This is a genomic window from Nocardioides ureilyticus (assembly GCF_051280745.1).
Taxonomy (GTDB): Bacteria; Actinomycetota; Actinomycetes; order Propionibacteriales; family Nocardioidaceae; genus Nocardioides.
The window spans coordinates 57,672-165,671 of sequence record NZ_JBNCOG010000004.1 but is presented as its reverse complement, the minus strand read 5'-3'; the positions used below and the strand labels follow the sequence as shown (position 1 = coordinate 165,671).

The window sequence follows — 108,000 nt, the reverse complement described above, 5'->3', positions numbered from 1 at the left end:
GGCCGCCCCCGCAGGGGCGGCCACCGGCGAGGAGGTGTCGTGGCTCAAGGTCAGCCCTTGATCTCGGTCCAGGCCTCGGTCCAGTCGGAGTAGTCCGTGCACTCGACGTCGGTACGACCGTCGAGGCACTCCGCGACCGGCGTGCGCCAGTACCAGATGTTGTTGGAGTACTCCTCGTCACCGGCGTGGTAGGTCTCGCAGAACCCCTCGCTGGCGAACTCGCAGGCCTCCATGCTGTTGGGCGACTCACCGAAGTACTCGGTGGCCTGCGCGTTGATCTCCGGGTCCTCGATGTGGTTGAGCCAGGCGTAGGCGCAGTTCACGTTCTCCGACTGCGAGGAGATCATCCAGGTGTCGTTCCACCCGGTCACGCCCTCCTCCGGGACGGTGGTCTTGATGTTGTCCTGGCCGATCGCGTTCGCGATCACCTGCCAGGTGGTGCCGACCACGGAGTCGCCGGTCTTGAAGGCCGAGACCTCCTTGAGGTAGTCCGACCAGTACTCGCCGACGTTCTGGCGCTGCTCCTTGAGCAGCTCCACCGCGGCGGCCAGCTGCTCCTCGTCGAGCGCGTAGGGGTTCTCGATGCCGAGGTCGGGCTGGGTCGCCATCAGGTACATCGCCGCGTCGGCGATGTAGATCGGCGAGTCGTAGGCGGTGACCTTGCCCTGGTACTGGTCGCTCTCGTCGAAGACGACCGACCAGGACGTCGGCTCGGGCTTCACGACGTCGGCGTTGTACATGAGCAGGTTCGCGCCGTAGCCGTGCGGCACGCCGTAGTTCTTGCCGTCGACGGTGTTCCACTCCTGGTCCTTGAGGAAGTCGAAGACCTTCTCGTAGTTCGGCACCAGGTCGGTGTTGACCTCGGCCGCCTCGCCGGCGGCGATCATCCGCAGGGTGAGGTCGCCGGAGGCCGCGATGACGTCGTACTCACCGGTCTTGGCGAGGTTGAAGGCCTCGTCGGAGGTGCCGTAGACCTTGCTGGTCACCTCGCACCCGGTCTCCTCCTCGAAGGAGCTGACCCAGTCGACCTCGGGGTCGTTGCTGCCGTCCTCGACGTAGCCGGGCCAGGCGAGGATCGAGACCTGACCCTCCATCTCGCCGAGCTCCTCGGCCGCGACCGTGTTGGTGGTGTCGTCGCTGCCGCAGCCGGTCAGCACGGTGCCGGAGACGAGTCCGGCGAGGGCCAGGGCGCTCAAGCGCCGGCCGGGGGTCCTTCGGGTCATCGTGGTTCCGTCCTTCTCTGGGTGGGTTTCTGCGGGGTCGTGCGGTACGTGCGGGGTTCGCGCAGGCCCGTGCTCGGGGGCCGGCGCTCCGGGGTCCGGAGCTCGGGGGCCGGCGCTCAGGCCGGCGCGCCGACCGGGCGGCCGCGGGAGTCGTGGGCCGAGGGGTCCAGCGCGACCAGGTCGTCGGGGCGCCACCAGGCGGTCACCCGGTCACCGCGCTGCGCCTCGACCTGCACGGTGCTGGACTCGAGCGCGGCCAGGCGCGGACCGGCGTCGAGGTCGACGACCACCCGGCGGCCGGTGCCGAGGTAGATGGTCTCGACCACCACGCCCGGCGCCGTCACGGCGCCGTCGGGCACGGGGCCGGCGAGGGCCACCTTCTCCGGGCGGAGCGCGAACCGGGCGAAGCGGCCCATGAGGGCGCCCGCGGCTGCCTCGTCGAGGATGTTCGACGTCCCCACGAAGGTCGCGACGTACTCGGACCGGGGCGACTCGTAGATCTCCCGTGGCGTGCCGAGCTGCACGATCCGCCCCTCGTTGAAGACCGCCACCCGGTCGCTCAGGGTGAGCGCCTCCTCCTGGTCGTGGGTGACGAAGACGAAGGTGATCCCGAGCTCGCGCTGCAGGCCCTTGAGCTCCACCTGCATCTGCTCGCGCAGCTTGAGGTCGAGGGCGCCGAGCGGCTCGTCGAGGAGCAGCACCTTGGGGCGCACGACGATCGCGCGGGCGAGCGCAACGCGCTGGCGCTGCCCGCCAGAGAGCTGGGTCGGACGCCGGTCGGCCACGTGGTCGAGGCGCACGGTGGCGAGGACCTCGCGGGCCTGGGCGTGCCGCTCCTTGCGTCCGACGCCGCGCACGCGCAGCCCGTAGGCGACGTTGTCGAGGATGCTCATGTGCGGGAAGAGCGCATAGTCCTGGAAGACGGTGTTGACCTCCCGCTCGAACGGCGCGGTGCCGGTGACGTCCTCGCCGCCGAGCACGATGGAGCCGCTCGTCGGCTGCTCGAACCCGGCGATGAGGCGCAGGACCGTCGTCTTCCCCGACCCGGACGGGCCGAGCATGGAGAAGAACTCGCCGTCGGCGATCTCGAGGTCGACGCCGTCGACCGCGTGGACGGAGCCGAAGTGCTTGGTGAGGCCGCTGAGCGCGACGGCCGGCGGGGTCGTGTCCTGGGGTGCCATGCGCCCTCCTTCGTGGTGTGACGAGCGCTACGGCGCAAAACATATGACTCCAGAGTTCAGATGTCTACGACCGTTGTGTAACGGTCGTGTAAGACTTGCGCGGCCGGTGGAGGAGGGCGATGGCATGGCGGGGATCAGGCGGCTGAGCTCGCGCACCCGCTCAGCGGTCTTCGCCCCGCTCGGGGACGCCGGCCGCGCCGTGCGCGTCGAGAAGCGCCTCGAGGAGGCGATCAGGTCGGGCGTGCTCAGCGACGGCGAGCGCCTCCCCAGCGAGGCCGAGCTCGCCGCCATGCTCGGGGTGGCCCCGGTGACCGCCAGGGAGGCCCTGGTCTCCCTGCGCGCACAGGGGCTCGTCACGACCACGCGCGGCCGGGGCGGCGGCTCCTTCGTGCGCCGCCCCCCGGCCGACGACGCCACGGAGGCCCGTCGGCGCCTCGCGTCCATGACCAAGGTCGATCTCGCGGACCACGGCACCCACTACGCGTCGCTGGTCGCGTCGTGCGCCGAGCTGGCGGCCGAGCGGGCCGACGCGGAGGACGTGGCGGACCTCCGGTTGATCCTGGCGGCGACCGAGACCGACGACCTCGGCGACTGGCGGCACGCCGACACCGAGCTCCATCTCGCGTTGGCCGCGCTGAGCCAGTCCGCCCGGCTCTCGCGCGAGGTGATGCGGCTCGAGGCGGACTTCGGTGCGCTCGTCCGGCTGCCGCTGTACGACGCCGGGCACCGCCGTGAGGTGCACGGCCACCAGCTGGCGACCATCGAGGCGATCGCCGCGCGCGACCCGGACGCAGCTCGCGCCTCGGTGCGCGCGCGGGTCCGCAGTGCGCTGGGTGACCTCGCCGAGCTGCGAAGCGAAGTACGGTGACCCCCATGCCCGGCTCCGATCCGGCGGCGACCGCGAGCGCCGCTGTCGCCAAGTTCTTCACCGACCTGGGCGCCCGACTGACCGCGAGCGGCGACCAGCTGGCCGCCGCCCTGGGCGACGCCGCCCCGACCTCGGAGCAGGTGCTCGACGCCACCCGCCCGCTCGCCCTGGAGCTCCTCGGCGACCCGCGGGTGCTGGGGGCGGGCTTCGTCGCCGCCCCGGGCTTCCTCGCCGACGAGCCGCACCTGCTGGCCTGGTGGCAGGGCGAGGACAAGGAGCTGATCTCGGCCTCCGCCGCCCTCGCCCGCTCGGCCGACTACAGCCGTCAGGAGTGGTTCCGCACCCCGCAACGGACGGGCCGGATGCACGTCACCGGCCCTTACATCGACTACGTGTGCACCGACGAGTTCGTGCTCACCACGACGGTGCCGGTGCTCCGCGGCGGCACCCTGCTCGGCGTGATGGGGGCGGACGTCCTGGCCGAGACCCTCGAGTCCGAGCTGCTCTCGGCCTTCCGCGCGGCGCGGGCGACGCTGGTCAACCACCACGGCCGTGCGGTGCTCTCGGGCGATCCCCGCACCTTCGCCGGCGACCCGGTGGACCGGGCGTCGTTCTCGGTCAGCCTGCCGTGCGACGGGCTGCCGTTGAGCGTGCTGGCCTGAGCCGGGGAGCCACCCGGGTCCTCAGGACGGGGGTGCCGGCGACAGGTGCTCGTGCACGGCCACCCAGCGGCCGCCCGGCCGGTGGTGGAGGACGATGGTCTCCCGCTCCTCGACCGTGTCGTCCTCGCCACCGGCGCGGACAGTGGTCCGCACCTGGTGGGTGAAGACCGCGACGTCGGCGCCGAGCAGCTGGACGTGCTGGTCGGTCGACTCGCACGAGAGCACGCGGAAGCCGTCCTCGCGCTCCCACGTCGCCCACAGCTGCTCGTAGGCGGCCCGCGAGCGCAGCGGCTCGCCGTGGGTGTGGAAGAGGAACGTCGCGTCGGGCGCGAAGGCGGCGAAGTACGCCTCGGTGTCGTGGCGGCCGAAGGCCTCGACCAGCGCCGCGGCGGCCGCGAGGACGTCGCTGCGGGGGTCGTGGGCGCTCACGCCTGCTCCTCGGGCGCCAGCGCGCAGAGCATCTCGTAGACGACGTGCGAGGCGGCGATGCCGGTCACCTCGGCGTGGTCGTACGCCGGGGCGACCTCGACGACGTCCGCGCCGACGAGGTTGAGCCCGCCGAACGCGCGGAGCACCGCGAGCAGCTCCCGGCTGGTCAGGCCGCCGGCCTCCGGCGTGCCCGTGCCCGGCGCGAACGCGGGGTCCAGGACGTCGATGTCGACCGAGAGGTAGACCGGGCGCTCCCCCACCCGCTCGCGGATCCGCTCGACGACGCCGCGGACTCCCAGGTCGTCCATCTCGACGCTGGGCACGACCTGGAAGCCGAGCTCCCGGTCGTCGACGAGGTCCTGGGTGGAGTAGAGCGGTCCGCGGGTGCCGACGTGGAGGCAGCCGCTGCGGTCCAGCAGGCCCTCCTCCGAGGCGCGGCGGAACGGCGTGCCGTGGGTGTGGGCCGCGCCGAAGTAGGTGTCCCACGTGTCGAGGTGGGCGTCGAAGTGCACCACGGCGACGGGGCCGTGCTGCGCCGCGACCGCACGCAGGATCGGCAGCGCGATCGTGTGGTCCCCACCGATCGTGACGATCCGGCCGGCGCGCTCGAGCAGCGCCCGGGCGCCCGCCTCGACCTGGCCGATGGCGGCGTCGATGTCGAAGGGGTTGACCGCGAGGTCGCCCGCGTCGACGACCTGCTGGCGCGCGAACGGCTCGACGTCCACGGCCGGGTTGTAGGGGCGCAGCAGGCGGGAGGACTCCCGCACGTGCGCCGGTCCGAACCGGGCACCCGGCCGGTAGGAGACGCCGGCATCGAACGGCACGCCGACGACCGCGACGTCGACGTCGGAGACCTCGTCGATGCGGGGCAGCCGCGCGAAGGTCGCGGGCCCGGCGAAGCGCGGCACCTGCGTGGCGTCGACCTGGCCGAGACGGCCGCCGGTGGTGATGCGGGGTGGCGTGGACACGGGGGTGGTCCTTCCTCTGGTGGTGCCCGTCCGTCCCGCCGGGTCGCGGCGGGACGGACGGAGAACGGGTGCCGGGTGGCTCAGGCCATGATCTCGAGGGCGCTCACTCGCCGACGGCCGGCGCCCGGTGGCGCTGGCGGTGCGCGGAGGCGCCGTGGTCGTCGACCACCTCCGGCATCGGGGAGTCGCTCGCCGGGACGCCTCGCGGGCCGTCCGGGCCGAAGACGTACCGCGGCTCCGGGAAGACCTTGATGAGCACGAGGTAGGCCACGGCCGCGACGCCGATCGCGACGAGCAGGCTGAGGTCGACCCCGCCGGCGACGTTGCGGAACGGGCCCTGGATCAACGGCGGGTAGTTGGCGAAGAGCAGGCCCAGCACCGCGGCGGGGATCCAGGCGGCCATGCCGCGCCAGTTGACGCCCGAGGCGAACCAGTACGCCCCGCCGGTGCGCCCCTGGTTGAAGACCTGGAGGTCGAGCTCGCGGTAGTGCCCACGGCGCACGACGTAGCCGATCGTCATGATCACCATCCAGGGCGTGGTGCAGATGACGATCGCCCCGATGAAGGCGTTGACGCTGGCGATCAGGTCGAAGGCCAGGCGGCCGACCAGGATGAAGACGAACGCCAGCGCACCGATCGAGAGCGACGCCTGCACGCGGGAGAGCCGGGGGAAGACCGAGGAGAAGTCCAGCCCGGTCCCGTAGAGCGAGGTGATCCCGGTGGAGAGCCCGCCGAGGAACGCGACGACGATCAGCAGCGCGGCGTACCAGGCCGGAGAGGCGTTGATGAGGGCGACGATGTAGTCGGCCTCGCCGGAGACCAGGGTCGCGGTGATGACGCCGAACGAGAACGGCACCAGGGTCATCAGCTGGGCGCTGAAGGTGGCGCCGAGCAGGCGCTTCGGCGAGGTCTCGGCGGGGATGTAGCGCGACCAGTCACCGAGGAAGGCGCCGAAGGAGATCGGGTTGCCCATCACGATGAGGGCGGAGAGCACGAACGTCGGCCAGAACGAGCCGAGGGCATAGGCGTCGGGGCCCGGGTCGTAGCCGAGGTCGACCTGCCCGCTGTACGCGACCGCGCCCAGCGCGATGAGGATCGTGTTGCCGAAGACCACGATCTTGTTGACGAGCAGCATGAAGGCGTAGCCGTAGATGACGACGACGATCACGATGGCGCCCAGGACGGCGTAGACGATCCCGCGCAGGAGGTCGGAGTCCTCGATGCCGGTGAGCCGGACCAGGGCCCCGACGACGGCGTCGCCGCTGACCCACACCGAGATGGAGTAGAACGCCAGCGCGGTCAGCAGCGAGAGGAAGGACCCGACGATCCGGCCGCGGACGCCGAAGTGCGCACCGGAGCTGACCGCGTTGTTGGTGCCGGTCAGCGGACCGAAGAGACCCATCGGCATGAGGAAGAGGGCGCCGACGACGACACCGAGGAGGGTCGCGGCCAGGGCCTCCCACAGCGAGAGCCCGAGCAGGATCGGGAAGGTGCCGAGGATGACGGTGGCGAAGGTGTTCGCGCCGCCGAACTGGATCCGGAAGAGGTCCAGCGGACGCGAGTGCCGGTGGTGCGCCGGGATGGTGTCGATGCCGTGCTGCTCGACCTCGGTGATGCGCGGCCGTGCGATGGCCGGCGTACCGCCGCGGCCCACGTCGTACTGCTGCTCCATGTCGTCCTGCCGCTCCCTCTCGACCGTCCCCCGGGGCGGCGGACGCTGCGAGGACGGTAGCCGCGAGTTTCGTCTCATGCAATAGTTGTTGCCCATGAGAGCCATCCGGTTCGTCGATCTGTCCCATCCGGTCGGCGCGGGGACCGTCGTCTACCCCGGCGACCCCGAGCCGCGGCTGGCGGTGCACAGCACCATCGAGCGCGACGGCTTCAACCTGCTCAGCGTGGCGATGGGCTCGCAGACCGGCACCCACGTGGACGCGCCGTACCACTTCGACGAGGCGATGCCGCGGATCGACGAGCTGCCGCTCGAGCGGTTCTTCGGGCCGGCCGTGGTCGTCGACGCCTCCGGCCTGGCGCCGCGGACGCCGATCCGCTGGACACACGTGGCGCCGTACGCCGAGCGCCTGACCGAGGGCACCATCGTGCTGCTGCGCACCGACTGGTCGACGCGGTACGGCACGCCGGAGTACTTCGCCCACCCCTACCTCGACGCGGACGCCGCCCGACGGATGCTGGACCTCGGCGTGCGGACGTTCTGCATCGACGCGATCAACATCGACGAGACGCCGGACGGGGACCACCCCGGCGTCGGCTTCCCCGTGCACCACCTCATCGCCGAGGCGCACGGGGTGATCGGGGAGAACTTCCGCAACCTCGCCGCCGTCGACTGGGCCGACCCGGTCGTCTCGTGCCTGCCGCTCGCCCTCGAGGCCGCCGACGGCGCCCCGGTGCGGGCGGTCGCCATGGAGGTGGCACCCTAGCGGCGCCGCCACGGCGTACCGCGAAGGAGACCGATGCGACCTGTTCCCGTCTCCCCGACGCCCGACGGCGCCCGGCTCGGGGCACGGCTGCGCGCCGCCCGCAAGGCGCACGGGTACACCCTCGACCAGCTCGCCTCCGCGGCCGGGCTCACCAAGGGCTTCCTCAGCAGGGTCGAGCGGGACGAGACCTCCTTGAGCGTCGCCTCGCTGATCACCCTGTGCGAGGTGATGAGCATCAACCCCGGCTCGCTCTTCGACGCCCCTGACGTCGCCGTCGTGCGCCACGACTCCGCACCGGCGATCAACCTGGGCGGCACGGGGGTGGACGAACGGCTGATGACCCCGCGCGGCCAGGCCCGCGTGCAGCTGGTGCACACGAGCGCCGAGCCCGGGGCCACCGGCGGGTCGGACCTCTACACGATCAACTGCGACGTCGAGGTGGTCTACGTCCTCAAGGGCACCGTCGACATCGTCTTTGCCGACCGCCGCGAGCGGCTCGCCGCCGGCGACGCGCTCACGATGCGTGGCGGCGAGCCGCACACCTGGGAGAACCCGAGCCGCTCGCGGCCTGCGGAGATCGTCTGGGCGCTCTCGCCAGCGCCGTGGAGCGGCAGCCGCTGAGAGGTTCCTCGACCCGGCATCAGCGCCGACGACCAGGCGAGGCGCGGCAGAGACGCCAGCGCGGTGGGCAAAGTGGCGTCATTGCAGTGCCCCATGGCCGCTGGAGCACCCCTAGCCTCGTCGGAACGAGGCGGAGACCACACCGCCTGCCCCACGAATGCCGGGAGGACACATGGACGCGAACGACCGCGCCGTGCAGGAGGAGCTGCAACGACGGCTCGCCGTCATCGACCAGGAAACCAGCGCCGGGCACTCCAGGCCCCTTCCTCGCGCTGACCTCCTGGCCTTCGTCCTGATCATCGTCGTCGCCGCCCTCGTCGGCGTCGTGGCCGGAGCCGTCTGATGGCCGGGCACGAGGACGTCTCGCGGGAAGCGACCTTCGGCTCGCTGCCGGTGACCCGCGAGGAGCGGGTGTGGAACTTCGCCGACTTCACCTGGGTCAACATCGGGCTCGCCATCGCCACCTGGGCCTTCCTGGTCGGCGGTGCCACCGCCTCCCTGGTCGGCTTCACCGACGGCCTGCTCGCCATGCTGATCGGCAACGCGATCGGCGCCGGCGTCATGCTGCTGGCGAGCGTGGTCTCCAGCCAGCGGTACGGCGTCGAGCAGTACACGCTGCTCCGCAGCGCCTTCGGCTTCGGCGGCGTGGCCGTCATGGTCTTCACGATCGTGCTCTTCACCGAGATGGGCTGGTCGTCGCTGCTCAGCGTGATGTTCGGACGCGCCGTCAGCCAGGTCTCGAACGAGAGCTTCGGCACCGACATCGGCCCCAACGACCTGCTGGTGACGCTGTTCGCGCTGGTCGCCATCGCGGGCGCCTGGTTCATCCTCGCCAAGGGCCCGCTCACCATCCGGTTCCTGAACCGGATCGTCGCCCCCGGCCTGGCGATCCTCACCGTCGGCATGCTCGTGCTCCTCTTCACCGAGACCAGCTGGGCGCAGCTGATGGACGCCGCACCGCTCGCGCCGTTCGAGGACGAGTCGCTCAACTTCGCCCTGGCGGTGGAGTTCAACCTCGGCGTCGGCTTCTCGTGGTGGCCGGTGATGGGCAGCCTCGCACGCCTGACGACGACCCCGCGCGCCGCGCTCTGGCCCGCGTTCATCGGCCTCTTCGGCGCCACGATCGTCGCGCAGGTGGTCGGCATGGCGGCGGCCCTGACCCTGGGCGACTCCGACCCCACGGTGTGGATGATCCCGCTGGGCGGGGTCTGGCTCGGCATCGCGGCCCTGGTGTTCGTCGCCTTCGCCAACCTGACCAGCCTGGCATCGATCGTCTATTCGACCTGCCTGGCGCTGCGCCAGGCCGGCGGCAACCTGCTCAACGGCGTGCGCTGGGAGGTGCTCACCGGCGCGTTCTTCGTCCTCCCGGCGATCCTCGCGTTCTTCCCGGGCCTGCTCTACGACCAGTTCCTGCTCTTCGTCACGTGGACGGGCGCGTTCCTCGCCGCGATCTGCGGCACGGTGATCGCGGACTACTTCGTGCTGCGGCGCCAGCGCCTCGACCTGCGCGGCCTCTACGCCCACGGGTCGGCGAGCCCGTACCACTTCACCGGCGGCTTCAACATCGCCGGGATCGTCTCGACCGCGCTCGGCGCGGCGGCGTACATCGCTCTCTACAACCCGCAGACGCTCGACACCCGGCCGCTGTTCAACTGGCTCACGGCGTCCGTCCCCGCCGTGGTGGTGGCCGGCCTGGCCCACCTGGCACTCACCGCCCTGCTCAACAAGCCCCGCGGCCACGGCGGCTACGACGCACCGACCGATGCGTCCGCCCCGATCGCGAGCACGACCGCCGGACCGGAGGAGACCCGATGACGCGCACCGCCCTGGCCGCCGTCCACGACGGGAGCGGCGACCGCCTGGACGTCCGCACCATCCGGGTGGCCGACCCGGGACCGGGCGAGGTGCTCGTCCGCATGGGCGCCTCCGGGGTCTGCGGCTCCGACCGGCACGTCCTCGACGGCGAGTGGCAGCTGCCCTCCCCCACCGTGATGGGGCACGAGGGGGCCGGAGTGGTCGAGGCGGTGGGCGCCGGCGTGCAGGACGTCGCCGTGGGCGACCACGTCGTGCTCTCCTGGTGCTACCCCTGCCGCCGCTGCCGCGCGTGTGCCCAGGGCAAGGCGTGGGCCTGCACCGGGACCCGCTCGGGTGAGTGCCTGCTCCCCGACGGCACGACCCGGCTCACCGACGAGGACGGCACGACCCTCTACCCGTACCTCGCGGCCGGCACCATGAGCGAGTACTCCGTGGTGCCGGAGTCGGCCGCCGTCCGGATCCCGAAGGAGGTGCCCTTCGACGTCGCCAGCCTGATCGGCTGCTCGATCGCGACCGGCGTGGGCGCGGTGGTCAACAACGCCCGCGTGCCGTCCGGCTCCTCCTCGGTGGTCATCGGCTGCGGTGGGGTGGGGCTGGCCGTCGTCATGGGCCTGGCCCTGGCCGGTGCCGACCCGATCATCGCCGTCGACACGAGCGACGCGAAGCTCGCCTCCGCCCGGTCCTTCGGCGCCACCCACACGGTCCGGGCCGACTCCGACGTGGCGGCACAGGTCGTGGAGATCACCGGCGGCGGTGCCGACTTCGCCTTCGAGGTGATCGGCCGACCCCAGACGATCGAGCAGGTCCCGGGCCTGCTGGCCACCGCCGGCACGGGCGTGCTCGTGGGGTTGCCGGCCGAGGGCGAGAAGGCGTCGATCGACGTCCTCGAGCTCGCCGAGTCGGGGAAGACCCTCATCGGCTCGAACTACGGCGGCGCCGTCCCCAGCGTCGACTTCCCCAAGCTGGCCCAGCTCTACCTGGCCGGTCGGCTCCCGCTCGACGCGCTCATCTCCGACCGGATCGCCCTGGCCGAGGTGAACGACGCCTTCGACGCCATGCGGGCCGGCGAGCGCACGCGTAGCGTGATCGTGTTCGACTGACCGACCGAGGAGGAACCGTGACCCGTCAGCCCGTCGTCGGCGCGATCCAGCTCGTCGCGACGCGGGCCGACAAGGAGGCCAACCTCCAAGCCATCGAGCACCACGGCGCCGCCGCCGCACGCGACGGCGCCGTGGTGGTCGTCGCCCCCGAGATGGCCGTCACCGGCTACTGCTGGCCCGACCCCGAGGAGGTACGGGCCCTCGCCGAGCCCCTCGACGGCCCCTCGGTGGAGCGCCTGACGAGGCTCGCCCGCCTGACCGGCGCCTGGTTCGTGGTGGGCATGCCGGAGCTCGACCCGGTCCTCGGGACGCTGCACAACACCTGCGTGCTGGTGAGCCCCGACGGCTGCCAGGGCGCGTACCGCAAGATCCACCCCTTCCTGGCCGACCCGTTCTGGGCCGTGGACGGCAACGAGCCGCCGCCGGTGTGGTCGACGCCCGCGGGTCGCGTCGTGCCGGCCATCTGTGCCGACGTCGACTACCCGGAGCCACCGCGGTACGCCGCGGTCGCCGGCGCGGACTGGCTGGCGGTGCCGACCGCGTGGGTCGACGAACCGGCGCCCAGCGCGACCTGGCGGATGCGTGCCTGGGAGAACGCGCTGCCCGTGGTCGCCGCCGACATGGCCGGGGACGAGCTGGGTGTCCAGTTCAGCGGAGGCAGCTGCATCCTCGACCACCAGGGACGACCCACCGCCACGATCGACAGCGGCGCGGGGCACGTGACCGCGCGGCTGGACCTCGATCGCGCCGCCACCGCGCGGGCCGACCTCCTGGCCTCCCGCCGGCCGGCGCAGTACCGGCAGCTCGCCGTGAGCAAGCGGTGGCCCCGGCGAGCCGCGGAGAACCTGTTCGGCACCCCTCCCACGCAGCAGCACCTCTCGGTGGGGGTGCTGACCGCCGCCCCGGACGACGTCCCGCCACCGCCGAGCGGCCTGGACGTCGCCGTGCTGCCGGCGTTCCACCTGTGCGGCGGGGCCCCGGCGGACCCCGGACGGGCGCAGGACGCGGCACGGGCGTGGACCTCGGCGCTGGAGCGGCTCGCGTCGCTCGCGCGGCGGCACGAGTGCGAGGTGGTCACGTCGCTGGTGGAGCCGAGCGGCACCGACGCGCTGCACCACACCGTCGTCGCCGTCGACCCTGCGGGCGACGTCGCCACCCACCGGGCCACGCACCTCGGCGCCCACGCCGGGTGGGCGACGCCCGGTGCGGGGCCCGGCGTGCCCATGACGAGGCCCTGGGGCCGACTCGGGCTGCTCTCCGGCGAGGAGCTGGAGCCGTGGGAGCCGGCGCATGTCCTGGCGCTGCGTGACACCGACGTCCTGGCCGTGCCCGCGGCCGTGACCTGGCCACTGCCCGTCGCGTTCGCCGGCACGAGCGTCCCGCTGCCCGACGCGCTGAGCGGCCCCGACCCCCACTTCGCGCACCCCGTGCGCCTGCGCGCCGGTGAGTCGCACCTGTGGATCGGCTTCGCGAACGCCCAGCGCGACGACTCCCCACCGCGGGTCCCGAGCGGCATCTTCAGTCCCGACCACATCCGGGCCCCGCGCGTCGAGGCGGTCTCCCAGCGGTCCGGGTGGGAGGTGCTGCGCTGCCCGACCCGAGCACCCGACGAGCTCGGCGAGATCTGCGAGTCCAAGCCGCAGCTGCTCCGCCGGCGACCCGACGTCATGGCGGCTCCACTCATCACGCCGCAGGGCTGACCCCCACCGCCCCATGCCGATCACGCTCAGGAGCCTCGTGGCCGATGCCGGCCTCGGCCTCGTCGTGCGCGTCGGACACGAGGGGCTGGACCAGGAGATCGCGCGGGTGGCCGTCTCCGAGCTCCCCGACCCCACCCCGTGGCTCGGGGGCGCCGAGCTCCTCCTCACGAGCGGGATGTGGCTCACCGCGGCCGACGACCCGACCGGAGCGGCGGACGCGTGGGCCGAGCGGGTCCGGGGCACCGGCGCCCTGGCGGTGGGATTCGGGCTCGACCCCTGGTTCGAGCTGGTCCCGGAGGAGATGCTCCGAGCCGCGCGGCGTCATCGGCTCACGCTCGTCGAGGTCCCACGCCGCACACCGTTCGTCGCCCTCCACCGCCGGGTGGCCGAGCTGCTCGCCGCCGAGGCGCGGCGCGACGAGGCGAACGTCATCCGCGGCCAGCAGAAGCTCGCCCGGGCCGCCGTCCGCGGCAGCGTCGGGGTGATCGAGACGCTGGCCGCCGAGCTGCGCACCAGCGTCGTCGTGCTCGACGCGGCGCACCGGTCGAGCATGGCCGCCGGGCCGGCGGTGGGGCTGCCCACCGAGCGCCGCCTCCCGGAGCTGGCTCGCGCCGCGGAGACGCGGCGTCAGCGCAGCATGCTCAGCGAGGTGGACGGTGAAGCGGTCTACCTGGTCCCCATGGGTTCCCACCAGCACCGCGTGGGCACGCTGTGCGTCGTCGGCAGCTCCAGCTCCGTGACGTCCCTCAGCCTCGCCGGCCTGGTGGGCACCGGGGCCGCACTGTTGACGGTGCTCCTGCCGACGGTCGACACCGCCGTCGGCTCGGTGGTGGTCGAGCTCCTCATGTCCGGCGAGAGGACCACCGCTCAGCGCATCTGCGACGTCGCCGACATCTCGCTGCCGGACCCGCTGGTGGCGATCGCGTTCACGGGACCGGACCGCGAGTCGACGGCCATGCAGTGCCGGGCCCTGGGCGCCTGGCACGTCCCTGCCGGACAGGTGGCCGCGGCATGCTCCGTCGTGCTGGGCTCCGCGGAGTTCGCCAGTGCGCGCGTGCCCGGCCTGCTCGCGGGTGGCCGGGTGCGCGCCGGCGTCTCCAGCGCCCAGTCGTGGGAGACGACCCAGCGGGCGGTGCGCGAGGCGATCGCCGCAGCGGACCTGGCTCCGGGGGACGGACACCTGGCACGCTTCGAGGACTCCGCCCGCTCACGGCTCGAGGTGGTCCTGTCCTCGTCGCCGGCGCGGAGCTTCGCCACGGACCTCCTCGCCCCGCTGGACGACGCCCCGGACCGGGACCTGCTGCTGGCGAGCGCCGCGGCATGGCTGCAGGAGCACGGCCGGTGGGAGCCGGCCGCCCAGGCCGCCGGGGTCCATCGAGAGACCTTGCGGGCCCGGATCGCCCGGTTGGCCACCAGGCTGGAGCTGGACCTGGGCTCGGCCGAGGACCGACTCGCGTTGTCGCTGGCGCTGACGACGCTCGTGCCGCCGCCCGGTGGGCCGGGCTCGACCGGGCCCTCGGACTGACCGCGGCGTCCACGTCGTGGCCGGCCCCGAGGGATGCGCGCTCGGGTCGACGGGTACCCGTCGTTGTCCGCCGGGCCACTGGATGCGACACGGCCCTTCCGACCCGTCCGAGGAGGAACCATGGCCACCGGAGAGACCGGATTCGACGACGTCACCTACGACCTCATCTCCGTCCAGTACCACGCCCTGAAGGCCGGCCACGACTACGGCCAGTACGTCAGGGACGCCGAGAACGCCGGGAAGCAGGAGATCGCGGACTTCTTCCGCGAGGTGATGGAGCAGGACTCCCAGCGCGCGCAGCGCTGCCACCGGTTCCTCGCGGAGCTCGGCGGCACCGACAACACCTCACCGCAGGGCGGCTCGGCCTAGTCCCGAGCGCGGCGGGCGGCGGTCGACGAGCCAGGCCGTGAGCGCCAGCAGCGCGAGGCCGCCGACCACCGCCCCGGGATGGGCGATGGCGGCGTCCTCGAGCGCGCCGAGCGGGTTGGCGCGGAGCCCGAGGCGGTCGACGACCCACCCGACGGCGGCGGCCAGGGCGACCACGGCACCGGCGACCCGCACGGCCGGGTACGCGCGGGTGCGGGCGAGCAGGTAGAGCGAGGGGAAGACCGCAGCGGTCGCCGCCAGCTGGGCGAGCTCCACGCCGACGTTGAACGCCAGCAGCGTGAGCACCGTGGTCGACCCCTCCAGGCCGAGGTCGGTCAGGATGCCGGCGAACGCCAGCCCGTGGACCAGGCCGAAGACGCCGGCGATGAGCGCCTCGCCCCGCCGCACCAGCGGGCGGACCGCGTGCACGGCGGCCACGCCGACCGAGGCGCCGACCAGCACCTCGACGAGCCGGCTCGGCAGGTGCACCCAGCCGAGCGCCGACCCGACCAGGGTCAGCGAGTGGCCGACCGTGAACGAGGTGACCACGGCCAGGACGTCGCGGGCGGTCGGCGCGAGCGCCGTACGCCGCCGCCACCGGCCCGCGACCACCACGACCGGCGCGGTCAGCAGCAGCACGACGAGGAACAGCAGGTGGTCGGCGCCGGCCAGGACGTGGTGGAAGCCGTGGCCCACCATGTCGAGCGCGCTGGCCGCGGCCGCGCCGGCGTCGGCACCGGTCGACACGGCGAGTGCGTCGGTGGAGGAGGTCAGGACCCCGGCGGTCGAGACGTCGCCGGCCGCGTCGGTGAGCACCACCACCGCCTCGTGGCCCGGCACGGCGTCGATGACGGCGTCGTAGGCGATCTCGAACACCGAGGTGCCCGACCCGCCGGTGTCGAAGGCGACGTCGACGGAGACGGAGTCGATGCCCTCGACGCTCTCGCGGGCCACCGCCCCGAAGGTCTCCTGCCACTCGGCGCCGTCGGCGCCGGTGACGGTCAGGTGGTCGTCGAGGTAGGCGGTCACCCGCTCCGCCCACGCCTCGACGTCCCCGCTGGCCAGGGGCTCGCCGCCGAGCGCCTCGTCCAGCGTGTCCAGCGCGATGCTGATCGTGGCGTCGACCCCGGTCGCGGAGACGTGGGTGGAGATGGTGCTGCTCTCCAGGCTGTGCGCCTGCGCCGCGGTCGGCACCAGCGCGGTGACCGTCGCACCGACCGTCACCGCGACGGCCGCCAGCGCGCCGCGGACGTACCGGTTGCTCATCGTCTCGATCCTCCCTGCTCGACCGTCACCGTCCGGCGGCGATCAGGCCTCGAGGCCGGAGAAGGTGGGCGTCTCCTCGGAGCCGTCCCAGGTCACCTTGAACGTGAACGCCTCCTCGAGCGCCTCGCGGTAGCCGTCGGCCTCCTCCTCGGTGATCGTGCCCGCCTCGAGCAGGTCGTCGATGGCCGGGCTCCAGGACTCGACCAGCGCGTCGACGAGGGCCTGCGGGTCGACGCCGATGTCCTCGGCGACGGTGGCCAGGTTCTGGCCCTGCTCCTCCATGCGGACGTGGAGCTCGTCGTGGCTGATGGTCAGCACTTCGTCCAGCACGTCCTGGACCGGCTGGTGCCCGCGGTGCAGGCCGAGCTGCGCCTCGCCGTACGCCGACTGGATCAGCGCGACCAGCTCCTCCTCGGTGGTGACCGACGACGGGTCGACCCCTCCGGGCCCACCCTCGCCGCCGGGCCCGCCGGCGGGCGGCTCGCCCGCCGTCCCGGTCGTCCCGGTGGAGCCGGTGGCCGAGGAGGAGGACGTGGTCAGCGTGGTGGCGTCGTCGGCACCACAGGCGACGACGGTGGTGGGCAGGAGGGCGGCGAGCGCGAAGGCGGCCATGGTCGTGCGGAGCTTCATCGGGGTCTCGTCTCTGGGTGTGGGTACATCGACGAGGCCGAGGGTGGCCGCCGCAGATCGGCACCGCCCCGGTGGCGGCTGTGCGCTTCCTGTGACCGCGCGACCCCTCGATCAGCCCATGAGCGGGCCGGCCTCTCGGCTCAGCTCGAGCAGCACGTCGCGGAGCCGGTCGATCTCGCCCTGGTCGTGCTGGCCCTCGAAGAGCGCGGCAGCGGCGGCCCCGTCCGCGGCCCGGGTGATGACGGAGGTGCGCACGGGGTCCAGGCCGTCCTCCGCGAACGCGGCGCGCCACGACTCGCCGTCGGCACGGGCGCGGGTGACCACCTCGGGGATGGTGGCGAGCGCAGCCATCAAGGTGGCCTCGTCCCTGACCCGCGCGGCCTCGAGCTGGTGCAGCGAGACGCGCACGTACGCGCGGACGAGCCGCCCGGGCGCCCGGTCGCCGGGGTCGACGGCCGCCTCGACGGCGGCCCGGAACTCGGCCAGCTGCTGCTCGGCGACGGCGACGTACAGCTCGTTCTTGCTGCCGTAGTGGTGCAGCAGCCCACCCTTCGACACGCCGGCCTCACGAGCGATGACCTCGAGGCTGACCCCCGCACCGTGCTGGATCACCGCGCGGATGGCCCCGGAGAGCAGCGCCTCGCGAGTGCGGACGGGGTCCCGCCGTCGCGGTGGCTCGTCCTCGGTCGGGCGTTCCCGGGCGGTGGTCACCGCAGGAGCATACCGGCGAATTACGAACCGTCCAGACGGTCTGTTAATGTGCACGTGACGCCACCGGACGCGCGTCGACACCGCGCCGCGCAGGCCAGCCGGCAACCAGACCACAGGCACTCCAGATGAACTCCTACCTCGCGGCGCTGCGCACCCCCGGCGTGCTCCGGGTCACGGCCTCGCAGCTCGTCGCGCGGCTGCCGCTCGGCATGCTCTCCCTCGCCACGCTGCTGCACGTCCAAGCACTGTCCGGCTCCTTCGCCAGGGCCGGCCTGGTGGTCGCCTGCATGACCCTCGCCGAGGCGGTCGCGATGCCGGTGAGCGGTCGCCTGCTGGGACGGCTCGACGCCCGGGCGGTCGTCGCGACGTTCGGGTCGGCCCACGCAGTGGCCTTGCTGGCGCTCGCCTGGGCGGGCGACGTCCTGTGGCTGCTCTGCGTGCTCGCGGCCGTCGTCGGGGCGACCGTGCCGCCCATCATGCCGGCCGTGCGGGCGCTGTACCCCAGCCTGACCTCGGCCGACGGGGTGCGCGCGCTCTTCGCCCTCGACACCACCGCCCAGGAGCTGATCTGGATCATCGGTCCACTGCTCGCCACGGTGCTCGCCGCCTCGGGCTCGACCTCGCTGGCGCTGGTCGCCGCCGCCGCCGTGACGCTAGTCGGCACGCTGTGGTTCGCCTCGTCCCCCGCGCTCGGACGTCGCGTCGCAACGGGCACCAGGGGGCGCTTCGGGCGGGTCCTCGGCCACCGCTCGGTCTTCGTCGCCATGGCGACGAGCGCCGGCCTGATGGCTTCCTTCACCGCCCTGGAGGTCGGGATCGTCGCCAGGTACGAGCACGACCCCCTGATGGCGGGGGCCGTCATCGCCGTGCCGAGCGCGGCCTCCCTGATCGGCGGGCTGGCGTGGGGCCACCGTCGCTTCGACCTGCGCACCCTCACCGCCGCCCTGCTGCTCGTCGCCGTCGGCACCGCAGCGGCAGGGGCGCCCGTACCGGCGCCGGCGATGCTCGTGGCGCTCTTCGTCTCGGGTCTGGGCTTCGCGCCGGCCCTGGCGGCGGTCTACTACATGGTCTCCAACGTCGTGGACCAGCTGGCGGCGGCGGAGGCCTTCGGCTGGCTGCAGACGGCAGCCCTGGTGGGCGCCGCCACCGGGACGTCGATCAGCGGCGTCGCCGGCGAGGCCCACGGGCCGGTGGGGTGCTTCGTGGTCGCGACGACACTCGCCTGCCTCGCGACGGTCACCCCCGGGCTGGTGCGTGTCCGCGGTCCGCTCGCGGGGCTCCACCCGTTCCTCGACCGGCCAAACCCTGTGCCGCCCGAGGCGGAGGTCATCGGTCGACGCTGAGGCACCTCACCCGGCGTCGTCGACGAGGCCTCCGGCGACCCGCCAGCGCCGGTCGAGGCGGACGTTGTCCAGGAGCCTGCGGTCGTGGGACACCAGCAGCAGCGCGCCCTGATACCGGTCGAGGGCCTGCTCGAGCTGCTCGATCGCCGGCAGGTCGAGGTGGTTGGTGGGCTCGTCGAGCACCAGGAGGTTCACGCCCCGGGCCTGGAGGAGCGCCATGGCCGCGCGGGTGCGCTCGCCCGGCGAGAGCCGCTGCACCTCGGCGGCGACCTGGTCGGCCTTGAGCCCGAACTTGGCGAGCAGGGTGCGCACCTCGGCTTGGGTCAGCTCGGGGACGACGGCCTCGAAGGCGCGGCCCAGCGCCAGCGCCTCGTCCAGCCCGGTGCGGGCCTGGTCGATGACGCCGACGGCGACGGAGGCCCCGAGCGACGCCGAGCCGGCGTCGGGCGCCACCCGGCCCAGCAGCAGGTCGAGCAGGGTGGTCTTGCCCGCACCGTTCGGGCCGGTGATGCCGATCCGGTCGCCCGCGGCCACCTGCAGCGAGACCGGGCCGAGGCGGAAGTCCCCTCGGCGCACGGTCGCCTGGTTGAGGGTGGCGACCACCGAGCTCGAGCGCGGAGCCGTGGCGACCGAGAACTGCAGCGCCCACTCCTTGCGCGGCTCCTCGACCTCCTCGAGCCGGGCGATCCGCGACTCCATCTGGCGCACCTTCTGGGCCTGCTTCTCCGACGACTCGGTCGCCGCCCGCCGCCGGATCTTGTCGTTGTCCGGGTTCTTCCGCATCGCGTTGCGGACGCCCTGGGAGCTCCACTCGCGCTGCGTGCGGGCCCGCGCCACCAGGTCGGCGCGGGTCTCGGCGTACTGCTCGTAGGCCTCGCGCGCGTGGCGGCGGTTCACCGCCCGCTCCTCCAGGAACGCCTCGTGGCCACCGTCGTAGACGGTGACCGAGGACTGGGCGAGGTCCAGCTCGACGACCCGGGTGACGCACCGGGCGAGGAACTCGCGGTCGTGCGAGACCAGCACGACGCCGCCGCGGAGCCCGGTCACGAACCCCTCCAGCCGCGCGAGGCCGTCGAGGTCCAGGTCGTTGGTCGGCTCGTCCAGCAGCACGACGTCGAACCGGCTGAGCAGGAGCGCGGCGAGGGCGGCGCGGGCGGCCTGCCCGCCGGAGAGCGAGGTCATCAGCGCGTCCGGGCCGACGTCGAGACCCAGCTCGGCGAGCATCGGCCCGATCCGGTCCTCCAGGTCGGGCGCCCCGCTGGCCAGCCACCGGTCGAACGCGACGGCGTAGGAGTCCTCCGCCCCGGGCTCGCCCGCACCGAGGGCGGCCGCCTCCCGCTCCATGGTGGCCGTGGCCTCGGTCGCCCCGGTACGGCGCCCGAGGTAGCCGGCCACGGTCTCGCCGGGCACCCGGTCGTGCTCCTGGGGGAGCCAGCCGACGAAGGCGTCTGACGGCGCGTACGACACCGTGCCCGCCAGCGGCGTCGCCGCACCTGCGAGGAGGGCCAGCAGCGTCGACTTGCCGGCACCGTTGGCACCGACGACGCCCACGACGTCGCCCGGCGCGACCGTCAGGTCGAGCCCCTCGAAGAGCACCCGGTGGCCGTGCCCGCCCGAGAGGTCCTTCGCGACGAGGGTGGCGCTCACGCCCCGGACCTAGGCTCCGGTGCCGGGAACCCGGTCCTCGAAGGGCATCCCGCTGATCGTCAGCACGCGGCCGACGACGGACTCCTCGTCCGCGACGATGGTGAAGTCGACGCCGTTCCTGGCAGCCCCCTTGAGGGCCGTCGCGAGGACCCCGATGGCGACGCTCGGGAAGAACTCGACCTCCGACAGCACCACGGTGAGGTCCCGCTCGTGCTGGTGGCTCGCGCCCTCGACGTCGCTGCGGAAGCGATCGACCGAGAGCTCGTCGACCTCGCCACGGACCGTCAGGACGTCGGGCTGCGTCACGGACGACTCATACGGCGACGGGTTCACCCGCCGAACCCTATGGCACGGGCTTAGCACCCCGCACCACCCGCTCGCTGTGAGAACCACACGATCGGGTACCTGACCGGCAGAAACATCCGTCGAGGCCTGCTGCCATGCCCCTGCACGCCGAGAAGTGAAGGGATGAGCACGTGCACCGGATCTCGGGAGACCTTCCGACATGATCAGCCCCACCCGGCGTCGGCACGTCCACCGACTGCCCTACTCACCCGAGAGCGCGGCGACCGCCCGGGCGCTGCTCAGCCACGACCTCAGGAGAGCCGGAGCCTCGCCCGAGGTGGTCGCGGATGCCCAGCTCGTCCTCACCGAGCTCGTCGCCAACGGCGTGGAGCACGGCGAGCCCCTCGCCGACCAGACCATCGCCGTGACCTGGACGGTCGACCGTGAGGCCGTCGAGGTGTGCGTGGCCGACGGAGGTCACGTGACCGCGTTGCGCCCCGACGTCCCGCCCGTGCACTCACCGCGCGGCCGGGGCCTGGCCCTCGTCGCCGCGCTGAGCAAGCGCTGGTGGGTCGAGCTCAGCCGCACCACGACCGTCCACGCCGTCGTCACCGGGTGACCCCTCGGCCGCGCCGGCCTCCCGCAGCCGGGATCAGGCGCGGTGCACCTCCACGCCGTCGGCGAAGGTGCGGGTGACACGGGTGTCGCCGAGGGCGGCCGGGTCGGCGCCGAGGACGTCGCGGTCCACGGCGACCAGGTCTGCGGCGTACCCGACCTCGAGCCGTCCGCTGCGGTCCTCGAGCCGGTTCACCCACGTGGCGCCGGTGGTGTAGCCCGCGATCGCCTGCTCGACGCTCAGCGCCTCGTCGGGCAGGAGCGCCGGGGAGTCGGCCGGCTGGTCGGGCGCCCGGCGGTTGACGGCGACGTGCATGCCGAGCAGCGGCGCGGCGTCGGACACCGGCCAGTCACTGCCACAGGCCAGCCGCGCGCCGCTGCGCAGCAGGGAGCCGAAGACGTACTGCTGCTCGCGGGCGACCTCGGAGACGAACGGCAGCGTCAGGACGTCCATCGCCTCCTCCCTGCACGCCCAGAGCGGCTGGGCGTTCGCGGTGACGTCGAGCTCGGCGAACCGTGGCACGTCGGCGGGGTCGACGACCTGGACGTGGGCCAGGTGGTGGCGGTGGCCCAGGTCCCCGTTCACCTCGCGGGCCCGCTGCACCGCGTCGAGGCTGTCGCGCACCGCCCGGTCTCCCAGGGCGTGGATGTGCACCTGGAAGCCCTCGGCGTCGAGCGCGGTGACGTAGCGCGCGAGGTCGTCGGCGGGGATGAAGGAGAGCCCGTGGTTGTCGGTCGCACGGCCGTGCCCGTCGAGGTAGGGCTGCAGCATCGCGGCGGTGTGGGTCTCGCACACCCCGTCCTGCATGATCTTCACGCTCCAGGCGTCCAGCCCCGCCCGGGCGGCGCGCTCCCGGCGCTCGACCAGCTCCAGCACCTGCTCGAGGCCGCGCTCGCGGTCCCACCACTGCGCGAGCACCACCTTGGCGGTGAGGTGGCCGGCCCGCTGCGCCGCGAGGTAGGTGTCGAGGCCGTCGGGCATCCCGAGGCCGCGCCCGACCAGGGCGTCCTGCCAGCCGACGATGCCGAGTGAGTGCAGGTGCCGCTGGGCGGTGAGCAGGCCCGCCATCAGCTCCTCGTCGGTGGCCGGGGGCGTGAGGGCACCGACGAGGGCCATCGCACCCTCGTGGAGCGCCCCGGTCGGGTGGCCGTCGGCGTCCCGCTCGATGCGCCCGTCCGCCGGGTCGGGGCTGTCGGCGGTGAGGCCGGCCAGCTCGAGCGCCCGGCTGTTGACCCAGGCGGAGTGGTGGTCGCGGTTCGGCAGGTAGACCGGCCGGTCCGGACAAGCACGGTCCAGCAGCGCGGCCGTGGGCACGCCTCCGGGGAAGGAGTCCATCGACCAGCCACCGCCGGTGACCCAGGTCCGGTCGGGGTTCGCCTCGGCGTAGGCGCGGACCCGCTCGAGGTAGCCCTCGATCGTGGTCTCGCCGGTGAGGTCGCACTGGTTCATCTCCACGCCCGCCTGGATCGGGTGGACGTGGGCGTCGTGGAAGGCGGGCAGCAGCCAGTGGTCGGCGAGGCTCTCGACGCGGGTGTCCGGCCCGACCAGGGCGGCGACGTCCGCCGAGGAGCCGAGGGCGGCGATCCGGCCGTCGGTGATCGCGACGCAGTCGCCGTCCCACCGGCCCTGCCGGTAGAGCGGCGCGTCGCGCAGGACCAGGTCGGCGGGGGCGGTGCGGTCCATGTCGGGTGCCTTTTCCGTCGGGGATGCTCGTGGTTGCTCGTGGTGGCCAGTGGTGGCCAGCGGTGGCCAGCGGCGGTCAGCGACCGGCGACCCGGTCGGCGACCCGGGCCAGGCGGGAGGTCGTGCGGAGGCCGGCGGACTCTCGGCGGTCGGCGGCACGGTAGGCCCGGTACAGGCTGTGCACGCCGAGCCAGCGCAGCGGCTCGGGCTCCCACCGGCGGGCCCGGTGGCCGACCCACGGGAGCTGGGTGCGGTCGGAGTCGCGCTCGAGGACCAGGTCGGCGAGGGTCCGGCCGGCGAGGTTGGTCGCGGTGACGCCGGTGCCGACGTACCCCCCGGCCCAGCCCAGCCCGGTGCTGCGGTCGAGCCCGACGCTCGCGGACCAGTCCCGCGGCACGCCGAGCACCCCGCACCACGCGTGGTCGACGGCCGCGCCGGCCGCCGCGGGGAAGAGCGCGTGGAGCATCTGCGTCAGCGCGGCGACGGTCCCGGGCTGGGTGCGTCCGTCCTCGTCGGTGCGGGAGCCGAAGCGGTACGGCACTCCCCTGCCGCCGAGCGCGATCCGGCCGTCGGCGGTCCGCTGGGCGTAGACGTAGGCGTGCGCCATGTCGCCGAGGGCCTCGCAGCCGGTCCAGCCGATCTCCTCCCAGACCGACGCCGGGAGCGGCTCGGTGACCACCATGCTGGAGTTCATCGGCAGCAGCGCGCGGCGCTGGCCGCGGAGGCCGGCGGTGTAGCCCTCGGTCGCCCGGATGACGTACGCCGCGCGCACGGCGCCGCGGTCGGTCACCGCCCGCCGGGGCTCGAGCGCCCGGACCGGCGTGCCCTCGAAGACCTCCACCCCGAGCCGCTCGACGACCTCCGCGAGCCCGGCGACCAGCTTCGCGGGGTGGACCCGGGCGCAGTGCGGGTGCCAGGAGGCGCCGAGCGCCCCGGCCACGCGGACCCGAGCGGCGGCCTGCTCGGCGTCGAGCAGCGCGACGTCCGTGCCCGCCCAGGCGGCGTCGGCCGCGACGGCCGCGCGCAGCCGTTCCAGCTGCGCGGGGGTGCGTGCGACGACCAGCTCGCCGCCCAGCCGGACGTCCGCGTCGATGCCTTCCCGGTCGGTCACCTCGACGACCTCGTGCACCGCGCCGGTCAGCGCCGCCTGCTGGGCCGCGGCCGCGTCCCGGCCGTGCGAGGCGACGTACTGCTCGCGTCCGCCGGTGACGCTGTTGACCAGCCAGCCGCCGTTGCGGCCGGAGGCCCCGAAGCCGGCGAAGCGCGCCTCGAGCACGACGACGCGGAGGTCAGGCTGGGCCCGCTTGAGGTAGTAGGCCGTCCACAGGCCGGTGTAGCCGGCACCGACGATGCAGACGTCGGCGTCGACGGAGCCGGGGAGCGCGGGCCGGGGCGCCGGGAGGCCGCCGAGCTGGCGCCACCAGAACGAGACGTCCCCGTTCGTGGTCGCGCCGGGCCCGCCGCCCACCGGTGCGCCGGCCCGCTCGGTCACGGCAGGACCTCGTCGAGGGAGACGGTGTCGATGCCCACGGCCTGCCCGACCGGCGCGTTGGTGAGCCGGCCGTCGTGGGTGTTCAACCCCAGCGCCAACGACCGGTCCTCCCGCAACGCCCGCTCCCACCCCTTCTCCGCCAACGCCACCGCATACGGCAACGTCGCGTTCGTCAACGCATACGTCGACGTGCTCGGCACCGCACCCGGCATGTTCGCCACGCAGTAGAACGTCGACCCGTGCACCTGGTACGTCGGATCCGCATGCGTCGTGGCCCGCGTGTCCTCGAAGCACCCACCCTGGTCCACCGCGATGTCCACCAACACCGACCCCGGCTTCATCCGCGACACCAACTCGTTGCTCACCAGCTTCGGCGCCGCCGCACCCGGGATCAACACCGCACCGACCACCAGGTCCGCCTCCGTCACCTGCTGCTCGATCGCCAACCTGCTCGACGCCAACCCGTGCACCCGGTTGCCGTACCGCCAAAACGACATCCGCAGCTTGTCCAGGTCCGTGTCCAACAACGTCACGTCCGCACCCATCCCGAGCGCGATGTTCGCCGCGTTCTGACCCGCCACGCCGGCACCGATGACCACGACCTTGGCGTTCGCCACCCCGCCCACACCGCCCATCAGCACACCCCGGCCACCCTGGGCCTTGAGCAGCGCGTGCGCGCCCACCTGCGGCGCCAGGCACCCCGCGACCTCCGACATCGGGTACAGCAACGGCAGACCACCCGAGGGCAGCTGCACCGTCTCGTAGGCGATCGCGGTGACCTTGCGCTCGATGAGCTCCTGGGTCAGCGGCTTGTCCGCCGCCAGGTGCAGGTACGTGAAGAGCGTCAACCCCTCCCGCATCCGGCCGTACTCCTCCGCGACCGGCTCCTTCACCTTCAACACCAGGTCCACCCCACCGGCGGTGCCCCACGCCTCCTCCGCCGAGCCCACGATCCGCGCACCCGCGCCGGCGTACTCCTCATCAGGGATCGCCGAACCCACCCCCGCACCAGCCTCGACCACCACCTCATGACCGTGCGAGACCAGCTCGTGCACCCCGACCGGCGTGATCGCCACCCGGTACTCGTGGTTCTTGACTTCCTTGGGTACGCCGATGCGCATCTGTGCTTCCTTCCGGGTGGGTGGTGTGCTCAGGCCAGGTAGAGCTTGCGGAGCCGTTCGGTGATCTCCCAGGTGGTCCGGTCGCCCTCGTGGAGCCGCACCAGCGCGCCCGGGCGCAGCTCGAGGGAGCTGCCGTCCTCGAAGGTGACCCGCCCCCGCCCGGCCAGCACGAGGAACAGCTCGTCGATCTCGGTGTCGACGTCCGTCCCGGGGCCGGCCTCCCAGAGGCCGACCTCGGTCGCGCCGGTGGCCGAGAGCTCCCGGGCCTCGGTCCGCAGCGCCGTCGAGCCGCCGTCGGGCTCCAGCGGCTCCGAGAAGACGTCCTGGCACACCAGACGGGCAGCAGCGATGGTCATGGTCACGAGTCGAACCCCAGTCCTAGTCGGTCGAGCAGTCGCAGCCATGCTCCACGACGCCCGGTGCGGTCCTCGCGCGCCAGGGCCCGGCGGGTCAGCTGGACGCCCATCCAGGCGAGCGGCTCGGGAGGGAACGGCAGCGGCTTCTGCCGCACCATCTCCAGCCGGGTGCGCTCGGTCTCCTCCCCGGAGAGCAGGTCGAGCATGGTGTCGGCCGCGAACCGGGAGGCGCCCACGCCGAGCCCGGTGAACCCGGCGGCGTACGTCGTGCGGCCGCCGTGCGCGGTGCCGAAGAAGGCGCAGAAGCGGGTCGAGGTGTCGATCACGCCCGACCAGCGGTGGGTGAACCGGATCCCCTCGAGCTGGGGGAAGGTGGCGGCGAAGTTGCGAGCCAGGGTCTCGAAGGTCGCCCGGCGGTCGTAGTGCTCCGGCGCGATGGAGCGGCCGTAGTGGTAGATCGCGTCGTAGCCGCCCCAGAGGATCCGGCGGTCCGGCGTGATCCGGTAGTAGTGGAACTGGTTGCCGGAGTCGGCGACGCCGACGGCCGGGTCCCACCGGAGCGCGGTGAGCTGGGCGTCGGTGAGCGGCTCGGTGGCGAGCACGTAGTCGTAGACGGGCACGACCGACCAGCGCGTGCGGCGCAGCGGGCCGGGGAAGACGTTGGTCGCCAGCACCACGCGACCCGCACGGACGGTGCCGGCGCTGGTGACGGCCTCGACGTGCCCGCGCCGACGGCGCAGCGACTCCAGCCGCGTGCGCTCGGCGATCCGCACGCCCTGCTGCTCCGCCGCCGCGGCCAGCCCCCAGGCGAGCCTGGCGGGGTCGACCAGGGCGTTCTCGTCGGCGTGGAACCGCCCGGCGAGGTACGTCGGCGAGTCGACCATCGCGCGGACGCCCGCCGCGTCGAGGAAGCCGTCGGTCCCCGGCTCGAGCGCCTCGACCTCGTGCGGGCGGGTGGCCACGGCCAGCGCCCCACCGCGGACGAACCCGCAGTCGATGTCGTACCGGCCGACGGTCTGCTCGATCTCGTCGAGGTTCGCCATGCCGAGGCGGTGCAGCTCGTCGTACTCCTCGGGCCAGCGGGTGCGCCCGTTGAGCTCGCCGTGGGTGAGGCTGGCCTCGCAGAAGCCGCCGTTGCGGCCGGTCGCGTGCTCGGCGACCCGGTCGGCCTCGACCAGCACCACACGGGCCCCGGGGTCGCGCTCGACGGCCCGGAGCGCCGTCCACAGCCCGGTGAACCCACCGCCGACCACCAGCAGGTCGGCGTGGGTGTCACCGTGCAGCGGGGGCCGCGGGTCCGGTCGGTCGGGCGTGTCCAGCCACAGCGGCCGCAGCACCGAGCCGTCGAGCGCGGCCAGCGGCCAGCCGTCCCGCGCAGTCCGGTCAGGCACCGGCGGCCTCGGCGAGCGCCTCGTCGAGGATCTCGATGCCGCGGCGGACCTCTGCGGCGGAGGTGGTGAGCGGCGGCACCAGGTGGACGCGGTTGAAGTTCACGAACGGCAGCATGCCGCGCCGCTTGCAGCCGGCCACCACGGCGGCCATCTCCGGGCTGGTGCCGCCGTACGGCGCCAGCGGCTCGCGGGTCCCGCGGTCGGCGACCAGCTCGACCGCCCAGAACGCGCCGACGCCCCGGACGTCGCCGACCCACTCGTGCCGGTCGCGCAGCCCCTCCAGGCCGGGGGCGAAGACCTCCGCGCCGAGGGCGGCGGCGTGCTCGACGACCCGGTCGTCCTCCATCGCGTGGACGGTGGCGACGGCGGCCGCGCAGGCCAGGGGGTGGCCGGAGTAGGTGAGCCCGCCGGGGTAGGGCCGGTCGTCGAAGGTCGCGGCGACGGCCGGGCTGATCGCGACGCCGCCGAGCGGGACGTAGCCGGAGTTGACGCCCTTGGCGAAGGTGAGCAGGTCCGGGACGACGCCGGTCGGCCCGTCGTGCTCGACGGCGAACCACCGTCCGGTGCGGCCGAAGCCGCACATGACCTCGTCGGCGATCATCACGATGCCGTGCCGGTCGCAGAGCTCGCGGACGCCGCTGAGGTAGCCGTCCGGCGGCACCATGATCCCGGCCGTGCCCGGGACGGGCTCGACGATGATCGCCGCGATCGTCTGCGGCCCCTCGAAGGCGATCAGCTCGGCCAGGTGCGCCAGCGCACGCTCGCACTCCTCGGCCTCGCTCGTGGCGTGGAAGGAGCTGCGGTAGAGGAACGGCCCGAAGAAGTGGACGGTGCCGGTGGCGGCGTGGTCGTTGGGCCACCGGCGCGGGTCACCGGTGAGGTTGATCGCGAGGTTCGTGCCGCCGTGGTAGGAGCGGTAGGTGGAGAGCACCTTGTGCCGGCCGGTGTGCAGCCGCGCCATCCGCACGGCGTGCTCGTTGGCGTCCGCCCCGCCGTTGGTGAAGAAGACCTTGTCGAGGTCGCCGGGCGTGTGGCGCGCGACCAGCCGCGCCGCCTCGGAGCGGGCGGCGTTGGCGTGCTGCGGCGCGACGGTGCACAGGTGAGCGGCCTGCTCCTGCACCGCCGCCACCACGCGCGGGTGCTGGTGGCCGAGGTTGGTGAAGACCAGCTGCGAGGTGAAGTCGAGGAGCGCGTGGCCGTCCTGGTCCCAGATGGTGGAGCCGGACGCCTTCGTGATGACCATCGGGTCGAGGGAGGCCTGGGCCGACCACGAGTGGAAGACGTGGCGCCGGTCGAGGTCGTAGGTCTCCTGGGGCGTCAGGTCGGCCAGCTCGGTGGGTGCGCCTGCGGTCGTGGCGGGGGTGCCGGTCTCAGTCATGGCGCGGGAATCCCAACGTGAGGCCGCCCTCGGGGCGGTTGGCGGGGTCGATCCACCGGGTGGTGACGACCTTGCCACGGGTGAAGAAGTGGACCCCCTCGGCGCCGTGCGCGTGGGTGTCGCCGAACAGCGACCGCTTCCAGCCGCCGAAGGAGTAGTAGGCGACCGGCACGGGGACGGGCACGTTGACACCGACCATGCCGACCTGGACGTCGCTCTCGAAGCGGCGCGCCGCTCCGCCGTCGTTGGTGAAGATCGCCGTGCCGTTGCCGTACTCGTTGCCGTTGACGAGGGCCAGCGCCTCCTCGTACGTCGCCACGCGGACCACCGACAGCACCGGGCCGAAGATCTCCTCGCGGTAGACGTCCATGTCGGGGCTCACGTGGTCGAACAGGGTGGGGCCGAGGTAGAACCCGTCGGCACCCCCGCGGGCGGACACCTCGCGGCCGTCCACGACGACCTTGGCGCCCTGCCGCTCCCCCGCCTCGACGAACCCGGCCACCCGGTCCCGGTGCTCCCGGGTGACGAGCGGGCCCATGTCCGGCTCGGAGTCGGTGGCGCCGCCGTCGCCGACCACGAGGGTCCGGGTGCGGTCGGCCACCCGCGCGACGAGCTCGTCGGCCACCTCGCCGACGGCCACGAGGACGCTGATCGCCATGCACCGCTCGCCGGCACTGCCGTAGCCGGCGCTGACCGCGGCGTCGGCGGCCAGGTCGAGGTCGGCGTCGGGCAGCACCACCATGTGGTTCTTGGCGCCGCCGAGGGCCTGCACCCGCTTGCCGTGCCGGGAGGCCGTCTCGTAGACGTACTCCGCGATCGGCGTGGAGCCGACGAAGCTGATCGCCTCGACGTCGGGGCTCTCCAGCAGGACGTCGACCGCCGTCTTGTCTCCCTGGAGGACGTTGAAGACGCCGTCCGGGAGGCCGGCCTCCTTCCACAGCGCGGCGATCCAGAGGGCGGCCGAGGGGTCCTTCTCGCTCGGCTTGAGGACGACGGTGTTGCCGGCGGCGATCGCGACGGGGAAGAACCACATCGGGACCATGGCCGGGAAGTTGAACGGCGAGATGATGCCGACGACGCCGAGCGGCTCCCGCCTCGAGTGGACGTCGACACCGGTCGAGACCGACGGGCTGTGACCGCCCTTGAGCAGGTGGGAGATGCCGCAGGCGAACTCCACCACCTCCTGGCCCCGGGCGATCTCGCCCAGGGCGTCGGAGAGCACCTTGCCGTGCTCGGCCGTGATGATCGCGGCCAGCTCGTCGCGCCGGGCGTTCAGCAGCTCGCGGAAGGCGAAGACGACCTGGGTCCGCCGGGCCAGGGAGGTGGCCGCCCAGGACGCGGCGGCCGCCTTCGCCGACGCCACCACGCGCTCGGCGTCGGTGACCGACGCGAGGGCCACCTGGCCGGTCACGGCACCGGAGGCGGGGTTGGTGACGTCCGCCCAGCGGTCGCCCGTCCCCTCGAACGGGGCACCGTCCGCCCAGTGCGGGATCTTCGTCGTCGTCATGGCTCCTCGTTCGGTCGGGCGTGGTGGGTCGCCTCATCGTCCCTCCGCCGACGCCTGCGCGGGCCCGACGATGCGTAGGATCCCCGGCATGCCGCTTGACAGATCGTCAGCGGCTCGGCGTGAGGGGAGGCTCGGGTGCTGCGCATCGCCGACGTGCTCGCCATGCCGGTCGTCCGGCGCGCCGACCCGCACGTGCTGTCGGCGCGGGACCACGTCGACCGCGAGGTCCGCTGGGTGCACACGACCGAGCTGCCGGACATCGGTCCGCTCCTGCGGGGCGGTGACCTGGTGCTGACGACCGGCATCGCGCTGCCCGACGGCGCCACGCAGCTCTCCGAGTTCGCCGCCAGCCTCGCCGGCAGCGGCGCCGCCGGCCTGATGGTCGAGCTGGGGCGCCGGTGGACGGAGCTCCCGGACGTGCTGGTCGAGGAGTGCGGGCGCCACGGCCTGCCGCTGGTCGCGCTCCGGCGCGAGGTGCGGTTCGCGGCGGTGGCCCAGGCGGTCGGGGAACGGCTGGTCGACCAGCAGCTGGCGGAGCTCCGCGAGACCCACCGGGTCCACGACACGTTCACCGAGCTCTCGACGTCCGAGGCCGGCCCCGAGGACATCCTCCAGGCGGCACAGCAGCTCTCCGGCGCACCCGTGGTGCTGGAGGGCTTCGACCACCGGGTGCTCGACTACCGCGCCGGGCCGGCCGACATGCAGTCCTTCCTGGCCGACTGGGAGCGCCGGTCCCGGCGCGTGCAGCCCGCGGACCGCACGTCGTGGGACGAGAGCAACGGCTGGCTGGTCACGGTCATCGGACGCCGCGAGCGCCGGTGGGGCCGCCTCGTCGTCGGCGCCACGGCGCCTCCCTCCCCCCGGCTGGTGGCGGTGATCGAGCGCGCCGCCGCCGCGCTCGCCATGCACCGCCTCCACGACCGGAACCGCGACAGCCAGACCCGCCGCCTCCACCACGAGCTGCTCCTCTCCCTCCTCGCCGACTCCTCGGACCCCGAGGTCCTCCGGCGGGTCGAGGTCGCCGGCATGACCGAGGGCGGCGCGCTCGTGGGGATCGCGATGCGCCCCGCCACCGATCACGTGCCGACGGCGAACCTCTCCTCCCACCTCGACGACGTCGTCACCGCGTTCCTCCGCGCCGGAGAGGCCCTGCCGGCCCGGGTGCTGGTGGCGGCCTTCGAGGGCGAGGTCCGCGCCCTGGTGTCGCTGCCTGTGACGACCGACCCGGTCACGTCGGTCGACCGGCTGGTCGACGGGGTCCGGAGCCGGGTGGCGGTCGTCGCCGCGGCCGGCACGCCCGTGGGGCGGCTGTCGGGCGCGGACCGCACGCTGCGCGACGCCGGCCACGTCCTCGCCGCGGTGCCGGACCGGCCGCCAGCCCCTGTCGGGGTGCACCGGCTCGAGGACCTCCACGTCCGGGGGCTGCTGATGCTGCTGTCGGACGACGAGCGGCTGGGCAGCTTCGTGGAACGCGAGCTGGCTCCGCTGCGCGAGCTCGACGCGCGCCTTCGCGACGACCTGCTCCGGACGGCCCGGGTCCTGCTGACGCGCTGGGGCAGCAAGGCCGCCGCGGCCGCCGACCTCAACATCTCGCGCCCGGCGCTCTACGACCGCATCCGACGGCTGGAACGGGTCATCGGCGCCGACCTCGAGGACGCCGAGGTGCGCACCTCCCTGCACCTGGCCCTGCTGGCGGAGGACCTGCTGAGCGCCCGGCGGGGACAGGGCTGACCCCGCACCTGCCTCGCACCCGGCACGCCTGGGCGCGTCAGCCGGCGAGCCAGAGCCGGGCCGCCACCAGCTCGGCGACCAGCACCTCGGTGAGCAGCCGCACGTCGTCGTCGTCGTCACCGGGGTAGCGCACCGTGTGCGCCGCGCCCTCGAGCGCACCACCGACGGAGACGACGGTGGTGCTCCGGGGCAGGGTCCACTCCAGGATCCCGGCGTCCCAGGAGGACCCGGCGAAGGAGAGCAGCCGGTAGTCGGTGTTCTTGGTCAGGTACACGTCGACGTGCGCCCAGTCGCCGGCCTCGCACCCGACCGCGGCCCGGCGCGGGCCCTCGCGGAGCATCAGCGCCGCCTGCTGGGCCGACGCCAGTCGCCGGGCCGGCGCCACGACGTGCGCACCGGCCGGGCCGTCGAGCAGGTCACAGACCTCCGGCAACCACTCGTCCCGGGTCCCGAGCAGGTGCTCCGACGCGGTCGCCGTGGCGAGCACCGTCTCGACCAGCGGTGCGAGCGGTGCACCCGCGAGGTGCGCCTCGAGAGCGAGCAGCAGGACCAGCGTGTGCTGGAAGCTGCGGCACGCGACCCCACCCTCCTCGACACCGGCCGCGAGGTCGACGACCACCGAGCAGCGGGCGGCCAGCTCCGAGTCCACGGTGTTGGTGAGCGCCACGACCGTCGCCTCCGGGTGCACCCGGCGCAGGGCGTCGAGCGTCTCGACCGAGCCGCCGGACGCCGAGATCGCCACCACGAGCGTCCCCGCACCCCAGGCCGGGAGCAGGTCGCTGCTGGCCCGCTCGGCGACGGCCACGACGCCGCGTGCACGCAGGCGGGCCGCGGCCACCCCGGCGGCGTACGTCGAGGAGCCCATGCCGATCAGCACGACCCGCTCCGGCACCAGCGGCAGGTCCGCCCACGGGTCGCCGGCACGGAGGAGGGCGGCGAGGGCACGCAGCGCCTCGGGCTTCCGCTGGAGGTCGGCGAGGAACAGGTCGGGACTCATGGGCGGGCCTCCGTGCCGGTCGGCGGGTCGGGGAGCAGGGCGGGCAGGGCCGCCTCGGGGACGTAGGACCACCGGGCGAGGTGGGTCGCGGCGTAGCTGAACTCACGGCACACCTGGCGCAGCCGGAACCCGCGCACGAGCGCCGGCTGCCAGAGGTCGGGGTGACCGGCCGCGGTGACCGTGGCGGCGTACGTGGTGAGGAGGGCGTCCTCACAAGCCTCCGCCGCCCGCCGGACCCGCTCGACCGGGTGCTCTGGCTCGTGGCGCCGCAGCACCAGGGCGGCGTGCTGCACCGACTGGGCCAGGCCGGCCACGTCGAGCGCCGGCGACTGCGGCCGTGCGCGCTCGGCCGGGGGGACGACCGGGTTGCCCTCGAAGTCGGTCAGCACGTAGGCCGCCCCTGGGTCGGAGCCGGCCCGCAGCACCTGCCCGACGTGGAGGTCGCCGTGCACCCGGACCAGCGGCGAGCCGAGGGCGTCCCCCGGCACCCGTGTGCCGGTCCGCACGCGTTCCGACCGGCCCTGCAGGAGGCGGTGGGCGTCCCCCGTCGTCACGGCGAGGGCGTGCGCCAGGTCCTGCTCGGCACCGGACTCCCACGCGGCCAGGTCCTCGGGGCCGGCCGGCCGCGTCCCGTCCTGCGCCAGCGCGGCGTGGAAGCGGCCCACCAGGTCGCCGAGGCGGCGGCCGGTCTCGCGGATCCCGGCCGCCGTCGACGCGCGCACCGCCTCCCGGAGGTCGTCCACCGCCCACGTCCACCCGTCGCGGGCTCCATGGACCAGCCCGTCCACGGTGGCGAGCAGACGGGGCGCCCGGTCACCCGGGGCGCGCCACTCGAGCAGCCCCCACGGTCGCGGCACCCCGTCGAACCCCTGCCGCTGCAGGGCGTCGAGCACGGCCGGGGCGGGGTGGGGGCCCGGCTCCGCAGAGCGCAGCCACTTCACCACGGCCCGCTCTCCGACGACGACCGACTCGTTGGTCTGGTCGACGCCGAAGGAGCGCTCACCGCGGCACATCTCGACGTGCCAGGCGGTGACCGAGAACGCGCCGATCGTGCGGCTCCCGGAGGCGAGCAGCTCGAGCAGCGCGGGCGCGGCCCCGTCACCCGCGGTCGCCCGCCGGTCCTCCCCGACCACCCAGGGGACCGGCCGAGGCGGGTGGTCGCCGCCGTCGACGACGAGGAGCACCAGCCCGGGCGCGAGGGTCAGCCGGTCGAGGACGATCACGCCCGCGAGGCGGCGTGCTCGAGCCCCACCCGCTCGATGACGTCGGCGCCGACCCTCAGCCCGTCCCTCGCCCGGATCCGCTCACCCGTCGCCGCGAGCGCTGCCCGCAGGTCGGTGTCCGCCAGCAGCCGGTCGATCGCCCCCGTCAGCTCCTCGTCGGCGAAGGCGTAGGTCGCCAGCCGGATGCCGAAGCCGAGCTCGTCCATCCGCTGCGCGTTGTCGTACTGGTCCCAGAAGAGCGGCAGCAGGACCATCGGCTTGCCGAAGTGCAGCGCCTCGGTCGTGGTGTTGTTGCCGCCGTGGGTGATGACGAGGTCCACCTGCGGGATCACCTTGGTCTGCGGCAGGGTCTGCTCCCCGACCATGTTGTCGGGCAGGGTGATCCGGTCGGCCTGCGGGCCCTTGCTGACGATGTAGCGGTGCCGGGTCGTCGCGAGCACGTCCACCAGTCGCTGCATCAGCTCCACGTCCGCGCCGCCGAGCGACCCGAGCGAGAGGTAGACCAGGGCGCTGTCCGCCGGCCGGTCCGCCACGGCCGGCGGCACGACGTACTCCTCGTCGGTGAGCCGGACACTGGAGTCCATCCGGGTCCAGGACCCGTCCAGCGGGCGCTCCGCGACGTAGTCGGCCTCCTCGGGAAAGACGTAGAGGTTGGCGGCGTTCTCCCGCGGCATGAACTCCAGCTCCGGCAGCGGCGCGGCCCCCTGCTCGACCACCCACGCGTTGAACGACTCCCACAGCTCACGGTGCGTGCGGTCGAGCTCCTCGCGGAACGGCGGCCAGGTCTCCGGCTGGTCCTGCGCCAGCCCCGACAACCCGGGCGCGACACCGGGCCCCGGCACCTCCAGCGGGTTGCAGGAGACGATGCGGACGAACGGCGCCCCGCTGGTGGTCAACGCCGGGAAGAGCACGACGTTGTCCTCCACCACCACGTCCGGCCGGACGTCGGCGAGGATCTTGCGCAGCGCGGGCTCGGCGTACTTCGCCCCGTCGATGAGCGCCTGGTAGGTCGGCAGCACGAACGTCGACAGCTGCTCGGTGGTGCTCTTGCGGAACTCCGGTGCCGTCTCGGCGATGAAGTCGGTCCAGAACTTCCCGGCGTCCTCCTCACCCGCGTCCGGGTCGGGCTCGGCGAGGTCGACGAGGCGCTCCTCGAAGCCGAGGGGGGCCAGCTTCCCCGCCCAGGACGACTCGGAGGCGAAGACGACCCGGTGCCCGCGCTTGAGCAGCAGGTCGCCGAGGCCGATGCACTGGTTGGTCGGGCCGTAGGCGGACTCGGGAAGGAACAACACGGTCAGCTGGGTCATGCGGGAGCTCCTGCTTCGGTGAGGTCGACGGTCGGGACGGGCGGGTCCGGCTGGTCGAGCGGGTGCCCGGTCGCCAGACGCGCGTAGTCGAGGATGAGAGCGGTCGCCGTGGCCTGGTCGATGGTCGCGTGGCGCGCCACCATGCGGTAGCCGTAGGCGTCCTCCAGGGCGACGATGTTGCGCGCGACGGTGAGGGAGGGCTGGGCGAGCGTGAAGATCCCCGAGGCGGCCCCGTCCTCGAGGATCACCTGGTACATCGCGACCTGGCGGTCGTACAGGGAGGTCAGCATCGCGGCGTACCGGGGGAACCGGCCTGCGGCGCCACCGAGCTCGCAGAAGAGCCGGACCTCCTCGTCGTCGGCGTCGCGCGGGAGGCCGGAGGCGATGGTGACGACCAGCTTGCGGTCGGGCGTCATCGGCCCGCTGACCGCCTTGAGGCGCTCGTCGTAGAAGCGCTCCATGCCGGCGCGGTTGGCCTCGACGAGCAGCGTCTGGACGTCGGGGAAGTGGTACAGGATCGCGCCCGGGGTCAGCCCGGCGACCTCCGCGACCTCCTTGAGCCGCACGTCGGCCCCGTGCTCCGCGACCGCTCGACGGGCCGCCGCGAGCAGGTTCTCGCGTCGCTGCTTGCGGCCGACGGCCATGGCTCTCCTCCGGGTCGAGCGGGTGTCCGGTGAACCGGGGACGGTCCTCCGGGACGTGGAGCCGCACTCTGTCAGGGGTCGAGCGAAATCTGAACCCCCTTTCAGCAAATGGTCCAGATCAGGATGAAACAACCGTGTTTCAGCCATTGCAATCCCTGAACTCCCGTGCAAGGTTTGCCGGCCAAGGCGACCCCGTGAGGGTCGGACACCTTGCCCCGGGCCCCCTCGGCCCGAGACCGGAGGAAGCCATGCACACGTCCATCCGCCGCCGCTCCACTGCCACGGCCGCTCTCGGGACCGCCCTCGTCCTCGCCCTCGCTGCCTGCGGCGGAGAGGACGGGTCCTCGGCCGAGCCGGCCGCGCTCGACCCCGACGCCGACCTCGGCCAGCAGAGCATCGTGGTCTCCAACTGGGAGGCCTACATGCCCGAGGACATCGGCGAGGTCGTCGAGGAGGAGACCGGCGCGACGGTCGAGGTGACCTACCACGCCACGAACGAGGACATGGTCGCCAAGGTGACCGGTTCCGGCGGGGAGGGCCTCGACGTGGTCTTCGGCTCGCAGCCCTACCTCGAGGCCCTCGCGAAGGCCGGGATGCTCGCCCCGCTGGACACCGACTTCCTCGAGAACTGGGACAACCTGGAGTCCGACGCGACGGCCACCGCGCAGGTCGACGGGACGCCGTACTGGGCGCCGTACACCTGGGGCACGACCGGCATCTGCTACCGCTCGGACCTCGTGGACGAGGCGCCGACCAGCTGGTACGACCTCCTCGAGCCGACCGCGGAGAACCGCGGCAAGGTGACGATGATGGGCACCGAGCGGTGGGCGATGCTCCCGGCGCTCAAGGCGCTCGGCTACTCGGTCAACACCACCGACGAGGACGAGCTCGCCGAGGCGCAGGAGCTGATGGAGGCCGCGAAGCCGAACCTGCTCGCCTACGACGACACGACGTTCTACGAGCGCCTGATCAGCGGCGAGGCGACGATGGTCCAGGCCTGGGACGGCTGGTGCAACTACGGCACGGCCGAGGACGAGAACATCGAGTTCGTCGTCCCCGAGGAGGGCTCGGACCTGTGGACCGACGGCATCGCGGTGCTGAAGTCCTCGGAGAACAAGGAGGCGGCGCACGCCTTCATCGACACGATCCTGGACGCCGAGACCCACGCCTGGGTGGAGGAGAACATCCTCTACAACATCCCGAACGAGGCCGCGCTCGACGAGGTGCCGGCCGAGCTCACCGAGCAGTTCCCGACGCTCGGCGAGCGCCGTGAGGAGATGCTCTCGGGCGAGAACATGACCGACGTCGGTGACGACGCGGCCGCGGTCTACAACCGGATCATCACCGAGGTCACGGCCTCCTGATGACGACCAGGTCGCCCGGGCGACCACAGCACGGAGGTGGCCTCGGCGCCCGGCTGCGCCGGGGTGTCGAGCCCACCGTGCTCCTCGCGCCGGGACTGCTCTTCTACGCCGTCCTCGTGGCGGTGCCGGTGCTGCTGGTCACCGCCTACATGTTCGCGCGCCGTGGCCGGTTCGGCGGCGTCGAGTGGGCCCTCACGTTCGACAACTTCGCGCGGATCACCGACTCGGTCTACCTCGAGGTCTTCCGCGAGTCGCTCGCGATCGCCGGCCTGGCGACCCTGCTCGCCCTGCTCGTCGGCTACCCCACGGCGTACGCGATCACCAAGCTGCCCCCGCGGTGGCGCACGGTGGCGCTGGTGCTGGTCGTGGTCCCCTTCTGGACCAACTTCCTCATCCGCGTCTACGCCTGGATCGTGCTGCTCAACAGCCAGGGCGTGGTCAACGACGCGCTCGTGTGGCTGGGCCTCGCCGACGAGCGGTTCACCCTCCTCTACACCCCAGGAGCCGTGGTGGTCGGTCTCGTCTACTCCTACCTGCCGCTGATGATCCTGCCGCTCTACGCCGCGATCGAGAAGGTCGACACCGGCCTCCTGGAGGCGGCGACCGACCTCGGCGCGGGCCGGGTTCGCACCTTCCTCAGCGTCCAGCTGCCGCTGACGCTGCCCGGCGTGATCACCGGCTCGATCCTGGTGTTCGTCCCGAGCCTCGGGAACTTCGTCGTTCCCGAGCTGCTCGGCGGCGGGAAGACCGTGATGGTCGGCAACCTGATCCGCGACCAGTTCCTGAAGGCGCAGGACTGGCCCTTCGGGTCGGTGCTCGCGATGATCGTGGTGGGCCTGCTGGTCCTGCTCTTCCTCGGCCAGGCCTGGGTCACCCGACTCGTGGAGGGTGGCCGTCGTGGCTAGCCGCCGCAGCGGCGGCGGACGCGGGTGGATCTGGCTGCCCCTGCTGCTGACCGCCCTCTTCCTCTACCTGCCGATCATGGTGCTGGTCGCCATGTCGTTCAACGCCGGCGGCTCGGCGTACAGCTGGGACGGCTTCAGCCTGCGCTGGTACGGCGAGCTCTTCGACGACGCCGTCCTGCGCCAGTCGGTCGTGACCTCGCTGGGCATCGCGGCCGGAGCGACCGTGGTCGCGACCGTGCTCGGGACGCTCCTCGCCGTGGGTCTGGCCCGCCACACCCGGTCCAAGCTCCTCGAGGCGGCGGCCATGGCGCCGGCGATCCTGCCCGACCTCGTGCTGGCGATCGGCCTGCTCGCGTTCTTCTACGCAGCCGGCGTCTCGAAGAGCGCCGGCACGGTGCTGTTGGCCCACGCAGCGTTCGGGACCGCGTTCGTGGTCGCCGTCGTGCGCTCCCGGCTGGCCGGCTCCGACGCGTCCCTGGAGGAGGCCTCCCGGGACCTGGGCGCCGGCGCCGTCACGACCTTCGTGCAGGTGACCCTGCCCTCGATCGCGCCGGCGGTCGTCGCCGGCGCGCTGCTCGTCTTCACGCTGTCGCTCGACGAGTTCGTCATCGCCTTCTTCACCGCCGGGGCGACGACCAAGACCCTGCCGATCACCGTCTACTCGATGGTGCGCACCGGCGTCACCCCCGAGATCAACGCCCTCGCGACCGTCCTGGTCGTCGTCAGCATCGCCGTGGTGGTCGTGGCCGCCCGTGCCGTGCGCAGAACGGAGAAGCCATGACCGCCCCGCCCACCCCCCTGCTGGAGGTCCGCGACGTCCACCGCTCCTTCGGTGACGTCCGCGCGCTGGACGGGGTGTCGCTGACGATCGCGGAGAACGAGTTCTTCGCGCTGCTCGGCCCCTCCGGGTGCGGCAAGACCACGCTGCTGCGCGCGATCGCCGGCTTCGAGCACCCCGACGGCGGGGCGGTGCTGCTCGGCGGGGACGACCTGCTGGCGCTGCCGCCGAACCGACGGCCGGTCAACCTGATGTTCCAGTCCTACGCGCTCTTCCCCCACCTGTCGGTGGCGTCCAACGTCGCCTACGGCCTCAAACGCGAGAAGCTGCCCAAGAGGGAGATCGCCGAGCGGGTCGCGGACGTCCTCGCCACGGTCGGCCTCTCCGGGATGGCCGACCGACGGCCCGCCCAGCTCTCCGGAGGGCAGCGTCAACGGGTCGCGCTGGCGCGCGCCATCGTCAAGCGGCCGCGCCTGCTGCTCCTCGACGAGCCGCTCTCCGCGCTCGACCGGAAGGTGCGGGCCGAGATGCAGCTGGAGCTCAAGCGGCTCCAGCACGAGGTCGGCATCACCTTCGTCGTGGTCACCCACGACCAGGAGGAAGCGATGTCGATGGCCGACCGGATCGCCGTGCTCGCCGAGGGCCGGGTGCAGCAGGTCGCCTCGCCGCTGGAGCTCTACCGCCACCCCGCCAACCTCTTCGTCGCCGACTTCATCGGCACCAGCAACCGTCTGGCCGGCACGTACGACGGCGCCACCTTCGCCGCGGACGGGTTCGGCCCGCTGCCGAGCGGAGCGCAGCGCACCTCCGTCACGGGGCGGGCCCACCTGGTGGTGCGGCCGGAGGACGTCCGGCTGGTGGCCGGTGGCGCCGGCATCCTGGAGGGCACCGTCACCGACACCCAGTTCCAGGGAGGGACGTCGACCGTCGCGGTCGACGTGCCCGGCATCGAGGCACCGTTCCTGGTGACCGAGCCGGGGTCGACGGAGGCGGTCCGCGGCACGTCCGTCGGGCTGGTCTGGGAGCACGCCGTCGTGGTCGGCGAGGAGCTCACGTGACCGACCTGCTCGCCGACGCACGTCCGCGGCCGGTCTGGTGGGAGGGCCGGGACACCGGTGCCGCCGCCGATCCCCTGGCCGGCGGCCGCACCGCCGACCTGGTCGTGGTCGGCGCCGGGCTGACCGGCCTGTGGGCGGCGATCCACGCCCTCGAGGAGCAGCCGGGCCGCGACGTCGTCGTCCTCGAGGCGACGCACGTCGCCGCCGGCGCGTCGGGCCGCAACGGGGGGTTCGTCTCGGAGTCGCTCACGCACGGGCTGGCGCACGGGGTCGCCACCTGGCCCGGCGAGCTGCCCGAGCTGCTCCGGCTCGGCCGCGCCAACGTCCGTGAGATCGAGGAGTTCCTCCAGCAGGAGGGCATCGAGGCCGGCCTCCGGCTCTGCGGGAAGACCGCGATCGCCACCCGGCCCCACGAGGCCGAGGCGCTGCGCGCGGCCCACGAGCTCAACCTGCAGCACGGCGAGGAGTCGACGTACCTCTCGGCCGAGGAGGTGCGCGCCGACGTCCACTCCCCGACATACCTGGCGGGGGTCCGGACGACGGCCGGTGGCCTCGTCGACCCCTGGGCGCTCACCACCGGCCTGCGTGACGCCGCCGTCCGGCGTGGCGCCGTGCTCCACGAGGGATCGGCGGTCCGTTCGCTCCAGCGCGACGGCGACCGGGTCGCGCTCCGCAGCGACCATGGGGTGGTCCGGGCCCGGCAGGTTTTGCTGGCCACCAACGCGTTCAAGCCGGTGCTGCGCCGGATCCGGGCGTGGGTGCTCCCGGTGTGGGACCACGTGCTCGCCACGGAGCCGCTCACCGCCGCCCAGCTGGACGCGATCGGCTGGGCCGACGCCCAGGGCCTGACCGACGCGGGCAACCAGTTCCACTACTACCGCCGCACGGCGGACGACCGCATCGTGTGGGGCGGCTACGACGCGGTCTACTACTTCGGCAACGGCACCGGCGCCGGGCGGGAGCAGCGCGACGCCTCGCACCGGCTGCTGGCCGAGCAGTTCTACGCGACCTTCCCGCAGCTGCGCGAGGTGCGGATGACGCACCGGTGGGCCGGGATGATCGACACCACGTCACGGTTCACCCCGGTCTTCGGCACGGCGTGTGGCGGACGGGTGGCGTACGCCGTCGGCTACACCGGCCTCGGCGTCGCCTCCTCGCGGTTCGGCGCGCGGGTGGCGCTCGACCTGCTCGCCGGGCGGGAGACCGAGCGGACGGCCGTGAGCCTCGTGCAGCGGCGCCCCGTGCCGTTCCCGCCCGAGCCCGCCCGATGGGCCGCGGTGCAGACCGCCCGCGCCGCGCTCGCCCGCGAGGACCGCACCGGCCATCGAGGCGCACTGCTGCGGACCATGGACCGCTTCGGCGTCGGATTCAACAGTTGAGGACACCCACATGACGAACCAGATCCCCGGCCAGACCCCCGGCCAGATCCCCGGCCTGCACGTCGACGGCGTCAGCCGTCCCGGCAGCGGCACCGCCGCCTCGCTCCTCGACCCGGCGACCGGCGCGGTGACCTCCGTCGTCGCACAGGGCTCTCCGGACGACGTGCGGACGGCGGTGGACGCCGCGGCTGCCGCCTTCCCCGCCTGGTCGGCGCGGACGGCGGGCGAGCGTGCCCGAATGCTGCTGCGGCTCGCCGACCTGCTCGAGGCCGACGCGGAGGCGCTGACCGCGCTCGAGGTGGCCGAGACAGGCAAGCCCGTGCCGGTCTTCCGCGACGGCGAGCTGCCCTTCGGCGCCGACAACCTCCGCTTCTTCGCCGGCGCCGCCCGCTCCCTGGAGGGCACGGGGGCGGGCGTCCTGAGCGAGGGGTTCACCTCGATGCTGGTGCGCCGGCCGCTCGGGGTGGTCGCCGGCATCGCGCCGTGGAACTTCCCGCTCGTGATGGCGATCTGGAAGGTCGGCCCCGCGCTGGCGGCGGGGAACACCATGGTGCTCAAGCCGGCCCCGCAGACACCGAGCACGACGCTGCGGCTCGCGGAGCTCGCGGCGCAGGCCGGCCTGCCGCCGGGCGTGCTCAACGTCGTCACAGGAGGCGCGGACGTCGGCCAGGCGCTGGTCGCCGACCCCCGGGTGGCCATGGTGTCGGTGACCGGCTCCCCCGGCGCCGGGCGCGCCGTGATGGAGAGCGCGTCGTCGGCCACCAAGCGGGTCCACCTCGAGCTGGGCGGGAAGGCCCCGGCGCTGGTCTTCGCCGACGCCGACCTCCCGGTCGCGGCCGGGGCGCTGGCGATGGCCTCGACGTACAACTCGGGCCAGGACTGCACCGCGGCCACCCGGGTCTACGTCGAGCGCACGGTGGCCGACGAGCTCGCCCGGCTGCTGGCCGAGCGGATGGCGGCGGTGACCTGGGGCGACCCGCACGACCCCGCCACCGACATCGGGCCGCTCGTCTCGGTCGAGCACCGGGACCGGGTCCACGGCTTCGTCACCCGGGCGGTCGAGGCCGGCGCGGAGGTGCTCACCGGCGGCGAGGTGCCGGCCGGGCCGGGCGGCTACTACCCGCCCACGCTGCTGCGCGGCGCCGCGCAGGACGCCGAGATCGTGCAGCAGGAGGTGTTCGGCCCCGTGCTGGTGCTGAGCGGCTTCGACAGCGAGGACGAGGCCGTCGCCCTGGCCAACGACAGCGCCTACGGACTGGCCTCGTCGGTGTGGACCGGCGACGTCGGGAAGGCGCTGCGGGTGGCCCACCGGATCGAGGCCGGCGTCACCTGGGTGAACGACCACCTCCCCATCGCCTCGGAGGCACCGCACGGCGGCGTCAAGGGCAGCGGCTTCGGCAAGGACATGAGCCACGAGGCCGTCCTGGAGTACACCGTCACCCAGCACGTGATGCTCAAGCACGCCGCCCGGGACGCGCACGACTCCTTCCGCCCGGCGTGAGGTTCACCAAGGCGGCCCGCATGACCGGCCGAACGCCGGTTACGCGGATCTAACAGACCGGGTAGCGAACGGTGTTCCGGGCGAAACCAGTCCGAAACCGTAGAGCCCGAGGCTCCTCGGCATGGCCCGCAAGCCCCACGACGCCCACCGCCACATCGGCGTGCTGCCGGCGTACCCGTTTTACGGAGGGCCTCCGATCAGCCCGGACACCACCGCCCGGGCGACGGTCGCGGAGCTCCTGCGCGACCTGGATGCGGAGGGCGTCGAGCGGGCGCTGGTCCTGCCCAACTACGGCGTGCCCGACCCCGACGTCGCGTTCGGCCTGAACCAGCTCGCCCTCGAGGCGGCGCAGGCCGACGACCGGGTGCGGTGCGGTCTGTGGGTCTCCCCCAAGGCCTCCGACGCGGCCCGCAACGACGAGGCCCTCGGCCTCGCCCGTGAGGACGGCGTGGCTGCGCTGAAGACCAGCTTCCTCCTCGGCGGCTCCCCCACCGACCCCGACTGCGCCGAGCAGCTGGACCGGGTTTTCACGACCGCCGCGGACCTCGGTCTCGTGGTGCACGTCCACACCAGCCCCGGCGCGGCCAGCGACGTCGACCAGGTGGGCCGCCTCGTCGAGCGGTACGGCGACGCGACTCGCATCCACCTGGTCCACCTGGGCGGCGGGATGTCGGGACACCTCAAGCTCATCGGCGGCCGGTTCTTCGACTGGATCGAGGCCGGCAAGCAGGTCTACACCGACACCAGCTGGGCGATCGGCTTCGCGCCGACCTGGCTGGCCCAGGAGGTCGAACGGCGCGGCACCGGGCACGACCGGGTGCTCTTCGCGACGGACACGCCCTGGGGCGACTTCGCGGGCGAGCACGCCCGGCTGGCCGCGGCCGCCGGCGACGGCGCCCTCGCCGATGCCTTCTTCCACCAGAACTTCGAGGCCCTCTACGGCTGAGAGACCGCACCACCCACCCACCCGATGCCGCACCGAGCACCAGGAGAAGCGATGTCCGCGTTCGACGACGAGATCATGACCAACATCCAGAAGTCCGTGCAGGAGATCCCGCACCCCTCCCAGGCCAAGGGAACCAACCTCTACGGCTCGACCAAGATCTTCCCCGACTACCAGGCCAGCGAAGGCCAGAGCTACCTGACGCTGGTGCACGGCATCCCGCACGAGTCCTCGGTGAGCTTCGTCGCCGTGCTTCAAGCGACCCGCGCGCTCCGCAAGGGCTTCGAGTCGGTCCTCTACTTCTACGGGCCCGGAGCGCTCGCGTGCATGGACACCCGGGGCTTCCCCACGACCGGCGACGTGGCGTTCCCGGGGAACCAGAACATGAACGACTCGATCAAGACCTTCATCGGCGAGGGCGGCACGGTGTTCTGCTGCCGCTTCGGCATGGCGCTGCACGGCTGCCGCGAGGAGGACCTCATCGAGGGCGTGGTGCCCTGCCACCCGTTGGACGTGCAGGACTGCGTCATCCACTTCGCCAACAAGGGCGCCATCATCAACTCCGTCTACAACCTCTGAGGGCGAGACGATGGCCGCGCCCAACACCCGCGTGGATGTCGCGATCCGCGGCATCCGGCTGCTCGACGCCCCCGTCTCCCGCCGCTCCGGCGCGGGGCCCAGCGACGACGGACACGTCCTCCTGGACGGTGTCGGCGCGGCCGTCCCCCTCAACCCCCGCAGCCCCTACTCAGTCCGTGGCGGCAAGCTGCTGCTCGATGGCGCCGACACGGGCATGGGCGTCGAGACGGTGGGCCGCCCCCGCTTCTACGACCTCGTCACCGCAGACGGCATCCCCTACGAGAAGATCGCCCGCCTCCACTCCGACCGGGTGCTCGCGACCACCGTCGTGCAGACCTGCACGCGGTACGCCGAGAGCGAGCGCTGCCGCTTCTGCGCCATCGAGGAGTCCCTCACGCAGGGATCCACGGTGGCGGTGAAGAGCCCGGCGCAGCTGGCCGAGGTCGCCCGGGCGGCCCACGAGCTCGACGGCGTCACCCAGATGGTGATGACCACGGGAACGTCGAACGGCCGCGACCGCGGCGCCACTCACCTCGCCCGCTGCGTGCGGGCGGTGCGCGAGGTGCTGCCCGAGCTGCCGATCCAGGTGCAGTGCGAGCCGCCGGGGGACCTGGCGACGATTCAGGAGCTGTACGACGCCGGGGCGCGGTCGATCGGCATCCACGTCGAGTCCCTCGACGACGAGGTGCGCCGGCGGTGGATGCCGGGCAAGGGATCGGTGCCGATGGCGGAGTACCGCGCCGCCTGGGCCGAGGCGGTGCGGGTGTTCGGCTGGAACCAGGTGTCGACGTATCTGCTGGTGGGTCTGGGCGAGGACCCCGACGACCTGGTCGCCGGCTGCGCGGAGCTCATCGCGATGGGGGTCTACCCCTTCGTCGTCCCGTTCCGCCCGCTCGCGGGGACCCTGGCGACCGACGTCGACGGCGTGCCCGCGCCGCCGCACAAGCTGGTCTACGGCGTCACCGCCCGCGTCGCGGCGCTGCTCCGTGAGGCCGGCATGGCCGGGGCGGACCAGGCGGCCGGGTGCGCGGCCTGCGGGGCGTGCTCGGCGCTGGACTCCATGTCCGCCGCGTGTGGCCGGGACGCCGGATGAGCGCGCTCACCGCCTCGGACGTCGTCCTCACCGGCTCCCGGCGACCGGCGGCGTCGCTCGACGGCTTCGTGGTCGTCCCGGCCGGCGCGGCCGACCTGGCGGCGTACCAGCGCCTGCGGCGCGAGGTGTTCGTCGCCGAGCAGGGGCTCTTCGACGGCACCGACCGCGACGACGTCGACGACGACCCCCGCACGATCGTCCTCGTCGCCCGACGCCCCGGCGGCGAGGTGCTGGGAGGTGTGCGGCTGCACCCCGTCCGCCACCCGGCGGCCGGCGACCGGGACCTCGGGTGGTGGCGGGGCAGCCGCCTGGTGGTCGCCTCGGGATCCCGCCTGCTCCTGGGCGTCGGAGCCGCGCTCGTCCGCGCCGCCTGCGCCGCTGCCGAGGCCGCCGGGGCCCTGCGCTTCGACGCCACGGTGCAGGCCCAGCACGAGCGGCTGTTCCGTCGGCTCGGCTGGGTCCCCCGCGAGCGGGTGCACCTCCACGGCCATCCGCACGTGCTCGTCGACTGGCCGATCGGCCGGGTCCAGCGGCTGGCCGACGCCACCAAGGCGGCCCTCGGCGGGCTGCTCGACGGCCTGGTCGACAGCGGCGAGGGCTACCTCGGTGACGACGGGGCCCCGGTGCCCGGCACGGACGTCGTGGCGGCCTGCGACGCGATCCTGCCGTCGATGGTCGAGCGCGACCCCGAGTGGGCCGGGTGGTGCGCCGCCCTGGTGAACCTCAACGACCTCTCCGCCATGGGCGCCGCCCCGGTCGGGCTCCTCGACGCCGTCGGCGCCCGCGACGCCTCCTTCGCCCGACGGGTGCTGCGTGGCCTGGCCGACGCCTCACAGGCCTGGGGCGTCCCCGTGCTCGGCGGGCACACCCAGCTCGGGGTGCCCGCCGCGCTGTCGGTCACCGCCCTGGGCCGGACCACGCGGCCGGTGCCGGGCGCTGGCGGCCGGCCCGGACACGCGCTGCGCGTCACCGCCGACCTCGGCGGAGGCTGGCGACCCGGGTACACCGGCACCCAGTGGGACTCCTCCTCGCACCGGGCACCCGCCGAGCTGCGCGCGCTCGCCGGCGTCGTACCGGCGCTGGCGCCCGCGGCGGCGAAGGACGTGAGCATGAGCGGGTTGGTCGGCACCACCGGGATGCTCGCGGAGGCGAGCGGCTGCCGAGCGGTCGTCGACGTCGCGGCGGTGCCGGCTCCCGACGGGGCCCGCACCGCCGACTGGCTGACCTGCTTCCCCGGGTTCGCGATGGTGACCGCGGAGGCGGGGCGCACGGACGCGCCGCTGCCGCCGTTCGTCACCTCGCGGACCTTCGGGGAGCTGACCGAGGGCACCGGGGTCGGCCTGCGCTGGCCCGACGGTGTCGTGACCGAGGCGATCAGCTCGCCCGTGACCGGACTGGGAGCAGCATGACCACCACCACCCTCGCGGCCGTCGCGGGCAGCTTCGGCCGCGACGTCGAGGAGAACCTCGCCGCCATCGCGCACCACGTCGCCGCCGCACGCCTGCGCGGCGTCTCCCTCCTCGCACTGCCCGAGGCCAGCCTCGGGGGCTACCTCTCCGTCCTCGGCCGCGGGCGCGACGGCTCCCACGACGAGGCGCCCGACTCGCTGCCGCCGGCGATGGACGCCGACGGCCCGGAGCTGCGTCGGGTGGCCGCACTCGCCGGCGACCTGACCGTGGTCGTCGGGTTCTGCGAGGCCGACGGGCGCGACCGCTACAACTCCGCGGCCGTCGTCAGCGGCGACGGCGTGCTCCACGTGCACCGCAAGGTGCACCAGCCGCTGGGCGAGGACCTCCACTACCTGGCCGGCGACCGGTTCGCGGTCGTGGAGACGCCGGTCGGACGCCTCGGCACGCTCATCTGCTACGACAAGGCCTTCCCGGAGGGAGCGCGTTCCCTGGCCCTCGACGGCGCCGAGGTGGTCACCTGCATCTCGGCGTGGCCGGCCTCGCGCACGGCCACCGCCGGCGACGTGGCCGACGACCGCTGGCGGCATCGGTTCGACCTCTTCGACCGGACGCGGGCTCTGGAGAACCAGGTCGTGTGGGTCTCGGCGAACCAGACCGGCACCTTCGGCTCCCTGCGGTTCGTCGGGAACGCCAAGATCGTCGGCCCGGGCGGCGACGTACGAGCCGAGACCGGCACCGGCGCCGGCATGGCCGTCGCCGACCTCGACATCCGGGTCGAGCTCGACACCGCTCGGCGCGCCATGTTCCACCTCCGTGACCGGCGCCCCGAGGCGTACGACGTCACGGCCGATCCGAGGGAGCCCGTCCGTGCCTGAGATGACCTTCACCGTGCGCTGGCCCGACGGCCGCGTCGAGGACTGCTACAGCCCGTCGCTCGTGGTCCACGACCACCTCGCGGAGGGCGCGACGTACTCCGTCAGCGACTTCACCGAGCGGTCGACGACGGCGCTGGCCGTCGCCAGCGAGCGGGTGCGCAAGAGGTTCGGCTTCGCCTGCACCTCGGCCGCCGCGTCGAGCGAGCAGGTCCGGCGCTCCGCCGCGACCTACGGTCCCGACGAGGTCGTCGAGGTGGTCGCCCTCCGCCCGCCGCTGCCCGGGGCCGACTCGTGAGCGCGCACCGCACCTCCGTCGTGGTCGTCGGAGGCGGCCAGGCCGGCCTCTCCGCGAGCTGGTTCCTCACCCGTGACGGCGTCGACCACGTCGTCCTCGAGGCCTCGACCGCCGCCCACGAGTGGGCTGACAGCCGGTGGGACAGCTTCACGCTGGTGACCCCCAACTGGCACTGCCGGCTGCCGGGATACGCCTACGACGGCCCCGACCCGGACGGCTTCATGTCCCGGGACGAGGTCGTCGCCTGGCTCGCCGGTTACGCGCCGACGTTCGGGCCGCCCCTGCGCGAGCACACCCGCGTGTTGCGCATGACGCGTCGGGAGGACGGCGGCTTCCTCGTCGAGGCCGACGGTCCCGACGGGTCGGAGGCGTGGGATGCCGAGGCCGTCGTGGTGGCGACCGGCGGTTACCACCTGCCGATCGTCCCGCCGTGGGCGCCGGCGCTGGACCCGTCGGTCACGCAGCTCCACTCCGCGGACTACCGCAACCCCGACCAGCTGCCCGACGGTTCCGTGCTCGTGGTCGGCTCGGGTCAGTCCGGCGCCCAGATCGCGGAGGACCTCCACCTCGCCGGGCGGCGGGTCCACCTCGCGCTCGGGGACGCGCCGCGCGTCGCCCGCACCTACCGGGGCCGCGACTGCATGACCTGGCTGGCCGACATGGGCCTCTACGACACCGCCGTCGCGCAGTACCCGGGCGGTCTCGCTGCGAGGGAGAAGACCAACCACTACGTCACCGGGCGCGACGGCGGTCGGGACATCGACCTGCGGGCGTTCGCGGCGGACGGCATGCGCCTCTACGGCCTGCTCGACGGGCTGGTCGAGGGAAGCGCCGGGAGGTCCCTGCGGTTCCGGCCGACACTGGCCGAGTCCTTGGACAAGGCCGATGCCGTCTACAACTCCATCTGCCGGGACATCGACCGGTGGATCGACGACCAGGGGATCGAGGCGCCGCCGGCGTCGACGTACGAGCCGGTCTGGACGCCGCCCGCCGAGCCGGCCGTGCTCGACCTCGCGGCCTCGGGCGTCACCTCGGTGGTGTGGGCGATCGGCTACCGACCCGACTACCGCTGGGTGGAGGTGGGCGTCTTCGACGGGTCCGGTCGCCCGACCCACCACCGCGGCGTGACGGCCACGCCCGGCCTGTACTTCCTCGGCCTGCCCTGGCTGCACACGTGGGGGTCGGGCCGGTTCCACGGCATCGCCCGGGACGCCGAGCACGTCACCGAGACGCTGGCCGCGCACCTGGGCCGGACCGCACCGGCCCTCGTCGCCGGGTGAGGGTGGTGCGGTCGTGACGCGACTGGGGGCGGTCGCGGCGCACTTCGGCCGGGACCTCGGTCGTGCGCTCGCCAAGGTCGAGGGAATCCTCGGCGATGCCCGCGACGCTGGGGTCGAGTTCCTCGCGCTGCCCGACGCGACCCTCGGCGGCTACCTGTCCGACCTGCGCCACCCTGACCCGGGGACGCTGCCGCCCGCGTTGACCGAGGACTCCTGGGAGGTGCGCCGGGTCATCGCGCTGGCCGGCCCCATGGTGGTCTGCTTGGGCTACACCGAGGCGTCGGGCGACCGGCTCCACAACGCCGCCCTCTGCGTGAGCGGCGACGGTGTCCTCGGCCGGCACCGCAAGGTGCACCAGCCCGCCGGGGAGGCGCTCGTCTACGCCGCCGGGTCGTCCTTCGACCCCTTCGACACCCCGGTCGGCCGGGTCGGCCTGCTCATCGACTACGACAAGACCTTCCCCGAGGCGGCCCGGACCCTGGCGCTGGACGGCGCCACGGTGCTGGCCTGCCTCTCCGCCTGGCCTGCGTCGGTGACCGACCGTGCGTCCCGGCTGCCGCAGGACCGCCAGTCCCGCCTGTTCGACCTCTACGACTGCGCGCGGGCGGCGGAGAACCAGGTCGTGTGGGTCTCGGCCAACCAGACCGGCGTGATGGGCGGGCTGCGGTTCCTGGGCCAGGCGAAGGTCGTGGGCCCGGGCGGCGACGTCCTGGCCCGCACGTCCTCGAAGGGCGGACTGGCCGTGGCCGACGTGGACGTCGCCGCCGAGGTCGCCCGCTCCCGACGGGTGCTGCACCACCTGGCGGAGCTCAGCCCGGGTGCCTACGCCCGCGAGGACCGGCCGTGAGGGTCGCGCTCCTCACCTACTCCACCCGGCCCCGCGGCGGCGTGGTCCACACGCTCGCCCTCGCGGAGGCGCTGGCCTCGCTCGGCGTGGAGGTGGACGTGTGGACGCTCGCACGTGGCGGGGACACGACGTTCTTCCGACCGGTCGACCCCGCTGTCGGGGTGCGGGCCGTCCCGTTCGAGGCGCAGGAGGACGAGCCGGTCGGCGCGCGGATCGTCCGCTCGATCGCGACGCTGCGCGAGGCGTTCGACCATGCGCCGTACGACGTCGTGCACGCCCAGGACTGCATCAGCGCCAACGCCGCGATGCCGTGCGTGCGCACCATCCACCACCTCGACCAGTTCTCCACGCCGGAGCTGGCGGCCTGCCACGAGCGGGCGGTCGTCGAGCCGGTGGCGCGCATCTGCGTGTCGGCGGCCGTGGCCGAGGAGGTCCGCGCCGGGTGGGGCCTGCACCCGACCGTGATCCCCAACGGCGTCGACGCAGCCCGCTTCGCCGCCGGCGCGGACGACACCGCGGGCCGCGCGGCATGGGCGCACCGGCTCGGGGAGTACGTCCTGGCCCTGGGCGGGATCGAGCCGCGCAAGGGGAGCATCGACCTGCTCGAGGCGTTCGCGCCGCTGCGCGACAGCCGGCCCGGCCTGCAGCTGGTGCTCGGGGGCGGGGAGACGCTCTTCGACTACCGCGACTACCGGGCCGCCTTCGACGCCCGCGCCGCCGAGCTGGGCGTCGAGCCCGTCGTCGTGGGCACCATCGAGGAGCAGGCCCTCCCCGCGCTCGTGGCGCAGGCGGCCGCCCTCGCCATGGTCTCCACCAAGGAGGGGTTCGGCCTGGCTGCGATGGAGGCGCTCGCCGCGGGTGTCCCGGTGGTGGCGCGCGACCTGCCCGTGCTGCGCGAGGTCCTGGGCCCGACCGTGTCCTACGCGACCGACCCGGCGTCGATCGCCCGAGCACTGGGGCAGGTGCTCGACGACCCGCCGGACCCGGAGCCTGGACGCACGCTCGCGGCGTCGTACACCTGGGAGGCAGCGGCCCGGCGGCACGTAGAGCTCTACGGCCGTCTCATGTCCGCGGCGGTCACCGAAGCAGGGGGATGACCTCGTCCCCGAACTTCCTGATGGAGCCGAGGGCCTCCTCGTAGGACGGGCCCTGCGGCAACCGGGAGCGCAGGATGATCCAGTCGTCGTCGCCGAGGCCCATCTCGTCACGGAAGCGACCGACCGTCTCGGCGGCGTCAGCCGGCGACCCCACGACCATGTACTTCTGGAGGTTCTCGAACGTCGCGTCGCCGAGGGAGCGGATCTCGTCGGAGAGCTCGATCATGCCCCAGCGCAGGTAGTAGGCAATCTCGTCGACCCACAGGTCGCCGAAGGTGGCCCTGGCCGCCTCAAAGGTGTCCGCCACGAAGCCGTCGAGCAGCTGCGCGACGACCGGCTTGCGGCCGGCCCGGGCGGCCTCCTCGCGGTAGAGGTCGACGATCCGACGCCGTTGCTCGAGGGGGTCGTAGAAGCCCAGCAGCACCAAGCCGTCGCCCCGTTGGCCCGCGCGTCGCACGGCCGCCTCCGTCGTCCCCGCGAACCACAGCGCCGGCCCCTCCTCCTGGTAGGGCCGCGGGTTCACCAGGACGTCACTCATCTGCCAGTGCTTCCCTGCCCAGTCGAAGCGCTCGCCACGCCAGGCGGTGCGGAGGAAGTCGACGGACTCCCGGAATCGGCCGAACCGGTCCTCGAAAGGCTCGCCGAAGTGCTTGAAGTAGCCCTCGTGGTAGCCGGCACCGACGCCGAGGATCAGCCGTCCGCGGCTGACGACGTCGACGAGCGCGGCCTGCTCGGCGAGGTGCGTCGGGTTGTAGTACGCCGGCTGCAGCACGCAGGTGCCGAGCTGGATCGTCGAGGTCTGCGTCGCCATGGCCATCAGCGCCATCAGGGGATCGGGCCACATGGTCTCCGTACGGGCGTGTCGCTCGGGGACGAACGCGCCGTCGAACCCGGACTGCTCCGCCACCACCGCCTCGCGCACCAGGTGCTCTGCGAAGTCGGCGGACCGCTCTCGGTCCGGCAACGGCTGGTCGTAGGGGCCGCCGTGGGTGTCGGGCATGTATCCGAACTTCATGCGCTGCTCCTCGGGACGAGAGTCGAACCAACCGGCCGGTCGGGACTGGTGCCTCCATGATGCGCCGGGGTGTTGTGTGATGGCAACCACATCGCTACGTTGATTCGACCGACCAGTCGATAGGAGTCAGCATGCGGACGATGGTGGTGGCAGGTGCCAGCGGAGTGGTCGGCTCGGCGGTCGTCGAGCGGATGCTCAGCCGGGAGGACTGGGCCGTGGTGGCGCTGTCGCGCCGTGAGCCGGAGCTCGAGGCAGCGCCCGATCCGGGGCGCTACCGACACCTGCCCGTCGACCTCCGCGACCGCGACGACGTCGACCGGGTCGTGCGCTCCCTCGGCGATGCCACCCACCTCGTCTACGCCGCGCTCTACGAGAAGCCCGGGCTGGTAGACGGCTGGACCGAGCACGACCAGATGGCGGTGAACGACGCCATGCTTCGCAACCTCCTCGGTCCGCTGAGCGACCACGCCGCGGGCCTGGAGCACGTGTCGCTGCTGCAGGGCACCAAGGCGTACGGCGCCCACCTCCACCCGATCCCGATCCCGGCGCGGGAGCGGGCCGCTCGCGACGACCACGCGAACTTCTACTTCCTGCAGGAGGACCACCTGCGCGAGCTGGCTGCCGACAGGGGCCTCGGCTGGACGGTCCTGCGACCGCAGCTCATCCTCGGCGGGGCACTCGGCGCCGCCATGAACCTGGTCCCGGTGATCGGCGCGTACGGCGCCATCTGCCGCGCCGAGGGTCTGCCCTTCGGCTTCCCGGGCGGCGAGTCGTACGTGTGGGAGGCGGTGGACGCACGCCTGTGCGCCCTGGCTCTGGAGTGGGCCGCCGAGGCCCCGGCCGCTCGAGGGGAGATCTTCAACCTCGCCAACGGCGACGTCTTCGAGTGGCGCGACCTCTGGCCCGCCATCGCCGACGCCCTCGACGTCGAGGCCGGCCCGGACACGCCCCGTCAGATGGCGACCTTCATGCCCGAGCACGCAACGACCTGGGACCGCGTCGTCGCCGAGCACGACCTGCGACCGCTGACCCTGGCCCAGGTGCTCGGGGAGTCACACCACTACGCCGATCTCTGCTTCAACCTCGGCGACCTGCCGGAGGTGTTCCCGCGGTTCGTGAGCACCATCAAGATCCGGCAGGCGGGCTTCCGGCCGTGCTTCGACACCGAGGACACCCTGCGGTACTGGCTCGACGTGCTCGCGCGCCGGCGCGTGCTGCCCGGCCGCGGCGCCTGACCCGACAGCCGACGCGCGGCCACCGCCCCGTCAGACCCGCGCCAGCCCTTGCTCCAGCAGCGGCTGCACCGCCTGCGCGGCGGTGTCGAAGCCCTCGCCGTGGGCGGCGCCGGCGCGGTACCGGTGGTCGATCCCGGCGGCGATGACGGCGAGCTTGAAGTACCCCAGCGCCAGGTGCTGGTCCCAGTCCTGCAGCGGCACGCCGCCGGCGGAGACGTACGCCTCGGCCAGCTCGTCGGGGCTCGGCAGGCGGTCGCTGGTCCAGGCGGTGGCGAAGCCCAGCACCAGGTCGAGGGCCTCGTGGCGGTAGACGCACATCATGGCCACGTCGGCGACCGGGTCGCCGATGGTCGAGAGCTCCCAGTCCACGACGGCCTCGACCGCGGGCCCGTCCGGCGCGAACGACAGGATCGTGTTGTCGATCCGGTAGTCGCCGTGCACCACGCCGGTCGACCGCTGGTCGAACGTCACGGCACCGAGCCGGCCGGCGAGCTCGCCGGCCAGCGGCTCGAGGGCCGGGTCGCCGACCAGCTCCCACTGCCCGGACCAGCGGCGCAGCTGGCGCGCGGCGTACCCGTCGGGTCGGCCGAACCGCTCCAGCCCGACCGCGACGTGGTCGAGGTCGTGCAGCGCGGCGAGGGTCTCGACGAGGCGACCGGTCGTCGACTCCACGGTGGCGTCGTCGAGCTGCTCGAGGTCGGCCCGGGACTGGACCGTGCGTCCCTCGACGAACTCGGCCACGGCGAACGGCAGGCCGATGACCGCCTCGTCCTCGCACAGGGTGACGGGGCGGGCCACGGGAACGCCGGCGGCAGCGAGCGCACTGGTGACGCGGTACTCGCGGGCGACGTCGTGCGCCGAGGGCGTCCGACCGAGCCTGGGCGGCATCCGCAGCACCCAGGCGGCGGCTCCGTCGTCCAGGCGGAAGGTCAGGTTCGACCGGCCACCGGCGATGAGGCGGGCCTCCAGCGGGCCCGCGACGGCGACCCCGGCGGCGGCCATCCGGTCGGCCACCGCCGTCAGGTCCGCCGCGGAGAGCCCGGCTGCCGCGGGAGCGGTCACGCCAGCTCCTTCTCCGCGGCACGCACCGCACGCTTGGCCAGCGACCAGCGGTGCACCTCCGAGGGCCCGTCGTAGATCCGGAAGGGGCGGATCTCCCGGGCGATCCGCGCCACGGGCAGCTCGGTGGAGACGCCCATGCCGCCGCACATCTGCGTCGCGCGGTCGACGACCCGGTGCAGCGCCTCGCCGGCGAAGGTCTTGGCGATCGAGGTGCTCTTCGAGGCGCGCTCCCCCGCGTCGAGCTCCTCGCACGCGACCCGGAGGAGGGCTCGCGTGGCGGCCAGGTCGATCTCGTTGTCGGCGATCATCTGCTGCACCATGCCGAGGTCGGCCAGCCGGGACCCGAAGAGCTCGCGCCCGGCCACGTGACGGACCGCGACCTCGTGGGCCCGGCGGGCGGCGCCGGTCCAGCGCATGACGTGGGTCATCCGGGCTGGCCCGAGGCGGACCTGGGCGTAGCGGAAGCCCTCGTCGACCCCGCCGAGCACCTCCGAGTCGGGGACGAAGGCGTCGGTGAAGGAGACCTCGCAGTGGCCGCCCACCATGGACCGGTCCACCGTGCCGACGTGGCGCACCACCTCGAGGCCCTCGGTCTCGCCCGGCATCAGGAACATCGTGGCGCCGCCGCCGTCGCCGGGCTCACCGCTGGTGCGCGCCATCGTGATGAAGAAGCCGGCGCCGTCGGCGCCGGTGATGAACCACTTGCGGCCGTTGACGACCCAGCCACCGTCGACCTTCGTCGCGCGGGTCAGCAGAGCCGACGGGTCGCTGCCCGCACCCGGCGCCGGCTCCGTCATGGCGAAGGCGGAGCGGACCTCCCCGCGGGCCAGCGGCTGCAGGTACGTCGCCCGCTGCGCCTCGGTCGCCACGTGGGCGAGCAGGTGGACGTTGCCCTCGTCGGGCGCCGCGATCCCGGTCGCGAGCGGACCGAAGAGCGAGTACCCGGCCTCCTCGAAGGCGGCCGACCGATCGACCATGCCGAGGCCCTGGCCGCCGCAGTCGACCGGCGCGTGCGGCGCGAAGACCCCGGCTTCCCGGGCCAGGGCCTGCAGGCGGACACGGAGGTCGTCGCCGCCGGCCGCCTCGATGTCGCCGTCGTGCTCGTCGTCGAGCGGCAGCACGCTCGCCCGGACGAAGTCCCTCGTCCGGCTCACCAGGTCACTCATCGGTCCTCCTTCGTCGCGGCCACCGACCGATCGCTCGCTCGGGACACGAGTGTCGCACCCCGCATGCGACCGGTCAATCCCTCCGCGCAGCCTCAGCCGGCCGCGCCGACCAGGCCCCGGGCGAGCACGAGGTGCCGCCGGACGAGCTCGTCGGGCTCGAGCGGACCGTCGTCGCGGTACCACGAGGCGACCCCGACACAGAGCGACGCGACCGCGCGCGAGGCGTCCACCGGGTACGGCGTGCCGAAGGCCCGCGCGTCCGTGCCCGCGACGACCACGCGGTCCAGCATCCGCTGCTGCTCGTCGCGGCGCTCGACGTACCGCCGTCGGTTCTCCGGGGCGAGGCTGCGGATCTCGCTGGAGGCGACGAACGCCTGGCGTCGCCGGAACATGTGGAAGCGCAGGAGCGACTCGACGAGCACGTCGAACTGGGCTGACGGATCGTCGGGAGCCGACGCGAGCGCCGCGGCACTCCGCTCGAGGAGCTCGTCCATCACCGCCATCATCAGCGCCAGCAGGATCTCCTGCTTCGACCGGTAGTGGTGGTAGACCCCGGGCACGGAGAGGCCGGCATCCGCGGCCAGGTCGCGGATGCTGGTGCCGTGGTAGCCCTGCTCGGCGAACCGCTGCAGTGCCGCGTCGAGCACTCGCGGCAGTGACGGGGGCCCGTACGCGCGCCAGTCCTCCGCATCAGGAGAGGTCATGGTCGCCACTCTAGGGATCCGGCGCGGACCCTCAGGCGGGCAGGCGGGCCGTCCCCAGGGCCGGCCAGTAGTCGCAGCGGCCGAGCGCGAGGGGCAGGAACGCATCCGGGTCCATCGACTCCACCGGGGCACAGGTGGCCTTCATCCCCGTCTCGACGTAGACGGCGTCGCGCAGGTCGAGCACCTCCAGCTCGTGGAGCGGGTCGTGGACCGTGCCCTGCAGCCGGAGCCTGGCGGGGCCCCGGCGCACGACGGTCGTGCGCTGGGCGAACTCCGCCCGCATCAGCGTCGGCGCGCCCGCGAGGGTGCCGTCGGGGCGGAGCTCGTACTTCACGTTGTAGTTGCGCCCGACCACCTCCACCGGACCACGGTCCTCGCCCAGGTCGGCCTCCAGCTCGACGAGCCGCGCGCCGTGACGCTCGAGACGACCGGTCATGTGGCCGTCGTTGCGCCACAGGGTCGACGTCCCGATCTTCTTCGGCTCGCCGTACAGCTCGCGCCCGAAGAGCGTGGGGACGTCGCTGTCCATGAACATGCACAGGACGTAGTCGCCCGGAACGCCGCGGTGGCTGGCGCTCACGTAGACGGCCGAGGCCGCGAAGTCGCCGACACAGCTGCTCCGCCACCTGCTCACCTGGACCGTCAACCGCGGCGAGGCCCCGGGGTCCAGCTCGGCGGGCAGGAGCGCCCGCACGGTGTCGGGCCGGGTCAGGAAGTCCACGCTGAGCGACTCCCCGCCGACGAACTCCACGTCCGCCAGGGTCGCCTGCACGGCGGCGATCTCCTCGGGGGTACGGCGGTAGCCCATCTCATCTCCTCGACGTCTGCATCAGGTGTCCTGCGGATCTCCGGGGCGGGGGACGACCCGGCCCAGCGGAAGCGTGAAGTCGGTGAGCGAGGTGAAGGCGTCGAGCACCCGCACCGGCGCGAAGACGTGCCAGGGGTCGGCTGCGCTGGCCGATCCGAGCTCGACCGCGCCCCGGCCCCGCCAGAGCTCGAGGCGCCCGTCCGCGCCCCGGTGCGACCGGGCGCGCACGTCGACCGCCACGAGCTCGTCGACGCTCGGCGGGCGACCCGCCTCGGCAGAGGGCACCAACCGATGGCTGAGCGTGGGCAGCATCTCCGCGGTCTCCGACGACACCAGCTCGTCGGCCGGCAGGAGCCGCTCGGGCTGCATGGAGAGCGTCATCAGCCGCACGCCGCGCGGCCGCTCGACCATCATCACCAGCTGCTCACCGCCCGGGCGCCCCGCGGCCTGCCCGGACCAGGTGAGCGCCGCCAGCTTCTTGCCGTAGCCCCACAGCTCCCGACCGGCCGCCATCGGCGCCTCGGCGTCGGTCACGATCACCGGCTGGTACCAGAAGCGCTCACCGCCGACCTCCACGCGAACGACGAGGTAGGCCTCGAGGTAGGGCCCGAAGGTCGAGGTCGGGTAGTGGCAGGCCCACGCGGCGCAGACCGCCGGGTCGCTGTCCGGGCGCACGCCGGCGGGGAGGTGGCCTGCGAGGGACGCCGGGTCCGCCTCGTAGACGACCCAGGTCTGGCGGGCGCCACGGAACTCGTAGGGCGGAGGCGGGTAGAGCGGGGCGGCGGCCGGCATGGAGCACGGCACGGCCGGCGCGCTCACGCCGTACCGCGGTCCGGCGACCACAGCGGCTCGGTGGTCTCGAACCCCGGGGCGGTGCCCCACTGGTTGCGGTAGGTCACCTCGTGGGCCGGCCGGCGGGGCGCCACGCCCCAGCGGCCCAGGGGGTAGCCCATCGCGACGGTGGCCGCGAGCGTCCAGCCCCGGTCCGGCGGCACCCCCAGCACCGCTTTGGTGGTGTCGGGCCGGAAGACGTCGAGCACGTTGGTCATCGCGCTGCCCACGCCCTGTGCGCGGGCGGCCAGCATCGCCGACCACACGGCCGGGTAGGTCGAGCTGCCGTCCCGGTCGTTGCGGGAGAAGGCGAAGAAGAGCAGCGGGACGTCCGCGAAGTGGTCGGCCAGGTGCTGCACGCTGGCGCGGAGCCGGCGGAAGCGCACCGACGCCGGCGCGTCCGGGTCCGCCTCCGCAGCGGCGACCTGCGCGGCGTAGTGACCACGCCACAGCAGGTCGACCGCCTCACGGTAGGGCCCGGCGAGCCGGTCGACGACCGCGCGGTCGTCGACCAGCAGGAAGCGCCACGCCTGGGAGTCACCCCCGCTCGGCGCCCGGACCGCGGCGTCCATGATCCGGGCCTGCACCTCCAGGGGGACGGGGTCTGGCCGCATGCGTCGCATGGCGCGGGTCGTGTAGAGCGCCTCCCACACCCCGACGTCGGTGGCCTCGCTCATGCGGCGGTCCAGCCGCCGTCGACCACCATGTTCGACCCGGTCATGAAGCCGGAGGCGTCCGAGGCGAGGAACAGCGCTGCGGAGACGATCTCCTCGGGCACGCCGAACCTGCCGAGCGGGATCTTCGACAGCAGGTGGCCGCGCCACTTCTCGCTGCCCCGAAGCGCCTCGGTCATGTCGGTCTCGAAGTAGCCGGGCGACAGGGTGTTCACCCGCACCCCACGCTCGGCCCACTCGAGCGCGAGGGTCCTCGTCAGCGCGTCGACCGCGCCCTTGCTGGCGGAGTAGGGGGCCATCCGGTCCATGCCGACCTGCCCGTGGATGCTCGAGATGTTCACGACCGCGCCGCCGCCGGATCCCAGCATGAGCCTGCCCGCCTCCCGGGCGCACAGGAACGTGCCCGTGACGTTGACGTCCATCACGTGTCGCCACTCGTCGTCCTCGACCAGCTCGGCCCGCTTGAAGATTGGGCTCACGCCCGCGCAGTTGACCAGCGCGTCGAGCCCGCCCCAGGCGTCCCGGATCGCGTCCACGGCCGCGCTCACGGCAGCACCGTCGGAGACGGAGCCGACGAGAACCAGCGGCTCGCCGCCCGCGCTCTCGACCTCCGCGGCGACCTCCGCGACCGCCTCCGCGGAACGGGCGGTGAGGGCCACCCGGGCACCCGCCGCGGCGAACCCGAGCGCCATGGCGCGTCCCAGGCCGCGGCTGGCACCCGTGACCCAGACCCGATGGCCGGTGAGGGTGAACTCGAGCGAGTCGCGGGCGGGGGAAGGGCTGGTCATGGGTTCTCCTTGCTGCGAGTGCCGGAGCGGGGCTGCGGCACGTTCGGGGGCAGGAACTGAGGGACTCGTCAGGCGTTCGGCACGACGGCCGCCTTGACGACGTGGTCGTCCGGTCGGGGGGCCGTGAGGGCGCGGGCCGCCTCGTCGAGCGGGTACCGGTGGGTGACCAGGTCGCCGAGCGACACCCGGCCGGAGACGATGAGGTCCACCGCCTGCGCGAAGTCCGCGTCGACGTAGCCGAAGGACCCGATGAGGGGGTGGCCGTCGACCGGCCACGGCACCGGCGCGTCGTTCAGGCCGACGAGGACCACCGGTGCGGTCGGCGAGAGCAGGGGCAGCCCGGCGCTGACGGCGGCCGGGACCCCGGAGGCGTCGAGGAGGGCGTCGTAGACCTCGTCCCCGAGGGAGTCGTCCGGGGTGGAGACCGTGGCGCCGAGGCGCTCCGCGGCGTCGCGTCGGTGGGCCACGGGCTCGACGACGTGGACGGCCACCCCCTGCGCCAGGGCGGCTGCGGCGACGGTGAGGCCGACGGCCCCGGCGCCGGTGACCAGCACCCGCCGGTTGGCCGTGCCGCCCGCGAGGCCGACCGCGTGCAGCGCGACGGCGAGCGGCTCGGCCCACAGCAGGTCGTACGGGTCGGTGCCGTCGGGCACGGGCACCACGTCGAGGCCCACCACCACGTCGGGCAGGTGGAGCTGCTGCGCGAAGGCGCCCTGGGCCCCGTAGCCGAGGGAGCGCCCGGCCGTGGACCCGCACAGGTGGGTGTCACCGTCCTGGCAGTAGGCGCACTCGCCGCACGAGCGCATCGGCCGGACCGCGACCCGCGTGCCGGGCGCCAGCCCTGCCAGCTCCGCCCCCGCGACCGCCACGGTCGCCGAGAGCTCGTGCCCCATCACCTGCCCCGGCTCGACGTAGTGGCCGTGCGCGTACGACGCCAGGTCGGACCCGCAGACGCCGCACGCCTCGACGTCCAGCAGCACGTCGCGCGGCCCGACCTCGGGCTGCTCCAGCGCCTCGACGCGGACGTCGGTCGGACCGTGGAGCACGGCACCCAGTGGCCGGGACATGTCAGTGCATCTCCTGTCCACCGGTGACGTTGAGCGCTTCACCCGTGACGAACGAGGCGCCGTCGGAGGCGAGGTAGACGGCCGCGGCCGCCACGTCCTCGGGCGTGCCGAAGCGGCGAGCCGGGATCTGGCGGGCCAGCCTGCGGCGGTAGTCCTCCTCGGTCCGCCCGGCGGCGCCCGAGAACGTCTCGTAGACCCCACCCTTCACGGCGAGCAGCGGGGTGTCGATCGTGCCGGGACAGATCGCGTTGACCGTCACCCCGTGCTCGCCCAGCTCGGCGGCCATGCTCTGGGTCAGTCCGACCACGGCGAACTTCGCCGCCGAGTAGGCGGCCAGGAGCGGCTGACCGGTCTTCCCCGCTTGGGAGGCGATCGTGATGATCCGGCCGCTGCCCTGGGGCACCATCCGGCGCGCCGCCTCACGTGCGCAGAGGAAAGCTCCGGTCGCCATCACGTCGATGTTGACCCGCCAGTCGGCGAGCGAGAGCTCGGTGACGGGCGAGAGCCCGATCGCGAGACCCGCACAGTTCACGAGGACGTCGACGCGGCCGTGCTCGTCGATCGCGGCGTCGAAGAGCGCGGTCACCTGCTCCTCGCTGGTGACGTCGCACGGCACGGCGGTGACCGTCCCCAGCGCGCCGAGCTCGGTGGCCGCCTGGGCGAGGTGCTCCGAGGGCGCGACCTCGTAGTCGGGATGGCTGTCGAGCGGTGCGCCGACGTCGGAGAGCACCACCGTGTCCCCCTGCCGCAGGAACGACTCGGCGATCGCGCGCCCCATGCCGCCCGCCCGAGCACCGCCGGTGACGACGACGACCCGAGCCTCGGGCTGGCCGCCGGTCCCGGTCATCGACGCCTCATCACGAGGAAGCTCGCGGCGAAGACGGCGAGGAGCAGGATGATGCCGCGCACGGCGTACTGCCAGAAGGTCTCGACGCCCATGATCGACAGGCCGTTGTTGATGACGCCGATCAGCAGCACCCCGATGACCGTGCCCATGATGTGGAACCGGCCCGGACGCAGGGTGGAGGCCCCGATGAATGCAGCGGCGAACGCGTCGAGCAAGTAGGTGTCGCCCACGCCTTGGGGCCGGCCGACGCCGAGGTTTGCCGCGACGATCATGCCGCCGAGGGCGGCGCAGGCTGCGGAGATGCCGAGCGCGATCAGTGCGTACCGCTTGACCGGGATGCCCGAGAGCCGTGCCGTCTCGGAGTTGCCGCCGATGGCGTACATGTGCCGACCGACCTGGGTCTGCTCGAGCAGGACGTAGAGCACCAGCGCGACGATGGCGAGGAACACCACCGGCATCGGGATCGGGCCGATCTCGCCCTGCCCCATGATCAGGAACCCATCGGGGATCCCGGAGAGCACGGTCTGGGAGTCCGAGACGCCGAGCACCACGCCGGTGAGGATGGAGCCCACCGCCAGCGTGACGATGAATGCCGAGACGCCGCCGTAGGCCACCACCACGCCGTTGAAGGCGCCGATCACCAGCGCGAGCGCCAGCACGACGAGCACCGCGAGGACCGGGCTGGCCATGGTGCCGTCCGCCAGCCACTTGCAGACCAAGTAGCCGCCAAGGGTGGCCATGCCGGCAAGGCTGAGGTCGAAGAGCCCCTGCACGAGCGCGACAGTGAGGCCCAGGGCGATGATGCCGAGGATCGAGACCTGATTGAGGACGTTGAAGAAGTTCTGGCTGGTGGCGAAGACGTCCGGCTGCATCAGGCTGAAGATGGCGATGCATGCCAGGAGGCTCACGATGGTTCCGTAGCGACTCACGAGGTCGATGAGCTTGTCGCTCGTCGACGTCTCTCGCCGCGCGCCGGTCGTCTGGGACGACTCGGCCACTGCTGGGCTAGACACTGTTCCTCCCGAAGGACAGACGCATGATCGAGTTGACGGTGATCTCCTCGCCGGCGACCTCGCCGGCGACCTCGCCGTCGTGGAGGACGAGGACCCGGTCGCAGACACGAACGAACTCCTCGAGCTCGGTGGAGGTGAAGACCACGGCGGCGCCGTTGTCGGCGAGGCTGCGGGCGAGGCCGTAGATCTCGGCCTTGGTGTGGACGTCCACCGCAGCGGTGGGCGAGTCCAGCAGGTAGACCGTTGCGTCGCGCAGCAGCCAGCGGCCGATGACCACCTTCTGCGCGTTGCCGCCGGACAGGGTGCGCACCTCGCTCTCGAGCCCCCCGCTCTTCAGGCTCAGGCGGGACATCACCTCGGCGACGTCGCGGCGCTCCTTGCCCTTGCGCATCCAGCGCAGGACCGGGTCGCTGGTGTAGGACCCTGTGGTGGCCAGGGTCGCGTTCTCCCGGATCGAGAGGCCGCTGACCAGGCCTTGCGCGAGCCGGTCCCGCGGCACGAGGGCCATTCCCGCAGCGACCGCTTGCTGCGGGGTGCGGATCCGCTCCCGCTTGCCCTTGATCAGCACCTCGCCCTGCGCCTTGCACAGGCCGTAGAGGGACTCCACCACCTGCTCGGCACCTTCGCCCGGCAAGCTCGCGACGCCCACCACCTCACCGGCGCGAACCACGAAGTCCAGCCCGCGCAGCACGTTGCCGCGCAGGTCACGAACCTCGAGCACGACCGCCCCGACCTCGGTGGCGGACCGGTGCGCCTCGTGGGAGATCGACTTCTCCTGGCCCACGAGCTGGTCGACCAAGGAGTCGTGGTCGAGCTCCTCGGCCTGCCAGGTCCCGACCAGCGCCCCGTCACGCATGACGGTGATCCGGTCGCAGACCTTGAAGACCTCGCCCAGGCGATGAGTCACGAAGACGAATCCGATGCCCTCCCCCACGAGCTTGCGCATCTGCGTGAAGAGGGTGTCCACCTCCGCTGGCTGGAGCGCCGTCGTCGGCTCGTCGAGGATGATCACGCGGGCGTTGCTGGCCAGCGCCTTGGCGACCGCGACCATGGCCTGTTCGTGCGGCCCGAGCGTGGACACCTCTCGCTCCGGATCGAGCCCGGGGAGCCCCACCCGGTCGAGGAGGTCGCGGGTGCGGCGGTGGGCGCTTCGCCAGTCGACCAGGAGGCCGATGCGACGTCCCAGGCCTTCGACCATCAGCACGTTCTCGGTGACTGACAGCTCGGGAACGAGATTGCCGTGCTGGTGGACGACGGAGACGCCGAGCGCTTGCGCACGCTGCGGACTGCGTACGGCCACCGGCTGGCCATCGATCTCGATCGTCCCGGAGCTCAGGGGCAGCGCACCTGCCAGCGCCTTGATGAGCGTGGACTTGCCCGCGCCGTTCTCGCCGAGGAGCGCGTGCACCTCCCCGGCCTCGAGGGAGAAGTTCATGTGGTCGAGTGCCCGCGTGCCCGGGTAGTCCTTGACCGCGTCGCGGACCCTCAGGAGCGGGCCGGGGCGGGAGGAGGTGTTCTCCCGCCCCGGCTCGTGCTGCTTCGTCACGTCAGTTCGCCTGTCGATTCGTCCGTGGTGAGGTGGACAGCTCAGATCTCGCCCGGGAAGTACGCGCAGTTCTCCCAGTCGGGCTCCTCGCCCTCCGCGGGCACGGTCTGCTCGTTGACCAGGCAGGGCTTCATGTAGATCACCTTGCTGGGAAGCTCGCCACCGCCGACGATCGTCTCGATCGTCTCGACCGCCTTGCCACCCATCAGCGGGAAGGGGTTGGCCGGCTCCATGACGTAGGGCGAGCCCTCGCGGATCAGGTCCCACGCGAAGGCGTTGCCGTCGAAGCCCATCGCGAAGACCTTGTCCTCGAGGCCGGCCTCCTCGATCGCGCGCACAGCCGGCGGCGCCAGCTCGTCCCAGCCGAGCCAGATGGCGTCGATGTCCTTGTCGGACTGGAGCAGGTTGGTGAGCTGGGCGTAGGTGTCGTCGACCTGTCCCGGGACCTTGACCTCGATCTCACGGACGACCTCGATGTCCGGGCTCTCGCTGATGACGGCCTCGAAGCCGGCGTCCCGGTCGCGCAGCGCCTGCAGAACCGTCCAGTTCAGCTTGACCACGCGACCTTCGCCGTTGAGACGGTTCACCATCTCGGCGGTGACCAGGCTGCTGTTGATGAACTCGTTCGTCCCGATCTCCGCGTCGACGCCCTCGACGAAGCCCCCGTAGATGGACACGAACGGGATCCCGGCGGACTCGGCCTCCTCCATCACGCCCGTCATCTGGGCGTTCGGCGAGGAGTTGTTGACGATCACGTCGACGCCGCGGCTGATGAAGTCGCTGGCAGCGTTGTTGGTGGCGGCCTGGTCTCCCTGGCCGTCGAAGACCTCGACCGACCAGCCCTTCTCCTCGGCGGCCTCGACGAACTGGTCCTTGATGCCGTTGATGCTCGGCGAGTTGAGGTTGACCGCGACGAATCCGATCTCGAGGTCCTCCACCGGACCGGTGGCCTCCTCGGCGCCGCTGTCGCCGCCGTTCTCGCTGCTGTCGGGCGTGTTTGTGCTGGCGGGCTCGTCGCTGTCCATCGAACAACCGACGAGCGAGAGAGTGGCAGCGACGGCGACCGCCGTCATGCGGATGGTGCGCTTCATTCCGTGCTCCTTGAAGGCAGGTGGATCACATGGGTGGATGTTGGACAGGGGTCACGCGTCGGCGCTGCGCAGCAGGGACTTGACCACCTTGCCGCCGGGATTGCGCGGTAGCTCGTCCCGGACCTCGACCACGGAGGGGACCTTGTAGTGGGCGAGGTGCTCCCGGCAGAAGTTCCTGAGCTCCTCGGAGGTCAGGCCATGGCCAGGCTTGGCGACCACGTGGGCGACCACGCGCTCGCCGTACTGCTCGTCCGGAACGCCGACGACAGCGGCGTCCAGCACCCCCGAGTGCTGGTGGAGGACGTTCTCGACCTCGAAGCTGTAGACGGACTCGCCGCCCCGCTTGATGACGTCCTTGAGGCGGTCCCGGAGGACCACGAAGCCGTCCTCGATGACGGCGGCGTCGCCGGTGGCGATCCAGCCGTCCTCGTCGGTCAGCGGGGCAAGACCGTCGGCGGTCCAGTAGCCCATCGCCACCTGGCCGCCGCGGACGACGATCTCCCCGATCTCCCCCTCGGCGACGTCGTGGCCGATGCCGGTGTTGACCAGCCGCAGCTCGGTGAGCGGGAGCGGCCGGCCGACGCTGTGGGGCATCCGCAGCACGTCCTCGCCGCCGACGTAAGTGATCATCGAGCAGGTCTCGGTCATCCCGAAGCCGTTGCCGAGCGTCGCCCCGGGCATCGCGGCACGCATCCGGTCGAGCAGTGCGGTCGGCATGGGCGCACCGCCGAAGAGCGCCAGCCGGAGGTTCGAGAGCCCACCGTCCTGCTCGCCGGCGCACTCGAGGATCCGCCACCACATCGTCGGCGCGCCGACGGTGGACGTGCACCCGTGCTCGCGGATGGCCGCGAGGGCACGGCCGGCCTCGAAGCCGTCGAGGAGGTAGGCGGTGGCGCCGAGGAGCACGACGGGCACGGTCTGCGAGCAGAGCCCGGTGATGTTGAACTGCGGCACCATCAGGAGCTCGACGTCCTCGGGCCGCCGTCCGATGACGGTGGTGCAGGTGACGGCGTTCTGCAGGGCGTTGCCGTGGCTGATCACGACCCCCTTGGGCCGACCCGTCGTGCCCGAGGTGTACATGATCGCGGCGGGCGCTGACCCGCCCGGGGTGTCCGCGGGCAGGGCGCCGACCGGCTCGTCGGAGAGGAGGCGACCGTCCCCGTCGGCCACGGCCACCCGGATCGGGGTCCCGCCCTCGACGCCAGCGACGGCGGAGCCGGCGAGCTCCTCCATGCCGGCGCCGACCAGCAGCAGGCGGGCACCGCTGTCCTGCAGGAGGACGGTGAGGTCCGTGCCGGTCAGACGGTGGTTGAGCGGCACCGCGATGGCGCCGGCCGCCCAGACGGACAGGACCCCGACGGTGAAGGTGATGCCGTTGCCGGCGAGCACGGCGACCCGGTCGCCGGCGCCGACCCCCGCCGACCGCAGCCGGCCGGCCAGGGCGTCGGTCTCCCGTCCGACCTCCGCCCAGGTGAGCCGGGCGCTCGGGGTGACGAGGGCCGGGTAATCGCCACGCTCGGCAACCGTCCGGCGGAGCATGTCGACGAGGTCCACGGGGAGTGGGACGTCGTAGTGCCGGATGCCGCGCTCGTCGGTCCGCGTCGGGACGGCGGGGCCGCTCACTCTGTCTGTCCCGACTGCGCGAAGAGGTCCCAGTAGCTGTCGCGGAGGTTGCGCTTCAAGATCTTGCCCGAGGCGTTCCGGGGGAGCTCGTCGACGTACACGACCGCGGACGGCTTCTTGTACGACGCCAGGTCGGCCCTGAGGAACTCGCGGACGTCCTCCGCCTCCGGCCGCTCCTCCCCGGAGGCCACGACCACGGCGACGGGCGTCTCGACCCAGCGTGGGTGCGGAACTCCCACGACCGCGACCTCGCGGACCGCCGGGTGTCGCTCGACGGCACGCTCCACCTCGGCCGGGTAGATGTTCTCGCCGCCGCTGATGATCATGTCCTTGACGCGGTCGACGACGTAGATGAAGCCCTCCTCGTCCCGTCGCACGAGGTCCCCGCTGTGGAACCAGCCGCCCCGGAACGCGTCGGCGGTGGCGTCGGGCGCCTTGTAGTAGCCCTTCATCACCGTGGGCCCGCGGTAGACGATCTCGCCGATCTCGCCCGGTGCCACGTCGTTGCCCTCGTCGTCGACGATGCGGACCTCGACGTTGACGGCGGGCAGCCCCACCGACCCCATCTTCCGCACCGCGTCGTCGGCCTTGAGGAAGCAGGTGTTCGAGGACATCTCGGTCTGGCCGAAGGCGTTGACGATCCCGACGGTCGGGAACGTGTCCACGAGGAGCTCGAGCGTGCTCGGCGGCGCCTGGGAGGCGCCCCAGAGGGCCCGGCGCAGGCCGGAGGTGTCGATCTCCCTGGCGCGCGGCAGCTCGCAGATCTGCTGCCACTGCGTCGGCACGAAGTAGCACATCGTCGGCTTGTGCTTCTCGAGGAGCCGCAGCGACTCTTCGGGGTCGAAGTTCGTCGACGGCGTGATGATGCAGGTTCCGGCGAGGTAGATGAACGGCAGCAGGCCGTTGACGCCACCGATGTGGAACAGCGGCAGGCCCGAGAGCCAGGTGTCCCCCGGCCGCGCCTCCATCTCCAGGATCCAGTTGATCGTGTTGCACACCAGGTTCTGGTGGGTCAGCATCGCGCCCTTGGGGCGGCCGGTCGTGCCCGAGGTGTACATGAGGAAGGCGAGGTCGTCCTCGTCGACGTCGGCGTCCGGCGCCTCCCGCGAGCCCGCCGCGAGCAGCTCCTCGTAGGACTCCGCCCGCCCCTCGCTGCCCCCGGTGTCGCCCGTGGTGGCGACCAGGCGCACGGCGGGCAGCTCCGCGGTCGACTCCAGCGCCAGGGCGGTGAGCCGGCCGTCGGTGAGGACCACCACGGCGTCGGAGTCCTCGAGGATGTAGGCGAGCTCGCTCGGGGCCAGGCGGAAGTTCACGGGCACCGGGCAGGCGCCCAGCTTCTGGCAGGCGAAGAACGACTCGACGACCTCGAGCCGGTTGTACATCAGCACCGCGACCTTGTCGCCGTGGCCGACTCCACGAGCGGCCAGCGCGTTGGCGAGCCGGTTCGTCCTCTCGTCGAGCTCGGCGAAGGTCAACGAGGATTCCTCGAAGACGACGGCCGTCCGGTCAGGCTCCCGGCGCGCGTTGCGCGCGAGAATCTCGCCCAGGACCAGCCGGCGGCTGCGCGCCAGCTCGGTGTGGTGCTGCGTGGAGTTCATTCGCGTACCTCGTCGGTGTGCGTCGTGGATGTGCGTCGTGGGCTGCAGGGCTGGGGATCGCCAGGCCGGGCCGATGCGGCCGGCCCGGCCTGGCGACCGTCGGCTCGTGGCCTCAGAAGATCGCGACCGGGTTCGCCGGCGATCCCGACGCGTTGGTCACGTTGAGCGGCGGCGCCGAGAGGAAGAACTCGTACCGGCCGAGCTCGGCACAGGTGGCCGAGAGGTCCTCCAGCCACCACACCTCGCCGAGGGTGAGGCCGAGGTCCCGGATCAGCCGGGCGTGGAGCGGGTAGACGTGGTCGTACGGCTCCTCGAACGGCTCGACCTCGACCGCGATGTTGTCCATCGCGAGCGCGGCGACGTCCTTCTCCGCAAGCCAGTCGACCACCGCGCGGGTGATGCCGGGAGCACCGACCTTCCAGTACTCCATCTTGTCCTCGAGCTCGTAGAACCACGGCACGTGCCCGGTCCGGACGACCAGCATGTCGCCTTCGCCGACGCTCACGCCCTGGGCCTCGGCGCAGCCGTCGAGGTCGTCGGGCGTGATGCCGTACTGGGGCTGGAGCCGGTCGACGCCCTTGTACTTCGGCAGGTCGAGCAGGACACCGCGTCCGACCAGGGTGTCCTTCATCTGGTGGATGGACCCGCGACGCGCACCGGCGTAGGACTCGACGTTCCCGATCCAGAAGCCGTTGAACATCGTGTCCTTGTAGAAGAAGTGGGAGAGGCCGTCCCACTGGGTGCTGCCCTGCAGCGGCATGAAGATGTAGTCGTCGGTGCCCTGGAAGCCCGGGTAGTCCTGGCCGGCCTTGGTGCCGGCGACGAAGTCCGAGCCGGTGTAGCCGTACAGGTGCACGACGCCGGTGCGGGTCGGGTGCACCGGGCCGGTGCTGTCGAGCGGGATGGCGCAGCTGACGACCTTGCCGCTCTCGATGAGGCGAGCCGCCGCGGCGACGCGCTCCGGCGTGAGGAGGTTCGCGGTGCCCTTCTCGTCCAGGTCGCCCCAACGGCCCCAGTTGTTGGGGGTCCGGTCGTTGACGTACCCGATGACCTTGCCGTTGGCGTCGACCGAGAAGACCGGCGGCGTCCACTCCTCCGACCACTGTCCGTCTGCAGTGCGGCCCATGCGTACCTCCTGGTTGATTCGGTTCCGGTGTTGAGCTGGCGTGAGCTGGGGGCTGTGTCAGGCAGCTGCGACCGTGGCGGCCCAGGCGTCCCGGGTCATCCGGTCGAGGACGTCGGTCACGCGCCGGGGGGCGACGAGGGTTACCTCGCGCTGGACGAGCTCGGTCACGCTCGGTTGGATCGAGCCCGAGCCGCTCGACGGCGCGGGCACGCAGACGTGTCCTCCGCGCCGCACCGCTCGCACGGCGGCGCGGACGTCGGCGCCGGCCACGATGACGGGCGCACGGCCCGAGGGCTCGCGCGCGGCCACCTGGGCACGCACGGACTGGTCGGCGAGCAGCGGCGCTGCGAGCACGACGTCTGCCACGACCCGGCGGGCCATGACGACCTGCGGTGAGCCGTCCTCGCCGACGACGACCACCGTGCCGCCACGGGGCGCCTCGAGCAGTGCGGCAGCCGCCAGGACCGCCTCCCGCAGAGCGGTGACGGACGCGGTCGGGACCGGGGACGTGAGCGTGCGACCGCCCCCGGCCGGTCGGCTGCACCACAGGGTGGCGCCACCGCGGCAGCTCGGGCACGTGCCGCACGAGCGGTCGAGCAGCACCGAGGTGCCATCGCCGACGTCGATCGCGTCGAAGGACCTCAGACCCGTCATGCCACACCTCCCATCCGCCCGACTCGTCGGTCGGTTCGATGTCACGACGCTAGGTAACTCGGATCACACTGTCAAGCGTTACCGGTGATCGCGATCACAACTTGACCAATCCGCCTCGTCCGCCCTGCGCCTGAACCTTGCGAAAGCGGCCCGCCACAGGCGACGATGGGCACCTCGCCGACTTCCACCACAGAGCCGACCGAGCGGCCGGGTGACGGCATCTCCACACTTCAACCGACTGCTTGGTCGGTAGGGGTGGCCAGCGACTAGAGTTCGCCTCGGCAACCAGGGAAGGACCAATGCAACCGTGAAGACAGTGGACCGAGCGGCACGACGCCGCATGTCGGCGAGCGAGCGACGGCAACAGATCGTCACCAGGGCGGCCGGGCTGTTCGACCAGTCCGGCTACTCGAACACGACGATGGACGACATCGCTCGGGAGGTCGGCGTCGCGAAGCCGACGCTCTACCACTACTTCCCCAGCAAGGACGACATCCTCCACGCCATCCACGAGGAGTTCATCGACCTGCTGATCGACCGCCACGAGGCGCGGACCTCGACGGGCCTGCGGCCCGAGCAGCTGCTGCTCGAGGTGATGGCGGACATCCTCGAGCTCATGGAGACGCACCGAGGGCACGTCCGGGTCTTCTTCGAGCACCACCGCGAGCTGCCCGCCGAGGCACGGGGCCCCATCAAGCTCAAGCGGGACCGGTACGAGCGCATCGTGGAGGACCTCATCGTCGAGGGCATCGCCTCCGGCGTCTTCAGGACCGCCGACGCCCACCTGGCCGCTCTCGCCACCTTCGGCATGTGCAACTGGGCCTACCAGTGGTACCGCCCCGGCGGCCGCCTGCGTTCTCGTGAGCTCGCCTACCAGTTCTGGAACTACCTCGTCTACGGGTTGGGAACCGACCAGCTGGGGTCGCCGGCGGCGCGCGCCGTGCCGCCCGGCTGACCCTGCTTCCTCCCGCGCACCGGTCCCCGGTCGCCCCCTGGACGTGTCGACGCCCCGCAGTCCTGTGGACTGCGGGGCGTCGCCGTGAGCGCCGTCGTCAGGCCGTGGTGTCAGCGGTAGTCGTCCACGTCCCACGCCTCGAGCCGACGGCGCACGTCGACCAGGCACCGGGTGGCGTCCGCACCGTCGACCGCCCGGTGGTCGAAGGTCAGCGCCAGCCGGAGGATGGGCCGGATCGCGATGGTCTCCTGGCCGTCCGCGAGGGTGACCACCCACGGCCGGCGCTGGATGGTCGGCATCCCCAGGATCGCCACCTGCGGCTGGTTGATGATCGCGGGCGCCGAGACAGCCCCGACCGACCCCGGGTTGGAGATCGTGAAGGTCCCCGCTCGGAAGTCGTCGGGCCCCGGCCGCCCCTCCCGGAGGCGGTCGGCCAGGTCGGCGATGCCCTGACCGAGCGACTCCACCGTCATCCGCTCGGCCCCGCGCAGCACCGGCACCATGAGCCCACGCGGCGTGTCCACCGCGATGCCCAGGTTGACCTCGCCCCAACGCAACAGGCGCTCGGTCTCGAACGTCGCGTTGAGGTCCGGGTGGTTCAGGAGGGTGGCACACGTAGCCCGGGCGACGAACGGCAGGAACGACAGCTTGGGCCGTCCCTGGGTGGCGCGGTGGGCATTGAGCCGTGCGCGGACGTCGGTGAGCCGACCGAGGTCGACGTCGACCTCGGTCGTCATGTGGGCCGCCGTGCGCCGCGACCGCGACATGTGCTCGGCGGTCAGCCGACGGATGCGGCTCGTGGGCACCGCGTCGTAAGGCACGTCCTCGTACCCGACGGGGAGGCCGTCGGGGCCAGCGGCCGGCTCTGCGGCCGGCTCAGAGGTCGGTTGGGCGACCGGCTGCGCAGCGGGGACAGGAGGCGCGGTCGGCGTCGTCCGCGGCTCCTCGGAGGTCCGGCGCACGTCGTCGCGCGTCACGTGGCCGGCACTGCCGGTGCCTCGCACGGTGGCGAGGTCGACGCCCAGCTCGACGGCCAGCGCACGTGCGGCCGGGGTGACCGCCGGGCGGCCGGAGCGGGGGATCGCGTCGAGGACCCGTCGCACCGCTGACCGGTGGTCGAACGGACCGGGGCGGAGCTGCGCCGGCTCCCCTGGCGTGGTGTGACCCGCCGGCGCCGCCGGGGGGCGGTCGCCGGGCGCGGCCGGGGCCGCCTCTGGGGCCTCCGCCGGCAGGGTGGAGCCGGCCGGGGTGGCAGGAGCCGCGTCCGCGGCCTCGGGCACCGTGCCGTCCGGCGTGACGATCGCCAGCGGCTCGCCGACCTCGACGACGTCGCCCTCGGCGAAACGGCGCTCCGCCAGCACCCCGGCGACCGTGCTCTCGATCTCCGTGTCGACCTTGTCGGTCGCCACTTCGCAGATCGCCTCGCCGACCTCGACGGTGTCGCCCACCTGCTTCAACCAGCTCGAGACGGTGCCCTCGGTGATCGAGACACCCAGACGCGGCATCAGCACCGCGCCGGCGTCGAACACCGGCGCGGACTCGGCCGCCGGCCGGCCTGCCGGCTCAGGCTCAGGGTCGGCCTCGGGGTCGGTGCCCGACTGCTCGGGCGCGTCGCCGAAGGAGGAGGGATCCGGCACGATCGAGGGCGGCTGGGTCGCCTCGTGCGAGGCGGGATCGGACGCACTCCCGGGCGCGGAGGCGGAGTCGCCCACGCTCTCGTCCTCGGTGGCGACGACCGCGAGCGGAGCGCCGACCTCGACCACCTCGTCGACGGCGTACAGCTGCTCAGCGAGCACGCCGGCGACCGTGCTCTCGATCTCGGTGTCGACCTTGTCGGTCGCCACCTCGCAGATCGCCTCACCCACCTCGACGGTGTCGCCGACCTGCTTCAACCAGCTCGAGACGGTGCCCTCGGTGACGGACACGCCCAGTCTGGGCATGAGTACCTGCGCCATGGAGCCCGCCTCCCTAGATCGCCGCGAGCGCGTGGGCCGCGGTCACGATCTCGTCGGCGGAGGGGATGCAGGCCTGCTCGAGCTCGGGGTCCTGCGGCAGCGGCGTGTCGGTCCCGCACACCCGCCACACCGGCGCGTCGAGGGCGAAGAAGGCGCGCTCCTGGACCTGGGCGGCGATCTCGGCGCCGAAGCCTGCCGTGCGGGAGGCCTCGTGCACGACCATCAGCCGGTGGGTGCGCTCGACCGACGCGACGATCGTGTCGATGTCCAGCGGCACGAGCGTGCGGGGGTCGATCACCTCGGCGTCGATCCCGCTGGAGGAGAGCTGGTCGGCGGCGGCGACCGCGCGGTCGACCATGAGACCGGTGGCCACGATCGTGAGGTCCTTGCCCGGTCGAGCGACACGGGCGGAGCCGAACGGAACGACGTGCTCGTCGGACTCCGGCACCGGACCCTTCACCCGGTAGAGGCCCTTGTGCTCGAAGAAGAGCACCGGGTCGGGGTCGCGGATGGCGCTCTTCAACAACCCCTTGGCGTCCGACGGGGTCGCCGGGACGGCGACCTTCAGGCCGGCCACGTGCATGGCGATCGTCTCGAGGCTCTGCGAGTGCTCGGCCCCGGCGCCTCCGACCACGCCTGAGGGGAGCCGCACGACGACCGGCATCGTGAACTGACCGCCGTGCATGTAGCGCCACTTGGCCAGCTTGTGGAAGATCTCGTCCGCGGCGGTGAAGAGGAAGTCGGCGAACTGCAGCTCCACGACGGGGATGGTCCCTCCGAGGGCGGCGCCGGCGGCGCCACCCACGATGAACGTCTCGTTGATGGCCGTGTCGCGGACCCGCATCGGTCCGAACTCGTCGAGCAGCCCGCGGGTGAGGCCGAAGACACCGCCGAGGCGGCCGATGTCCTGGCCCATCATCCAGACGCGCTCGTCACGCCTCATCTCCTCGGCGAGCGCCTCGTTGATCGCGCGTGAGTACCCGATCACGCGGTCGGTCGTCGGTGCTGTCGTCGTCATGCCCACACGTCCTCGAAGATCACGGAGCTGTCCGCCCGCGGCGCCGCCAGGGCGGCGTCGAAGGCCTTCCCGACGCGGTCACGCGCCTCGGCGTCGATGCCGCGCCTCACGTCGTCGGGAATCTGCTCCCCCAGCCGGTGCACCGGGTCGTTGGGGATCTCGTCACCCACCACCTGGTCCTCCCGGTAGGGCTGGCGGTCCCCCTCGTAGTGGCCGCGGATGCGCAAGGTCTTGGCCTCGATGAGCGTCGGGCCCTCGCCACGGCGCGCCCGCTCGACCGCCTCCGCGGTCACCTCGCGGACGGCCACGGTGTCCTGGCCGTCAACCACGACGCCCGGCATCCCGTAGGCCGGGGCGCGGTCGGCCACGTGCTCGGTCGGGCTCTGCTCGGTGAACCGCGCCGAGAGCGCCCAGCCGTTGTTCTCGCAGACCCAGACGACGGGCAGCTTCCACACGGACGCCTGCAGCGCAGCCTCGTGCCAGGTGCCCCGCCCGGAGGCACCGTCGCCGAAGAACACGACGGTCACCCGGCCGTCGCCGAGGAGCTGGGACGCTGCCGCCGTTCCCGCGCCCATGACGAAGCTCGAGCCGAGGGTCCCCCCCTGGCCGAGGACGTGGCGCTCGGCGTCGGCGAAGTGGACGGTACCGCCGCCCTTGCCGCCCGTGCTGCCCGACCTGCGACCGAGCAAGTCGCCGAAGAGTGCCTCCAGCTTCATGCCCTTGGCGACCGCGTACCCGAGGCCGCGGTGCGCGTAGTACAGGTAGTCGTCGGGGCCCATGGCGCTGACCGCACCGACCTGGAGGCCCTCCTGGCCGATTCCCGGATGCCAGAACCCGCCGAAGCCCTCCTTCTCGACGTGCTCCCGGATCCGCAGCTCGGCGAACCGGATCGTGACGACCTTCCGGTACAGATCCAGGTGCTGGTCGTCGGCGACGCTCTCGGCCTCGTTCACGGGGACCTCCGCTGTCTCGGCTACGGACCGACCGCTCGGTCGGTTCACTTCGTGAAGCGTGCCACATCCCCGTGCTCGGGACAATCCCCCCGGACGGCGAACCGGCCGTGCTCGGACGTCGCGGGCAACCCGCGCGTCGACGACGCCTCGGTGTCGGCGATGACTTCCGGCGGGCGCTGTGGTCCTCAGCGGGCGGCGCACTCCCGGCAGGTGCCGAAGAGCTCGAGCAGGTGGCTGACCTCGGTGTACCCGTGATCGTCCGCGACCTTGTCCGCCCACCGCTCCACCGCCGGCCCCGTCACCTCGACGGTGCGTCCGCACTGTCGGCAGACCAGGTGGTGGTGGTGCTGGGACTGCCCGCAGAGCCGGTAGACCGCCTCGTTGCCGTCGGGCTTGACGACGTCCACCTCGCCGGCGTCGACCAGCGCCTGCAGCCCGCGGTACACGGTGGCGAGCCCGACGGACTCGCCCTGGTCGCGCAGCTCCTGGTGCAGCTCCTGGGCGCTGCGGAACTCACCCGACGCCTCGAGGACCGCCATCAACGCCCGCCGCTGTCGCGTCGAACGGGCCGGCGGCGCACCGGCCGCTGCAGCATCTCCGGCGTCGCGGGTCCGGTCGGCAGGAGGGCGCGGCACCCGGTCAGCCTATCCGGCGGGCGGCGACCAGCAAGGCGGGAGACAGCCCGATCCGCCGCCCCGTTGTACCGTGGCAATCCTAATATTCATATGTATAATTAGGCGCTAGGGCGCACTTAGGTGCGCCCTAGCCGAGACCCCAGCCACCTGCCGCCAACCGCCCGGAGACACCGTGACCGACTCCCCCAGCACCGCACCCCTGAGCGGCGTTCGCGTTCTCGAGCTCGGATCAATGTACGCCGCACCTACGGCCGGCCGGATGCTCCGAGACTTCGGGGCTGATGTGGTCAAGGTCGAGGACCCCACCCATGGCGACTTCGCCCGACAGTGGCAACCGGCCCATGAGGGCCTGGCGATCGGCTTCGCCCGGCTCAACGCCGGGAAGCGGTCCGTCGGCATCGACATGCGCTCCGAGCAGGGGCGCGACCTGGTGCGCCGGCTCGCACAGGGGACCGACGTGCTGATCGAGAACTTCCGGCCGGGTCGGATGGAGGCGTGGGGGATGTCGTACCACGACCTGGCCAAGGACAACCCCGGCCTGGTCATGACTCGGGTGAGCGGGTTCGGGCAGACAGGCCCCTACCGGGAGCGCCCGGGCTTCGGGACGGTCGCGGAGACGGCCAGTGGCTACGCGTTCCTGAACGGCTGGCCGCACACTCCGCCGACGTCGCCGCCCTTCGGCTTCGCCGACTCGATCGCGGGCATCTCGGCAGCCTTCGGCACCGCCATGGCCCTGTACCGACGCGAGCTCTCCGGCGTCGGCACCGAGGTCGACGTCGCGCTCTACGAGCCACTCATGTTCATCCTGGGCGACGCAGTGCTGAACTACACCGCGACGGGCACCGTCATGAAGCGGCACGGCAATGCCTCCGGAGCCGCGTCACCGCGCGGGATCTACGAGACCGCCGACGGCGGCTGGCTCTCGATCGCCGCCTCGAACCAGACGATCGCGATGCGCCTCTTCGACGCCATGGATCGCGCGGACCTGAAGACCGACGAGCGCTATGCGACCAACACGGCGCGCATGGCGAACAACGAGTCCCTGCAGGAGATCGTCGGGTCCTGGGTTCGCTCGCACCCCCGCGACCATGCCCTCCGGGTGCTCGAGGACCACGAGGTGGTCGCGGCAGCCGTGAACGACTCGAGCGACATCGTCAAGGACCCTCACTTCCTCGAGCGCACCCTCGTCGACCTGGCCGGCACGGTGCTGGGACCCGCGTTGACCCCCGGCCCCGTCCTGCACGTCCGCGACTTCGCTGGTCCCACGTACCAGGGAGTGCCGACGGTGGGAGAGCACACGCAGGCGCTGCTCTCCAGCGAGCTGGGCCTCAGCGATGAGCACCTCGCGGCGCTGGCGACGGCTGGGGTGGTCAGTGGCTGACGACCGGCACGCGTTCGGCAGGACCACGGGCATGGCCAGCGCCCGTCCACGCGGCGCCCTCGACCGTGCCTGCGCGACATCCGGTGGCGACCCGCGCAGGCGGGCTACGGCGTCAGCCCCGATCGATGCCTACTATTCGTCAGAACCGACTCGACGGCGACGCCGCGATCGAGGAGCCCGGAAGGCAACACCATGACCGCAGCCACACCACGGCCGCAGAAGACCGCGATGCTGGTGGCACAGCGCATCGTCACCGACATCAACCAACGCGGCAACACCGTCGGCGACCGCCTTCCGCCCGAGCGCGTGATGCTCGAGGAGTACGCGGTGGGCCGCGGCACTCTGCGCGAGTCGCTTCGGTTCCTGGAGCTGCAGGGGGTCATCGCACTCAAGCCCGGCCCCGGAGGCGGCCCGGTCGTCCAGCAGCCCGACGCCACGAGCCTGGCGACGTCGCTGACCCTGCTGCTGCAGTTCGCCAACGCGCCGTTCCGGACCATCGCCGAGGCCCGGGGCGGCCTCGAGCCGATGATGGCGCAGCTGGCCGCGGAGCGGATGAGCGACGAGCAGCTCGGCGACCTGCGCCAGAGCGTGGAGACCATGCACGAGCACCTGGACAACCAGGCGGTGTTCCTCGAGGAGAACAAGCGCTTCCACGACGTCATCGCCCGAGGCTCCGGCAACGCCATGTTCGGCTACCTCGTCGACGCCCTGTTGGGCATCCTGGACGGCTCCGCCATCGGCATCGACTACCCGAGGGTCCGGCGTAGCGCCGTGCACAAGGCCCATCTGAGCATCTACGAGGCGGTGGCCACCCGTGATCCGGCGGCATCGGCCGAGGCGATGCGCGACCACATCGATCAGTACCTCAGGTACGCCGAGCGCAAGTTCCCCGACGTGCTCGAGGCGCCGATCGTATGGAGCAACACCTTCTGACCGGGAGCCATGAGCGGGCGGGTCAGCGCGCCCACGGGGAGTCGATCGCCAGCACCCGCGCCAGCGTTCCGCCGAGGACGGACTTCGTCTCGTCGTCGGTGAGACCGAGGCCCTGGATCGCCTCGATCTCCTCCTGCGGGCTGGTCATCGGCCAGTCGGAGCCGAAGACGATCCGCTCGGCGCCGTGGTTGCGGATGAGCCGGCGTACCCGCTCGGGGCGCAGCGTCTTCAGCGTGGGCGGCCAGGACGTCTCGAGCACCACGTCGGCGCCGGCGAGCATCTCCTCGGCGTCGTCGAGGATCTTGTAGCCGCCGAAGTGGCACGCCATCAGCCGCAGGTCCGGGAACTGCGCGGCGATGTCGCGGATCATCCTCGGGCTGGACAGGCTGTTGCGGTAGGCGTCGCCGCCCTCCCCGACGTGCGTGATCACCGCGAACTCGCTGCCGAAGGCCTCGAAGATCTCCCACAGCCGAGGGTGGTTCAACGCGTAGTTCTGGAACAACGGGTGGATCTTCACCGCGGTGACGCCGTGGCGGCGCAGGCTGGCGAGGTTCTCCTCCACCGAGAGGTCGACGTGAACCGTCCCGAAGCCGAAGCGACGCTCGTCGACGAGGTCGGCGACGAACTCGTTGACGCGGTCGACGTGGCGGGCCTCGTTGGCGATCCCGAGGCAGCAGCTCAGGGCGACCTGGCTGCGCGCCATGTCGTCCATCAGCCCGCCCACGGTGCCGTCGCCGCGGGCGACGAGCCCGGGGACGGGATTCGCGCCCAGCGCCGCGTGGGCGATCTTGTCGGGCCAGACGTGGGTGTGTGCGTCGATGATCATGTGAGGCTCACAGCTTCCCGGACTCGCCGCCGTCGACGACGAAGACCGCTCCGGTGGTGAAGGACGACAGGGGCGAGACGAGCAGGCAGGCGAGGGGGACGATCTCCTCCGGGTCGGCCATCCGACCGGCGGGGATCTTCGCGACCCGCTTGGCCAGGAGCTCGGCGGACTCGGTCACCGCCTTCTGGGCGTCGGTGACGAAGGCGCCGGGCGCGATGCAGTTGACCTGCACGTGCTTGCCTGCCCACTCCGCGGCGAGCGCCTCGGTGAACCGGACGACGGCGCCCTTCGAGGTCGAGTAGGCGACCAGATGGGGCTTGCCGCGGATGCCGGTGGTCGAGGCGACGTTCACGATCTGGCCGCCGCCCTGCTCGATCATCCGCGCGCCAGCGGCCTGCGCGAGCAGCATCGGAGCGATGACGTTCACGGCCAGCGCGTCCTGCCAGATGGCCGGGTCCTGGTCGACGAACTTCCCGGCCGGGGCGATGCCGGCGTTGTTGATGAGGCCGTCGATGCGGCCGTGGCGGGCCACGACCTCGTCGACCAGGCCGGCGACCGACGCGTGGTCACGCATGTCGGCCTCGATGATGGAGATCCGGCCCTCGCCCTGGGCGGCGACCTCCGCCAGGCTGTCCGTGCTGCGCGCCGCGGCCACGACGTGCGCACCCTCGGCGGCGAGGCGGATCGCCATCGCCGCACCGAGGCCGCGACTGGCACCGGTGACGAGCACGACGCGGTCGGTGAGCTGCAGGTCCATCACGCACCGCCCTTGGCGAGGCGGCGCGCGAGCGAGTCGAGCAGCACCTCGGTGGCGCCCTCGTAGACTCGGAGCGGGCGGGCGTTGCGGTAGAGCCGCTCGATCTTCGACCCCCGGACGAGACCGAACCGGCCCATCAGCTGCACGGAGCGGTCGACCACGCGGCCGGCCGCCTCGGTGGCGCTGACCTTGGCGATCGAGGAGAGGTCGAGGTGCGCGAGCGGGTCCTCCTTGGCAAGGGCCGCGGCGCGGTAGACGATCGCGCGCGAGGTCTCCACGTCGGTCCACGACTGCGCGATGCCCTGTGAGACGGCACCCAGGGCCATCAACGGCTTCCCGAACTGCTCACGGGTGGTCGCGTGGCGCAGGGACTCGTCGAGGGCGGCCTGGGCCAGGCCCACCGCCGAACCGGCGACGGTGACCCGGAAGACGGCCAGGGTCTGCAGCATCAGCGAGAACGCCTTGCCGGGTACCCCGAGCCGGTTGCCCGCCGGGACGCGGGCGTCCTGGAACGTCAGCTCGCCGAGGATGTGCGGGGCGATCAGGTCGTCGCCGCGGGTGACGGTGAGTCCCGGGGTGTCCGCGGGCACGAGCACCATGCTCCAGCCCTCGCCCTCACGGGCCATGACGCAGTAGAAGTCGGCCGCACCACCGTTGGTGATGAAGGACTTGCGGCCGTTGACGACCAGGTCACCGTCGTCCTCGACGATCGTGGTGGAGACCCCGCGCAGGTCCGAGCCCACGTCGGGCTCGGTGAGGGCGAGCGCCGCGATCGCCTCGAGGCGGCCCACCTTCGGCAGCCACTCCTGCCTGAGCTCCTCCGACCCGCCGACCGACAGCGAGTAGCTCCCCACGCCCTGCATCCCGAAGAGCGAGTCGAGGTGGGCGGAGCTGTACATCAGCGCCTCACGCACTACCGCGAGCGCGAGCGGGTCGAGCACGTCGTCGGTGCCGCCGTACGCCGCCGGGACGACGAGGCGGGCCAGCCCGCTGTCGCGCAGGGCGTCACGCACCCCCGGGTGGACCTCGAGGAAGTCGTCGGCCTCACCCGCGAACGGGTCGACCGTCGTGGCGACCTCGCGGGCCAGGTCCTGAATCCTGCGGTGCTCCGGTGTGAGGTCGAACATCACTCCATCCTTCCCGACCGCTGAGGGTCGTGGCCACGGCCGGTGTCGTCGTGCGCGGGGTCAGCGTCGCTGGTCGAACTTGCGGCCGAGCAGCTCGGACACGATCCGGATCCGCTGCATGGTCGGGGTCCCGCCGGCGATCGCCCAGCCGTGGGCGTCGCGGTGCAGGCGCTCGATGCCGTACTCCTCGGTGTAGCCGTTGCCGCCGTGCAGCTGCATGGCGAGGTCGGAGACCTTCTTGGCCATCTCGTTGGCGGTGCACTTGGCCAGCGACACCTTGAGGGGGTCGGGCAGGCCCGTCGTGGCGTCCACGCTGGCCGCCGCCTGGTCGCGCAGCAGTCGCGCCGCCTCGACCTGGAGGACCATGTCGGCCAGGACCACCTGGACGCTCTGGAACTCCACGAGGGGCTTGCCGAACTGCTCGCGCTCCTGGACGTACTGCACGGTCTTGTCGAGGGCGGCCTGCCCGATCGCGATGCTCATCGTGGTGTTGCCGAGGCGCTCGATCGAGAAGATGCCGAAGAGCTTCCCGAAGTCGCCGGCAGGGACCACGAGGTTCTCGGCGGGGACCTGGACGTTGTCCATGACGACGTCGGCCGAGGGGATGCCGCGGAAGCCCATGAGCCGCTCGCCGGGGCCGAAGCTCAAGCCCGGCGTGCCCTTGTCGACGACGACGGCGCCGATGCCCTTCGCGCCGGGCGCGTCGGAGAGGCGGCAGTAGACGAGGTACTGGTCGGCCTCTCCCCCGTTCGAGATCCACCGCTTCGTGCCGTTGAGGACGAACCCGCCGTCCGTGGGCTTGGCAGTGGTGCGCATGTCGGTGGCGGCGGAGCCCGCGTCGGGCTCGGAGATGGCCACAGCCATCGTCTTCTCGCCGGAGATGATGGCGGGCAGCCAGCGCCGTTTCTGCTCCTCGCTGCCGAGGTGCGTGATGACCTGGGCGGGGCCGGTGTTCGCCTCGAAGATCTGGAAGGCGGCCGGGCGGCACACCTTGCCGAACTCCTCGACCACGGCGAGCGCCTCGCTCAGCGGGGCGCCGGCTCCGCCGTACTCCTCCGGATGGGCGATGCCCAAGAACCCGAGCTCGCCGAGGCGGCGGCGCTGCTCGGGGCTGATCGGTGTGCGGTCGACGTCCAGCTGCTCGGCCTTCGGCGCGTAGACGTCCTGCGCGACCCGGGCCGCCAGCTGCCGGATCTCGGCCAGCTCTTCGTGAGCGGTCATGGCCACCTCCTCGGTTGTAATCATTATCCTAGATTCCGGTTCGGCGGCCCGTCAACACCTTCGACCAGACCCGACCTCGAACCCCCGGTCTGCCGCGGCACGACAAGCCCTCGACGGTAGACGCTCTGTGCATATCATGATAAGCAATAGCCATGGCATCGATGCAAGATCCCCGGGACGTCGTGATCGTCGACGCGGTCCGCACGCCCAGTGGCCGCGGCCGTCCGGACGGCTCCCTGGCCGGCGTCCACCCGGTCGACCTGCTGAGCCAGGTCCTCGAGCAGCTGCTCACCCGCTCGCCCGCCGTCGACCCGGGGACCGTGGACGACGTGATCGTGGGCTGCGTCTCGCAGGTCGGCGAGCAGTCGGCCACCCCCGGCCGGATGGCGTGGCTCGGCGCCGGATTCCCTGCGCACGTGCCGGCCACGACGATCGACCGCAAGTGTGGGTCCAGCCAACAGGCGGTGCACTTCGCCGCCCAAGGCATCCGCGCAGGTGCGTACGACGTGGTCGTTGCCGGCGGCGTGGAGTCGATGAGCCGGGTCCGGATGGGCTCGGCCCGGCTGGACGCCGACCCGTACGGCGAGCGCGTGCGCGAGCGCTACGCACCCGGTCTGGTCTCCCAGGGCGTCGCGGCCGAGCTGGTCGCCGCCCGTTGGAACTTGGACCGGACGCAGCTCGACGAGTACTCCGTTCGGTCCCACGACCGGGCCGCGGCCGCGCGTGACTCCGGCGCCTTCGACCGCGAGGTGCTCGCGATCAACACCCCCACCGGTGTCGCCGACCGCGACGAGAGCATCCGCCCCGGCAGCACCGTGGAGAAGCTCGGCGCGCTTCCGGCGGTCTTCGAGACCGACGAGCTGAGCCAGCGCTTCCCGGAGGTCGACTGGAGCGTCACCGCAGGCAACTCCTCCCAGATCACCGACGGCGCCAGCGCCCTGCTGCTGATGAGCGCAGCCCGCTGCGCCGAGCTCGGCCTGACGCCGCGGGCGCGCGTCCGGTCGATGGCCGTGGTCGGCGACGACCCGCTGCTGATGCTCACCGGCCCGATCCCGGCCACCCACAAGCTGCTCGCGTCCTCGTCCGTGTCGCTGGGCGACATCGACCACGTCGAGGTCAACGAGGCGTTCGCCCCGGTCCCGCTCGCCTGGCTCGCAGAGTTCGACGTCGATCCCGACCGGGTGAACCCGCGCGGTGGCGCGATCGCCCTGGGGCACGCGCTGGGCGCTTCCGGTGCCCGGCTGATGACGACGATGCTGCACGCCCTCGAGGACAACGACCAGCAGCTCGGGCTCCAGCTGATGTGCGAGGCCGGCGGGATGGCGAACGCCACCCTGCTCGAGCGCCTCTGACCCACCTGCCCCCCACCCGCTAGGAGAACCATGGACGTCCACGGCACCTCGGCCCTCGTCACCGGCGGAGCCTCCGGGCTCGGCGCGGCGACCGCCCGCCGCCTCGCCTCGGCAGGTGCGCACGTGGTGGTCGCCGACCTCAACGAGGAGCTCGGGACGAGCTTCGCCGCCGACATCGGCGGCTCCTTCGCCCACGCCGACGTCACCGACTCCGACGCCGTGGCGCGCGCGCTCGACACCGCCGTGGCAGTGGCGCCCGTGCGGACGCTCGTCCACTGCGCCGGCCGCGGCGGGACCGTGCGCCTGGTGAACCGCGACGGCAGCCCCGGCGACCTCGAGCTCTACGAGGAGCTCGTCCGGGTCAACCTGGTCGGCACCTTCAACGTGCTACGGCTCGCCTCGGCCAGGATGGCCGCGAACGAGCCCGTCGACGGCGAGCGCGGCGTCTGCGTGCTCACCGCGTCGGTCGCCGCGTGGGAGGGCCAGGTCGGCCAGATCCCCTACGCCTCGGCCAAGGCCGGCGTCGTCGGCATGACCCTCGTGGCCGCGCGCGACCTCGCCACGAAGGGCATCCGGGTGAACTCGATCGCACCCGGAGTCTTCGACACCCCGATCCTCGCCCGGTTCTCGCAGGAGATCCGCGACGGCCTCGGCGGGCAGGTGCCGAACCCGGCGCGGCTCGGCCAGCCCGACGAGTTCGCCATGCTCGCGCAGCAGATCGTCGAGAACCCTTACCTCAACGGCGAGACCATCCGCCTCGACGGCGCGATCCGCATGTCCCCCCGCTGACTCCGCTCCCCGTCCCGCCGCCAGGAGGCACCCGTGTCCACCCCCGACCGCCACCCCGAGGACCGCGACCTGCTCGTCGAGGAGCGCGGCCGCGTGCTCGTGCTGACGATGAACCGGCCCGAGTCCCGCAACGCGATGTCCATGGCCATGGCGCACCAGATCGCCGACGCGCTCACCGACTTCGACGCCCGGCCCGACCTCAGCGTCGCGGTGATCACCGGGGGCGGGGGCACCTTCTGCGCGGGCATGGACCTCAAGGGCTTCGCCCGCGGGGAGCGCCCGGTGGTCGAGGGTCGCGGGTTCGCCGGCATCGTCCAGCAGCCGCCCCGGAAGCCGGTCGTCGCCGCGGTCGAGGGCTACGCGCTGGCCGGTGGGTTCGAGATCGTGCTGGCCTGCGACCTCGTGGTCGCGGCCGAGGACGCGAAGTTCGGGCTGCCGGAGGTCAAGCGTGGGCTCACCGCCGCCGCGGGCGGGCTGCTCCGCCTCCAGCACCGCGTGCCGTACCACCTGGCGATGGAGCTGGTGCTGACCGGCCGCATGTGGCCGGCGGTCGAGGCGGCCGACGCTCACCTGGTGAACCGGCTGGCCGCGCCGGGTTCGGCCTTGGAGGCCGCGCTGGAGCTCGCCGAGGAGGTCGCCGCCAACGCGCCGCTCGCCCTGGCCGCCTCGAAGCGGGTCCTGGTCGAGTCCGTCGACTGGCCGCTCGAGGAGAAGTTCACCCGCCAGCACGACGTCGTCGACCCGGTCCGGCACTCAGCCGACGCCAAGGAGGGCGCGGCGGCGTTCGTGGAGAAGCGCGACCCGGTCTGGTCCGGGAGCTGAGCCGCCGCGCGGCGGGCTTCAGGCCTCGCCGCGCACCCGACGCGCGTGAGCGAGCCACTCCCGCGCTCGCTCGGCGTGCGCGATGTCGACGTGCTCGCCGCCGAAGCGAACCGCACCCAGGCCCTGGCGCTCGCCCTCCTCCACCGCCTCGACCAGCGCGGTGTAGTGGGCCACCTCCGCGTCGCTCGGGGTGTAGACGTCGTTCACGGTCGCGACGTGGGAGGGGTGGATCACGATCTGCCCCCGGAAGCCGAGGTCGAGGCCGTGGTCGGCGAAGGCACGTAGGCCGTCCAGGTCCGCGAGCTCCTCCCAGAGCCCGGTGAGCGCGTGCAGCCCGTGCTGGCGGCAGGCCAGCAGGATGCGGCTGCGCAGGTACAGCGTCTCCAACCCCTCAGGGGTCTGTCGGTAGCCGACAGCCTTGGCGATGTCGGCGTGCCGAGAGGTCGGACCGATCATCGCGCCGACGCGGGGCGAGGCACCGGCGATCTCGTCGGCGTTCGTGATCGCATCGACCATCTCGACCGGCACGATCATCTCAAGGTCCTGCGCCCCGTTGCGGACCTCGAACCAGTCGATGAGCGACTCCCACCGCACCACGTCGCGGGCGTCGCGGATCTTGGGGGCGAACACGCCGGTGAGCCACGGGCCCGTGACAGCCTCCAGGTCGGCGCCGGCCATCCCGGTGTCCAGGGCGTTGGGGCGCACCAGCAGGCCAGCCGTGACCTCCTCCGCGCGCAGCTCCTCCAGCGTCTGCCGGGCGGTCGCGCGCGCCGCCTCCTTGTGAGCGGCCGGCACCGAGTCCTCGAGGTCGAGCACCACGGCGTCCGCGCCGCTGGCCACCGCCTTGCGGGCCCACTCGGGCTTGTGGGCGGGGACGAACAGCACGCTGCGGTAGGGGTGCACGCGAGACCTCCTCAGGAGACGCCGACGGCGTCGCGGTCATAGGTGTCAGGACTGATGCCGATCTCGCGGAGCGCGGCCTTCTGCACCTTCTGCGAGGGAGTCTTCGGCAGCTCGGGGACCATCCGGAGGAACCGCGGGACCGCGAAGGCAGGGATCCGCTCCGCGCACCACTCCCACAGCTCCGCCGGCGGCACGTCGGCGCGCGTCACCACGCACGCCATCACCTCGTCCTCCCCGGCCTCGGTGGAGGCAGGCACGGCGATCACCGCGCACTCGACCACCGCGGGGTGGCTGAGCACCGCGGTCTCGACTTCGTAGGAGCTGATGTTCTCCCCCCGGCGTCGCAGCGCGTCCTTGAAGCGGTCGACGAAGTAGAACCAGCCGTCCTCGTCACGGCGGAGAGCGTCACCGGTGTGGAACCACAGGTTGCGCCACGCCTCGACGGTCTTCTCCGGGTTGTTGAAGTAGCCGTTGCTGCACAGGAACGGCATCCGCGGCCGCACGACGAGCTCGCCCACCTCGCCGACGGCCACCGGCTCGTCGGTCTCGGGGTCGACCAGCTGCACGTCGAAGTAGTCGTCGGCGGCCAGGCCCGCGGCGCCCGCCGGCCGTTCCTCGCCGTACGGCGAGATGATCGGCGCGGAGGTCTCCGTCAGGCCGAAGACCTCGACGAACGCCTCGATGCCGAAGCGCTTCTTCATGGGCTCCACGAGCGTGGAGGCCGTGGGCGCCGCGAAGACGCATCGCAACGGGTTCTCGGCGTCGTCGGACCGCGCGTCCTGCTTCCAGACGAAGTCCATCATCACGCCGATGAAGTTGGTGACGGTCACGCCGCTCTCGCGGACCTGGTCGATCCACCGGCTCGCGCTGAACCGGCTGCGGACCACGAACCGCGCACCTGCGACGAGCGTCGGGTAGGCCGCCATGAACTGCGCGTTGCCGTGGAACAGCGGCGTGGTCGCCATCCAGGCGTCGTCGCGGCCGAGCCGCACCAACGAGACGCACTCGTCGGCGAAGAAGTACATCTGGGCATGGGGCATCGCCACCCCCTTGGAGGGACCGGTGGTGCCGGAGGTGAAGAGCACCGACGCCAGGTCGGAGTGGCCGACCACCGGCAGGTCCGGCGCGTCGGCGGGCTCCTGCTCGAGCTCCTCGGCGGGACGGGCGTCCCAGCCGGCGTCGCGCAGCAGCGTGATGGCCTCGGCCTGGTGGCCGGTGTCGCGCACGAAGAACGTCGTGATGGTGGATGCTGCCTCGCGCACCTCCGGGAAGCGGTGCGCGAAGACGTCGTCCACCAGGGCGAGCCGCGCCTCCACCGTCCGCACCTGGTGGGCGAGGAAGTCGCGCTCGTACGCCGTGTTGATCGGCACCTCGACCAGGCCGGCCACCGCGGTGCCGAGCCACCCGCGCACGAAGAAGCTGGAGTTGTGAGCCACGATGACCACGCGATCACCCGGTGCGGCACCGGCCGCGAGCATCACGCGCCCCGCGCGCTCGGCCGTCGCCAGGGTCTCGGCGTACGTCCAGCGCAGCCCCTCCTCGGGCGCCTCCAGCCAGACGGCGTCGGGGCGCCGCTCGGCCCAGTGCCGCAGCACGGTGGGCAGGGCCCAGTCGCGGCGGTCCGCGAAGGTCGGTGTCAGGTCACGGTAGTAGCGGAAGGTCACTGCTCATCCCTCGTCAGGACTTCCGGCGGCGGGCGCCGCGGAAGTCGGGCTTGCGCTTCTCGAGAAAGGCCCGAGCACCTTCGAGCATGTCCTCGCTGCCGATCGCCTGGACCAGGGCGCCGAGGTTGGCGGCCATGTTGTCGCGCGACTGGTGCCACCACTGGTTCGAGCTCGTCTTGGCGATCTCGAGGTAGCGCGGGCTCAGCGCGTCGATCTCGTCGAGCCAGCGCTCGACGGCGGCGTCGAGGCCGTCGTTCGCCACCACCTCGTTGACCAGGCCCCACTCCAGCGCCTGGGCGGCGCTGTAGCGGCGGCACAGCATGGCCATCTCCTTGGCCCGACGCTCGCCGACCTGCACGGCGAGCACGTTGGTCGCGCCCAGCACCGGGGCGGACCCCACTTTCGGCCCGGTCTGGCCGAAGGTCGCCCGCTCCGTGGCGATCGCGAAGTCGCACGCGACCACGAGCTCGTTGCCACCCCCGGCGGCGGCGCCGTCGACCGCGGCGATCACCGGGCGCGGACAGGCCCGGATGGTGTCGAGGAGCCGGGCGGAGGTGGTGAAGAGGCGGCGCAGCTGCGCGGGATCGGGGTCCCCGAGCTCGGTGAGCGCCCCGCCTGCGCAGAAGCTGCCCTCCGCACCCTGCACGACCACGGCCGCAGCCTCGGCCGCGTCCTCGACGGCGCGGATCATCTCCTGCGCCATGGCGAGGTCGTAGGCGTTGCGCCGCTCGGGGGCGTCGATGGTGATCCAGACGACGTCCCGGCGTTCGGTCACGTGGATGCTGCCCATGGGGGACCTCCTCAACAATCCATGGTGTTCATAATCAGCAATCTACCGATGGTCGCCGCGGTGTGCAACGCCTCAGGACCGGCGCGCCCGGAAGGCTGCCACGGCGTCCCGGTGCTCGGAGGTCCCGAACAGCAGCGCCACCGCCTCGACCGACTCGGCGTAGCCGGTCCCGGTGTCCCGGTTGAGGAACGCCTTGCCGACCTGGACGGCCATGGGCGGGTTGACCGCCATCTCCTCGGCGAGGCCGAGCGCCTCGGCGATCAGGTCCTCGTCCGGAAGGACCTCCTGCACCAGGCCGATGTCGGCGGCTCGAGCGGCACCGACGGTACGACCGGACAGCGCCAGGTAGCGGGTCCACGGACGCCCGATCACGTCGGGCCCCCGCACGATGCCGTAGCCGGGCATCAGGCCGACGGAGGCCTCCTTGAAGGAGAACCGGGCCGACTCCCCGGCCAGGGCCACGTCGCAGGCCAGCGTCAGCTCGCTCCCCCCGCCGAACGCGATGCCGTTGACCGCCGCGACCACCGGGACCGCGCAGGTCTCGACGGCGTGGAAGGCCTCGTAGACCCGGGCGAGGTGCGGTCGCACCCGCGCGACGTCCCCGGCGAGGTCGTGGAACATGTCGATGTCGCCGCCCGCCGAGAAAGCACGACCCTCTCCGGTCAGCACGACCGCCCGGTGCTCGTCCTCGTCCTTGCCGACCGACCCCATCAGGCGGGTCAGCTCCGCGAACCACAGCTGGTCCATCGCGTTGAGCTTCTCCGGCCGCGCCATGGTCACGACCAGCACACCGGGGTCGCGGGACTCGAGCCGGAAGCGCTCGAAGGTGCCCAGGTGGGCCACGGACCGCGCCTCGTCGCTCATGACGCCTCCCGGTCGTAGGTGTCGTCGGTGACACCTTCCTCGCGCAGGCGGTACTTCTCCACGCGCTGGCTCGGGGTGAGCGGCAGCGCCTCCATCGTGCGCACGTAGCGCGGCACGGCGAAGCCGGTGAGCCGGCCCTCGCAGTGGGCGAGGAGCTCGACGGGGTCCAGACAGGCACCCGGCGTCGGCACCACCGCCACCATCACCTCCTCCTCGGAGAGCTCCGAGGAGACGCCGTACGCCGCCGCCTGGGCCACGCCAGGATGGGACGCCACCACCCGCTCCACCTCCCACGTGGACACGTTCTCGCCACGACGCCGCACGGTGTCCTTGAGCCGGTCGAGGAACGTCAGGAACCCGTCCTCGTCCAGGACGCCGCGGTCACCGGTGTGGAACCAGAGGTTGCGCCAGGCCGCGACGGTGGCGGCAGGGTCGCCGTCGTACCCGTCGGACATGCATCCCGGGCCCTTCGGGCGCGCGACGATCTCGCCGGGCGTGCCCGGGGGGACCTCCTCGTCCTGCTCGTCCACCACCGCGACGCGATAGAGCGTCGACTCCCGGCCAGCGGTGCCGATCCGGCGCTGACGGGGAGGCATCTCGCAGACCAGGGAGGCCTCGGTGCTGCCATAGATCTCGGTGAGCTCCACCCCGAAGCGCTCCTCGAAGGCGGAGAAGATCTCGGCGGGGCACGGCGCGCCGAACGCGGCCCGCACCGCGTGCCGGGCGTCGTCGGGCCGCGGGGCCTGCTTGTGCAGGATGCTCATCATCGCGCCCTGGTAGTTGAACGCGGTGATGCCCTCCTGCCGGCAGACGTCCCAGAAGCGCGAGGCGCTGAAGCGTCGGTGCAGCAACACCCCGGCCCCGGCCTCCAGCCCGGCCATCACCGAGCAGTACCGCGCGTTGGAGTGGTACAACGGGAAGACGCTGTAGAGGCGGTCGGCCGAGGTGTAGCCCATCAGGCTCACCGTGCGCCGGGCCAGGGTGACGTTCGCGCGGTGCGAGAGCAGGACGCCCTTCGGAGGACCGGTGGTGCCGGACGTGTAGAGGATCGCCGCCGTGTCGGTCGGTCGGACCTCGGGCAGCTCGTCGATCCTGTGCGCCAGCAGGTCGTCGAAGTCGATGACGGCGACGCCGGCCGGACGCGGGCGGTCGGCCGGAAGCCCGCCGACGACGACCACGTGCTCCACGGCAGAGCCCGGGAGCGCTGCGACCAGCCGGGGAAGCAGGTCGACGTCGCAGACGACGGCGCGGGTCCTGGACCGGGCGAGGCACCAGGAGGCGAGGACGTCCCCGGCCGCCGGGTTGAGCGGGACCTCGACCAGTCCCGCGCGGGCGATGCCGAACCATGCCTCCAGCGACGCGACCCGCGCGGGCGACAGCACGGCGACCCGGTCTCCGGGCTCCAGCCCGAGCGCGAGCAGGCCCGAGGCGACCGCGTCGGCGGCGCGGTCCAGCCTCGAGGCGTCGGTCCGCTCCTCCTCGACCACGACCTCGGCGGCCCGGCGGAGCGGGTCGCTCGCCACCTCGCGCAGCCAGGCCCCGATGGTCACCGCCACCACGACTCAGTCCTTCCGCCGTCCGCCACGCCCGTCTCCGGCGAGCCGGCCGGAGTCGTGGGACGCGGTCACGCGCGTCGGCCGCACCTCGATCACGACACGACCAGGACTGTCGAGCAGGCGCACGAAGGCCTCCGGGTCCTCGGGGGCGAGCCGCGGGGCGAGCCACTCGATGGTGCGGCGCACGACCTCGCGGTCGCGATGCACGGTGGCCTCGCCGCGCAGGGCCACCATCCTCCGACCCGGCAGGTCCGTCCCGGTGTTGGAGACCGCGACCGCGACCCGGCGGTCGGAGTCGATGCCCCGAACCTGGCGGCGGCCCTCGACGGTCGCGAACCAGAAGTGTCCGGCGTCGTCGACGGCGAAGCTCATCACCACCGAGGTGGGCATCCCGTCCTGCAGGACGGTGAGGACCGCCTCCGTCTGGGCCGACCACAGCTCGTGCTGGCCCTGCACGCTCAGCGTGGCCGCGGCGAGGTTCTCGATGTCCTTGTCACCGGGCCGGCTCGCCGCGTGGGAGACGGCGTCACGACTCATCGAGCGCCGCCTCGCCCAGCATGGCGTGCACGACGGTCTTGTCGGCCCGCGCCTCCGCCGCGGTTCCCGTCCAGGTGGTCTCCCCGCGCGTCACGATCACGACCGTGTCCGCGAGCTCGAGCGCGGCATCGGCGTTCTGCTCGACCATCAGGATCCCGATCCCCTTGTCGACCATGACCTTCACGCTCGCCATCACCGTCTCGATCATCGTGGGCGCCAGGCCCATCGACGGCTCGTCCATGAGCATGATCCGTGGTTGCGACATGAGCGCCCGCCCGAAGGCGAGCATCTGCTGCTCACCGCCACTCAGCAGCCCCGCCGCCGAGTGGCGTCGGTCCCCGAGCACGGGGAAGGTGTCGTAGACCTCGGCCATGGTCTTCTCCCCGCTCGCGCGCGAGGCCGTGTAGCCGCCGATCCGCAGGTTCTCCTCCACCGTCAGCGGGAAGAAGATCTTCCGGCCCTCGGGAACGAGGCTCATCCCGCGGCGCACCACCTTGTGCGCCGGCAGGCCGCTGATGGACTCACCGTCCAGCTCGACCGTGCCGGCCCGCGGCTTGTGGAACCCCGCCACCGCCCGGAGGCTCGTCGACTTTCCTGCCCCGTTGGGTCCGAGGACCACCGTGACCTGACTCTCACCCGCGGCGAAGGAGACGCCGTGGACGGCGTTGACCGGCCCGTAGTTGACGTGTAGGTCCTTGACCTCAAGCATGCCTGCCCGCCGCCTTTCCCAAGTAGGCCTCCTGCACCGCCGGATCGCGGACGACCTCGGTCGGCGCTCCCTCGGCGATGAGCTTCCCGAAGTTCATGGCGTAGAGGTGGTCACAGGTGTCGACCATCATCTGCACGTCGTGCTCGACGATGAACTGGGTGACCCCCTCGGCGAGGAGCTGGCGCATCAGGGCGCCGATCTCCTCACGCTCGGAGGTGTTCATCCCGGCCGTCGGCTCGTCGAGCAGCAGCAACCGCGGCCGGCTGACGATCGCGCGTGCGAACTCGACGCGGCGCTGCATGCCGTACGAGAGCTCGTCCGGTCGCACCCGCTCGATCTCCCGGATGCCGAGGCGCTCCAGCACCTCGTCGACCCGCGCCACGGCCTCCTTGCGCGAGTTCTTGCCCAGCGTGTCCGTACCCAGGAGGACGTTGTCCCGCACGGACCGGTCCTCGAGGAGACGGACCGTCTGGAAGGTCCGCGCGATCCCCATGTGGTGCACGGTGCGGGCGGGCCGCCGACTGTAGTCCTCGCCCTCGAAGAGGAAGGCCCCGCGGGTCATCGGCGTCAGCCGGGTCATGGCGCCGAGCAGCGTCGACTTCCCCGACCCGTTCGGACCGAGCACCCCGTAGATGCGACCGGGCTGCAGGTTCATGCTGATCCCGTCGACGGCCTTGACCCCGCCGAAGTGCACCGCGACGTCGCGGACCTCGAGGAGCGCGCCGTCCTGGGCGGGTTCGGTGTCAGCCATGGCTCAGCTCTCCTTAGCCAGCGCCGCCACGCGGGCACGCTCTTCTCGGGTGCGATACCGGTGCCAGGCGTCCTTGACCACGCCGAGGACGCCGAGGGGGAGGTAGATCGCCGCCACCGCGACGATGACGCCGTAGGCGACGCGCTCCCACTCCTCGAGGAAGCCGATCCAGGTCGGCAGCCACACGAAGATCACCGCGCCGATCAGCGCGCCCACCCAGGAGCGGGACCCGCCGACCACGATGGCGGTCAGGGCCAGGATCACCAGGTGGAAGTTGACCTCGGCGGGCGTGATCGTCGAGCGCAGGAGGGTGGTGATCCCCCCGGCCAGGCCGCCGAGCAGGCCGGAGACCAGGAACGAGGCCCGCCGGTAGCGGGCGACGTCGACGCCGAGCGCGTTGGCGAGCTCGGGGTCGTCCCGCACGGCGTCGACCCGCCGTCCCATGCCACCCCGCTCGCTGAAGTGCAGCAGCCCGACGACGAGGAGGACGACCAGGACGATCTGGACGACCGAGATCTCACCCAGGGCGCCGTACAGGCCCATCGCCCCGCCCGTGAGGTCCCCGCCGTTGACCGCCAGGACCGAGATGATCAACGTGAAGGCGATGGTCGCCATGCCCATGTAGAGACCGGTCAGGCGCTGCACGACCAACCCCAGCAGGAAGACCACGGCGCCCGCCACCACGGTGCCGAGGGCGATGGCCGGCCAGGTGCTCCAGCCGAGGGTGACCATCGCGATGGCGGACCCGTAGCCGCCGATGCCGAAGGCGCCCACCCCGGCGAACGAGAAGACCCCGAACCGCAGCGGCACCTGGATGCTCAGGGCGAGAAGGAGCGTGGTCAGCGTCGTCTGGATGAGGACGACGTTCATGTCGTACCAAGCGCTCATGTGCGGCGCACCTCCTTGCGTCCCAGGAGGCCCTGAGGACGGGCGAGCAGGATGAGGAAGATCATTCCGAAGGAGACCGCGTCGACCCAGGTTCCCCAGTTCATCATCAGGATGAAGGTCTCGGCACCGGCGAGCACGTAGGCGCCGATCACCGTGCCGGCCATCGACCCGAGCCCGCCGAGCACGATGATCGCGAAGGCCTTGATGATGAGCTGGTCCCCGGTCTCGGGCGCGATGGCGCCCAGGTGCAGCGTGAGCAAGGCGCCGGCGAGGCCGGCGAGGCCGCCCGCCACCGCCATCGTGCCGAAGGCGAGGGCCGGACGGTTGACCCCCATCCCGGCGCTCGTCTCCGCATCGACGCCGATCGCACGAAGCGCCAGGCCGTGGCGGGAGCGGCGCAGCCAGAGCGTGAGGCCCACGCCGATCGCGAGCCCGCAGATGACGATGATGACCGCCGTCGTGGTCATTCGCAGCCCGAGGAACTCGTGCACCTCGGGCGTGTACGACGTGCGCAGGCCGAACGGGGCCGACCGCGTCTCGCGCTGGGCGATCGCCAGCGGGATCGCTGCCACGCCGATGCCCCCGATGAGGATCCGCAGCTCGGCCGCGTGCTGGTTCTTCGCGCGCTTGAGGATCGGCTGGAAGGCCAGCAGCTGGGTCAGGGCAGACATCACGGCCCCGACCAGGACGGCGACCGCGACGACTCCGAGGAGCGGGAGCTCCGCACGGGTGGTGACCAGGTGGCCGACGAACGCGGCGAACATGAACGTGGACCCGTGGGCGAAGTTGAGGATGCCGATCGTCCCCCAGACGAGGGCCATTCCCAGGGCGAACAGCAGGTAGATCGAGCCCAGCGTCGCGGCATTGAGCACGTCTTGCACGGGGGTTCCTCTCGATAGGCAGCAGCGGTGACCGAGGGCCACCGGGACGACGGGGGCAGACCGCCGTCCCGGTGGCGCGACGTCACTCCACCAGCGTCTCCTCGCCGTTCTCCCAGCGCACCAGGTGGCCGGGGACGCGAGCGTCGTTGCCCTCGAACGTCAGCTCACCCATGGCGCCGCTGAAGCCCTCCGAAGCCACCTGCTCGAGACCCTCCTTGATGCCCTCGCGCGAGGAGTCGCCCGAGGCCTTGATCGCACGGGCGATCCACCACATCGCGTCGTAGCCGTCGGCGTTGTAGGGGTCGGGGTCCTTGTCGTACTTCGCACGGAAGGCCTCGGTGAAGGACGTCGGCCCCTCACCCTCCAGCGCGACCGAGAACGGCACTGGGTAGATCAGGCCGTTGGCCGTGTCGCCGGCGGCCTCGATGTTGCCCGCCGCCTGGACCGACGTCGCCACGACCTGACCGTCGTACCCGGCGGTCTTGAGCTGCTTGAGGGCAGTGACCGACTGCGGCGCGATCAGCAGCATCACCAGGGCATCGGGCGCCTCGCTGGCGATCTGCTGGGTCTGGCCCGCGAAGTCCTGCGTCGTCATCTGGACCGGCAGCGACTGCACGACCTCGATGCCGCGCTCCTCGGCCATGGCCGGGACGTCCTCCTCGCCCAGCAGGGCGAAGGTCGGGAAGGTCGCGTTGTAGAGCACCGAGATGGTCTCGGCGCCCTCCTCCGCCAGGTAGTCCAGCACGGGCTCGTAATAGCTCTCCATGGGCGGCGTCACCCGGAAGGTCCAGTCGTTGATCACGACGCCCTCGGCGCCGGCCTGCGTGAAGACCGTGGGGACCTCCTGGCGCCCGACCAGCGGCGCCACCGTCGCCGCCTGCTGGCTGGAGACGGGGCCGAGGATCGCCGAGACGTCGTTGTCGGAGAGCACCTTGTTCATCTCGCTCGCCGCGCGCTCGATCTCGCCCGCGGTGTCGTACTTCTCGAGCTCGATCTCGACGCCGTCGCCGAGGAACCCCTGCTCGTTGATCTCCTCGATCGCCAGCTCGGCTCCCTCGGACGAGCCGAGGCCGGCGTACGCGACGGGCCCGGTCTGGTCCTGGACCTGGGCGACGGTGATGGTGTCGGCGATGCCGCCGTCACCCTCGGCGCCGGTCGAGCCGGCCTCGCCGCCACCACAGGCTGCCGTGCTGAACAAAGCGGCCGTGGCCAGCCCCGCCAGCACGGTCGTGCGCGTCCGCGCTCTGCTCATGATTCCTCCAGCTACTTGTAGTTGCGGGTCCATCCGCGGGCGCGGTGACCCTCCGACCTGTCAGGCGATGGGGCTGCCTGAGAGCTCGTGACCGACCAGGTAGGCCAAGGTCAGTCCGCGCCCGAGCGCGATTCCTGAGTTGTACGCCGTGCCGGTGGTCGTCAGCGCGGCCACCGAGCCTGCGGCGTAGAGGCCCGCGAGGGGCTGGTCCGCCTCGTCGAGGACCCGACCGTCCCCGTCGATCCGGACCCCGGATGTCCCGATCCCGGTGCCGACGAAACGCAGCCTGAGACCGTGGAAAGGAGCCTGGGCGACCGGGCCGAGGACGGGGCTGGGGTGGTTGCCCGGGTCCCCGGCGAACGTGTTGACGTAGTCGATGCTGCCGCGACCCCAGTCGGGGTCCTCGCCCCTCTCGGCGTGCTCACTGAACCGCTCCGCGGTCCGGGCGAGCTGCGCGCCGTCGATGCCGAGCCGCTCGCCCAGCTCCTCGAGGGTGTCGGCCGACTCGACCCACCCTTGCGGGTAGTCGCCTCCCGGCGGCGTCGCAGCCAGGCCGTACTTCACCCGGTGCTGGTCGTCCCAGACCAGGAAGAAGGGCAGGTGGCGGTCCTCGGGATCGAGGGTGCGTCGGCAGATGTCGACCCAGTACGAGTCGTTGCAGTAGCGGTTGCCGTGCCGGTCGACGATCATCGAGTGGGGCATCGCGTACTCGGGCCCGTAGCCGAAGCCGGTGCCGACCTCCGAGCGCCAGCCCGGCAGGATCGGCGTGGCGTTGGCGGGGATCCGCGCGACCTGGGCGCCGACCTGGCGCGCCAGCTTGATGCCGTCGCCACGGAGGGTCTCCGGGGCGACGGATCCCCAGTCCTCGGGACCGAGACCGAGGATCTCCTCGACCAGCTGCGGATCCCAGTCGTAGGTGCTGGTCGCGAGCACCACCGGGCCGCGCAGCTCCTCGACCCCGTCCGGGGTCTCGGCCCGCACCCCCACCACGGCCGCGCCGTCGGTGAGGAGCTCGGTGACCCGACACTCGGTGCGGATCTCGACGAGCTCGTGCGCCGCGACGCGGGCGAGGAAGCCCGCGACCACGCCGGTCCCGTAGGTCAGCGGGTCGGCGTCGGCGGACCGCTCGAACGCGGTGCCGTCCGACAGTCCGAAGGCTGGGAGGCCGGCGTGGGAGCGCTTGGTCGCGCTCTGCTCGTCGCCGCCGTCGTCGACGTACGTCGCGCGCCGGCCCTTCTCGAGCAGCTCGCGGTAGGTCGTGCCCACCGGGAAGTACGGGCTGTAGCGCAGCCTTTCGCGCCACTCCCCCAGGGCCGAGCCGTCGATGACCTCGTTGGTCAGGTAGCGGCCCTGCGGCAGCGCGCCGTCCGCCTCGTTGTGGTAGTCGGCCAGGCCCGGGATCACCGTCCAGCGGATGGCGCCGTTGTCCTCGAAGTACCGCATCGCCGCCGGCGCGGTGTCGATCCAGCGCAGCAGCGCCGCCTCGTCGAGCGCCTCGGGGGCGAGGTGCGAGGCCACGTCCCGGATGTAGGTCTCGGTGAGCTCCTTGGAGTCGCCTCCGATCCCCTCGCGCTCGGCGACGTGGTTGGCCCCGCACCACACCTGGCCACCGGAGTAGGCGGCCGCGCCGCCCACGAGCTCAGCGGCCTCGAGCACGACCGCCGGCCTGCCGTTCAGCGCGCTGGTGAGCGCGGTGGCGAGACCGGAGAGCCCCGCGCCGACGACGAGGACGGCGGTGGTGGTGGTCTCGGCCATGGGAAGGTTGCCTCCTGCTGCGTGGCGGCGATCACATCGTCGAGATGAGTGAATATCATGATCAACGTTGTTGTCAACCAATCCTGCGCATCATTAGGCGCAATGCCGGTCAAGAATCACGTACGCCGCACCGGCTGGGAGGCCGCGCCCAGAGACGGCGGGCCCGGGCGGTGGCCCGCCCGGGCCCGCCGTTGCGAGCGGGTCAGCGCATGATCAGCTTCGTCTCGAGGAAGGCACCGAGCCCCTCGACGTTCCCTTCGCGCCCGAGGCCCGACTGCTTGTAGCCGCCGAACGGTTGCGTGACGCACATGCCCCAGGTGTTCACGCCGATCTGGCCGGTGCGGATCCGACGGGCAATGGCCTCGGCGGCGGCGTCGTCGGCAGCGTAGACCGCGCCGGAGAGCCCGTACTCGGTCGAGTTGGCGATGTCGATGGCCTCCTCGACGTCGTCGTAGGGCATCACCACGACGACCGGGCCGAAGATCTCCTCCTGCGCGATGCGCATGTCCTTGGTGACGTCGGCGAAGATCGTGGGCTCGACGTAGTAGCCGTCATCGAGCCCGTCGGGAACACCGCCACCGGTGACGAGCCGGGCGCCCTCGTCCTTGCCCACCCGGATGTACTCCAAGACCCGCTGCTGCTGCCGCTCGGCGGCCAGCGGGCCGATGGTCGTTCCCTCCTCCCGGGGATCGCCCACGCTCAGTCCCGCGTACGCCGCCTTCATCGCGTCCGTGACCTCGTCCTGGCGGTGCCGCGGGACGAGGACCCGGGTCAGCGCCGCGCAGACCTGGCCGGAGTTGGCGACGCCGCCGAAGACCAGGGTCGGCAGCACGTCCTCGAGGGGGACGTCGTCGGTGATGATCGCCGCGGACTTCCCGCCGAGCTCGAGGCTCACTCGACCGATGCGGTCGGCCACGGCCGCCATGATGCGGCGGCCGGCCTCGGTCGACCCGGTGAAGGAGACCTTGTCGACGTCGCGGTGCTCGACGAGGTACTGGCCGACCTCCCGGCCGGCCGGCAGCACGCTCACCACGCCCTCGGGCAGGCCCGCCGCCTCGAAGGCCTCGGCCAGCATCATCACGCTCACCGGCCCCTCAGGAGCCGGCTTGAAGACGACGGTGCACCCCGCCGCAAGCGCCGGCCCGATCTTGAGGGAGGCGGTCGCGACGGGCCCGTTCCAGGGGATGATGACGGCTGCGACGCCGACCGGCTCGCGGACCAGGCGGCCATGGCCGCCCTCCCACGTGCGCTCCTCCTCGAACTGGAAGCGCTCGTGGAGGGTCGAGGAGTCCTCCCACATCTTGCGGGCGTTGTCGTGGAACGCCTGGGAGACCGGGGACGGCGCGCCGATCTCCCAGGTGAACGCCTCGGCCATCTCCGGGATCCGCTTGACCACCTCGTCGCCGACCCGTCGCAGGTAGGCACCGCGCTCGGCGGGAGTCATCCGCGGCCACGGGCCGTGGTCGAAGGCCTTCCGGGCGGCCGCGACCGCCCGGTCGACGTCGGCCTGCCGCGCCGCCGGGACAGTGGCGATGACCCGGCCGTCGATCGGTGAGACCACGTCGATCACCTCGTCGGAGGACGGCGCCACCCAGCTGCCGCCGATGAAGAGCTTGTCGAAGCTCCGGATCGGTCCGGCGTCGCCGAGGGAGGCGGCGGCTCGCTCGTCGGTCTGCGTCATGTGGATCTCCTGCTCGTGGGGGTTTCACACCTCGATGTCGAAGTGCGGCGCGGGAAGGGTCTTGAGCACCTCGAGGAGGCGCGCGGGGATCGGTGTCTTGCCGAATGCGTGCGGGTCACGGGCCGCGAAGACCATCTGGCCCTTGGTCACCAGCCGGTCGCCGCGCGTGAACTCGAAGCCGACCGCGTAAGAGCTGGTGCCGATCCGATCGGCGACCGCCTGGCAGACCACCTCGTCGAAGACCTCGACCGTGTCGACGTAGCGACATCCCGAGCTGATACCCACCGTGACCGCACCGAGGTCGTCGGCCATCTGGCCGCTGCGGATGCCGTGGGCGAAGAGCCAGGTCGAGTAGCAGCGCTCCATCCACCGGTAGTAGATGTCGAAGTAGGCGATGCCCACGGTGTCGGTGTCGCCGTACGCCAGCTGGAAGCCCAGGCGCCCGGCAGCAGGCTCGTGCGGCGCGGTCATGCCGGCGCACCGCCCTCGTCAGCGAGGAGCACGTCGGCGGTGCCGCTGAGCACCACGTCGCCACCCAACACCTCGAGCGCGATGTCGCAGGTGGCCACCTGCCCCCGGGGGTCGTCGCGGAGCGCGGCGACCCGACCGGTCGCCCGCACCGTGTCACCGGCCAGGACGTTGCCCTGGAAGCGGACCCGGAAGTCGAGCAAGCGGTCCCGTCCACCGGCCCAGCGCGCCAGCATCGTCTGCAGGTAGCCCATGTTGAGCGGTCCTTGGTTGACCGGGCGCTCGTCCATGCCGAGCTCGGCCAACACCCTGGTGTCGAAGTGGATCGGAGTCGGGTCCGAGAGGAGTGCGGCCATCACCTTCATCCTCTCCGGGTCGACCTCCAGCTCGAGGGGCGGGATCTCCGCGCCGACCTCGACGGCGCTCGTGTCGCTGCTCATGCGGCCCTCCGGGGAAAGACGATCGAGTTGTAGCAGCGGGCCACGTGCTCGCCCGCCAGGTGCAGGTCGAGCTCGTAGCCGACCACGTCGAAGGTCCCGGCGCGCCGGCCGACCTTGCGGTCCACCGACACGATCCGCCCGGAGACGTCGTACGTCGCGTCCCGCTCCAGCGGGCGGTGCAGCGTGGTGCGGTGTTCCCCGAACATCGGGCCTTCGGTGGCGTGGGCATCGAACCAGGAGAACAGGTCGTCCCACGTCATCCCCATGCCGGCGACGCCGGCCATCCACGCCAGCACCGGGTGAGGCGTCTCCTCCCACGGATCGTCGAGGAGTGCGTCGGCGACCAGCCAGGTTCGCCAGGGCGCGAGGACGTAGCGCCCACCGGGGAACTCCCGTCCGACCCTGTCGGAGTAGTCGGCGCCATGGACCGGCGTCTCGGAGTCAGACATTGCGCTCCCGCTCCTCCCAGTAGGGACGGCGCAGCTCCCGCTTGAGGATCTTTCCCGTCGGCGCCTTCGGCAGCTCGGCGACGAACTCCACCGAGCGCGGCTTCTGGTAGCCGGCGAGCTGCGTCCTGGCCTGCTCGATGATGTCCGCCTCGGTGACCTCCTGCCCCGGCTTGAGGACGACGAAGCCCTTCACCGCCTCACCCCACTCGTCGTCGGGGACGCCGATCACCGCGCACTCCAGGACGGCGGGGTGGCTGGCGATCGCGTCCTCGACCTGGACCGAGTAGATGTTCTCGCCGCCCGAGATGATCATGTCCTTCGCCCGGTCGACGATGTAGACGTAGCGGTCCTCGTCCCAGGTGGCGATGTCCCCGGTGTGCATCCAGCCGTCCCGGATGGTCTTGGCCGTGAGGTCGGGACGGTCGAGGTAGCCCGCCATGCTGGCCGGCGACTTCACCACGATCTCGCCGGGTGTGCGCCCGTCGCGGGGGACCTCCTTCCCGTCGAGGTCCACCAGCCGGACCATGGACAGGAAGCCCTCGCGGCCACAGGAGCGCAGGCGCTCGGGACGGATGCCCCGGGCGGCGTCGAGGTGGTCCTCCTGGGACAGGAACGTCATGCCCGGCCCCTCGGTCTGCCCGTAGCCCTGGATCAGGGTGCACGGGAAGGAGTCGAGCGCCTGCCGGACGGTCTGGCTCGGCATCGGGCCGCCGCCGTACTGGATGTTGCGCAGGCTCGACAGGTCGTAGCGGGAGAAGTCGTCCTGCGCCATCATCCAGTTCAGCATCGTCGTCACACCCAGGAACGCCGAGACCCGCTCGCCCTCAATCAGCTCCAGCGCGCGGCGCGGCTCGAAGTTCATCAGCACCAGCGGGCAGCCGTGCTTGAGATAGTTCATCCCCAGCACGACGGGGATGTGGAACATCTGGCCGGTGAGCATGTAGACGTCGCTGGGCACCACCCGCTCCGCCACGGTCTGGTTGAGCATGCCCGCAGCGGCGCTGCGGTGGGTGTGCACCACCCCCTTGGAGTCCCCGGTCGTCCCCCCGGTGTAGAGGAGGAAGAAGGGGTCATCGTCACCGACGTCGTCGCTGCCGAGTGGCTCGTGGTCCGCCGACCGCGCGACGAGGTCGTGGAACGAGCCGTCGGAGGACTCGCCGAACTCCAGCCAGTGGCCCACGTCGACGGCCCGCTGCAGGTCGGCGACGACACCACCGAACTCGTCCTGGGAGACCAGCACCCGCGGCGCCGCGTCCCGCACGACCTGTGCGAGCGAGGGCGCCGCGAGCCGCCAGTTCAGCGGTTGCGTGACGGCCCCGATGCGCCCGGCGGCGAAGTACACGGCGAGGTACTCCACGCTGTTGCGGGACAGCACAGCCACCCGGTCGCCCTTCCGGACCCCGAGGCCGAGCAGCCCGTTCGCGAGCCGGCGGACGAGCTCGTCGAGCTCGGACCACGTCACCCGACGGTCGGCCGGCGCGTCGTACAACGCCTGGTGGCGCGGGGTGAGCGCGGCCCACTTGGCGGGAATCAGTCCCTCGTTCATCCTGCGTCTCCCTCCAGCTCGAGCGGCTTGCCCGCCACCGACGCCCCGCAGCGGTAGCCGAACACCATGGCCGGCCCGAGCGTGCCGCCCGCACCGCCGTAGACCATGCCCGTGGGCGCGGCCATCGCGTTCCCCACGGCCCAGAGACCGGGCACGACCCGGCCGTCGACGTCGAGGACCTCGCAGTCCGTGGTCGTCCGCGGCCCGCCCTTGGTGCCGAGCGCGCTGCTGTGCACGCGGGTCGCGTAGAACGGGGCCCGGTCGAGCGGGCCGAGGGTGGCCATCGGCGACGGGTAGGAGGCGCGGTCACCGCACCACCCGTCGTACGCCGAGTCCCCGCGTCCGTGGTCGGCGTCCCGGCCCTGCGCGCACAGCTCGTTCCAGCGCTCAACGCTGGCGCCGAGCTCGTCGGCGGGCAGGCCGACGACCTCGGCCAGCTCCGGGACCGAGTCCGCCCGGTCGATCCAGTCGGGGACGGCCTCTCCGGCCTGGAAGCCGTAGCCGCCGTACTCGTCGACGAAGCCCTGGTCGAACACGACCCAGGCCGGCACGTTCTCGTAGCGGAACCGGGTCGGGTGGAAGGCGTGGAACGCACCGCCGAGGGCGTTGTAGTTGGCCGCCTCGTTGGTGAAGCGGCGGCCCCGGTCGTTGACCATGATGGTGCGCGGCAGCGTCCGCTCGCGCTGGACGAGCTGGACGCCGTGACCGGAGTACTGCTCGCCCTCGGTGCCAGGGATCGTCACCACCGGGACCCACCATGCCTCGCGCATCACCCCGAGCTGCGCGCCCACCTTCATCGCCATCCGCAGGCCGTCGCCGGTGTTGCTGGGGGCGCCGGGCGGGTGGTGCAGCGGGCCGCGCAGGAAGTCGCGGACGAGGTCGGGGTCGCGCTCGAAGCCGCCGGTGGCCAGCACGACGCCGCGGGTGGCGCGCACCTCGGCGCCACCCTCGAAGCGGACGCCGACGACCGCCCCGTCCTCGACGACGAGCTCGGTGGCCCGGCTGGAGGTGGTGACTCGGACGCCGCGGTCGAGCAGACCCTTGAGCAAGGCGCCGAGCATGCCCCGTCCGAGGCCCTCGAGCCGCTGCTCAGCACGCTGCTGCTCGACCTCGGGGGTCAGCACGCCCGTGCCCCCTCCGACGGGGGTCTCGCCGACATGCATCGAGCGGCGAGAGCCGAGGAACCGGTCGGCCCACTCGCCGAGCTCGTGGAAGGAGAACAGCTCAGGCTCGGTCGACCGACCGCCGCCGGGCAGCCCGCCGGGGAACTCGGGGTGGTAGTCGGGGTAGCCCGGCACCAGGCGCATCCGCAACGGGGTGCGCTCCTCGAGCCAGTCGAGCATCGGGTCGACGGTGGTGAGGAAGGCCTCCGTGAACTCCGGCAGGATCATCCCGTGCGAGAGCGCGGTGAGGTAGTCGCGGCCCTGCTCGACGGAGTCCACGACCCCGTGCTCGGCCTGGAGCCTGTTCGCCGGCAGCCACGCGACACCGCTCGAGAGCGCCGTCGTGCCGCCGAGCAGCTCCGCCTTCTCGTGCAGGGCGACGCTGGCCCCGGCGTCGGCGGCGGCGAGCGCTGCCATCATGCCGGCGCACCCGCTGCCGAGGACCACGACGTCCACGTGGCTCGTCTCGCTCATGGCGTGCTCCTCCGTCGGTCGCTCGCGGGAACACTCAGGACCCGGACGCGGGCGTGTAGTGCGCGCGCAGCCAACCGAGGTCCTTGCCGTGCAGCACCGACGGCCAGTCGGCCGGGCGGGGGTCGCCGTACACCAGGCTGCGGTCGTCGCCCTTCATGGTCTCGACGTAGCTCGTGACGGGCAGGTAGTACATGTAGCCCATCACCCGCTCGGCGATCCGCCAGCCCTGCTCGGTCCGCCGGTACACGTCGTCGTAGCGCAGTGCCACGAGCATCGTCTCTCCGTGGCGCACCACCTCCGCGTGGCCGCTGACCAGCCCGTAGGCGCGGTCGGGATCGGTGTCGTCGAAGCGCGAGATCGCGGAGTGCACGAAGTGGTGGGTGGGGCCGAGCGCGTCGTACCGGCTCTGGTAGGTCTCGGCGATGGCGTCGATGCCGCGCGCGTCGAAGACTCCGTCGGCCGAGCCGAGATGGGCATCCTCGGTGAACAGGCTGCCCAGGCCCTCGAGGTCGCGCTCGTCCATGACGAATCCGTAGAGGTGGGCCAGGTCGTGGAGGGCGAGCTTGTCCTCGATGCGGCGGATGCGGTCTTCCAGGGTGGCGCTCATGGTTGCTCCTCAGGGGGTCAGCGGGTGCGGGGGGCGAACGAGACCATGTCGGCGGGCGCCAGGGCGGACTCCTCGATGAAGGCCGTGCGGACGAGGGCGATCCGCTTGGCCGACATAAGCCAGGAGTCGTCGCTGCGCACGGCGTCGTCGCAGTAGCGGCCCCACATCATCCGGGCCTCCCCGCTCTCGTGCGTGGTGATCGCCAGGAAGCAGGAGTCGATCCGGATGCTGTCGGGCGCGCCGTCCGGCCGCAGGTCCGTGACCTGCAGGTTGGTGACCATGTGGTGGGCCACCACCACGTCCGACTCGGTGAAGCGGCGGTAGAAGTCGCGGAACCTGCCCCGGCCGTGCCACGCCTCGCCCCCCTGGCGCTGGATCACGACGTCGTCGCTGACCGACGCGGCGAGACCGTCGAGGTCCTTCTGGTCGACGAGCCGCTGGTAGCGGTGCAGCACGACCTCGCCGGCACGCTGCAGCTCGAGGCTGCGAAGCAGGTCGTCGCTGGTGCTGGTCATCTCACCCTCCGGTCAGCGGTCGGTCGCCGGCGGTCAGTAGCTGCGAGGCAGGCCGAGCACGTGCTCGGCCATGTAGTTGAGGACCATCTCCTGGCTGATCGGCGCGATCCGGTTCAGGCGCGACTCCCGGAAGTAGCGCTCCACGTGGTACTCCCGGGCGTAGCCGTAACCCCCGTGCACGTTGATCGCGACGTCGGCGGCGTTGAACCCGGCCTCGCTGGCCAGGAACTTCGCCTCGTTGGCCTCGCGCCCGCACGGGATGTCGTGGTCGACCATCCATGCGGCCTTGTCACAGATCACGGTGGCGGCGTCCAGGCGGATCCGGGCCTCGGCGAGCTGCCCGGCGATCAGCTGGTTCTGGCCGATCGGACGGCCGAAGACCACCCGCTCCTTGGCGTACGCCGTCGCACGGCGCAGCGCGGCCTCCCCCAGACCGAGGGCAGCGTTGGCGGAGATCACCCGCTCGGCGTTCAGGCCGCCGAGGATGACCTTGAAACCTTCGCCGACCTCACCGATGACGTCCTCGTCGGCTACGAAGAGGTTGTCGATGAAGAGCTCGTTGGTGTCGACCGCATGCCGCCCCAGCTTCGGGATCTCGCGGATCTGCACGGCCTCAGGGTCGAGGGTGGCGAACATCAGCGTCAGCCCGCGGTGCGCCTTGCCCTCCCGCGCCGAGGTCCGCACCAGGAGGAACATCCGCTCTGCCTCCTGCGCCTTGGTGATCCAGACCTTCTTGCCGTTGACCAGCCAGCCGCCGTCGACCTTGCGGGCGGAGGTCTGCAGGTTGAGCGTGTCGGTGCCCGCGTCCGGCTCGGTGACGGCGAAGGAGACGTGCAGGTCGCCGCTCACGGCGCGGGGCAGGAAGCGCTCCTTGAGGCTGTCGCTGCCGTGCCGGATCAGCGGCTCGAAGCCGAAGATGCCGATGTGCACGGCGGAGCAGCCGGCCATGCCGGCGCCCGAGCCCGAGATCTCCCGCTCGACGATGGCGGCCTCGGTGACGCCGAGCCCACCGCCGCCGTACTCCTCGGGGATGCTCAGGCCGAGCCAGCCGGCCTCGGCGACGGCGTTGTAGAAGTCCCAGGGGAACTCGTGCTTCTCGTCCTGCCGCATCCAGTAGTCGTCGTCGAACTTCGCGCACATGGCCCGCACGGCGTCTCGGATCGCCTCGTGCGTCTCGTCCACGGCAAAGTCCACGGGTCCTCCTGAGTGCTCGGCAGGGCGTCGCCCATTCCCTTATTACTATTATCACTATGTCGGCGCCCATGTCACCCCTCCGCCGCCACCACCGCTCGAACCGGACGCCCGGCGCGGGCGACGAGGACCATCGCCAGCGCCGTCGCCGCGGTCATCACGAGCCAGGCCCACCCTCGGCTCCCCGCACCCGACAGCAGCCCGAAGCCGACCGGTCCGACGGCCGACCCGATACCGCTGCCCAGCTGCAGCAGGCCGCTGGCCGCACCCGGCCCGCGCGCGCGGCGGACCACCATCAGCAGCAACAGAGCCGGCCAGGTCCACGCCGTGACGAGGCTGAGGGCGACCCCCGCGACCACGAGGGCCCGCCACACCCCATCTCCTCCAGCACTCCCGAAGGTCCCAGTGGCGACCATCGCCAGCGCGAGCGCCGCGAGGCCCATGACCACGAGCACGGGCGCAAGGTCTTCCACCGGCCGAGAGTCCAGGAACCTTCCGGCAGCGACCCGGGCGAGGACCGCGGCCAGGCTGCCGACCGCCACGACAGCCGCCGCCCGCACCGGTGCCACGTCGACCGAGACCAGCGTGAACACCGCGAACCCGGTGACGGTCGCCACCGAGAGGGTTCCGAGTCCCGCGGCGACCACGACGGGCAGCGCACGCAGGGGCGCGGCGGGCTCAGGAGTCGGGAGCCCGTCGGGAACGGGAGCCGCCACACCGGCGGACGGGCGCGCCGACCGGACCGGGACCCCGGTCGCGAGCAGTCGGCGTACGCCGACGAGCACCCCGACTGGGAGCAGCAGACCGAGGGCGACGGCCCATCGCCAGCCGTGGGCGTGCGCGAGCGCCGGAAGGGTGGCGCCGGCCGTGGCCATGAGCAGGGGCGGCGCAGTCTGCTTGAAACCGAGGATCGAGGCCTGTCGCCGGGGCGGCACCACGGCAACGACCAGGATGTTGCTGGTGGGCGAGCAGAACGCGTAGCCGATCCCACTGACGGCGAGGACCACGAGCAGACCGAGCCAGGAGTGCACCAGAAGTGCACAGGTCGCGAGACCAGCGGCGGTCAAGAGCGCGCCCACACAGGCGCCGACGGGCCACCCGCGGGCGTCGACCCAGCGGCCGGCCAGGGGCGCGGCGATCGCAGTCACGAGCCAGAAGGCGGAGACAGCGGCCCCCAGGCCAGCGTCCCCGAAACCGAGGTCGTTGCCCAGGTCGACCGAGAGCAGGCCGACCAGCGAGGGCATCACCACAGAGGTGGCGAGGAGGGCGAAGGCGAGCAGCCCGGCGCCCCTCAGGGGGTCACTCCTGGATGCTGAGAGCGATCTCCGGACAGGAGTCGACGCCCAGCGCGGCGGCGTCCTCGAGCTCCTCAGGGATCGCGCCGTCGAACTTCACGATCACCTGACCCTCGTCGTCGGTCACGTCGTAGACGTCGGGTGCGGACATCCGACACAGGCCATGGCCCTGACACTTGTCGAGATCGGCGACAACCTTCACGATGATCCTCCACTCCTTGACTCCATGCTGGGTATAACTATTATCATGATCCTGCTCACCCAAGGAAGCCCCTTGGCCGCCGAGGAGGATTGGTGAACCGATGCCCGAGCCCCGTTGCCCCGTAGCCCACTTCGACCACCACTCGGCGGAGCACGCCGAGAACCACGTCGCTATCTACCGCAAGCTACGTGAGGAGGCGCCCGTGGCCTGGACCGAGGCGCAC

At 72.5% G+C, this 108,000-nt stretch carries 105 protein-coding genes (1 of these 105 cut by a window edge); 36 read left to right on the top strand and 69 right to left on the bottom strand.

Annotation, left to right across the window (positions count from 1 at the left end; translation table 11 throughout):
* Window positions 1–50 precede the first annotated feature (50 nt).
* On the bottom strand, window positions 51–1,223 hold the full coding sequence (locus ACSMHG_RS03945; protein WP_435742091.1) for an ABC transporter substrate-binding protein: 1,173 nt from the start codon (window positions 1,221–1,223) through the stop codon (window positions 51–53).
* A 116-nt stretch (window positions 1,224–1,339) separates the two neighbouring features.
* Window positions 1,340–2,404 (bottom strand): ABC transporter ATP-binding protein, encoded by a 1,065-nt coding sequence (locus ACSMHG_RS03940; RefSeq protein WP_435742090.1) that lies wholly within the window; start codon window positions 2,402–2,404, stop codon window positions 1,340–1,342.
* Between the two features lie 124 nt (window positions 2,405–2,528).
* Between ACSMHG_RS03940 and ACSMHG_RS03935 the strand changes: the two genes are divergently transcribed.
* Window positions 2,529–3,272, top strand: a complete 744-nt coding sequence (locus ACSMHG_RS03935) for a FadR/GntR family transcriptional regulator (RefSeq protein WP_435742089.1) — start codon at window positions 2,529–2,531, stop codon at window positions 3,270–3,272.
* Window positions 3,273–3,277: 5 nt separating this feature from the next.
* Complete coding sequence (locus tag ACSMHG_RS03930; protein ID WP_435742088.1) at window positions 3,278–3,934, top strand: cache domain-containing protein; 657 nt, start codon at window positions 3,278–3,280, stop codon at window positions 3,932–3,934.
* Between the two features lie 21 nt (window positions 3,935–3,955).
* Here ACSMHG_RS03930 and ACSMHG_RS03925 read toward each other — a convergent pair whose 3' ends face one another.
* The 3 genes from ACSMHG_RS03925 to ACSMHG_RS03915 all read right to left on the bottom strand — a co-directional run bounded on the left by ACSMHG_RS03925 (window position 3,956) and on the right by ACSMHG_RS03915 (window position 7,003).
* On the bottom strand, window positions 3,956–4,363 hold the full coding sequence (locus tag ACSMHG_RS03925) for a YybH family protein (RefSeq protein ID WP_435742087.1): 408 nt from the start codon (window positions 4,361–4,363) through the stop codon (window positions 3,956–3,958).
* A complete protein-coding gene (gene speB / locus ACSMHG_RS03920) occupies window positions 4,360–5,331 on the bottom strand; it encodes an agmatinase (protein WP_435742086.1) in 972 nt (323 codons plus the stop codon). The genes ACSMHG_RS03925 and speB overlap by 4 nt, the downstream gene beginning before the upstream one ends.
* A gap of 103 nt (window positions 5,332–5,434) precedes the next feature.
* Window positions 5,435–7,003, bottom strand: a complete 1,569-nt coding sequence (locus ACSMHG_RS03915; RefSeq protein WP_435742084.1) for a purine-cytosine permease family protein — start codon at window positions 7,001–7,003, stop codon at window positions 5,435–5,437.
* Between the two features lie 94 nt (window positions 7,004–7,097).
* Here ACSMHG_RS03915 and ACSMHG_RS03910 point away from each other — a divergent pair, with 94 nt between their 5' ends.
* From ACSMHG_RS03910 to ACSMHG_RS03875, 8 genes are all read left to right on the top strand, one after another.
* Window positions 7,098–7,766, top strand: coding sequence for a cyclase family protein (locus ACSMHG_RS03910; protein WP_435742083.1), 669 nt, complete (start codon window positions 7,098–7,100; stop codon window positions 7,764–7,766).
* A 33-nt stretch (window positions 7,767–7,799) separates the two neighbouring features.
* Window positions 7,800–8,387, top strand: coding sequence for a cupin domain-containing protein (locus ACSMHG_RS03905; protein WP_435742082.1), 588 nt, complete (start codon window positions 7,800–7,802; stop codon window positions 8,385–8,387).
* 172 nt (window positions 8,388–8,559) lie between these two features.
* Entirely contained in the window at window positions 8,560–8,730 is a 171-nt protein-coding gene (locus tag ACSMHG_RS03900; protein ID WP_435742080.1) for a hypothetical protein, read from the top strand.
* A complete protein-coding gene (locus tag ACSMHG_RS03895) occupies window positions 8,730–10,202 on the top strand; it encodes a purine-cytosine permease family protein (protein WP_435742079.1) in 1,473 nt (490 codons plus the stop codon). The genes ACSMHG_RS03900 and ACSMHG_RS03895 overlap by 1 nt, the downstream gene beginning before the upstream one ends.
* Window positions 10,199–11,302 carry an alcohol dehydrogenase catalytic domain-containing protein gene (locus ACSMHG_RS03890; protein WP_435742078.1) on the top strand — a complete coding sequence of 368 codons (1,104 nt, stop codon included), beginning with the start codon at window positions 10,199–10,201 and terminating at the stop codon, window positions 11,300–11,302. Before ACSMHG_RS03895 ends, ACSMHG_RS03890 begins: the two co-directional genes overlap by 4 nt.
* Window positions 11,303–11,319: 17 nt before the next feature.
* A complete protein-coding gene (locus tag ACSMHG_RS03885) occupies window positions 11,320–13,002 on the top strand; it encodes a nitrilase-related carbon-nitrogen hydrolase (protein ID WP_435742077.1) in 1,683 nt (560 codons plus the stop codon).
* Window positions 13,003–13,039: 37 nt separating this feature from the next.
* Window positions 13,040–14,527, top strand: a complete 1,488-nt coding sequence (locus tag ACSMHG_RS03880) for a PucR family transcriptional regulator (protein ID WP_435742076.1) — start codon at window positions 13,040–13,042, stop codon at window positions 14,525–14,527.
* Window positions 14,528–14,647: 120 nt separating this feature from the next.
* A complete protein-coding gene (locus tag ACSMHG_RS03875) occupies window positions 14,648–14,896 on the top strand; it encodes a hypothetical protein (RefSeq protein WP_435742075.1) in 249 nt (82 codons plus the stop codon).
* Here ACSMHG_RS03875 and ACSMHG_RS03870 read toward each other — a convergent pair.
* The 3 genes from ACSMHG_RS03870 to ACSMHG_RS03860 form a co-directional block, all read right to left on the bottom strand.
* Window positions 14,873–16,159, bottom strand: a complete 1,287-nt coding sequence (locus tag ACSMHG_RS03870; RefSeq protein ID WP_435742074.1) for a HupE/UreJ family protein — start codon at window positions 16,157–16,159, stop codon at window positions 14,873–14,875. The genes ACSMHG_RS03875 and ACSMHG_RS03870 overlap by 24 nt on opposite strands.
* A 42-nt stretch (window positions 16,160–16,201) precedes the next feature.
* Window positions 16,202–16,789: a hypothetical protein gene (locus ACSMHG_RS03865; RefSeq protein ID WP_435742072.1), complete on the bottom strand. Its 588-nt coding sequence runs from the start codon at window positions 16,787–16,789 to the stop codon at window positions 16,202–16,204.
* Between the two features lie 111 nt (window positions 16,790–16,900).
* A complete protein-coding gene (locus ACSMHG_RS03860) occupies window positions 16,901–17,500 on the bottom strand; it encodes a TetR/AcrR family transcriptional regulator (RefSeq protein WP_435742071.1) in 600 nt (199 codons plus the stop codon).
* 125 nt (window positions 17,501–17,625) lie between these two features.
* On the opposite strand from ACSMHG_RS03860, the gene ACSMHG_RS03855 reads away from it, so the two are divergent.
* The gene (locus ACSMHG_RS03855; protein ID WP_435742070.1) at window positions 17,626–18,843 is read left to right on the top strand and encodes an MFS transporter; all 1,218 of its coding nucleotides are present in this window, start codon (window positions 17,626–17,628) and stop codon (window positions 18,841–18,843) included.
* 6 nt (window positions 18,844–18,849) lie between these two features.
* On the opposite strand, the gene ACSMHG_RS03850 is transcribed toward ACSMHG_RS03855, so the two are convergent.
* Together ACSMHG_RS03850 and ACSMHG_RS03845 are read right to left on the bottom strand one after the other, a co-directional pair.
* Complete coding sequence (locus tag ACSMHG_RS03850) at window positions 18,850–20,490, bottom strand: ABC-F family ATP-binding cassette domain-containing protein (protein ID WP_435742069.1); 1,641 nt, start codon at window positions 20,488–20,490, stop codon at window positions 18,850–18,852.
* 9 nt (window positions 20,491–20,499) lie between these two features.
* The gene (locus ACSMHG_RS03845) at window positions 20,500–20,796 is read right to left on the bottom strand and encodes an STAS domain-containing protein (RefSeq protein ID WP_435742068.1); all 297 of its coding nucleotides are present in this window, start codon (window positions 20,794–20,796) and stop codon (window positions 20,500–20,502) included.
* Between the two features lie 199 nt (window positions 20,797–20,995).
* Here ACSMHG_RS03845 and ACSMHG_RS03840 point away from each other — a divergent pair, with 199 nt between their 5' ends.
* Complete coding sequence (locus ACSMHG_RS03840) at window positions 20,996–21,394, top strand: ATP-binding protein (RefSeq protein ID WP_435742067.1); 399 nt, start codon at window positions 20,996–20,998, stop codon at window positions 21,392–21,394.
* Between the two features lie 33 nt (window positions 21,395–21,427).
* Here ACSMHG_RS03840 and ACSMHG_RS03835 read toward each other — a convergent pair whose 3' ends face one another.
* The 7 genes from ACSMHG_RS03835 to ACSMHG_RS03805 all read right to left on the bottom strand — a co-directional run bounded on the left by ACSMHG_RS03835 (window position 21,428) and on the right by ACSMHG_RS03805 (window position 30,319).
* Window positions 21,428–23,074 carry an amidohydrolase gene (locus ACSMHG_RS03835; RefSeq protein ID WP_435742066.1) on the bottom strand — a complete coding sequence of 549 codons (1,647 nt, stop codon included), beginning with the start codon at window positions 23,072–23,074 and terminating at the stop codon, window positions 21,428–21,430.
* A gap of 76 nt (window positions 23,075–23,150) precedes the next feature.
* Window positions 23,151–24,566 carry an NAD(P)/FAD-dependent oxidoreductase gene (locus tag ACSMHG_RS03830; protein ID WP_435742065.1) on the bottom strand — a complete coding sequence of 472 codons (1,416 nt, stop codon included), beginning with the start codon at window positions 24,564–24,566 and terminating at the stop codon, window positions 23,151–23,153.
* Window positions 24,563–25,687: an alanine dehydrogenase gene (gene ald, locus ACSMHG_RS03825; RefSeq protein WP_435742064.1), complete on the bottom strand. Its 1,125-nt coding sequence runs from the start codon at window positions 25,685–25,687 to the stop codon at window positions 24,563–24,565. The genes ACSMHG_RS03830 and ald overlap by 4 nt, the downstream gene beginning before the upstream one ends.
* A gap of 29 nt (window positions 25,688–25,716) precedes the next feature.
* Window positions 25,717–26,043 (bottom strand): cupin domain-containing protein, encoded by a 327-nt coding sequence (locus ACSMHG_RS03820; RefSeq protein WP_435742063.1) that lies wholly within the window; start codon window positions 26,041–26,043, stop codon window positions 25,717–25,719.
* Between the two features lie 2 nt (window positions 26,044–26,045).
* Window positions 26,046–27,434: an NAD(P)/FAD-dependent oxidoreductase gene (locus tag ACSMHG_RS03815; protein ID WP_435742062.1), complete on the bottom strand. Its 1,389-nt coding sequence runs from the start codon at window positions 27,432–27,434 to the stop codon at window positions 26,046–26,048.
* Window positions 27,427–28,812 (bottom strand): aspartate aminotransferase family protein, encoded by a 1,386-nt coding sequence (locus tag ACSMHG_RS03810; protein WP_435742061.1) that lies wholly within the window; start codon window positions 28,810–28,812, stop codon window positions 27,427–27,429. Before ACSMHG_RS03810 ends, ACSMHG_RS03815 begins: the two co-directional genes overlap by 8 nt.
* Window positions 28,805–30,319: a CoA-acylating methylmalonate-semialdehyde dehydrogenase gene (locus tag ACSMHG_RS03805; protein ID WP_435742060.1), complete on the bottom strand. Its 1,515-nt coding sequence runs from the start codon at window positions 30,317–30,319 to the stop codon at window positions 28,805–28,807. The genes ACSMHG_RS03810 and ACSMHG_RS03805 overlap by 8 nt, the downstream gene beginning before the upstream one ends.
* Window positions 30,320–30,454: 135 nt before the next feature.
* On the opposite strand from ACSMHG_RS03805, the gene ACSMHG_RS03800 reads away from it, so the two are divergent.
* Window positions 30,455–32,050 (top strand): PucR family transcriptional regulator, encoded by a 1,596-nt coding sequence (locus ACSMHG_RS03800; protein WP_435742059.1) that lies wholly within the window; start codon window positions 30,455–30,457, stop codon window positions 32,048–32,050.
* A gap of 37 nt (window positions 32,051–32,087) precedes the next feature.
* On the opposite strand, the gene ACSMHG_RS03795 is transcribed toward ACSMHG_RS03800, so the two are convergent.
* The 4 genes from ACSMHG_RS03795 to ACSMHG_RS03780 are packed head-to-tail and all read right to left on the bottom strand — an operon-like array spanning window position 32,088 to window position 36,221.
* Complete coding sequence (locus ACSMHG_RS03795) at window positions 32,088–33,047, bottom strand: SIS domain-containing protein (RefSeq protein WP_435742058.1); 960 nt, start codon at window positions 33,045–33,047, stop codon at window positions 32,088–32,090.
* On the bottom strand, window positions 33,044–34,270 hold the full coding sequence (locus tag ACSMHG_RS03790; RefSeq protein WP_435742057.1) for a hypothetical protein: 1,227 nt from the start codon (window positions 34,268–34,270) through the stop codon (window positions 33,044–33,046). Before ACSMHG_RS03790 ends, ACSMHG_RS03795 begins: the two co-directional genes overlap by 4 nt.
* Window positions 34,267–35,577: a glycosyltransferase gene (locus ACSMHG_RS03785; protein WP_435742055.1), complete on the bottom strand. Its 1,311-nt coding sequence runs from the start codon at window positions 35,575–35,577 to the stop codon at window positions 34,267–34,269. The genes ACSMHG_RS03790 and ACSMHG_RS03785 overlap by 4 nt, the downstream gene beginning before the upstream one ends.
* A complete protein-coding gene (locus tag ACSMHG_RS03780; RefSeq protein WP_435742054.1) occupies window positions 35,574–36,221 on the bottom strand; it encodes a TetR/AcrR family transcriptional regulator in 648 nt (215 codons plus the stop codon). Before ACSMHG_RS03780 ends, ACSMHG_RS03785 begins: the two co-directional genes overlap by 4 nt.
* 248 nt (window positions 36,222–36,469) lie before the next feature.
* Between ACSMHG_RS03780 and ACSMHG_RS03775 the strand changes: the two genes are divergently transcribed.
* The 15 genes from ACSMHG_RS03775 to ACSMHG_RS03705 all read left to right on the top strand — a co-directional run bounded on the left by ACSMHG_RS03775 (window position 36,470) and on the right by ACSMHG_RS03705 (window position 51,624).
* A complete protein-coding gene (locus tag ACSMHG_RS03775; RefSeq protein WP_435742053.1) occupies window positions 36,470–37,585 on the top strand; it encodes a polyamine ABC transporter substrate-binding protein in 1,116 nt (371 codons plus the stop codon).
* Complete coding sequence (locus ACSMHG_RS03770) at window positions 37,585–38,490, top strand: ABC transporter permease (protein WP_435742052.1); 906 nt, start codon at window positions 37,585–37,587, stop codon at window positions 38,488–38,490. The genes ACSMHG_RS03775 and ACSMHG_RS03770 overlap by 1 nt, the downstream gene beginning before the upstream one ends.
* Window positions 38,483–39,271: an ABC transporter permease gene (locus ACSMHG_RS03765; RefSeq protein ID WP_435742051.1), complete on the top strand. Its 789-nt coding sequence runs from the start codon at window positions 38,483–38,485 to the stop codon at window positions 39,269–39,271. Before ACSMHG_RS03770 ends, ACSMHG_RS03765 begins: the two co-directional genes overlap by 8 nt.
* Window positions 39,268–40,326 carry an ABC transporter ATP-binding protein gene (locus ACSMHG_RS03760; RefSeq protein WP_435742050.1) on the top strand — a complete coding sequence of 353 codons (1,059 nt, stop codon included), beginning with the start codon at window positions 39,268–39,270 and terminating at the stop codon, window positions 40,324–40,326. The genes ACSMHG_RS03765 and ACSMHG_RS03760 overlap by 4 nt, the downstream gene beginning before the upstream one ends.
* On the top strand, window positions 40,323–41,705 hold the full coding sequence (locus ACSMHG_RS03755) for an NAD(P)/FAD-dependent oxidoreductase (RefSeq protein ID WP_435742049.1): 1,383 nt from the start codon (window positions 40,323–40,325) through the stop codon (window positions 41,703–41,705). The genes ACSMHG_RS03760 and ACSMHG_RS03755 overlap by 4 nt, the downstream gene beginning before the upstream one ends.
* A 10-nt stretch (window positions 41,706–41,715) precedes the next feature.
* Window positions 41,716–43,206, top strand: a complete 1,491-nt coding sequence (locus tag ACSMHG_RS03750) for an aminobutyraldehyde dehydrogenase (RefSeq protein ID WP_435742048.1) — start codon at window positions 41,716–41,718, stop codon at window positions 43,204–43,206.
* A 121-nt stretch (window positions 43,207–43,327) separates the two neighbouring features.
* Window positions 43,328–44,152: an amidohydrolase family protein gene (locus tag ACSMHG_RS03745; protein ID WP_435742047.1), complete on the top strand. Its 825-nt coding sequence runs from the start codon at window positions 43,328–43,330 to the stop codon at window positions 44,150–44,152.
* A 51-nt stretch (window positions 44,153–44,203) separates the two neighbouring features.
* Window positions 44,204–44,728: an MSMEG_0572/Sll0783 family nitrogen starvation response protein gene (locus ACSMHG_RS03740; RefSeq protein ID WP_435742046.1), complete on the top strand. Its 525-nt coding sequence runs from the start codon at window positions 44,204–44,206 to the stop codon at window positions 44,726–44,728.
* A gap of 10 nt (window positions 44,729–44,738) precedes the next feature.
* Complete coding sequence (locus tag ACSMHG_RS03735; RefSeq protein ID WP_435742045.1) at window positions 44,739–45,821, top strand: MSMEG_0568 family radical SAM protein; 1,083 nt, start codon at window positions 44,739–44,741, stop codon at window positions 45,819–45,821.
* Complete coding sequence (locus ACSMHG_RS03730) at window positions 45,818–47,230, top strand: MSMEG_0567/sll0787 family protein (RefSeq protein WP_435742044.1); 1,413 nt, start codon at window positions 45,818–45,820, stop codon at window positions 47,228–47,230. Before ACSMHG_RS03735 ends, ACSMHG_RS03730 begins: the two co-directional genes overlap by 4 nt.
* On the top strand, window positions 47,227–48,105 hold the full coding sequence (locus ACSMHG_RS03725) for a carbon-nitrogen hydrolase family protein (RefSeq protein WP_435742043.1): 879 nt from the start codon (window positions 47,227–47,229) through the stop codon (window positions 48,103–48,105). The genes ACSMHG_RS03730 and ACSMHG_RS03725 overlap by 4 nt, the downstream gene beginning before the upstream one ends.
* 1 nt (window position 48,106) lies before the next feature.
* Window positions 48,107–48,400 carry an MSMEG_0570 family nitrogen starvation response protein gene (locus ACSMHG_RS03720; protein ID WP_435742096.1) on the top strand — a complete coding sequence of 98 codons (294 nt, stop codon included), beginning with the start codon at window positions 48,107–48,109 and terminating at the stop codon, window positions 48,398–48,400.
* Entirely contained in the window at window positions 48,397–49,680 is a 1,284-nt protein-coding gene (locus ACSMHG_RS03715; protein WP_435742042.1) for an MSMEG_0569 family flavin-dependent oxidoreductase, read from the top strand. The genes ACSMHG_RS03720 and ACSMHG_RS03715 overlap by 4 nt, the downstream gene beginning before the upstream one ends.
* Window positions 49,681–49,693: 13 nt before the next feature.
* Window positions 49,694–50,527, top strand: a complete 834-nt coding sequence (locus ACSMHG_RS03710) for a carbon-nitrogen hydrolase family protein (protein ID WP_435742041.1) — start codon at window positions 49,694–49,696, stop codon at window positions 50,525–50,527.
* A complete protein-coding gene (locus ACSMHG_RS03705) occupies window positions 50,524–51,624 on the top strand; it encodes an MSMEG_0565 family glycosyltransferase (protein WP_435742040.1) in 1,101 nt (366 codons plus the stop codon). Before ACSMHG_RS03710 ends, ACSMHG_RS03705 begins: the two co-directional genes overlap by 4 nt.
* On the opposite strand, the gene ACSMHG_RS03700 is transcribed toward ACSMHG_RS03705, so the two are convergent.
* A complete protein-coding gene (locus ACSMHG_RS03700) occupies window positions 51,605–52,639 on the bottom strand; it encodes an LLM class flavin-dependent oxidoreductase (protein ID WP_435742039.1) in 1,035 nt (344 codons plus the stop codon). The two genes, ACSMHG_RS03705 and ACSMHG_RS03700, sit on opposite strands and share 20 nt — an antisense overlap.
* Before the next feature lie 131 nt (window positions 52,640–52,770).
* Between ACSMHG_RS03700 and ACSMHG_RS03695 the strand changes: the two genes are divergently transcribed.
* Entirely contained in the window at window positions 52,771–53,874 is a 1,104-nt protein-coding gene (locus tag ACSMHG_RS03695; protein WP_435742038.1) for an NAD(P)H-binding protein, read from the top strand.
* Between the two features lie 30 nt (window positions 53,875–53,904).
* On the opposite strand, the gene ACSMHG_RS03690 is transcribed toward ACSMHG_RS03695, so the two are convergent.
* The 16 genes from ACSMHG_RS03690 to ACSMHG_RS03615 form a co-directional block, all read right to left on the bottom strand.
* On the bottom strand, window positions 53,905–54,936 hold the full coding sequence (locus tag ACSMHG_RS03690; protein WP_435742037.1) for a phosphotransferase family protein: 1,032 nt from the start codon (window positions 54,934–54,936) through the stop codon (window positions 53,905–53,907).
* Window positions 54,933–56,102, bottom strand: coding sequence for an acyl-CoA dehydrogenase family protein (locus ACSMHG_RS03685; protein WP_435742035.1), 1,170 nt, complete (start codon window positions 56,100–56,102; stop codon window positions 54,933–54,935). The genes ACSMHG_RS03690 and ACSMHG_RS03685 overlap by 4 nt, the downstream gene beginning before the upstream one ends.
* Window positions 56,103–56,194: 92 nt before the next feature.
* Entirely contained in the window at window positions 56,195–56,806 is a 612-nt protein-coding gene (locus tag ACSMHG_RS03680) for a TetR/AcrR family transcriptional regulator (RefSeq protein ID WP_435742034.1), read from the bottom strand.
* A 31-nt stretch (window positions 56,807–56,837) separates the two neighbouring features.
* A complete protein-coding gene (locus tag ACSMHG_RS03675; RefSeq protein WP_435742033.1) occupies window positions 56,838–57,614 on the bottom strand; it encodes an acetoacetate decarboxylase family protein in 777 nt (258 codons plus the stop codon).
* A 21-nt stretch (window positions 57,615–57,635) separates the two neighbouring features.
* Window positions 57,636–58,457: an acetoacetate decarboxylase family protein gene (locus ACSMHG_RS03670; protein WP_435742032.1), complete on the bottom strand. Its 822-nt coding sequence runs from the start codon at window positions 58,455–58,457 to the stop codon at window positions 57,636–57,638.
* Window positions 58,430–59,122: a nitroreductase family protein gene (locus ACSMHG_RS03665; RefSeq protein WP_435742031.1), complete on the bottom strand. Its 693-nt coding sequence runs from the start codon at window positions 59,120–59,122 to the stop codon at window positions 58,430–58,432. Before ACSMHG_RS03665 ends, ACSMHG_RS03670 begins: the two co-directional genes overlap by 28 nt.
* Complete coding sequence (locus ACSMHG_RS03660) at window positions 59,119–59,907, bottom strand: SDR family NAD(P)-dependent oxidoreductase (RefSeq protein WP_435742030.1); 789 nt, start codon at window positions 59,905–59,907, stop codon at window positions 59,119–59,121. Before ACSMHG_RS03660 ends, ACSMHG_RS03665 begins: the two co-directional genes overlap by 4 nt.
* A gap of 68 nt (window positions 59,908–59,975) precedes the next feature.
* A complete protein-coding gene (locus ACSMHG_RS03655) occupies window positions 59,976–60,974 on the bottom strand; it encodes a zinc-dependent alcohol dehydrogenase (protein ID WP_435742029.1) in 999 nt (332 codons plus the stop codon).
* A gap of 1 nt (window position 60,975) precedes the next feature.
* Window positions 60,976–61,821, bottom strand: coding sequence for an SDR family NAD(P)-dependent oxidoreductase (locus ACSMHG_RS03650; RefSeq protein WP_435742028.1), 846 nt, complete (start codon window positions 61,819–61,821; stop codon window positions 60,976–60,978).
* Complete coding sequence (locus ACSMHG_RS03645; protein ID WP_435742027.1) at window positions 61,818–62,729, bottom strand: ABC transporter permease; 912 nt, start codon at window positions 62,727–62,729, stop codon at window positions 61,818–61,820. The genes ACSMHG_RS03650 and ACSMHG_RS03645 overlap by 4 nt, the downstream gene beginning before the upstream one ends.
* Window positions 62,730–62,826: 97 nt before the next feature.
* Entirely contained in the window at window positions 62,827–64,380 is a 1,554-nt protein-coding gene (locus ACSMHG_RS03640) for a sugar ABC transporter ATP-binding protein (protein WP_435742026.1), read from the bottom strand.
* Between the two features lie 41 nt (window positions 64,381–64,421).
* Window positions 64,422–65,471: a sugar ABC transporter substrate-binding protein gene (locus ACSMHG_RS03635; protein WP_435742025.1), complete on the bottom strand. Its 1,050-nt coding sequence runs from the start codon at window positions 65,469–65,471 to the stop codon at window positions 64,422–64,424.
* A 51-nt stretch (window positions 65,472–65,522) separates the two neighbouring features.
* Complete coding sequence (locus tag ACSMHG_RS03630) at window positions 65,523–67,094, bottom strand: class I adenylate-forming enzyme family protein (protein WP_435742024.1); 1,572 nt, start codon at window positions 67,092–67,094, stop codon at window positions 65,523–65,525.
* On the bottom strand, window positions 67,091–68,692 hold the full coding sequence (locus ACSMHG_RS03625) for an acyl-CoA synthetase (protein ID WP_435742023.1): 1,602 nt from the start codon (window positions 68,690–68,692) through the stop codon (window positions 67,091–67,093). The genes ACSMHG_RS03630 and ACSMHG_RS03625 overlap by 4 nt, the downstream gene beginning before the upstream one ends.
* A 112-nt stretch (window positions 68,693–68,804) precedes the next feature.
* A complete protein-coding gene (locus ACSMHG_RS03620) occupies window positions 68,805–69,818 on the bottom strand; it encodes a cyclase family protein (protein ID WP_435742022.1) in 1,014 nt (337 codons plus the stop codon).
* Between the two features lie 57 nt (window positions 69,819–69,875).
* Window positions 69,876–70,472, bottom strand: coding sequence for a hypothetical protein (locus ACSMHG_RS03615; protein WP_435742021.1), 597 nt, complete (start codon window positions 70,470–70,472; stop codon window positions 69,876–69,878).
* 307 nt (window positions 70,473–70,779) lie between these two features.
* Here ACSMHG_RS03615 and ACSMHG_RS03610 point away from each other — a divergent pair, with 307 nt between their 5' ends.
* Window positions 70,780–71,427 carry a TetR/AcrR family transcriptional regulator gene (locus ACSMHG_RS03610; RefSeq protein WP_435742020.1) on the top strand — a complete coding sequence of 216 codons (648 nt, stop codon included), beginning with the start codon at window positions 70,780–70,782 and terminating at the stop codon, window positions 71,425–71,427.
* A gap of 110 nt (window positions 71,428–71,537) precedes the next feature.
* Here the strand turns inward: ACSMHG_RS03610 and sucB are convergent, their stop codons facing one another.
* The 4 genes from sucB to ACSMHG_RS03590 all read right to left on the bottom strand — a co-directional run bounded on the left by sucB (window position 71,538) and on the right by ACSMHG_RS03590 (window position 75,988).
* Window positions 71,538–73,382, bottom strand: coding sequence for a 2-oxoglutarate dehydrogenase, E2 component, dihydrolipoamide succinyltransferase (gene sucB, locus ACSMHG_RS03605; RefSeq protein WP_435742019.1), 1,845 nt, complete (start codon window positions 73,380–73,382; stop codon window positions 71,538–71,540).
* Window positions 73,383–73,395: 13 nt separating this feature from the next.
* Window positions 73,396–74,400 carry an alpha-ketoacid dehydrogenase subunit beta gene (locus tag ACSMHG_RS03600; RefSeq protein WP_435742018.1) on the bottom strand — a complete coding sequence of 335 codons (1,005 nt, stop codon included), beginning with the start codon at window positions 74,398–74,400 and terminating at the stop codon, window positions 73,396–73,398.
* Window positions 74,397–75,353 (bottom strand): thiamine pyrophosphate-dependent dehydrogenase E1 component subunit alpha, encoded by a 957-nt coding sequence (locus tag ACSMHG_RS03595; protein ID WP_435742016.1) that lies wholly within the window; start codon window positions 75,351–75,353, stop codon window positions 74,397–74,399. The genes ACSMHG_RS03600 and ACSMHG_RS03595 overlap by 4 nt, the downstream gene beginning before the upstream one ends.
* A 185-nt stretch (window positions 75,354–75,538) precedes the next feature.
* Window positions 75,539–75,988 carry a Fur family transcriptional regulator gene (locus ACSMHG_RS03590; protein ID WP_435742015.1) on the bottom strand — a complete coding sequence of 150 codons (450 nt, stop codon included), beginning with the start codon at window positions 75,986–75,988 and terminating at the stop codon, window positions 75,539–75,541.
* 172 nt (window positions 75,989–76,160) lie between these two features.
* On the opposite strand from ACSMHG_RS03590, the gene ACSMHG_RS03585 reads away from it, so the two are divergent.
* Complete coding sequence (locus ACSMHG_RS03585) at window positions 76,161–77,369, top strand: CaiB/BaiF CoA transferase family protein (protein WP_435742014.1); 1,209 nt, start codon at window positions 76,161–76,163, stop codon at window positions 77,367–77,369.
* A gap of 192 nt (window positions 77,370–77,561) precedes the next feature.
* Window positions 77,562–78,302, top strand: a complete 741-nt coding sequence (locus ACSMHG_RS03580; protein WP_435742013.1) for a FadR/GntR family transcriptional regulator — start codon at window positions 77,562–77,564, stop codon at window positions 78,300–78,302.
* A 22-nt stretch (window positions 78,303–78,324) separates the two neighbouring features.
* Here the strand turns inward: ACSMHG_RS03580 and ACSMHG_RS03575 are convergent, their stop codons facing one another.
* Genes ACSMHG_RS03575 through ACSMHG_RS03560 form a run of 4 tightly spaced genes read right to left on the bottom strand, consistent with a single transcriptional unit; the run spans window position 78,325 to window position 82,233 of the window.
* Window positions 78,325–79,128, bottom strand: coding sequence for an amidohydrolase family protein (locus ACSMHG_RS03575; protein WP_435742012.1), 804 nt, complete (start codon window positions 79,126–79,128; stop codon window positions 78,325–78,327).
* A gap of 7 nt (window positions 79,129–79,135) precedes the next feature.
* Window positions 79,136–79,885, bottom strand: coding sequence for an SDR family NAD(P)-dependent oxidoreductase (locus ACSMHG_RS03570; RefSeq protein ID WP_435742011.1), 750 nt, complete (start codon window positions 79,883–79,885; stop codon window positions 79,136–79,138).
* A complete protein-coding gene (locus ACSMHG_RS03565; protein WP_435742010.1) occupies window positions 79,885–81,012 on the bottom strand; it encodes an acyl-CoA dehydrogenase family protein in 1,128 nt (375 codons plus the stop codon). The genes ACSMHG_RS03570 and ACSMHG_RS03565 overlap by 1 nt, the downstream gene beginning before the upstream one ends.
* 60 nt (window positions 81,013–81,072) lie before the next feature.
* Complete coding sequence (locus tag ACSMHG_RS03560) at window positions 81,073–82,233, bottom strand: acyl-CoA dehydrogenase family protein (protein WP_435742009.1); 1,161 nt, start codon at window positions 82,231–82,233, stop codon at window positions 81,073–81,075.
* A gap of 152 nt (window positions 82,234–82,385) precedes the next feature.
* Here ACSMHG_RS03560 and ACSMHG_RS03555 point away from each other — a divergent pair, with 152 nt between their 5' ends.
* From ACSMHG_RS03555 to ACSMHG_RS03545, 3 genes are read left to right on the top strand one after another with little or no spacing between them, the layout of a single operon-like run.
* Window positions 82,386–83,585, top strand: coding sequence for a thiolase family protein (locus tag ACSMHG_RS03555; protein WP_435742008.1), 1,200 nt, complete (start codon window positions 82,386–82,388; stop codon window positions 83,583–83,585).
* 30 nt (window positions 83,586–83,615) lie between these two features.
* The gene (locus ACSMHG_RS03550) at window positions 83,616–84,374 is read left to right on the top strand and encodes an SDR family NAD(P)-dependent oxidoreductase (protein ID WP_435742007.1); all 759 of its coding nucleotides are present in this window, start codon (window positions 83,616–83,618) and stop codon (window positions 84,372–84,374) included.
* A gap of 33 nt (window positions 84,375–84,407) precedes the next feature.
* Window positions 84,408–85,196 (top strand): crotonase/enoyl-CoA hydratase family protein, encoded by a 789-nt coding sequence (locus ACSMHG_RS03545; RefSeq protein WP_435742006.1) that lies wholly within the window; start codon window positions 84,408–84,410, stop codon window positions 85,194–85,196.
* An 18-nt stretch (window positions 85,197–85,214) separates the two neighbouring features.
* On the opposite strand, the gene ACSMHG_RS03540 is transcribed toward ACSMHG_RS03545, so the two are convergent.
* The 23 genes from ACSMHG_RS03540 to ACSMHG_RS03430 form a co-directional block, all read right to left on the bottom strand.
* Window positions 85,215–86,099: an HpcH/HpaI aldolase/citrate lyase family protein gene (locus ACSMHG_RS03540; protein WP_435742005.1), complete on the bottom strand. Its 885-nt coding sequence runs from the start codon at window positions 86,097–86,099 to the stop codon at window positions 85,215–85,217.
* 11 nt (window positions 86,100–86,110) lie between these two features.
* On the bottom strand, window positions 86,111–87,763 hold the full coding sequence (locus ACSMHG_RS03535; RefSeq protein WP_435742004.1) for an AMP-binding protein: 1,653 nt from the start codon (window positions 87,761–87,763) through the stop codon (window positions 86,111–86,113).
* A gap of 13 nt (window positions 87,764–87,776) precedes the next feature.
* Window positions 87,777–88,553, bottom strand: a complete 777-nt coding sequence (locus ACSMHG_RS03530) for an enoyl-CoA hydratase/isomerase family protein (RefSeq protein ID WP_435742003.1) — start codon at window positions 88,551–88,553, stop codon at window positions 87,777–87,779.
* A gap of 72 nt (window positions 88,554–88,625) precedes the next feature.
* Window positions 88,626–89,417 carry an enoyl-CoA hydratase/isomerase family protein gene (locus ACSMHG_RS03525; protein WP_435742002.1) on the bottom strand — a complete coding sequence of 264 codons (792 nt, stop codon included), beginning with the start codon at window positions 89,415–89,417 and terminating at the stop codon, window positions 88,626–88,628.
* Complete coding sequence (locus tag ACSMHG_RS03520; RefSeq protein WP_435742001.1) at window positions 89,414–90,976, bottom strand: AMP-binding protein; 1,563 nt, start codon at window positions 90,974–90,976, stop codon at window positions 89,414–89,416. The genes ACSMHG_RS03525 and ACSMHG_RS03520 overlap by 4 nt, the downstream gene beginning before the upstream one ends.
* A 3-nt stretch (window positions 90,977–90,979) precedes the next feature.
* Window positions 90,980–91,510, bottom strand: a complete 531-nt coding sequence (locus tag ACSMHG_RS03515) for a pyridoxamine 5'-phosphate oxidase family protein (protein ID WP_435741999.1) — start codon at window positions 91,508–91,510, stop codon at window positions 90,980–90,982.
* Entirely contained in the window at window positions 91,500–92,219 is a 720-nt protein-coding gene (locus ACSMHG_RS03510) for an ABC transporter ATP-binding protein (RefSeq protein ID WP_435741998.1), read from the bottom strand. Before ACSMHG_RS03510 ends, ACSMHG_RS03515 begins: the two co-directional genes overlap by 11 nt.
* Window positions 92,212–92,970, bottom strand: coding sequence for an ABC transporter ATP-binding protein (locus ACSMHG_RS03505; RefSeq protein WP_435741997.1), 759 nt, complete (start codon window positions 92,968–92,970; stop codon window positions 92,212–92,214). The genes ACSMHG_RS03510 and ACSMHG_RS03505 overlap by 8 nt, the downstream gene beginning before the upstream one ends.
* A gap of 3 nt (window positions 92,971–92,973) precedes the next feature.
* Window positions 92,974–93,858 carry a branched-chain amino acid ABC transporter permease gene (locus ACSMHG_RS03500; RefSeq protein WP_435741996.1) on the bottom strand — a complete coding sequence of 295 codons (885 nt, stop codon included), beginning with the start codon at window positions 93,856–93,858 and terminating at the stop codon, window positions 92,974–92,976.
* Window positions 93,855–94,739 (bottom strand): branched-chain amino acid ABC transporter permease, encoded by an 885-nt coding sequence (locus tag ACSMHG_RS03495; protein ID WP_435741995.1) that lies wholly within the window; start codon window positions 94,737–94,739, stop codon window positions 93,855–93,857. Before ACSMHG_RS03495 ends, ACSMHG_RS03500 begins: the two co-directional genes overlap by 4 nt.
* Before the next feature lie 82 nt (window positions 94,740–94,821).
* Window positions 94,822–95,991 (bottom strand): ABC transporter substrate-binding protein, encoded by a 1,170-nt coding sequence (locus tag ACSMHG_RS03490; RefSeq protein WP_435741994.1) that lies wholly within the window; start codon window positions 95,989–95,991, stop codon window positions 94,822–94,824.
* Window positions 95,992–96,051: 60 nt separating this feature from the next.
* Window positions 96,052–97,746, bottom strand: a complete 1,695-nt coding sequence (locus ACSMHG_RS03485) for an FAD-dependent oxidoreductase (protein ID WP_435741993.1) — start codon at window positions 97,744–97,746, stop codon at window positions 96,052–96,054.
* A 202-nt stretch (window positions 97,747–97,948) separates the two neighbouring features.
* The gene (locus tag ACSMHG_RS03480) at window positions 97,949–99,427 is read right to left on the bottom strand and encodes an aldehyde dehydrogenase (RefSeq protein WP_435741992.1); all 1,479 of its coding nucleotides are present in this window, start codon (window positions 99,425–99,427) and stop codon (window positions 97,949–97,951) included.
* Window positions 99,428–99,451: 24 nt separating this feature from the next.
* On the bottom strand, window positions 99,452–99,898 hold the full coding sequence (locus tag ACSMHG_RS03475; protein WP_435741991.1) for an acyl-CoA thioesterase: 447 nt from the start codon (window positions 99,896–99,898) through the stop codon (window positions 99,452–99,454).
* Complete coding sequence (locus ACSMHG_RS03470) at window positions 99,895–100,335, bottom strand: MaoC family dehydratase (RefSeq protein ID WP_435741989.1); 441 nt, start codon at window positions 100,333–100,335, stop codon at window positions 99,895–99,897. Before ACSMHG_RS03470 ends, ACSMHG_RS03475 begins: the two co-directional genes overlap by 4 nt.
* On the bottom strand, window positions 100,332–100,784 hold the full coding sequence (locus tag ACSMHG_RS03465; protein ID WP_435741988.1) for a hypothetical protein: 453 nt from the start codon (window positions 100,782–100,784) through the stop codon (window positions 100,332–100,334). Before ACSMHG_RS03465 ends, ACSMHG_RS03470 begins: the two co-directional genes overlap by 4 nt.
* The gene (locus tag ACSMHG_RS03460; protein ID WP_435741987.1) at window positions 100,777–102,330 is read right to left on the bottom strand and encodes a long-chain-fatty-acid--CoA ligase; all 1,554 of its coding nucleotides are present in this window, start codon (window positions 102,328–102,330) and stop codon (window positions 100,777–100,779) included. The genes ACSMHG_RS03465 and ACSMHG_RS03460 overlap by 8 nt, the downstream gene beginning before the upstream one ends.
* A complete protein-coding gene (locus ACSMHG_RS03455; RefSeq protein WP_435741986.1) occupies window positions 102,327–103,967 on the bottom strand; it encodes an FAD-dependent oxidoreductase in 1,641 nt (546 codons plus the stop codon). Before ACSMHG_RS03455 ends, ACSMHG_RS03460 begins: the two co-directional genes overlap by 4 nt.
* A gap of 34 nt (window positions 103,968–104,001) precedes the next feature.
* A complete protein-coding gene (locus tag ACSMHG_RS03450; RefSeq protein WP_435741985.1) occupies window positions 104,002–104,574 on the bottom strand; it encodes a nuclear transport factor 2 family protein in 573 nt (190 codons plus the stop codon).
* A gap of 17 nt (window positions 104,575–104,591) precedes the next feature.
* The gene (locus tag ACSMHG_RS03445; RefSeq protein ID WP_435741984.1) at window positions 104,592–105,089 is read right to left on the bottom strand and encodes a nuclear transport factor 2 family protein; all 498 of its coding nucleotides are present in this window, start codon (window positions 105,087–105,089) and stop codon (window positions 104,592–104,594) included.
* A gap of 33 nt (window positions 105,090–105,122) precedes the next feature.
* Entirely contained in the window at window positions 105,123–106,283 is a 1,161-nt protein-coding gene (locus tag ACSMHG_RS03440; RefSeq protein WP_435741983.1) for an acyl-CoA dehydrogenase family protein, read from the bottom strand.
* A gap of 71 nt (window positions 106,284–106,354) precedes the next feature.
* Window positions 106,355–107,560, bottom strand: a complete 1,206-nt coding sequence (locus ACSMHG_RS03435) for an MFS transporter (protein ID WP_435742095.1) — start codon at window positions 107,558–107,560, stop codon at window positions 106,355–106,357.
* A gap of 19 nt (window positions 107,561–107,579) precedes the next feature.
* Window positions 107,580–107,777 carry a ferredoxin gene (locus tag ACSMHG_RS03430; RefSeq protein WP_435741982.1) on the bottom strand — a complete coding sequence of 66 codons (198 nt, stop codon included), beginning with the start codon at window positions 107,775–107,777 and terminating at the stop codon, window positions 107,580–107,582.
* 100 nt (window positions 107,778–107,877) lie between these two features.
* Here ACSMHG_RS03430 and ACSMHG_RS03425 point away from each other — a divergent pair, with 100 nt between their 5' ends.
* A protein-coding gene (locus tag ACSMHG_RS03425) for a cytochrome P450 (RefSeq protein ID WP_435741981.1) crosses the window boundary here: on the top strand, window positions 107,878–108,000 show its 5' portion. 1,149 nt of this gene lie beyond the right edge of the window; the window shows 123 of its 1,272 coding nt (coding positions 1–123); its start codon is at window positions 107,878–107,880; its stop codon lies beyond the right edge, outside the window.

Bases quoted from the DNA above. Each gene is read 5' to 3' on its own strand.
- ACSMHG_RS03635 (WP_435742025.1), bottom strand. From the start codon at position 65,471: ATGAAGCGCACCATCCGCATGACGGCGGTCGCCGTCGCTGCCACTCTC.
- ACSMHG_RS03915 (WP_435742084.1), bottom strand. From the start codon at position 7,003: ATGGAGCAGCAGTACGACGTGGGCCGCGGCGGTACGCCGGCCATCGCA.
- ACSMHG_RS03665 (WP_435742031.1), bottom strand. From the start codon at position 59,122: ATGAGCGAGGCCACCGACGTCGGGGTGTGGGAGGCGCTCTACACGACC.
- ACSMHG_RS03745 (WP_435742047.1), top strand. From the start codon at position 43,328: ATGGCCCGCAAGCCCCACGACGCCCACCGCCACATCGGCGTGCTGCCG.
- ACSMHG_RS03565 (WP_435742010.1), bottom strand. From the start codon at position 81,012: ATGTTCGACCTCACACCGGAGCACCGCAGGATTCAGGACCTGGCCCGC.
- ACSMHG_RS03740 (WP_435742046.1), top strand. From the start codon at position 44,204: ATGTCCGCGTTCGACGACGAGATCATGACCAACATCCAGAAGTCCGTG.
- ACSMHG_RS03900 (WP_435742080.1), top strand. From the start codon at position 8,560: ATGGACGCGAACGACCGCGCCGTGCAGGAGGAGCTGCAACGACGGCTC.
- ACSMHG_RS03510 (WP_435741998.1), bottom strand. From the start codon at position 92,219: ATGCTTGAGGTCAAGGACCTACACGTCAACTACGGGCCGGTCAACGCC.
- ACSMHG_RS03660 (WP_435742030.1), bottom strand. From the start codon at position 59,907: ATGACCAGCCCTTCCCCCGCCCGCGACTCGCTCGAGTTCACCCTCACC.
- ACSMHG_RS03735 (WP_435742045.1), top strand. From the start codon at position 44,739: ATGGCCGCGCCCAACACCCGCGTGGATGTCGCGATCCGCGGCATCCGG.
- ACSMHG_RS03865 (WP_435742072.1), bottom strand. From the start codon at position 16,789: ATGAAGCTCCGCACGACCATGGCCGCCTTCGCGCTCGCCGCCCTCCTG.
- ACSMHG_RS03445 (WP_435741984.1), bottom strand. From the start codon at position 105,089: ATGACCAGCACCAGCGACGACCTGCTTCGCAGCCTCGAGCTGCAGCGT.
- ACSMHG_RS03625 (WP_435742023.1), bottom strand. From the start codon at position 68,692: ATGAACTCCACGCAGCACCACACCGAGCTGGCGCGCAGCCGCCGGCTG.
- ACSMHG_RS03450 (WP_435741985.1), bottom strand. From the start codon at position 104,574: ATGAGCGCCACCCTGGAAGACCGCATCCGCCGCATCGAGGACAAGCTC.
- ACSMHG_RS03555 (WP_435742008.1), top strand. From the start codon at position 82,386: ATGGCATCGATGCAAGATCCCCGGGACGTCGTGATCGTCGACGCGGTC.
- ACSMHG_RS03560 (WP_435742009.1), bottom strand. From the start codon at position 82,233: ATGACCGCTCACGAAGAGCTGGCCGAGATCCGGCAGCTGGCGGCCCGG.
- ACSMHG_RS03840 (WP_435742067.1), top strand. From the start codon at position 20,996: ATGATCAGCCCCACCCGGCGTCGGCACGTCCACCGACTGCCCTACTCA.
- ACSMHG_RS03505 (WP_435741997.1), bottom strand. From the start codon at position 92,970: ATGGCTGACACCGAACCCGCCCAGGACGGCGCGCTCCTCGAGGTCCGC.
- ACSMHG_RS03500 (WP_435741996.1), bottom strand. From the start codon at position 93,858: ATGAGCGCTTGGTACGACATGAACGTCGTCCTCATCCAGACGACGCTG.
- ACSMHG_RS03490 (WP_435741994.1), bottom strand. From the start codon at position 95,991: ATGAGCAGAGCGCGGACGCGCACGACCGTGCTGGCGGGGCTGGCCACG.
- ACSMHG_RS03655 (WP_435742029.1), bottom strand. From the start codon at position 60,974: ATGTCCCGGCCACTGGGTGCCGTGCTCCACGGTCCGACCGACGTCCGC.
- ACSMHG_RS03480 (WP_435741992.1), bottom strand. From the start codon at position 99,427: ATGACGCAGACCGACGAGCGAGCCGCCGCCTCCCTCGGCGACGCCGGA.
- ACSMHG_RS03930 (WP_435742088.1), top strand. From the start codon at position 3,278: ATGCCCGGCTCCGATCCGGCGGCGACCGCGAGCGCCGCTGTCGCCAAG.
- ACSMHG_RS03530 (WP_435742003.1), bottom strand. From the start codon at position 88,553: ATGGGCAGCATCCACGTGACCGAACGCCGGGACGTCGTCTGGATCACC.
- ACSMHG_RS03700 (WP_435742039.1), bottom strand. From the start codon at position 52,639: ATGAAGTTCGGATACATGCCCGACACCCACGGCGGCCCCTACGACCAG.
- ACSMHG_RS03470 (WP_435741989.1), bottom strand. From the start codon at position 100,335: ATGAGCAGCGACACGAGCGCCGTCGAGGTCGGCGCGGAGATCCCGCCC.
- ACSMHG_RS03575 (WP_435742012.1), bottom strand. From the start codon at position 79,128: ATGATCATCGACGCACACACCCACGTCTGGCCCGACAAGATCGCCCAC.
- ACSMHG_RS03730 (WP_435742044.1), top strand. From the start codon at position 45,818: ATGAGCGCGCTCACCGCCTCGGACGTCGTCCTCACCGGCTCCCGGCGA.
- ACSMHG_RS03685 (WP_435742035.1), bottom strand. From the start codon at position 56,102: ATGAGTGACCTGGTGAGCCGGACGAGGGACTTCGTCCGGGCGAGCGTG.
- ACSMHG_RS03465 (WP_435741988.1), bottom strand. From the start codon at position 100,784: ATGTCTGACTCCGAGACGCCGGTCCATGGCGCCGACTACTCCGACAGG.
- ACSMHG_RS03620 (WP_435742022.1), bottom strand. From the start codon at position 69,818: ATGGGCCGCACTGCAGACGGACAGTGGTCGGAGGAGTGGACGCCGCCG.
- ald (WP_435742064.1), bottom strand. From the start codon at position 25,687: ATGCGCATCGGCGTACCCAAGGAAGTCAAGAACCACGAGTACCGGGTG.
- ACSMHG_RS03750 (WP_435742048.1), top strand. From the start codon at position 41,716: ATGACGAACCAGATCCCCGGCCAGACCCCCGGCCAGATCCCCGGCCTG.
- ACSMHG_RS03525 (WP_435742002.1), bottom strand. From the start codon at position 89,417: ATGAGCGACGAGGCGCGGTCCGTGGCCCACCTGGGCACCTTCGAGCGC.
- ACSMHG_RS03460 (WP_435741987.1), bottom strand. From the start codon at position 102,330: ATGAACGAGGGACTGATTCCCGCCAAGTGGGCCGCGCTCACCCCGCGC.
- ACSMHG_RS03855 (WP_435742070.1), top strand. From the start codon at position 17,626: ATGAACTCCTACCTCGCGGCGCTGCGCACCCCCGGCGTGCTCCGGGTC.
- sucB (WP_435742019.1), bottom strand. From the start codon at position 73,382: ATGGCGCAGGTACTCATGCCCAGACTGGGCGTGTCCGTCACCGAGGGC.
- ACSMHG_RS03600 (WP_435742018.1), bottom strand. From the start codon at position 74,400: ATGACGACGACAGCACCGACGACCGACCGCGTGATCGGGTACTCACGC.
- ACSMHG_RS03940 (WP_435742090.1), bottom strand. From the start codon at position 2,404: ATGGCACCCCAGGACACGACCCCGCCGGCCGTCGCGCTCAGCGGCCTC.
- ACSMHG_RS03760 (WP_435742050.1), top strand. From the start codon at position 39,268: ATGACCGCCCCGCCCACCCCCCTGCTGGAGGTCCGCGACGTCCACCGC.
- ACSMHG_RS03580 (WP_435742013.1), top strand. From the start codon at position 77,562: ATGACCGCAGCCACACCACGGCCGCAGAAGACCGCGATGCTGGTGGCA.
- ACSMHG_RS03795 (WP_435742058.1), bottom strand. From the start codon at position 33,047: ATGAGTCCCGACCTGTTCCTCGCCGACCTCCAGCGGAAGCCCGAGGCG.
- ACSMHG_RS03810 (WP_435742061.1), bottom strand. From the start codon at position 28,812: ATGACTGAGACCGGCACCCCCGCCACGACCGCAGGCGCACCCACCGAG.
- ACSMHG_RS03780 (WP_435742054.1), bottom strand. From the start codon at position 36,221: ATGGCCGTCGGCCGCAAGCAGCGACGCGAGAACCTGCTCGCGGCGGCC.
- ACSMHG_RS03770 (WP_435742052.1), top strand. From the start codon at position 37,585: ATGACGACCAGGTCGCCCGGGCGACCACAGCACGGAGGTGGCCTCGGC.
- ACSMHG_RS03785 (WP_435742055.1), bottom strand. From the start codon at position 35,577: ATGACCCAGCTGACCGTGTTGTTCCTTCCCGAGTCCGCCTACGGCCCG.
- ACSMHG_RS03515 (WP_435741999.1), bottom strand. From the start codon at position 91,510: ATGAGTCGTGACGCCGTCTCCCACGCGGCGAGCCGGCCCGGTGACAAG.
- ACSMHG_RS03570 (WP_435742011.1), bottom strand. From the start codon at position 79,885: ATGGACCTGCAGCTCACCGACCGCGTCGTGCTCGTCACCGGTGCCAGT.
- ACSMHG_RS03675 (WP_435742033.1), bottom strand. From the start codon at position 57,614: ATGGGCTACCGCCGTACCCCCGAGGAGATCGCCGCCGTGCAGGCGACC.
- ACSMHG_RS03475 (WP_435741991.1), bottom strand. From the start codon at position 99,898: ATGACCGCGCCGCACGAGCCTGCTGCCGGGCGCCTGGGCTTCCAGCTG.
- ACSMHG_RS03805 (WP_435742060.1), bottom strand. From the start codon at position 30,319: ATGACGACGACGAAGATCCCGCACTGGGCGGACGGTGCCCCGTTCGAG.
- ACSMHG_RS03935 (WP_435742089.1), top strand. From the start codon at position 2,529: ATGGCGGGGATCAGGCGGCTGAGCTCGCGCACCCGCTCAGCGGTCTTC.
- ACSMHG_RS03910 (WP_435742083.1), top strand. From the start codon at position 7,098: ATGAGAGCCATCCGGTTCGTCGATCTGTCCCATCCGGTCGGCGCGGGG.
- ACSMHG_RS03680 (WP_435742034.1), bottom strand. From the start codon at position 56,806: ATGACCTCTCCTGATGCGGAGGACTGGCGCGCGTACGGGCCCCCGTCA.
- ACSMHG_RS03650 (WP_435742028.1), bottom strand. From the start codon at position 61,821: ATGACCGGGACCGGCGGCCAGCCCGAGGCTCGGGTCGTCGTCGTCACC.
- ACSMHG_RS03775 (WP_435742053.1), top strand. From the start codon at position 36,470: ATGCACACGTCCATCCGCCGCCGCTCCACTGCCACGGCCGCTCTCGGG.
- ACSMHG_RS03725 (WP_435742043.1), top strand. From the start codon at position 47,227: ATGACCACCACCACCCTCGCGGCCGTCGCGGGCAGCTTCGGCCGCGAC.
- ACSMHG_RS03895 (WP_435742079.1), top strand. From the start codon at position 8,730: ATGGCCGGGCACGAGGACGTCTCGCGGGAAGCGACCTTCGGCTCGCTG.
- ACSMHG_RS03835 (WP_435742066.1), bottom strand. From the start codon at position 23,074: ATGGACCGCACCGCCCCCGCCGACCTGGTCCTGCGCGACGCGCCGCTC.
- ACSMHG_RS03550 (WP_435742007.1), top strand. From the start codon at position 83,616: ATGGACGTCCACGGCACCTCGGCCCTCGTCACCGGCGGAGCCTCCGGG.
- ACSMHG_RS03720 (WP_435742096.1), top strand. From the start codon at position 48,107: ATGACCTTCACCGTGCGCTGGCCCGACGGCCGCGTCGAGGACTGCTAC.
- ACSMHG_RS03695 (WP_435742038.1), top strand. From the start codon at position 52,771: ATGCGGACGATGGTGGTGGCAGGTGCCAGCGGAGTGGTCGGCTCGGCG.
- ACSMHG_RS03905 (WP_435742082.1), top strand. From the start codon at position 7,800: ATGCGACCTGTTCCCGTCTCCCCGACGCCCGACGGCGCCCGGCTCGGG.
- ACSMHG_RS03820 (WP_435742063.1), bottom strand. From the start codon at position 26,043: ATGACCATCGCTGCTGCCCGTCTGGTGTGCCAGGACGTCTTCTCGGAG.
- ACSMHG_RS03875 (WP_435742075.1), top strand. From the start codon at position 14,648: ATGGCCACCGGAGAGACCGGATTCGACGACGTCACCTACGACCTCATC.
- ACSMHG_RS03945 (WP_435742091.1), bottom strand. From the start codon at position 1,223: ATGACCCGAAGGACCCCCGGCCGGCGCTTGAGCGCCCTGGCCCTCGCC.
- ACSMHG_RS03485 (WP_435741993.1), bottom strand. From the start codon at position 97,746: ATGGCCGAGACCACCACCACCGCCGTCCTCGTCGTCGGCGCGGGGCTC.
- ACSMHG_RS03870 (WP_435742074.1), bottom strand. From the start codon at position 16,159: ATGAGCAACCGGTACGTCCGCGGCGCGCTGGCGGCCGTCGCGGTGACG.
- ACSMHG_RS03615 (WP_435742021.1), bottom strand. From the start codon at position 70,472: ATGACGGGTCTGAGGTCCTTCGACGCGATCGACGTCGGCGATGGCACC.
- ACSMHG_RS03890 (WP_435742078.1), top strand. From the start codon at position 10,199: ATGACGCGCACCGCCCTGGCCGCCGTCCACGACGGGAGCGGCGACCGC.
- ACSMHG_RS03455 (WP_435741986.1), bottom strand. From the start codon at position 103,967: ATGAGCGAGACGAGCCACGTGGACGTCGTGGTCCTCGGCAGCGGGTGC.